The following is a 109,055-nucleotide window of genomic DNA, read 5'->3' as shown; positions in this document are numbered from 1 at the left end:
ACGGTCCGCCGGAGCGCCGGGTAGAGGTCACGCTCGGTGTACTCGTCGACGAACCGGTGGACGACGTGGACGGAGTAGTCGATGCCGAGACCGACGGCGATGGCGAGGATGGTTCCGTTGATGGCGTTGAAGCTGATGCCGAACGCGCGCATCGACGCGACGAGCGCGACGACGGTGACCAGAATCGGGACGACGTTGGCGACGCCGAGCGACGGGCGACCCTCCACGACCCAGTAGACGACGATCAGGAACAGCGCCGCCCCCAGAAGCGTCAGGGCGAGACTCTGGATCACGGTTTCGAGCACCAGCGCCAGCGCCTCGTCGAAGATGACGGCGTTGCCGGTCGGCTGGGCTTCGTACTCCATATCCGACGCCACGCGGTACGCGTCGTCGGTGATGGCGTCGTTCGGTTCGTCGCCGTCGACGGTGTAGACGACGAGCGCGCTCCGTCGATCCTCGCTCAGGAAGCCCGAGAGGTCGTCCTCACCGGTCGACTCCTCCATCGCGGCGTACACCTGCGACAGGTCGTCGTCGGGGATGCCGTCGTCGTCGCGGTCGTTGCGCTCGACGACCCGCCGAACCTCCGGATCGGTGCGCGTCCGCGCCCGGATCAGCGTCGCGATGCTCTGGGAGTCGGCGTACGTCCCGTCGCGAACGAACGTCGGTGGCGGGTCCCGGCCCGCTCGATGGAGGCGTTCGAGCGCGGTGTCCTCGCGCATCGGTCCCTCGACGTACAGCAGGAGCCGATCCTCCTGCTCGAAGTTCGCCTCCCGGAAGTCGTCGATTTTCACGTACTCGAACTCGGCGGGCGGGCGAATGGGTTCGGGGAGGGTCTGGAGATAGCCCGGCGTCTCCGCCGCCGGCTGGAAGTCGTCCGGGCTGAAGCCGGTGTCGACGCCCGTCGCGTAGACGCCGGCACCCGCCGTCGTGAGGAGGACGAGGATCACGAACAGCGCCGGCGCCCGCTCCGCGACGGTGACGCCACCGGCGAGGAGTCGCCCCAGCGGCGACGACTCCGATCCGAACGGCGTCTGCGTTATCGTTGGGATCGGATACCGCTCCCGGAGGCGGTCGACGGACACCTTCGTCGCGGGGACGAAGACGCCGAAGATGAGGAAGGTAAAGACGATGCCGGCCGCGGCGGTTACCCCGAAATCGCGCGTCGGCGGGAAGGCGCTGACGACGTTCGAGAGAAAGCCGATGGCGGAGGTGCCCATCACGATGAAGAAGGCGACGCTCACCTGATCGGTCGTCAGCCGCATCGATTCCGCGACGCCCCGGCCTTCGACGCGCTCCTCGCGGTAGCGGTTGATCGCGTGGATGCCGAAGTCGATGCCGACGGCGATCAAGATGGGGGGGACGGCGATCAGGAGGACGGCGAACGGGATGCCGACCAGACCGATGAACCCGAACGTCCAGATCAGAGTCATGACGATGCCCGCGAGACCGATCAGGAGGTCGACGAGGTCACGGTACGCGACGGCCAGCATGAGCACGATCAGGACGAGTGCGATGGGCAACACCACGGTCAGCGTCGTCGTCGTCGTGTCGGGGGGCGTCCCTTGGACGCGGATGGTCGAGGTGGTCGCCGCCGCGGCGACCAGCCGTTTCGTCCGCTGCTCCTTGTTCGGGGGGAACTCCGAGGCGCCGCCGGGGCCGCCCTCGCTCCCGGCGCCCGGCCCGGCCCGGTGGGTGACCGTCGCTTCCATGGCCGACGCGGACGCCGACCGTCGGTTGAAGTCCGTGCTCAGCCGGGACCGGAAGGTCCCGCGGTCACCGTCGGCCGCGGCCCGGCGGACGGCCGCGTCGATTTCGCCCGGCGTCGACCGTTCGACCGCCCGAATCTGCGCGTCGAGGGTCGTCGCGTTCGGGTCGAGGGTGCGGGCCACCCGCCGTGCCGGGCTCTCGGTGTCCTCGACCCGGAGCGGGTCGCTCTCGGAGATTCGCTCCTGGCTGCGGAGCATGTCGAGCAGTGCGGGCTTCGAGAGGACGTTCTGGTCGCTCTGGACCAGCGTCGTCGTCGTGTTCACCTGTGAGAAACTCCGGTCGAAGTCCTGCTGGACCTGCTCCAGCGCCTGATATGAGGGGAGCTCCTCGACGAACTGCTGCTGGCCGCTCTCGGTTTCGATGCTGCCGAGGCCGCCGGCGAAGGCCATCGTCGCGACCAGAAACAGGAGGATGACGGTACGGGAGTGGTCGACGATGTACGAATCGACCCGATCGATCAGCCACTGGTAGTTCATCGGTGTCTGGTGGGATTCGTGCCCGTGACACGGGGAGCGGGGTGTCGGACGCGGGGACGCCGTGGGTGTCGCACAGTCCGTCCCGAGCCTTAAAACTGCGCCGGCACGCTCCGGTCACCCCGAACGTTTACGCCCGTGGCCATCATCGGAGCGGGCGTGTCTTGGAACACCGTTACGCTCGACGTTGCCGACGGCGTCGCCCGGCTCACGGTCGACCGGCCCGACGCGCTGAACGCCATGAACAGCGAGACGCTCGACGAAATCGGCGACGCCATCGCCGAGGCCGAACGCGAGGAGGCGCGCGTCCTCGTCCTCACGGGTGCGGGCGACGACGCGTTCATCGCCGGCGCCGACATCGACTACATGAAGGAGTTCTCGACGCCGGAGGCGCTGGCCTACGCCGAACGCGGGCAGGACGTCGTTCGCGACCTGCTCTCCTATCCCGGCGTCACCATCGCGGCCATCAACGGCTACGCCTTCGGCGGCGGCTGTGAGTTCGCGCTCGCCTGTGACCTCCGGGTGGCGAGCGAGCGGGCCGTCATCGGACAGACCGAAATCGACCTCGGCATCATCCCCGGCTGGGGCGGGACGCAGCTCCTCCAGCGACTCGTCCCCGACGAGACGGCGCGCCGGCTGATCCTCTTCGGCGAGCGCCTCGACGCGAGCGACGCCCACGAACGGGGGCTGATCGGCGAGGTGGTCGCCCACGACGAGCTCTACGACCACGTCGACGAGATGGCCGCGGAGCTGGCCGCGAAACCTCGGCACGCCCTCTACGCCGCCAAGGAGTCGCTCAACGCCTTCCACGAGGGCGGTATCGAGTCGGGACTGAACGTTGAGCGGCGGGCCTGGAGCGGCCTGTTCGGCACGCCGGACCAGCGCGAGGGGATGGCGGCGTTCGTCGAGAAGCGCGATCCGGAGTTCGAGTAACGGTCTGGCCGACCGCGCCGGAGGAAACACCTTCGGGCGCTCAGTCCCCCCGCGTCGACTCCGACCACGGCCACGCTCCCGGCTCGGGGTCGCCCGTCTCCGCCACCTGCGTCCACACCACACAGAGCGCGAGCGTCGCCAGCGCGCCCGCGACGAGGAAGGGGACGGCGAAGCCGAAGCGTTCCAGATAGCCGGAGGCGAGCGGGCCGATGGCGACGCCGAGGCCGAACGCCATCGTCAGGGTGGAGAGGGTGGTGCCGGACTCACCCTCGCGCGCCAGGTCACCGGCGACGGCGAGCGAGGGGGCAAACACGAGGGCGACGGCGACGCCGAGGAGAAAGCGGGTGAGCGTCATCAGTTCGGGCGTGAGGACGTAGCCCTGTGCGACGGTGGTGGGGACGAGGAGGCAGAAGCCGGCGAGCAGGAAGGGTCGGCGGCCGTAGCGGTCGGCGCCGCGCCCGACCGGAATCTGGAAGGCGACGTTGGCGAGGGTGACGGCGCCGAACTGCAGGCCGAACCAGAGCGTGTCCTGTCCCAGTCGGTCGTTGATCCGGCCCTCCAGCGTGGCGAACATGGCGATGCAGATGCCCATGGCGACGGTGCCGAGGCCGAGCGCGAACACCGGGTCGAGGAGCCGGTCGTCGCCGCGAACGGTCACGGAGAGGTCGTCGCTCGCGTCGGCGGCGGGGCGGTCGGGGTCGGAGACGAACGCCCAGACGGTGAGGAAGCTGACCGCCGCGCCCGCGACGGCGACAGCGAAGGCGGCGTCGAACCCGCGTGCCTCGACGACGAGGCCGGCGACGATGGGGCCGAACCCGAAGCCTATCAGGCGGAAGGTGTTGAAGACGCCGAAGTTGCTCCCGCGGTCCCGTCCCGTCGCGAGTTCGTTCACCAGGGCGACGGTACAGGGGATGGTGAAGGCGGCGCCGATACCCTGCACGACGCGGAGGACGACCACAAGCCAGTACGACGAGACGAGGGCGTACGCGCCGCTCGCGCCGCCGAGCAGGAGGAGACCGAGGAGGATGAAGGCCCGTCGGCGCCCCGTCCGGTCCGAGAGCCGGCCGGTGAACGGCTGGGAGAAGCTGTTGAGAAAGCCAAAGAGCGAAAGGACGAGACCGACGAGCAGGTACTCCGTGACGGTCACCGAGAGGCCGAACGCGGCGAGTCGAGTGCCGACGAGCGCCTCGATGGGGACCTGTCCGCTCGCGATGTAGAGCGGGAGGACGACGATGAGAAAGGAGTTGCCGATGGCGTCGGCCATCCGCGCCAGCCCCAGCGCGAACACGCGGCGGTCGAGGTCCAACACGCCCATCCGGTAGACGCTTCGACTCGACGGCCATCACGATTGCGTTCGCGCCCGCTCGCAGGCCCACCTCTAAGTGTCGAGGGGTCGTACACGGTGGCATGAGTGAACGCGTGAAGCTGAGCCGGGTCCAGACGCTGTTCGAGGAACTCGACTACCCGGTCACCCGCGACGACGCGGCCGCCGAGTTCGCCGACGTGACGGTCACCTTCGCGGACGGCGAGGGGAACCTCGGCGAACTCGTCTCGGAAGTCGGGAGCGACGCCTTCCACGGGCCGGACGAACTGTTCGCCGAACTCCAGAACGTGCTTCCGATCGAGGCGGTCGGTGAACCCGGGCAGTCCGAGGGCGACGCGTAGCCGTCGTTACGGAGTATCGTCCCTGTGTACCGGTGATTCACCGAGACAGTCCGGCGACCCACCGGTAACGACGTACAGTAAACCGCAGTATCCGTGGGTTAAAGACCGTCGGGCGTCAGACTCCGAGCCACCATGAAGTTCTGCGACGAATGCGGGTCGATGATGCAGACGGAGGGAGACAAGTGGGTCTGTACCCAGTGTGGCCACGAGACGTTGCGCGACGAGGCCGCGGAGGCCGAGATGGTCACCACGCAGGCCCAGGAGGAGTCGGAGATCATCGAGTCCGGCGGCGGCTCCAGCGGCCTGCCGACGACGAGCGCCGATTGTCCCAACTGCGACAACGACGAAGCCTACTGGTACATGCAACAGATCCGCGCGGCCGACGAGTCCGAGACGCGCTTTTTCGTCTGTACCGAGTGCGAACACAAGTGGCGCGAGGACGACCACTGACGGCGCGGGACGAACTTATATGCCCGCCGCTGCCGTGCTGTAGACGAAATGGTCGAACAGCCGTCCGTCCCCGAGGACCGACTCGCCGACTGGCGGCGGGCGGACGACCTGACCGACACGCCCTTCGCCGCTCCCGGACTCACCGTCACGGCGCGCATCCTGCTCTACGAGGACGACCGACTCCGCGCGGCGGTTCGGGAGCGGACGGGCGTCGACCGAAGCTGGCGGTTCTTCCTCGCGACGCGGCTCGAACTCGCACCCTCGCCGCCGGTGACCGGTGCGCTCCGGGGGCTGGTCGCCTCGCGGGCGAGCCGCGGCTTCGCCGACCGACTCGAAGACCGGGGGTTCGAGGCGGTCGAACGCTCCGACCGTCGCTCCCTCCGCGTCGGTGACGACGACGCCCGCCTGTTCGGCTACGACGCCCGCTGTCGGGTCGACGGCGTCACTCTCTCGGTCGACGGCTGGCTGGCGGTCTGGGCGCCGGACCGGACCTTCCGGCTCGCCGGCGGCGCCTACCCCATCGCCGTCGTCGACGGCGACGGGGAGACGGCCGACGCGCTCGCGGACTGCCTCGACCCCTCGGCGTTCCGGGCGGAGCTGTTCGAGTTGATCCGCGGCGTCGGGTGATACTGTTTATTGTAACTGGTGACCGGTGGGTCGCCGGACTGTCCCGGCGACCCACCGGGAATGACCTACAATAATCCGTATGAGACGACGGTCGCCCGGCACGTGGGGGTTTAAGATACGCTACGGCGCAGTACGGACCGATGCCCCCGACGGAGTGTGACGTCGTCGTCGTCGGCGTCGGCGGGATGGGAAGCGCAGCGGCCTTCCACCTCGCTCGCCGCGGCGTCGACGTCGTCGGCCTCGAACGCTTCGACGTCCCCCACGCCCGTGGGTCCTCGCACGGACTCACGCGGATCATCCGTCTCCCGCAGTACGAGGACCCGGCGTACGTCCCCCTGGTTCGGCAGGCGTACGAGCTGTGGGACGAACTCGACGCCCGCCACCCGCGCCGACTGCTCCACCGCGTCGGCAGCGTCGACGTCGCCCGCCCCGACGGCGAGGGCGTCTACGCCGGTTCGAAACGCGCCTGTGCGGCCCACGACATCGACCACGACGACCTGACGGGCGCGGAACTCGGCGAGCGGTTCTCCGGCTACGACTTCCCCGCCGACTACCGCGCGGTCCACCAGTCCGAGGGCGGCTTCCTCCACTGCGAGGGGTGTACCGTCGCCCACGTCGAGGCGGCCCACGAACACGGCGCGACGATTCGCGCTCGCGAGGCCGTCGAGGGGTGGGACGCGGACGAAACCGGCGTCACCGTCCACACCGACCGGGACACGTACGCCGCCGACCGGCTGGTCGTCACCGCCGGCGCGTGGACCGGGTCGCTCCTGCCGTCCCTCTCGGGGCTGCTCCAGCCCGAACGGCAGGTGCTCGGCTGGTTCCAGCCTACGGCGCCCGAGCGCTTCTCCACGGAGAACTTCCCGGTGTTCGTCGCCGACGTGCCCGAGGGCCACTTCTACGGCTTCCCCACCTACGAGGTGCCCGGGTTCAAGGTCGGGAAGTTCAACCACCGCGGGGAGACGGGGCCGCCGGACGAACTCGACCGCGAACCGGACCGCACGGACGAACGGCTGCTCCGCGAGTTCACGGCGCGGTACTTCCCGGAGGCCGCGGGTCCGACGATGCGGCTGTCGACCTGCATGTTCACGAACACGCCCGACGGGGACTTCCTGCTCGACGTGCACCCCGACCACCCGAACGTCGTCGTCGGGGCGGGGTTCTCGGGACACGGGTTCAAGTTCGCCAGCGTCGTCGGGGCGGCCCTCGCCGACCTGGCGCTCGACGGCGCCACGACTCACCCCATCGACCCGTTCCGAATCGGCCGGTTCGACTGACCGCGCCCGTCGACGGGCCCGTGGACGCGCGCCCGTCTCTCAGCGCCGCCACTCGCCGAGCGCGGCGAGGAGGAGGCCACCGAGGCTGATGCGGGCCGGGTCGGCGCCGAGCGCCCGGGAGAGGGGACCGGGGTCGACGTCAGGTCCCATCCGGGCGACGCTCCGACCGCGCACCCGCACGTCGAGGATCACGCCGGCGTCCTGCAGGTGATCGAGAAGGTGTGCGTCGAGGGGCGGAGCGCCCGTGCGGGCGAGCGTTCGGAGAACGGCAAGCGAGGGAGCCGACACGACGACGAGGTCGCCGTACCCCCGGATCGACACCGCCGCACCGTCGACGGTGAGGGTCAGATCGGCGTCGACGTCGAGCGCCCGGTCGAGGTCGGTCACTCCTCGTGGTCGCGGGTCCGGATGCGAACCGTGCCGTCGAGGCGCCAGCGGGCGTGGTCGGCGTCCGGGCCCATCCGGTCCGGTACGCGTACCTCCAGGTCGTCGAACTCGTAGGTGATCTCGGCCCCGCGGCCGGTGAGCCGTTCGTAGAGGCCGACGGCCAGTTCGGGCCACGTTCGCACGTCGTCGATGTCCGCGCCGCGCTCCCGACTCATGGCCGTGGATTCGGCGGCCACGCACTTATACCGTCGGTCGGGATTCCAGCGCGTGGGAGTCGGCTCATACGGTTTCTCGTACGTCAGTACCGGTGGGTCGCCGAGGCAGTCCGGCGACTCACCGGTCAGTTACAGTAATTCGTATCACTCCCACCGCGCGACGGTGAGATAGCCCGTGTGGCCGACGCCGCGGGTGTCGGGCCGCGACCCCCGGTCGTCGAACTGCATCGACCGCTGGATCGTCTCGTGGGTCGTCACGTCGGTCAGCCCCGCGTCCTCGGCGGCCTCGACGGCCGCCCGCGACCCCTCGACGAAGGGCGAGTAGACGACGACGAACCCGCCGCTGACGAGGACGTCGGGCGCCCGGCGGACGACGTCCGGGGCGTCCTCGGTGTCGAGGGTGAGGAGGTCGAATCCGGCGAGGGAATCGAGGTCGTCGGTCACGTCGCCGGTCCGCACGTCTACGGTCCCCTCGACGCCCGCGAGGCGCATGTTCTCGCGGGCCACCTCGGCGAACTCGGCGTCGCGTTCGTAGGTCACTACGTCGGCACCGATGCGACCGAGGTAGGCCGCGAGGACGCCCGTCCCGGTGCCGGCGTCGAGGACGCGGTCCCCCGCCGCGGCGCCGGTGAAGCCGACGACCAATCCCACGTCGCGGGGCATCATCGGCGCGCCCGTGCGCTCGAAGTGGTCGAACAGGTCCGGGCCGCGCGGCTCGCGGACGACGAACTCGTCGCCGAGATGGGTCTCCAGTCGGTCGCCGGGTTCGGCGTCCTCGGGGACCGTCAACACGCCGAGGTCCGTCTGGAGTTCCTCGCCGGGTGCCCGGAGATACTCCCGGTCGCCGTGGACCAGTAAGAACGTCACTCCAGTCGGGCGATGGCCGCCGCCAGGTCGCCGTCCTCGGCTTCGAGCGCATCGCGCGCGTCGCCCTTGCTCACGCCGGCGCGGGTCGCGACGAGTTCCACGTCGTCCTCGGGGATGGCCGCGTCGCCGCCGGTTTCGGCGTCCGTCTCGTCCTCGTCGCCCGCCTCGACGACGCCGGCCGACCCGCCGGCCTCGTGAACCTCGGGCTCGCCGACGACCTGGTAGGTCTCCTGTCCCTGTGCGTCCATGCGCGTCACCTGCACGTCGGAGAAGACGAGTTCCTCGTCGGCCGTCCGAATGACGACCTCTTCGGCATCGAGTTCGGTCACGTCGATGCCCATCTGTTTCATCATCTGTTTCATCTTTCGCGGATTCATGCCGCCGCCACCAAACATAGCTCGTCGGTGGGTGTGCGTGGGCAAAAGGATGGCGAAGGGAAGCGGTTGGCCGGCTAGTTCAACACCCAGAAGCGGTAGTTGAGATACGCGGCGAACGCCGTCCACAGCAGGTACGGCACCAGCAGGAGCGCCGCGCGCCGGTCCACCCAGTCGAACGTCCGAATCGTGAGCGCGATTAGTGCGAGGAGGACGAGAATGACCGCCAGGCCGAAGTCGACGGACCGTAGCCCGAAGAAGGCCGCCGACCACCCGAGATTGGCGAGGAAATGGACGGCGAAGACGGCGAGGGCGACGCGGGCACGGCGCTCTGTTCGCGGCGAATCGAGTCGCCGCCACACCAGCCAGACGGCGACGCCCATGAGCGCGAACAGCGTCGTCCACACCGGACCGAACACCCAGTTCGGCGGCGCGAGTGCCGGGCGCTGGAGGGTGCCGTACCACGACGCGAGGCCCTGTGCGGTGAAGACGGCGCCCGCGGCACCGACGAGTTCGACGGCGAGAACGGCGAGGACGAGCGAGAGACGGGGGCGCTCGTGGGGCAAGCGGTGGGTTCGCTGGCGAAGGGACACGGGTTCCGTACGGGCGCCGATGTCAAAGGTACGTCGTCTTACACGTGCTCTTTCGGCAGCAGATCCACGAACGGCTGGTCGTCCAACCAGTCACAGAGCTGGCAGAGTTGGTCGGTCGCCGCCTCGAACAGCCGTTCGCCCTTCTCGGCCGTCGCGTCGGTCTGATCCCCGAGCACGCCGTTGCCGGTGTTGTCGGCGGCGTCGTAGAAGGTTCGCGAGCCGTGTTTGATCGTCTCCGCGGCCTCCACGTCCGGCACGCCGCCGTCGCGGGCCGCCTCCAGTTGGTCGTCGCGGACGAGGTGGTGGTGGAGATGCTGGATCATCGCCGTCTCCTTCGGACCGCCGTGAGGGCCGTTCTGGGCGAAGAGGTCGTCGACGAGTTCGGGGATGCTCTCGTCCCACATCCACTCGATGGCGTACATGACCTCGTCGTCGCGGAGGCGCCGACCCACCTCGCGCAGGTGGTCGACGTTCCCGCCGTGGGCGTTGACGTAGATGACGCGGTCGATGCCGTGGTACGCGAGGTTGCGGGTGAACGACTCGACGTAGTCGCGGAACTGCGGGGCGTCGACCCACATCGTGCCGTGGAACTGCCGGTGGTGCGGGCTGACGCCGACGTTGATCGTCGGGGTACAGCAGTAGCCGGTTCGGTCGGCGGCCTCGCGGGCGAACGCCTCGGCGATCAGGTGATCGGTCGCCAGGGGGAGGTGGGGTCCGTGCTGTTCGGTGGAGCCGAGGGGGACGAGCGCCAGCGACTCGTCGGCGAAGTAGTCGCCCAGTTCGGGCCACGTCTCGTCGGCGATGTACATACCTCTACGGCGGGCGGCGGCCTCTTGAATCGTGTGTTTCAGAGAGAACGTCGTGAGTCACGAGGCGGTCGTCGCCGGGTTCCGCTCACCCGGCCAGCCGGTCCCGGCGCCGCTCGAACTCCTCCTGGTCGACGTCGCCGGCGGCGTATCGCTCGCGGAGGACGGCGAGGGCGCCGTCCTCGGTCTTGCCCCCGTCGCGCCCCGTCTCGCGGGACTGCAGGTAGAACGCCGCGGCGACGACGCCGACGACGAGGAGGGCAAACAGGAGCACGAGCCACCAGCCACCGAACCCGAGTCCGACGGCACCCGTACCGGGGCCGGCGGGGCCCATCGGTCCCATCGGGCCGCCGCCCCAGTGTGGGCCGTGTGGACCAGGACCGTGAGGGCCGGGTCCCCACTGTGCGACGGGCAGTTCGGCGAGTGTAGAGAGTAGTTGCATCGTGCTCACCTCGTTTGGAGAGTGGTGTTCTCGGCACATAACTGCCCGATCTGATTCCCGGAGTCGGGGAATCGGGTCCACCGTCGAAGGCTTAAGTCCGCGGCGCTCGTCCGACCGCCTATGTTCGACCCCGAGGACCTCGACGCGATCCGAGAGGCCAAGGCCGAGTGGGAGGCCGAGACGTACGGGCCGACCGTGGATCGGTTCGGGGAGCGAAAGGAGACGTTCACCACCGACACCGGGGGCCAGGAAGTCGACCCGCTGTACACCCCCGCGGACGTGGCCGACCTGGACTACCGCGAGGACGTCGGCTTCCCGGGCGAGGAGCCGTACACTCGCGGCGTCTACTCGACGATGCACCGCGGCCGGCTGTGGACGATGCGCCAGTACGCGGGCATGGGGACGGCGAGCGAGACCAACGAGCGGTTCAACTACCTGCTCGATCAGGGGCAGACCGGCCTCTCGATGGCCTTCGACCTGCCGACGCAGATGGGCTACGACTCCGACGCGACGATGGCCGCCGGCGAAGTCGGGAAGTCCGGGGTCGCCATCGACTCCCTGCGGGACATGGAGACGGTGTTCGACGGCATCCCGCTCGACGAGGTGTCGACGAGCATGACGATCAACGCCCCCGCCGCCGTGTTACTCGCGATGTACGTCGCCATCGGCGACCAGCAGGGCGTCCCCCGCTCCGAGCTTCGCGGGACCATCCAGAACGACATCATGAAGGAGTACATCGCGCGCAACCTCTACATCTACCCGCCCGAACCCTCCATGCGGCTGATCACCGACATCTTCGAGTTCTGTGCCGAGGAGACGCCGAAGTTCAACACCATCTCCATCTCGGGCTATCACATCCGCGAAGCGGGTTCGACCGCCGCACAGGAGATCGCCTTCACCCTCGGCAACGGCATCGAGTACGTGAACGCCGCCCTCGACGCCGGCCTCGACGTCGACGAGTTCGCCCCACAGCTCTCCTTTTTCTTCAACGCCCACAACAACATCTTCGAGGAGGTGGCGAAGTTCCGGGCGGCCCGGCGGATGTGGGCGACGATCATGGAGGAGCGCTTCGGCGCCGAGAACCCGAAATCCAAGCAGTTGAAGTTCCACACCCAGACCGGCGGGTCGACGCTCACCGCCCAACAGATCGACAACAACGTCGTCCGGGTGGCGTACCAGGCCCTCGCCGCCGTGCTCGGCGGCACGCAGAGCCTCCACACCAACGGTAAGGACGAGGCGCTCTCCCTGCCGACGGAAAAGAGCGTCCGGACCGCCCTCCGGACCCAGCAGATCCTCGCCCACGAGTCCGGCGCGGCCGACACCATCGACCCCCTCGCGGGCAGTTACTACGTCGAGTCGTTGACGGACGAGTTGGAGCGGGAGGCGTTCGACGTTCTCGACGAAATCGACGAACGCGGCGGGATGCTCGACGCCGTGAAGTCCCAGTGGGTGCAGGGACAGATTCAGGACGTGGCGTTCGACCGGCAACAGGAGATCGAGGAGGGCGAGCGGATCATCGTCGGCGTCAACGAGTATCGGGTCGAGGAGGAGCCCGAAGTCGACTTAGAGGAGGTAACCGAGGAGGACGAACGCCGACAGATCGACCGACTGGAGACGGTTCGGGCGGAGCGGGACGACGAAGCCGTCGACGCGGCGCTGGCGGCCCTCCGCGAGACGGCCCGCGGCGACGACAACCTGTTGCCCCCAATCGTCGACGCGGTCAAGGCCTACGCGACGGTCGGCGAGATATCGAACGTCCTGCGCGACGAGTTCGGCGAGTACCAGCCCGGTCGCTGATCAGGGCGAGACGACGACCGACCGGTCGAGTCGGTCGACGTACTCGTCGATCAGCGCGCTCTTCCGGTGTTCGACCATCAGATGTATCCGGAGTTCGGTTCGGCAGTCGACGGCCCGGGCACACAGCGGGCAGTCCTCCCCTCCATTGTTTTTCATGGTCTTTCATTATATATTGACTCAGCGCCATCTCTTATAGATTGTGGTGGATCGCCCCGTAGGGTGATTCCGGGACGGGTCCGATCGTCAGTGGGTCGTCGCGTTCCCGCCGGCTGAGAGCGACACGGCGTTTTATTCGCCTGCCGTTCGAGTTGGACGAGTGAGATGTACGACACCATCCTCGTGCCGACCGACGGGAGCGACGTGGCGGTGGTTGCGGCCGACGCGGCGGTGACCCTCGCCCAGAGGTTCGGCGCCGACGTTCGCGGGTTGTACGTCCGCGACGGCGACGGCGCCGACGACGGCGACCGGGCCACGGCGGCCGTCGCCGAACGGGCCGCCGCGGCCGACGTCGAGGCGACCACGGCCGTCGTCGACGCCGAGGGACCAGTCCACCGACGCATCCTCGCCGACGCCGACGAACACGGCGCCGACTGTATCGTCATGGGGACCCACGGCCGGACCGGGTTGGATCGGTTCGTCCTCGGCAGCGTCGCCGAGCGGACGCTCCGCGAGTCGTCGGTACCGGTGCTCACCGTCCACGAGGACACCGTCGTCGACCGGAACCTCGACGCCATCCTCGTGCCGACCGACGGGAGCGACTGTTCCGAGGCGGCGGCGGCCCACGCCGTCGACCTCGCGCTGGCGACCGACGCGGCGCTCCACGTCGTCCACGTCGTCGACGCCGGCGTCCTCCCCATGGACGGGTCGGGCGCCGTCTTCGACGAACTCCAGCGGGCGGGCCAGCGGGCGCTCGACTCGGTCGTCGAGCGCGCGGAGCGCGCGGGCGTCTCGACCATCCGTGCGTCGGTGCTGAGCGGGACGCCGTACCGCGCGATCACCGACTACGCGGACGCGGAGGACGTGGCCCTCGTCGTGATGGGGACCCACGGCCGCACCGGCTTCGACCGCTACCTCCTCGGGAGCGTCACCGAACGCGTCGTCCGCCTCACCGACCGACCCGTCCTCACGGTCGACGACGCCGACGGCCGCTAGCCCGTTCTCACGCCGTAGGAACGGGCGCCGTCATTGATGACACTCGGAAAACACATTTCTCGTATGAATTTCGACGAGTTCACCGGGACGATCCAGCACCGCCTCGAACTCCCCGGCACCGGCGAGACGGTCCGGTCGATCCGAGCGACGCTCATGACCCTCGGGCAACGGATTCCCGCCGGTGCCGCCGAGGACCTCGCCGCGTCGCTCCCGATGGAGATTCGCTGGTATCTGACCGGCGCCGTCCACGACCACGGACAGCGGTTCGACTGGCCGGAGTTCGTCGCCCGCGTCAGCGACGTCGAGAACGTCGAGCCGAGCGACTCGGCGTACCGCGCGCAGGTAATCGTCGACCTCGTGGCGACGCAGGTGCCCGCTTCGGACTTCCGACAGCTCCGCGATCAGTTACCCGAGAGCGAGGACGACGAGAACTGGGGCAAGCTCTTCGAACTCGTCGACGCCGGCGGGTGGGACGACACGCGGGGGACGTGAGCCGCGCGCCCCGTCTCGTACGGTTTATCGTAACTGTTTACCGGTGGTCGCCGAGACGGTCCGGCGACTCACCGGTACTGACTACGATAAACCGTCTCACTCCGAGTAGCCTTCCTGCAGGAACGCGCCCTCGGTCTCGTACATCGAGACCAGTTCCTCGATGAACTCCTCGTGGGTCTCGTCCTCCTCGAGATGCTTGTCCAGCCGTTGCTTGAGTTCGTCGCTGATTTCGAGCGTGTGGGGCATGGTGGGGGGTCTCCGTCGTCCCCATACACGTCGTCACGGGGGAAATAACCTCGCGTCGGGGTGGGCGCACCGTCTCACGCCGACCCGGGGTGGACGGTCAGGACCGGCACGTCGAGGGTCCGGACGACGCGTTCGGTGACGCTCCCGACGAGGGCGTGTTCGATGCCCGTGCGGCCGTGGGTCCCCATCACGACGAGGTCGACGCCCTCCTCCTCGGCGTACTCCCGGATGACCCGATGGGGAACGCCGAGACGAATCGCCTCGACCGTCGGGACGCCCGCGCGCTCCGCCCGGTCGAGCACCGCGGTCGTCGGCCGCTCGCCCGACTCGTCGACCAGTTCGATCACCTCGTCGTGGTCCATGTTCTCGCTGATCGGACTCATACGAACGTCGACCACGTAGAGCGCGTGGACGGTCGCGCCGTGTATCTTCGCGAGGTCGACGGCGTGGGCGGCGGCGGCCGTGGCCCCGTCGCTCCCGTCGGTCGGCACGAGGATGGTGTCGTACATGATTCGTCTCCACGGGAGCGCCCCTCTTGAAGATACGCCGGGAGAACGCTCATGTGCCTGGCGCGTGCTCACCTCCTATGCCGAACTACCGAACCCTCCACGACCCGAACGCCGAATACACGATGCGGGACCTCTCGGCGGAGACGATGGGTCTCTCGGCCGACCGGGGTCCCCGGGACGTCGAGATCACCGACGTACAGACGACGATGGTCGACGGCAACTACCCGTGGCTCCTCGTCCGCGTCTACACCGACGCGGGCCTCGCCGGCACCGGCGAGGCGTACTGGGGCGGCGGCGACGCCGAAATCGTCGAGCGGATGGCCCCGTTCCTGATCGGGGAGAACCCGCTCGACATCGACCGCCTGTACGAGCACCTGATCCAGAAGATGTCCGGGGAAGGCTCCATCTCGGGAAAGGTGGTCTCGGCCATCTCCGGGGTCGAAATCGCCCTGCACGACGTGGCCGGCAAGATTCTGGAACTCCCCGCCTACCAGCTACTCGGCGGGAAGTACCGCGACGCGGTGCGGGTCTACTGCGACTGCCACGCGGGCGACGAGTCCGAACCCGAATCGAACGCCCGCGAGGCCGAGCGCGTCGTCTCGGACCTCGGCTACGACGCGCTGAAGTTCGACCTCGACGTGCCTTCCGGCCACGAGGTGGACCGCGCCAACCGCCACATGCGTGGCCCCGAGATCGAGCACAAGGTCGACATCGTCCGTGAGGTGTGCGAGACGGTCGGCGACCGCGCCGACGTGGCCTTCGACTGTCACTGGTCCTACACCGCCGGGAGCGCGAAGCAGTTGCTCGAAGCGGTCGAGGACTACGACGTGTGGTGGATCGAGGACCCCGTGCCCCCCGAGAACCACGACGTGCAACGCGAGGTCACGGGGTCGTCGACGACGCCCGTCACCGTCGGCGAGAACGTCTATCGGGCCCACGGCCAGCGCCGCCTGATCGAGGAGCAGGCGGTCGACATCCTCGCGCCCGACCTCCCGAAGGTCGGCGGGATGCGCGAGACGCGGAAGATCGCCGCCCACGCCGACCTCTACTACATCCCCATCGCGATGCACAACGTCTCCTCCCCCATCGGCACGATGGCGAGCGCACAGGTCGCGGCCGCGATTCCGAACAGCCTCGCCGTCGAGTTCCACAGCTACCAGCTCGGCTGGTGGGCGGACCTCGTCGAGGAGGACGACCTGATCGAGGACGGGCGCATGGCCGTCCCCGAGACGCCCGGCCTCGGCCTGACGCTCGACCTCGACGCCGTCGCGGAGCACGCGGTCGACGGCGAGACGGTCTTCGATCCGGCGTAGGACGACGGTGGCGGCGCAGTCCCGGATTCACGACCCCCGCGCCACGGGAGTCGACAGTCGTCGATACGGGGAACAACGTTTAGTCATCCCCGTTCTATCTCCGGACGATGAGTAAGACCGAACCCTCCGGCGACGAGCTGGAGCGGGACACCATCACCGACGGTATGCTGGCGAGTTGGCTGAACGAGCACGGCCCGGAGTGGGTCCTCGAAATCGAGCCGCTGGACGGTGACACCGAGTACCTCGGCTTCGTCGACGGCCGGTTCAAGGCCTACAACGAACGCGGCATCGACCTCGTCGCCCTCGACTATCTGGACGACGTGGCCGACCGGGCGCGGAAGATCGACTACGTCCCCGTCGAGGAGTCGCCGTTCGCGGACGACGAGGACGAGAACGAGGACGAGTAGGCTCTTTATCCGTGCGCCCCGGACTCCGGGTATGCGCTTCGATCACATCGGCGTCGCCACGCGCGACGCCGCCGCGCTGGCCGACCTGTTCGGCGCGTTGCTGGACGCGCCGGTGGCCCACCGGGAGACGGTCGACGGTCTCGACGTGACCTTCCTCGATCTGGGCAACGGCTACGTCGAACTGCTCGAACCGCTCGACGACGAGGGCCCGATCCCGAGCTATCTCGACCGCGAGGGGCCGGGCATCCACCACGTCGCCCTGGCGACGCCGGACGTGGCGGCGGCGCTGGAGATGGCCCGGGACCACGGCGTCGAACTCGTCGACGAGACTCCTCGGCCGGGCGCGTGGGGTCACGACGTGGCCTTCCTGCACCCCGGTTCGACCGGCGGCGTCCTCGTCGAGTTCGTCGAGCGATGAGGGACCCGCTCGCCGACCGCGCCGCCGTGACGCCCGAGGCGACGGCGCTGATCGACGCCGACCGGGACGAGCGGTGGTCGGTCGCCGACCTCGATTCGGCCGTCGAACGGACCGCGGGTCGTCTCGCGACCCTCGGCGTCCGCCCCGGCGACCGCCTCGGCACCCTCCTCCCGACGCGGCCGGCGGCCGTCCGGGTGATCCACGCCGCCGTTCGCCTCGGTGCCACGCTTGTTCCGCTCGGCGCGCGGCTGACGCCCGACGAACTCGCGGTCCGGATCGAACGGGCGGACGTGACGACGCTCGTCTGTGACGCGACGACGGAAGCCGACGCCGTCGCGGCGACGGCGGCCGCCGGCGACGTGCCCGTCCCCGTCGTCTCGGTCGACGACGCCGACGCCGAGCGGGTGACCGCTCTCGACACCCACCCGCCCGAGGCGGTCGTCCCCCACGATTGGGCGCTCGACTCGACGCTGCTGATACCTTTCACCTCGGGCACGACCGGTGCCCCGAAGGGCGTGCGGCTGACGCTCCGGAACGTCCTCGCCAGCGCCGTCGCCTCCGTCTTCCGCCTCGGCCTGCGGCGGGACGAGACGTGGCACGTCGCGCTCCCGCTCCACCACGTCGGCGGTCTCACGCCCGTCCTCCGGATGCCCCTCTACGGCATGACGGTCGTCCTCCGGGACTCGTTCGACGCCGCGGCGGTCGCGGCGGACTTCGAGCGCTACGACGTGACGGCCACGTCGCTGGTGCCGACGACGCTCTCCCGTCTCCTCGACGCGACGGAGGGCGATATTTGTCCGACTCTCCGGACGGTCCTCCTCGGCGGGGCGCCCGCCACCGGCACCCTCCTCGACCGGTGTGTCGAGCGCTCGGTGCCCGTCTTTCCCACCTACGGCATGACGGAGACGGCCTCCCAGATCGCGACGGCGACGCCCGCGGAGGCGGCGTCGCATCCGGGCACCGTCGGGCGGCCGCTGTTCTGGACCGACCTCTCGGTCCGCGACGACGAGGGGAACGCACGCCCGCCGGGCGAGACGGGCGAACTCGTCGTCTCGGGGCCGACGGTATCGCCGGGCTATCTCGACGCCGAGGCGACGGCCGCGGCCTTCGGCGACGCGGGCCTCCGCACCGGCGACGTGGGCTACCGCGAGGACGGTCTCTTCTGGGTCGTCGGCCGCACGGACGACCTGATCGTCACCGGCGGGGAGAACGTCGCGCCCGCCGAGGTCGTCGACGCCCTCCGCGACCACCCCGACGTGGCGGATGCGGCCGTCGTCGGCGTCCCGGACGCGGAGTGGGGCGAACGCGTGGCCGCGCTGGTCGTCCCCCGGGAGGGTGCCGACCCCGCGGCGTCGGCGCTCGACGAGCACTGCCGGGCGCGGCTGGCGGGGTACAAGGTCCCGCGGACGATCCGCTTCGTGGACGCGATTCCGCGGACGGCGTCGGGAACGGTCGACCGGGCCGCGGTGCGTGATCGTCTCCCCTAACCGCTCACGCCGTTCTCCGCCGGCGACACCCGGCGTTCGAGCGCGAGCAAGCCGACCGCGAGGCCGGCACAGCCGACGATCAGGGCCGGCCAGAGCAGGGCCGCGAATCCGTAGTCGAAGAAGGCGCCGCCGAGGGCGGCGCCGAGGCCCATCCCGAGTCGCTTCGCGATTTCGATCAGGGAGAGCCGCGAGCCGCGTTCGTCGGCGTGGCCGAGGTCGCTCGCCAGCGACGTGACCAGCGGCGAGTGCAGGACTTCGCCGACGGTTCGGAGGACGAGGAAGGCGCCGACGAGACCCGTGCCGAGGAGCGTGGGCACGGCGTCGACGAGGACGATAGCGAGGAAGCTGACCCCCCAGAACGCCGTGGAGGCGACGAGGCCGCGGGTGCGCCGCCAGTCGCCGACGGCGCTCAGGACGGGCATCTGGAAGACGACGAGGACGAGGGGGTTGAGGACGTAGAGCGTGCCGATCTGTGCGGAGTCGAGACCGAGCGTCTCGCTGGCGACGACGGGCACCGTCGCCTGCATCTGGGCGTACATGATCGCGAAGCCGACGTTGAGGCCGGCGAGGGCGACGAGCCGTCGCTGGGTGATGGCCCGCCCCCAGTCGCCGACGCTCTCGGAGAGCGTGGCGGCGGCGCGGCCGTCGTGGACGCGCGGGAGGGCGACGAGGAGGACGGCCGCGACGACGGCGGAGGTGAGGCCGTCGGCGACGAAGACGGCGGTCGAGGCGAACTCGTAGAGGACGCCGCCGACGACGAAGCCGGAGCCGAAGCCGACGTTGCTGGCGACTTTCAGCAGGCCGTAGCCGCGTTCACGCTCGCCGGCGTCGGTCAGGTCGGCGATCATGGCCTGACTCGCCGGGGCGTACAGCCCCGTCGTCAGCCCGGCGGCCGTCGCGACGGCGATAAAGCCCGTACCGGTGGTGACGAGGGCGTAGGCGGCGAGTGTCAGCGCGGACAGCGCCATCGACCCGACCATCACCGGTCGCCGGCCGTAGCGGTCGGCGAGGTAGCCCCCGATCGCCGTCCCCGTCGCCGTGGCGACGTTGTTGGCGAGGAGGCCGAGGCCCACGACGGAGAGCGGGATGCCAACCTGCAGGTGGAAGTGGATGGTCGCGAAGGGGTAGACCAGCCCCGAGCCGAAGACGTTGATGAGGCGGCCGCCGGCGACGGCGTAGACCGGGCGGCGAAAGCCCCGGACGGCGTCGAGCGTCGATCCGAACACGTCGGGTCGTCGGCGGTACCGGTACGTGAACGGTTCGTTTCCGGGTCGGTGTGTGAGGGCGACCCGCGGGCGACGCCTCCCCGGGCGCCGACGGCTCAGTCGTCCTCGGGGAGGACGCGACTGGAGATGATGCTCGATCCGGGCACGCGGGACGGAATCGAGGTGTCCCGGAGCGCGAACCGCTGTAGCACCGTGTCGTAGGCGAAGACGGCAGTACCGAGGATGATCATGGTGTCACCGGGCAGGCGCGCCCAGAACAGCAGTTGGATCAGGTCGCGGTTGTAGAAGACCAGACTGCGCGCGGCGTCGTAGTTCGCGGTGAACGCGGTTTCGAGCTGCAGGAACCCCACGGGCAGGACGGAGCCGAACACCATCACCGCGAGGCCGACGTTCCAGAGCCAGAACGACCACTTCAGGCGCTTGGGGTTCCACTGCCCCGGATCGACCGCGATGCGGAGCATGTAGGTGACCATCCCGAGCGCGAGGAAGCCGAAGGCGCCGAACATGGCCGCGTGGGCGTGGCCGACCGTCAGGTAGGTGCCGTGCTCGTAGTAGTTGATGATCGGGAGGTTGATGAAGAAGCCGAGGACGCCGGCGCCGACGAAGTTCCAGAAGCCGGACGCGATGATGAACGCGAACGGCAGAGAGTACGGGAAGGATTCGCCGGCAGTGGCGAGCGCGCGGTACTCGTTGATCGCCTCGAAGAGGATGAGGACGAGCGGGATGAGTTCGAGCGTCGAGAAGACGGAGCCGAAGGGAATCCACACGTCGGGCTGGCCGATCCACCAGTAGTGGTGAGAGACGCCGATGACGCCCGAACCCATCACGAACAGCGCCTGGAACATGACCGCTTTCTCCGCGGAGCGGCGTTTGAGCAGATTCATCGACACCAGCGTGATGCCGACGATAGCGACGATGAAGAACTCGAAGGCGCCCTCGACCCACATGTGAACCACCCACCACCGCCAGAACTCGGTGACGACGATGTTGGTCTGGGGCGTGTAGAAGAGACCGGCGGAGAAGAGCAGGGCGATGGAGCCGCCGGCGTAGAGGATCATGTGGGCGAGTCCGAAGGGTTCCTCGCGGTCCAGTAGCGGCTTGAACCCACGGGCGACGAGCCCAGCCCAGAAGACGAAGCCGGCCAGCAGGCCGAACTGCCAGACCTTACCGACCTCTAGGTATTCGAGCCCCTCGTTGCCGATGAGCCACCAGAGCGGACCGTCGATGTAGCCGTTGGCACCGAGCCAGATGCCGGCGAAGCCGCCCACGACCACGACGAGCAACGCCCCGATCAGGACGTGGACGTAGCGCTTCTGGTTCGACGGCTCGGTCCCCGTCAACAGGGGGGGCAGGAAGAGCCCCGCGGCGAGCCACAGCGTCGCAATCCAGAGGATGCCGAGGTCGAGGTGGTACGTCTTCGCGAGGGCAAAGGGGAGCAGGCCCAACACGTCGACGCCGAGCAGTTCACCGATCCCGAAGAAGCCGTCGCGCTCGATGTAGTAGTGTGCGAGCAGACCACCGAGCAGGACCTGCGAGAGGAAGAGCGCGGCGCCGATTGGGATAAAGCGCGTCGCCGCGCGCTGACTCGGCAGGAGGTCGATGTCGCTGGGGTGGGGAATCGAGACGCCCGTCGTCTCCGGCTCCGGTAACTCGACCGACTTGTAGAGCCAGACGCCGATGCCCGCTCCGGCGACGAGCAACACCATGGCGATGACGCTCCAGGTCATCGTCCCCGCCGTGGGTTCGTTGCCCGCGATGGGGGCGTAGGGCCAGTCGTTCGTGTAGGTGTGATCGGTGCCCGGGCGCTCGGTGTGGGAGATCCACGCCGTCCAGAGCGCGAAGTCGGCGAACTGGCGGGCCTCGTCGGCGGATTCGATGGTCCCCGCCGGCAGGCCGTGTTCGCGACTCCCCTCGTGGTAGCGCTCGACGTAGTCTTCGCGCACCTGCTGGTGTGCGTACACTTCGGCGGCCGAATACTCGACCAGGGCCGTCGTGTCCGTGGAGGCGAGGTCCGACTCGACGAGGTCGTCGACAGCGGCCTGTTCGGCCCCGGTGAGCGAGTCGTACTCGCTTCCGTACCGCTCCTCCGCGTAGTACGCCCGCATGTACTGCACCTTCCGATCCAGGGCGTCGGCGGTGTAGTCGCTGCCGAAGTACGCGCCGTTGCCGAGGATCGAGCCGTGGTTCATGAGGGCGTCGGACTGGAACACCGTCTTGCCCTCGCGTATCTCTTCGTCCGTTACGACCGTCTCGCCGTCCGGGCCGACGAACTCCTGCGGGATCGGTGGGGCCTGCTGGTAGGAGTACCAGGCGCCCGCCCCCATCACCACGAGGTTGCCGACGAAGACGACGAGCAACAGTTTCGCGAGCGTGCGTCTGCGTACTTGCATGACATTCGCTCCTCGTCCTCCTATCCCGTTGGACGTTGGTCCGAACATGTTCGACCTCTCACCCGGTCCGTGGTGACACTCCCCGTGGATCGGGAGAACATGTTCGGGTAAATGTCCGTAGGTGTGTACGTCCTCAGCTCACACGAGGGACCATGCCATACGCAAAACTCACCATCGACCTGCCCGAGGCCGTCTGGATCGGTGAGGTGTCACGCGAGTTTCCGTCGACGACGTTCCGGGTGCTCTCGGCGGTTCCGTCCGGCGACGCGGGGTTCGGCCTGCTCGAAATCGAGGGCGAGTCGATACCGCCGGTCCTCGACGCCATCGAGGGCCGGGCGGGCATCTCCGCCGTCGAACTGATGCAGCGAACCGAGGACACCGCAGTCGTCCAGTTCGAGACGAGCGAGCCGCTCCTGTTGCTGTCGATTCAGGAGTCGGGCGCTCCAATCGAACTCCCGCTGACCATCCGAGACGGGAAGGCGGTGATCGAACTCACGGCGTCGCGGGACCGCCTCTCCGAGTTCGGTCGGCAACTGGAGGCGTTCGGCATGTCGTACACGCTCAATCGGGTGTACGACGCGGTCGATACGCCGACGTTGCTCACCGATCAGCAGCGACGCCTGCTCGTGACGGCCGCCGAACTCGGCTACTACGACACGCCGCGGGAGTGTACCCTGACCGAACTGGCCGAGGAGGTGGACCTCGCGAAGTCGACGGCGAGCGTCACGCTCCACCGTGCGGAGGAGACGGTCGTCAAGGAGTTCGTCGCCGAGCGCCTCGACGTGACGCTCGACGAACAGCCACAGGCGGTGTAAACCGCCTCGGGCGCGGTGGCCCGAGGCTTTTGTTGGTTCCCTCAGCCGTGCGCTAGCACTCCCTGCTCGGCAAGCGAGCGGGATGAGGTTGGGCGGCTTACGCGCCCCGACCCGGACAGACGCACCGACCGCACCTGCGGTTGGGTTTTGTGAGTCCGGCAATTCGTCGTGTTACCGTTGAGTTTTGCCTTCTCGCGCCACGCGATGTTCACTGACGCATTCCGGTCAGCGTGGTCTTGCACCACGTCACACTCGTCGTTCGTACACCGGAACCGCCGTCCCTGCCGATACCCACGCTCACCACAGCACGAACACGTCTTTGAGTTGTAGTAAGCGTCCACCGTGTCCGTCGGAATTTCTCGCCACGTCGCCTTGTACGAGACAAATTTCTCGAACTTGTGAAACGGCAGTTTATGCAACCGCCGATTCATATACGTCCCGTACTTAATTTCGTCGCGGACACCGCTCATATCCTCGAACACGATGACCGGGTTCGAGAACTGCTCTGCGAACTCCACGACAGCACGGGAAAGGCGATGAAGTACCCACTCGGTGAATCGTTCTTCCTTGTCACCGAGTTTCTGGTGGATGCTCGTCTTGCCGTGTTCCTGACAGCGAGTGGTGATGGTGTGGTAGCGTTGGCGTTCCTGCTTCACTCGTCCGTAGTCGAGGACGAGCGTGCCCTTCGTCCGCATCGTCTCGCGGTCGAGGGCGGTGAGTGCGACGTTGCGCTCGTTGATGTCCACTCCAATCACAGTATCAGCGGTGTCGGGTTCGGGCACGTCGAACTCGCGTGTAACCGTGACGTGTAGGTAGTACACGCCATCACGGTACAGAAGTTCGGCCTGCCCCACATCCACCTCATCCGACGTGAGGGCGTCTCGAAGTTCGTCGGTTGCGTCCGGTTCGCCGCGCAGGTGTCCGGTCACCTTCTTGTAGGGTTTCGGGCTGACGCGAACTTGGACGCGCTCGGTGTCGTCGTCCACAGTGAGGCGGTAGCCCTCCGCGTGAGCCATCACGAGCGGATACGCACTGGATTTGTCGGTACTCGGCGGCGTCGGTTTGCCGCCATCAGGGTCGTCTTGATTCTCCCACCACTCTTTGAGTGATTGGTAGGACTCCCACGTTTGGAGGGCTTTTCCGACGACCGCACATTTGTTGTTCCGCACGAAGTCGTCGCGGTCAACCTCTCGCTGTATCTCGGTGCGCGTGTACCCTTGTTGTTTGAGGTGGATGGTTTGGTTGAATATCTCGCGTGAGGCGAGGCGGGCGTCGTGAAGCCACGACTGTTCACCAGACGCTACGTGGAGGCGCGTCTGAATAGTCTTCGTGACTTCCTCACCCATACTTTGACAATCGTTCCAGATTGTCATAAATATAAGTATTCGAGATGGAGGAGTGCCGCAGTCATGCACATTCGGTTAGTTCTTGCAAGAATCACTTCGTCTGATGTCCCAATTACCGCCACCCGGTTCTCAACGTGGTTGAAGACGATGTGCGAGAGTTGTTTGATGAGACTGCTGACCACTTCGGGCACGAGATTCTGGCGTTGGAGATTGCAGACGACCACGTACACCTGTTCGTCCAGTGCGACCCGAAGCACAGTCCAGCCAACATCGCTCGGCAGTTCAAGTCGTATTCGGGTAAGCAATTGCTGGAACGGTATCCAAATATCCGGGAGTCGTATTTCTGGGGTGGCGGATTCTGGAAGGTCGGGTACTACGTAGGGACGGCAGGAGCGGTATCGGAGGAGGTGGTTGAACGATATATCGAAGGGACGGAACACGCGCCAGAGTGACGCGCTTCACCCCCGCCCACGGTGGGGCGGGGAACTCGCGCTGTTTTTCGTTTAGAAGGGCAACATCGATCGGATGCGGCCGAGGATGCTCCCGCTCGCGGAGACGCGGTACTCCTCGAACACCGGGTGGAGCAGGTCGAGCAGTTCGGATTCGGACTCGAACGTCCGCTTCGGGAGCGCTTCCATGGCCTCCGACAGCGCGACGCTGCCCCCGGAGCCGTCGTAGGGGATGTCGGGGTCGCCGAGCGCGCGGACGATTTCGTCGCTGGTCGCCGGATACTCGAGGTCGGCGTGGTCCAGATGGCCGACCAGCGCGGCGATGCCGAATTCGACCGCGTCCGGTGACGACGAGTCCTGCTGTGGCGGCCTGGCTGCCATTACCGGGCGTTGTCACCGAGCCACTAAAAACGACCGCCATTCGCTCGCGACGGGTATTTCCCGCCGGCACCCGTCCGACCCACCATGACGGAGTACACGACGGTTTCCATCCCGAAGGAACTCGGCGACCGCGTCGAGGAGACCATCGAGGGCACCAGCTTCTCCAGCACCAGCGATCTCGTTCGCTTCCTCCTCCGGAGCATCGTCATCCAGTACCAGCGCCAGGGGGAACTGACCGAGGCGGAGTTCGAGGAGATCACCGAGCAGTTGACCGATCTCGGCTATCTGGACTGACCGGCGTCGGCGCCCGCGGCGCTCACCGCCGCGACGTTGTGCAGTAGACACGCCATCGTCAACGGCCCCACGCCACCCGGGACGGGCGTCATCGCCGCCGCCTTCTCGCCGACGCTCGCGGCGTCCACGTCGCCGACGACGACCGTCTCGCCGTCGTCGTCGGCCGCCGACCGACCCCCCGAGGCCTCGCTCTCCACCCGGTTCGCGCTCACGTCCACGACAACGACCCCGTCCGAAACCATCGACCCGTCGACCAGCCCCGGCGTCCCCGCCGCGGTGACCAGCAGATCGGCCGCCCGCGTCTTCGCTCCCAGATCCCTGGTCTGCGAGTGACAGACCGTCACCGTCGCGTCGCGCCGACACAACAGGTGCGCGATGGGTGTCCCGATGGCCGTCGTCCGCCCGACGACGACGGCGTCCCGCCCCGCCACCTCGACGCCGTGTGCCGAGAGCAGTCGGTCGACGGCGAGGGCCGTGACCGGGCGTATCCGCGGGTCGCCGGCCACCAGTCGCCCGACGTTCGCGTGGGCGAAACAGTCAACGTCCTTCTCGGGCGGCACCCGCTCCCGAACGGCCGCCTCGTCGACGTGACTCGGGAGCGGCACCTGCACGAACAGCGCGGTGACCGCCGGGTCCGCGCCGAGCTCCTCGACGGTCCGGTAGACCCGTTCGGCGGGCGCGTCCGCCGGCAGGTCGATTCGGCGGGTGTCGAGCCCCACCTCTCCACAGAGGTCGTGCTTGCGGTCCATGAACGCCCGTGCGCCGGGGTCGTCGCTCACCAAGAGCGTCGCGAGACAGGGGTCGACGCCGGCCTCGCGGCAGTCGTCGAGGCGGGCGAGAGCGTCGTCACGGACGGCGGCCGCGGGCTCGGCGCCGTCCAGTCGCCGGGGGTCGGACACGGGTGCCCTCAGGGGCGGCGGGCGCAAAACGGTTCGGCCGCGATCACTCGGGCAGCGACTCCGCGGGCGGTTCGGCGTCGACGACGGTCAGCGGGAGGCGCCGGCCGCGGCGGTCGAACGCGAGGAGGTCCTCCCACGGCGGCACCGCGAGGAGGACGACCCCCGCCAGGTCGTCACGGCGGGTGAGTTCGGCGGGTCCCTGCGGGTGGCTGAGAAAGCGCGCGCGTCCCCGACCGGCGGGCGTCCCGAGGTCGACGCCGAACACGTCGCTGACGGCCCGACCGGCCATCGGGAAGTAGACGTGACTCAGGACGGGCGTCGACGGGTCGACGCCGAGGTCCGTCTCGAAGTCGGCGGCCGGCGTCGCGTCGAGGACGAGGTTCTCCCGGGACGGCTCGGACTCGGCCGCACGTTCGAGGAGCATCTCGACGAGGCCGCGGGTGGCGTGGACGGGTCGCTCTGCCGCCGTCGACTCCCCGTCGTCCGTCTCCGAGTCCCGTGCCATCGAGCGCCCGCCCCGGCTCACCCGACCACCATCTCGCGGACCATCTTCGCGTACGCGGCGGGGAGGCGCCGCCGGGCGCCGTCGAGGGCGTCCCGCAGCGCCGCCGTCGCGTCGTCGAAGACGCCCTCGCCGTGCCCGACGAGGATCCGCTCGGGCGTCAGGTCGCCGAGGGCGCCTCGGGGCGGGATCGGTCGGAGCATCGGGTGGACGCCGAGGCGTTCGTCACCGGCGCAAAAGAAGGAGGCGGTGCCGACCGCTTCGGCGACGAGCAGGGTCTCGCCGTCGTAGAGTGCGGCCTCCTGCCACGGCGGGAGCGAGGCGTCGCGGACCCGCCGGACCCGGTAGTCAGTCTCGCCGAGTTGGTGGCCGACCCGCTCGACCGGCGCGTCGAGTTTCGACGCCACGCCGTCCATCCACTCGGGGATGGAGACGGGCACGTCGTGGCGCCGCGCGACGGCCGCGGCGTCGCGCTTGTGGCGGTCGAGACAGAGGACGACGCCGGCCACCGCGCCCAACTCCGCGAGCAGGTCGTCGACGCCCGGCGCGTCCACCGGGTCGACGACCCAGACGCCCTCGTCGGTGTCGAGGGCGTGGCTCGCCCGTTGCATCCGCTCGTCGGGGTACGCGATCCAGCCGACGCCGCCGTCCCAGCGGTCGATTTCGCGCAGGGCCGCGCGACCGCCCTTCAGTGGCATACCCGGATGTGGGAGCGGGACGCGCATAAACCCTCGATTCGGTCGGCTGCAGGCGGGCGATCCGACGGGAGGATTAATCGGCCACGGCCCGTAGGTCCGCCGTGCTCACCCGTCTCACCCACCTGGCCCTCGAAGCGAAGGACCTCGACGCCGCGCGGGCGTTCTACGAGGACCGGTTCGGCCTGTCGGCCGCGCACGGGACGGACGACGAGGTTCGATACCCCGTCGACGGGACCGAACTCCGCCTGCGGCGCCCGAGCGGCGTCCCGCGCGGCGGCCTGCACACCCACTTCGCGTTCGCGGCCGCGCCGGGTACGCTGTCGGCGTGGCGGGCGCGACTGACCGCCCTCGACCCCGAGGAGGTCGACTTCGGCGGCTACCGGTCGCTCTACGTCTACGATCCGGACGGCAACTGTGTCGAAGTCGGGGTCGAGGAGGGCGACGCCGACGCCGACGGCGCGGCCCCGGACGCGGCCGCCCCCACCGGCATCTTCGAGGTGGTCCTCGAAGTCGCGGATCTCGACACCGCGGTGGCGACGTACACGGCGCTCGGGTTCGAGCCGGTTGATCGGGGGGCGTCGCGCCGGCGGGTCAGGCTCCGCGGCCCGATGGATCTGGAGCTCTGGGAGCCACAGCTCGGCCTCGCGGACGCCCGCGGCGGCGTCCACGTCGACGTCGGGTTCGAGACGGCGGACCCGGGGGCGGCCGCCGACGCCGTTTCCGAGTGGACGACGGCCCGGGAGTCCGTCGACGGCGGCGTTCGGGTCCGCGACGGCGACGGCCACTGGGTGACGTTCATCCCATCGCCGTGAGTCTCGCGGGGTTCGGGCGGCGCCTCCCCGTCGGTCGGCGCCGTCCGGCCACGACCCTCACGACGAGAGTCGGTCGGTGTCGATGCCGACGCCGGGCGGGGTGACGACGAGGAAGCCCCGGAAGCGCATGAGGGTCCCGCCGGCGTCGCGAATCTCGCGGGCGAAGCCGGCCGCGAGACGGTTCAGGTCGCCCTCGACGTTCAAGACGAGTATCTTGCCGTCCTCGACGGCGCCGATCCACTCGTCGGGGTCGGTGCCGCCGTCCAGAATCCCGAGGACGACCTCCGACCCGCCGTCCTCGTCGCCGTCCTCCAGTTGTTCCTCCGCGTTCCGGAGGTCGAGGTCGAACTCGCTCATGGCCGTAGGGTCGCTCGGCCGGGAGAAAAGCGTTCGGGCGCGTCAGTACGGCTCGAACTCCCCCCTCCGAAGCCCCTCCCGGACCGGTTCGTGTTCGGCGTCCGTCGGTGGCGGTGCGGTGACGAGCAGGGCCTCCAGCCGCGAGTCGTCGTCGGCCTTGATTCCACGGTCCTCGTCCGCCGCGACGGTCACCACGTCGCCGGGTTCGACGCGGTGGTCCGTCTCCCCCTCGCGGACGACGCCGGTGCCGGACTCGACGGCGACGACGAGGGCGCTCGACGGGGCGTGGACCGGGATGAACTGCCCGGGCTCGAAGTAGCCACAGACGACCTGCAGGTCGTCGGTCTTGAACACCTTGTGGGCGGCGAACGTCTCGTCGTCGTAGGCGCGTTCGGCGGCGAAGTCGGTGATGGGCATGGGTGGACGTGGGCGGCGACGCCGTGGAAGGGTTGGCCCGAACATGTGCGCCCGTTCCCTCGGTCGCTGTCCGTTCCGTTCGGTCGGCTGCCTTCGGCCGATTCGGCCCGACCCGTCCGCCGGGCGATACCGGAAAATCCCCGGACGTGACCGTGAGCCGTGTGAACGTGTCGACGCACCGACGGCCGGGGCGACAGGGACAGCTTTATATACGAAGGCCGTCCTCCCATAGGATACAATGTCTAACGACATGGAGGATTCGTCGGATACCCCGGCGGATCGAGTTCTTCCAGGGCACGTTGGCCCGCACCGGCGAAATTGACGGTGTACGAATTTTCGACACGACGCTCCGAGATGGCGAGCAGTCGCCACGCACCTCGTTCAGTTACGACGAGAAGCGCGACATCGCCGCAGTCCTTGACGAGATGGGCACCCACGTCATCGAGGCGGGGTTCCCGGTCAACTCCGACGCGGAGTTCGAGGCCGTTCGAGACATCTCGAACGCCACCGACACGACGGTGTGTGGCCTCGCCCGCGTCGTCGACAAGGACGTGGAGGCGGCGCTCGACTCGGGCGTGGAACTGGTCCACGTCTTCGTGAGTACGAGCGACGTACAGCTACAGGATTCCATGCACGCCTCGCGAGAGGAGGCGGTCGACCGCGCGGTCAAGTGCGTCGAGCGCGTCAAGGAGGCGGGCGTGGAGTGTATGTTCTCGCCGATGGACGCCACCCGCACCGACGACGACTTCCTCGTCGAGGTGGTGGAGGCGGTCAGCGACGCGGGGACGGACTGGATCAACATTCCGGACACCTGCGGGGTGGCGACGCCCACGCGCTTCATGGACCTGGTGCGGATGGTCCGTGAGAACACCGACGCGCAGGTGGACGTCCACGCCCACGACGACTTCGGGCTGGCGACGGCGAACGCCATCGCCGGCTTCGAGGCGGGCGCGGCGCAGGCGCAGGTGTCGGTCAACGGCATCGGCGAACGCGCCGGCAACGCCGCCTTCGAGGAGGTCGTCATGGCCTCCGAGGCGCTCTACGACGTGGACACCGGCATCGACACGACTCGCATCACGGAGCTGTCCCGGATGGTCGAGGACTACAGCGACATCCCCAACCCGCCGAACAAGCCCGTCGTGGGGCGCAACGCCTTCTCCCACGAGAGCGGCATCCACGCCGCGGGCGTCATCGAGAACTCGGACACCTTCGAGCCGGGTGTGATGACGCCGGAGATGGTCGGGGCGACCCGCGAGTTCGTCCTCGGCAAGCATACGGGGACTCACTCGGTGCGCAAGCGCCTGAAGGAGATCGGCTACGACCCGACGGACTCGGAAGTCCGTGCGGTCACGCGACTGGTCAAGGATTACGGCGCCGACAAACAGCGCGTGACGATGGCCGACCTCCGGCGCTTCGCCCGCGAGGAGAACGTCACCCGGGAGGAGGAGGTCCGGGCCTGATGGGGTCGCCCCCGTTCGCTCCACCCGTGGAGCGGCGGGTGGATTCCCCGGCACGGCCGCCCCGATCCGTCGTCCGCGACGGAAACAGTTATATCGGCGGAGTGGCACTCACCTGGTACGATGCGAGGGTCCGATCCCGCCCGCAGTCCGACCGCGAGTGCCGACCCAGCGGGTGGGCTGTGCGTCGCCGACGGCTCGATCGGCCCGATTGTAGGGGCTGTATAGCCCCTCACACACCTTCCTTCTCGGACGTGACCGTACCGTACGCAGGGAGTCAGACCGCTACAGCGACCATGAACCATCCACATCGACAGTCACCGACGGACAGCTTACGACCATGAGCGAACGAACGACCACACAACCCGAGACGGAGGAATCGACCGAGTCCAGCGATCCGAAGCGCTCGAACACGGGCGCCGCGCCGGATTCGACGCCGACGCAAGTGACCTCCGGCGCCACCTCGACGGTGCGCGCCCTCGAGAACGCCGGCATCGAGGTGATGTTCGGCGTGCAGGGCGGGGCGATCATGCCGGTGTACGACGCCCTCTGGGACTCCGACATCCGGCACGTGATGATGGCCCACGAACAGGGTGCGGCCCACGCCGCCGACGCGTTCAGCGTGGTGTCCGGCGAGCCGGGCGTCTGTCTGGCCACGTCGGGTCCCGGCGCGACGAACCTGGTGACGGGTCTCGCCGACGCCAACATGGACTCCGACGCCGTGGTGGCGCTGACCGGACAGGTGCCCCAGCACATGGTCGGGAGCGACGCCTTCCAGGAGACGGACACCACGGGCATCACCGCACCGATCACGAAGAACAACTACTTCGCGAGCGACGCGGACACGGTCGGTGACACCGTCGGCGAGGCGGTGGCGCTGGCGTCGGCCGGCCGGCCGGGGCCGACGCTGGTCGACCTCCCCAAGGACGTGACCAACGACGAGACGGACCGCGAACCGGGGATGCCCCAGACGCCGGAGACGTACACGCCACAGAACGAGGCGGACGAGGCGGCTGTCGAGGAGACGGCCCGCACCATCGAGGCGGCGGAGAAACCGCTCCTCCTGTTCGGCGGCGGCGTGGTGAAAGCCGACGCGGCCGACGTGGCCCGGCAGTTCGCCGTCGACTACGAGATTCCGGTCGTGACGACGATGCCCGGCATCGGCACGATGCCCGAGGACCACGACCTCTGTCTGTCGTGGGCGGGCATGCACGGCACCGGCTACGCCAACATGGCGATCAACCACACGGACCTGCTGATCGCCGTGGGCACCCGCTTCGACGACCGCCTGACGGGCGGCATCGAGACGTTCGCGCCGAGCGCGGAGATCGTCCACGTCGACATCGACCCCGCGGAGATCAGCAAGAACATCCACGCCGACTACCCGCTGATCGGCGACGCGGGGCGCGTCCTCGAACAGCTCGACGACGCGCTGACGGCGGTGCCCGACGTGGACGAGTGGCGCGAGCAGTGCCAGCAGTGGAAGGAGGAGTACCCGATGGACTACGCGGCGCCGGACGACGAACCGCTCAAACCGCAGTTCGTCGTCGAGGCGCTGGACGAGGCCACGAGCGACGAGGCCATCGTCACCTCGGGCGTCGGGCAACACCAGATGTGGGCGTCCCAGTACTGGACGTTCCGCGACCCGCGGAAGTGGATCTCCTCGCACGGCCTCGGGACGATGGGCTACGGCCTGCCCGCGGCCATCGGGGCTCGGCTGGCGGCCGACGACGACGAGGAAGTCGTCTGCATCGACGGCGACGGCTCCTTCCTGATGACCGTCGAGGAACTGTCGGTCGCCGTGCGCGAGAACCTCGACATCACCGTCGCCATCCTGAACAACGAGTACATCGGGATGGTGCGCCAGTGGCAGGACGCCTTCTTCGAGGGGCGGCACATGGCCGCCGGCTACAGCTGGATTCCGGAGTTCGACAAGCTCGCGGAGGCCTTCGGCGCCCGCGGCTGGCGCGTCGACGACTACGACGAGGTGGCCGACGCCGTCGAGGAGGCGCTCGACTACGACGGCCCCTCCGTGATCGACTTCCACATCGATCCCGCGGAGAACGTCTACCCGATGGTGCCGAGCGGCGGCGCGAACGACAAGTTCGCCCTCTCGGAGGATCAGCTATGAGCGGCGGACTGGAAGGTCCTGCACCGGAAGAGCGGGAGACGCCCGAGGGGCGGCGCAACTCGCAGGGCATCCGCATCGACCCCGAAGTCGAGGCGGAGCCGGAGGCCCGCCGCGCCGTCCTCTCGGCGCTCGTGAAACACGAGCCCGGCGTGTTGGCGAACATCTCCGGGCTCTTCCGGCGCCGGCAGTTTAACATCGAAAGCCTCACGGTGGGTCCGACCACCGATCCGGATCGAGCGCGGATCACGCTCGAAATCGAGGAGCCCGAACCGGGCATCGAACAGGCGAAAAAACAGCTACAGAAGCTCGTCCCGGTCATCGCGGTGACCGAACTCGAACCCGAAGCCATCCGGCGCGAACTCGCCCTGATCAAGGTGGACGGGAGCGCCCCCGACCAGGTCGGGGCCGTGGCGGAGATGTACGACGGCAAGACCGTCGACGTCTCCCAAGAGTCGGTCACCGTCGAGATCACGGGCAGCGAGCAGAAAATCGACGCTGCGGTCGAGACGTTCGGCCGGTTCGGCATCCACGAGATCGTCCGAACCGGCACGGCGGCGCTCGAACGCGGCACACGCAAGACGACATAACACAACCATGACAGACGAATTCACCGTTCCGGTATACTACGACGACGACGCGGACAGTGACGCAATCGCCGGCAAGACCGTGGCCGTCCTCGGCTACGGCAGCCAGGGACACGCCCACGCCCAGAACCTCGACGACAGCGGGATCGACGTGGTCGTCGGGCTGCGGAAATCCTCCGACTCGTGGGAACAGGCCGAAAACGACGGCCTGCGTGTCGCGACGCCCGACGACGCCGCCGCGGAGGCGGACATCGTCTCGATGCTCGTCCCCGACACCGTCCAGCCGGCGGTGTTCGAGGCCATCAGCGACGGGCTGGAGGAAGGTGACACCCTCCAGTTCGCCCACGGCTTCAACGTCCACTACAACCAGATTCAGCCGCCCGAGGGCGTCGACGTGACGATGATCGCTCCGAAGACGCCGGGCCACCTCCTTCGGCGCAACTACACGGAGAACACGGGCACGCCCGCCCTCCTCGCGGTCTACCAGAACGAGACGGGTGAAGCGAAGGCGGAGGCGCTGGCGTACGCCCAGGCGCTCGGCTGCACCCGCGCTGGCGTCGTCGAGACGACGTTCCAGGAGGAAGTCGAGACGGACCTCTTCGGCGAGCAGGCCGTCCTCTGTGGCGGCATCACGTCGCTCATCAAGAAGGGCTACGAGACGCTGGTCGACGCGGGCTACAGCGAGGAGATGGCCTACTTCGAGTGTCTCAACGAGATGAAGCTGATCGTCGACCTCATGTACGAGGGCGGGATGGCCGAGATGTGGGACTCCGTGTCCGACACCGCCGAGTACGGCGGCCTCGCGGTGGGGCCGGAGATCGTCGGCGAGGGTGTCCGCGAGAACATGGACGAGGCGCTCGAAGCGGTCCAGAACGGCGACTTCGCCCGCGAGTGGATCCTCGAGAACCAGGCGGGTCGCCCCTCCTACACGCAGCTCTACGACGAGGACCGGAACCACGACATCGAGGAAGTCGGCGCGCGACTGCGTGCGCTGTTCTCCTGGGCCGAGGAGGCCGAGGAGGAGGCAGAGGCTCCGGCCGATGACTGATCGGATGGGGTCGGTGGACCACAGCCATCCCACGCAACGCGCCGTCGCGGGCGCGTACCGTCGGGGCCGGAACGCCGACGGACTGCGCACGGACGGCGCCGGCGAGGACGCCGAGGCCGAGGGCCGCGAACGCATGCGTGACGTATCCCACACGCCGGCGGACGGCGAGGGGACGAACGACGTCTGGTCGCGCGGCGACGACGCGCGACCGGTAGACTCCGACGACGATGAGTGAGCGCACCCTCTACGACAAGGTGTGGGACCGCCACAAGGTGGCCGACCTGCCGAACGGGCAGGACCAGCTGTTCATCGGTCTCCACCTGATCCACGAGGTGACCAGCCCGCAGCCGTTCTCGGAGCTCCGTGAACGCGGTATCGAGGTGCCGTACCCCGAGCGCAACGTCGCCACGGTGGATCACATCGTGCCGACGCGCCCCGAGGGCCGCGAGCGCCCCCTGGCCGACGAGTCGGCCGAGGGAATGCTCACGGCGCTGGAGCGCAACACGTCGGAGACGGGCATCCAGTTCTACGGGCTGGACTCCGAGAAGCAGGGGATCACCCACGTCGTCGCGCCCGAACTGGGCCTGACCCAGCCGGGCATGACCATCGTCTGTGGCGACTCCCACACCGCCACCCACGGCGCCTTCGGGTCCATCGCGTTCGGCATCGGGACGAGTCAGGTGCGGGACGTGCTGGCCTCGCAGTGTGTCGCCGCCGACAAGGCCGAGGTGCGGCGCATCGAGGTGGACGGTCGGCTCGGCGAGGGGGTCCACTCGAAGGACCTCATCCTGAAGATCATCGCCGAACTCGGCGTCGACGGCGGCGTCGGCTACGTCTACGAGTACGGCGGCGAGGCGGTGCACGACCTCTCGATGGAGGAACGGCTCGCGGTGTGTAACATGTCCATCGAGGGCGGCGCCCGCGCCGGCTACATCAACCCGGACGAGACCACCTACGAGTTCCTGCGCGGCCGCGAGTTCGCCCCCGAGGGCGACGCCTTCGAGGAGCGCAAGGACTACTGGGAGTCGATCAAGAGCGACGCCGACGCCGAGTACGACGACGTGGTTCACCTGGACGCCGACGACCTGGAGCCGATGGTCACCTGGGGGACGAACCCCGGACAGGCCGTCGGTATAAGCGAACAGGTACCGGCGCCCGAGGACCTCCCCGAGGGTGAGCGCGAGGCCGCTCGCGTCGCCCAGGACCACACGGGCGTCACGCCCGGCGAGCCGATGGCGGGCTACCCCATCGACGTGGCCTTCCTCGGGACGTGTACGAACGGCCGCGCGAGCGACTTCCGCGAGGCCGCCGCCGTGCTGGAGGGCCGCGAGGTCCATCCGAGCGTGCGCGCGCTCGCGGTGCCCGGCTCGCAGACGGTGAAGTCGACACTCGAAGCGGAGGGCGTCGACGACGTCTTCCGTGAGGCGGGCTTCGAGTGGCGTGAAGCGGGCTGTTCGATGTGTCTGGCGATGAACGACGACTCCCTGGAGGGCGACGAGCGGTGTGCCTCCTCGTCGAACCGCAACTACGTGGGTCGACAGGGGAGCAAGGACGGCCGGACCGTGCTGATGAGTCCGGCGATGGTCGCCGCCGCAGCGGTGGAAGGCGAAGTTGCGGACGTGCGGGAGATGGAGGTGGACGCATGAGCGACGAGGGTTCGAAGAGCCCTCGGGAGGACGGCGTCGGTGTCGAGGAGATGAAGGTCCGACGCGTCGCCGGCACCGGCGTCCCCGTCCGCGGTGACGACATCGACACCGACCAGATCATCCCGGCGCGCTTCCTCAAGACGACGACGTGGGAGGGGATGGACCAGTACGCCTTCTACGACGCGCGGCGCGACGACGACGGCGAACTCAACGACCACCCCTTCAACGAGTACAAGGGCGCGAACGTGCTCGTCGTCAACGACAACTTCGGCTGTGGCTCCTCGCGGGAGCACGCGCCGCGGGCGCTCGCCCGCTGGGGCGTCGAGGCCATCGTCGGCGAGTCGTTCGCGGAAATCTTCGCGGACAACTGCAAGTCGCTGGGCATCCCGGCGGCGACGACGGACCCGGAGACGGTCGAAGAGCTCCAGTCGTTCGTCGAGGCGAACCCGTCGGCGGGGATCGAACTCGACGTGGTCGACGAGCAGGTCACCTACGACGGCAAGACCGTCGACGTCGACATCGACGAGGCGATGCACGGGGCCCTGGTGCAGGGCATCTGGGACACCGTCGCCCTGCTCCGGTCGAACATGGACGCCATCGACGAGACGGCGGCGAACCTGCCGTACGTCGACTCGCGGTCGCGATGAGCGAGACCATCGCGGTCATTCCCGGCGACGGCATCGGGCACGAAGTCGTGCCCGCCACGCTCCGCGTCCTCGACACCGTCGCGGACTTCGAGTACGTCCACGTCGAGGCGGGCGACGCCGTGGCGGAGCGGACGGGTGAACCGCTGCCCGAGGAGACGCTCGCGGCCGTGACGGACGCCGACGCGACGCTGTTCGGCGCGACGGGCGAAACCTCCGCGGACGTCATCCTACCGCTGCGGGACGCGGTGGACTCCTTCGTCAACATCCGCCCGGCGCGGACGTACCCCGGCGTCGACGCGGTCCAGCCGGAGACGGACCTCGTAATCCTGCGGGAGAACACCGAGGGCGTCTACGCCGGCATCGAGGACCGCCTGACCGAGGACGTGTCGACGTTGACGCGGCTGGTCACGGGGTCGGCGTCCAGACGCCTCGGCGAGTTCGCCTGCGAGTACGTCGCGGAGCAGGGGCTGGACGGGTTCACGGTCGCCCACAAGAACAACGTGATGCGCGTGACCGACGGCCTGTTCGTCGACACGATCAGGGCGGTGGCCGACGAGCGCGGCGTCGCCGTCGACGACGCGTACATGGACGCGATGGCGACGGGGCTGGCGATGGACCCGACGGACTACGACGTGATCGTCTGTCCCAATCTGGCGGGCGACGTCCTCTCGGACTTGGCCGCGGGGCTGGTCGGCGGCCTCGGCCTCCTGCCGAGCGCGAACGTCGGCTCCGAGCGGGGCATCTTCGAGCCGGTCCACGGCTGTGCGCCGGACATCGCGGGTGAAGGCGTCGCCAACCCGACGGCGACGATTCTCTCGGCGGCGATGCTGCTCGACTTCCTCGACTACGACGACGAGGCAGCGGCCGTGCGGACGGCCGTCGAGACTACGCTCGCCGAGGGGCCGCGGACGCCCGACCTCGGCGGGGAGGCGACGACCGACGCGGTGGCGGACGCGGTCGTCGACCGCCTGTCGTAGCGGGAAGACGGCGACGATAATTTAAGCGGGGACCGCCTCGGTTCCCACCCATGCCCCAGATTCACCTCGACAGCGAGACGGTCGAACGGCTCGACGGGCTTCGACAGGAAGACGAGGAGTACGACGAGATCATCACCGAACTGATCAACATCTACGAGGCGGAGGAGCTGACGCTGTTCCGGACCGGCGACGAAGTCTAATTCTCGGCGTACGCCTCGCGAACGCCCTCCCACTTCCCTTTCTCCTCCAGTCGCGCCTGGAGCGCGTCGGCGTACTCGCCGACGAGTCGTTCGGCGGCGTCGAGCCGTTGCTCGTCGTCGTCGTCGCCCATCCCGAGGGCGCCGCGGATAGCGTCGAGGACGCCGGTGCCGCTGTCCGCCCGTCGTTGGCCACCCGCCCCGCCGGGCATTCCCTGTTGGACCTTCTCCAGTTCGGGCATCATCTGTGGGAGGCTCTCTGTGTCGGCGACGACCCGCGCTCGGTCCGGATCGTCGGCGTGTTCGATCTCGAACTCGACGGCGGTCATGATCAACCCCCACTCCTGGTTCGAGAACTCCGACTCGCGGACCCGAGCGTTGAACTCCCGGTCGACGGCCATCCGGTCGCCGACGATTCGGTCGGTCCAGTTCGACATGGGACGGGGTAGGGAGAGCCGACGTATCAGGGTTTCCCACCGCGTACGCCGTCTCGATGACACGCATAACTTATGGATGAGACGGCGGTACCGCACGCGGGTTATCGCGCCATCTTGACGGCTCGCGTCACCCGCACCGGCCGGACGTCGGCGTTCGACGTAATCGATGGACTGCGCCGGGGTGCGGAGCGAACGAGAGCCGATTAATTTATATACTCGCGTCGCTCGTCGGAGGCTACGCAGATGTTCGAACCACTGTATCGCGTTGGCGCGTTCGCGGCGTATCAGATCACCCTGGCCGTCGGCATCGCCCTGATGCCGCTGGCCCTGCTCGCCCGCCGTCTCGGCGTGACGGTGCCGGTCGGCGAGCTGGTGGCGGCGGCGGGACGGGCGTACGACGGTGTCCGTCGGTAGGAAGGGTTGCATTTATCAGCGCGCCCCCGCAAGGACGGGTGATGCGTACCCCGACGAATCAGGACTTTTCACGGACGCAAGACCGTCTCGACGGGAACGACCGCCCGGTGTTCGGGCCCGAAATCGGCGAGTTCACCGACACCGACGAGCGCCTCGCCGCGGCGGGCGACGAGGACAAGGAACTGAAAACCGGCACGACGACCGTCGGGCTCTCGACGGAGCACGGCGTCGTGATGGCGACGGACATGCGTGCGAGCGCGGGCCGGATGGTCTCCAGCAAGGACGTCCAGAAGGTCGAACAGATCCACCCGACCGGCGCGCTCACCATCGCCGGATCGGTGTCGGCCGCCCAGTCGCTCATCCGGTCGCTCCGCTCGGAGACGAGCCTCTACGAGACCCGACGGGGCAAGGACATGAGCATGGAGGCGCTTTCGACGCTCACGAGCAACTTCCTCCGCTCCGGTGCCTTCTTCATCGTCTCGCCGCTCCTCGGCGGCGTCGACGAGGACGGCGCCCACGTCTACAGCCTCGACCCCCTCGGCGGCATGATGGAAGAGGACTACGCCGTCTCCGGGTCGGGCAGTCAGTACGCCCTCGGTGTCCTCGAACAGGAGTACGAGAACGACCTGACGATGGACGAGGCCAAGTCGGTCGCCGCCCACGCCATCCAGAGCGCCGTCGAGCGCGACCTGGCCTCCGGTAACGGGATCAACGTCGCCGTCGTCACCGACGAGGGCGTCGACATCACGAAACACAAGGAGTTCGAGTCGCTTCTCTGATACGGATTATTGTACCTGTGTACCGGTGGTTCGCTGGACTGTCTCGGCGACCCACCGGTACTGACTTACAAGAAACCGTATAACGCTCACCACCACTCGGTGAACGTCCCGTCGAGCAGCGTCTCGGTCTGTTTGTCCACGTACGCCCGCTGCATCGCTGGAATCGCCGTCTCCAGCGACTCGCCGTCCTCGACGCGCGCCCGCACCCGGTTCCGCTTCCACCCGGCCGGCGTGACGCCCGATTCGACGCGCGCTTTGAGCGGGGCGACGTACGACTCCGCGTCCGCCTCCGTACAGCCCGCGCTCCGGAGGCCGTCGACGGCGTGCGAGAAGATGTCGTCGTACAGGCGTTCGGTATCGGTCGTCTCCTCGCCGCTGTTGGTGATCCAGCGTTGCTCGGTCGCGAGTCCCCCGTGGGCGGCCGCGTAGAAGTTCTCGCGGGCGACGCCCCAGTCCTGTCCGATCACCGGATGCTCGTTCCGGTGGAGACTCTCCATCAGCCCGGCGAACGTCGCCATGAAGGCCATCGAATCGCGGACGGTCGGCTGGGCGGCGATGGGGCGGAACTCGATGCGGGCGTTGGCCGAGGAACGGTCGGCGCCGTCGAAGACGGGGCGAACCCACCGCCAGAAGGTGCCGTGCTTGCGCCGGAGCGTGGCGAACTGGTCGTCGAAGCGGTCGCCACGCTCGACTGGCATGGGGACGACCGTCGGGTCGTTGGCGACGCGGTCGACCGCCTCCTCGACGGTGTCCAAGTCTTCGGGGAATCGCACCTTCCGGGCGTTCTCGTTGTTGAGGACGGATTCGAAGACGTGGATGCGGTTCTCGGCGCGAGCGTCGTCGACGACCGCCTCGGGGTCGACGCCGTCGTCGTAGAGATCCGCCGGGAAGAAGGGAGAGTTGACGCCGAGTGCGAGCAGCGGGCCGGCGACCCGGAGGGCGTAGTTGTGGTAGGTCGGCAGGTCGGAGGCGTGGGGCACCTGATAGTGAGGCTGGATCGACGTGATGAGGCTCTCGGGCATCACCGTGTCGGCTTCGAGGGTGACGTGTGGCGCGTCGACGGTAAAGGGCGTCGGCGTGTTCGGCCCGTTGGCCATCGCGTGATACCGCACGGCGTCGGTCATGTTGGTGGCGATGCGGACGCCCCCGTCCTCGACGCTGTCGGTCAGGTAGCCACGCGCCGTCTCGCCCGACGGCGGGATGGTCCAGATGCCGTCGCTGACGAGGCGCATTCCCTCGATGCGCGTCGTCTGAAGCGCCGAGGAGAGGTGCGAGCGGACGCCGGCGGCCTGCGCCCGGAGGCCGTCGGCGTTCAACGGCTGGGGACTCGTCGTCATCTCGGCGTTGTGGAGGCCGAGTTCCTTCTCGAAGCGGATGAGTTCGAGGAGGCGACGCGGGACGCGGACGAGCTCCGCGCCCGTCTCGCCGCCTTCGCTCTCCTGTCGCCACCGGCCGTCGGCGACGGCGTAGAACTCGTACTCCAGTCCGATGATCGACCGGTGGTTGTCGAACGTGCCGTCCCTGAGTTCGCTTTTGACCACCTCCGCGTCGGCCTGCGCCTGCGCCCGAAACTCCGAGACGTCGACGTCGAGTACGTCCCGAACCTGCGCCGCCAGGTCGCTGTCCATACCCCCCCGTGAACGCTCAGCGTCTTGAATCCGGTGTCTCGGGCGATCCCAACCCGTCGTCCTTAACCCCCCCGCGGACGGATCTCGGATCGATGGACTTCGCCGACTTCGCCGACCGCGTCGCCGCCATCGAGGCCGAACCCGCCGACCTCGAAGTCACGTCGCTGGTCGCGGACCTGTTCGTCGACGCCGGCGCCGACCTCCCGGTCGTCGCCCGCCTGTTGCTCGGACGCGTCGTCCCCGCGTGGGACTCCACGACCCTCGACGTGGGGCCCTCGCTCTGTCACGAGGCGCTCGCCCGCGCCGCCGGGCCGAACGTCACCGCCGACGACGTGGCCGACCGACTCGCCGACGCCGGCGAAATCGGTGCCGTCGCCGAGTCGCTCGACCTCGACGGCCAGCAGGGACTCGCCGCGTTCGGCGCCGCCGATCCCGAGCCGCTGACCGTCTCTGCGGTGGACTCTCGACTCCGTGACCTCGCCGCCGCCGACGGCGCCGGCAGCCACGACCACAAGGTGGAGGTCCTCTTCGGCCTGTTCAACCGGGCCGATTCGCTCTCGGCGCGCTATCTGGCGCGGCTCGTCCTCTCGGAGATGCGGATCGGCGTCGGTGAGGGTATCGTCCGCGACGCCATCGCCGAGGCGTTCGACGTGCCGGTCGCGGCCGTCGAACGCGCCCTGCAGGTGGAGAACGACTGCGGTGCGGTCGCCGTCCGCGCCCGCGACGAGGGAGTCGCGGGGCTCGACGCGGCCGAACTCGTCGTCGGTCGGCCGGTGAGCGCGATGCTCGCACAGGCCGGCACGGCGGTCGACGCCCTCGACGCCTGGGAGTCGGTCGCCGTCGAGACCAAATTCGACGGCGCGCGGGTGCAGGTCCACCACGACCCGGCGGGCGACACCCGCGTGTTCTCCCGGAACCTAGAGGACGTGACCGACGCCCTGCCGGAGATCGTCGAGTTCGTCGCCGGGATCGACGTGCCCGTCATCCTCGACGGCGAGGCGCTCGCCGTCGACGACGCGGGCGACCCGCTCCCCTTCCAGGAGGTGCTCCGGCGGTTCCGGCGCAAACACGACGTGGCACGGATGCGCGAGGAGGTTACGGTCGAGTTCCGCGCGTTCGACTGCCTCCACGTCGACGGGACGGACCTGCTCGACGCGCCGCTGCTCGACCGGCGCGAGCGGCTGGCCGACGTGCTCTCGGACGGTCTCTCACCGCTCTCCGTCGTCGACGATGCCGAGGCCATCGCCGACCACGAGGCCGCCGCCCTCGACGCGGGCCACGAGGGGATCATGCTCAAGAACCCCGACTCGACCTACACGCCGGGCAAGCGGGGGCAGAACTGGCTGAAACGCAAGCCGGACGTGGAGACGCTGGATCTCGTGGTCACGGGTGCGGAGTGGGGGGAAGGGCGTCGGGCCAACCACCTCGGCACCTTCCTGCTGTCGGCCCGGGTCGGGAACGGCGAGTTCGCCACCATCGGCAAGGTGGCGACGGGCATCACGGACGAGCGACTGGCCGAGCTGAGCGACCGCCTCGAACCCCTGATCCGGGAGCAGGAGGGGACCGAGGTGGACATCGAGCCACGGGTCGTCTTCGAGGTGGGCTACGAGGAGATTCAGGCGTCGCCGACCTACGGGTCGGGCTACGCGCTCCGGTTTCCGCGATTCGTCGCGGTCCGGGAGGACAAGACGCCGGCGGAGGCGGACTCGCTGGAGCGGGTGGAGCGGCTGGTCGGGGAGCGGAGTTGAACGGCAGTCCCAATTAACGGAGCGTTAACGGGTCGAAACCGACGCGTACTGGATTCGCCCCGCCCGACAACGATACGAGCGACCACCTCCGGTCGGCGCGACGACGCGGACGGGAGCGACACGGAGACGACCGGCGGGCCCCTCGCCCGCGCCTGCTACCCGCGCGTCGCCCACGCGGTGTGCCCGTCGATCGCAACCGTCGGGTGACGCCGCCGCACCGCTAAGTGTATGTGTATTTACACCAACTCGGTCGACCACCATCGGTCCCCAGGCGAGCGGATTGCCACGTCGAGCGCCGCGCAGGGTCGACCATACATCAATTGAACAACTATTAATTCTGGGTTAGTCGCGCTAACGACTGCCTTGGCGCGATTAACGGCTCAATAGCTAATCGGGTGTCGTCTCTTCCTCCGACCGGATGGAGAGCGAGCACCCACACGGCGTACGGCGATTCCGTACAGCGACGGTTCGACTCCGTCGGTGGGCGTCCCCGCGAGGGGGAACACAACTATGAGCGAAGACAAATTCAACCTGTCCCGTCGGAAGGCGCTCGCCGCACTCGGTACCATCGGCGTCGCTTCCGCGGGCGCGGGTCTCGGGACGAGCGCGTACTTCAGCGATCAGGAGACGTTCGAGAACAACCAGTTGACCGCGGGGACGCTGGATCTGGGGGTCGGGTATTCGGTGCATTACTCGGACTGGAGCGACGACGAGGGCACGGGGATCAGCGAGGTGAACATGTACGACGGCGCCGCCGGCGAAACCGGTGGTGTGTCAGATCTGGAATCGGGACACACCGGCCTCCCGACGAACGATGCGTGGCTCATCTCCGTCCCGGACGGGGAAGTCGACGCATTCCTCGACAACACCGAAACGAGTTCGCTCGACAACGGCGGCTGTGACGGCATCGAGGCCGCTACCAACGCGGACGGGGAGAGCGCACTCATCTCGCTCGGCGACGTGAAGCCTGGTGACTTCGGTGAGGTCACCTTCGACCTCGAACTCTGTACGAACCCCGGCTACGTCTGGATCAACAACCCCGACGGCTACACCGCCGACGAAAACGGTACCACGGAACCCGAGGCGGACGACCCGGACGAGGGCGAAGGCGTCGAACTGCTGGACGTAGTGCAGGCCGCGGTGTGGCTGGACGACGGCGACAACTACCAGGACGGTGGCGAGAGTCCGATCCTGTTCGGGAGCCTCGGGAGCGTCCTCGACGATCTGAACAGCGGGAACGGCGTGCGGATTGACGGCACGAACGTCGCCGCGTCCGATATCACCCCGGTGGACTTCACTCGTACGGGAGTCACACGATTCGACTTCAGCGGCGACGGCAACTACGACGCAGACGTGGAGCTCACCGCCGATCCGGCCGGTGGGGGCGGCAAGGTCGCCCACGCAACTTCCGACGGGGCAACGACCGCCGACTACGTGACGACCGGCGTCTCCCTCCCCGGCGAACCGACGCTCGGCGAACTCACGGACGATCCCACGAATCCGACGACCACGCTCACCTACGAATACTACGGGGGGGCCAACAATGGCAACTCGGCGCCAGACGAGGTGTACCTGCTCATCGAGGAGGCCGACGGAACGCGGAACGTCGTCTACCGCGCCTCGAACGACGGTGCGCCCGCCGATGAGATGTGGAAGACCCGGAACGTCCACCGGGAGGTCGCGGGCAACCCCGACAACAACGCCGGCTTCAACTGGATGAACCTCTCGAACGGAGGGAACAACATCGGTAACGGCGGGCCGACCTCGGATCTGAGCGAGACGTTCGGCGACGATGCCGTCGTCCTCGCGATGGCGGCCGGCCGCGGGACGACGGGTGGTGGCGACGTTCTCGACACCTACTACCGCAACCCCGAGGTCGGCGGCGAGTCCGCCGGCTCCTTCCCCACCGCCTGTTTCCGCGGCGAGACCGACTTCAGCGCCGCCTTCGCGTGGTGGGTGCCCGTCGACCACGGCAACGAGATTCAGTCCGACTCCGTCGAGTTCGACCTCGGCTTCTACACCGAGCAGTGCCGGCACAACGACGGCAGCGGCATGAACAACGAAGGCGTCAGCGACCAAGTCGACGACGACGCGGAGTAAGCCCGAGTCGTCCGTTTACCCCTCCGTGATTTTTCGGCGCCACGTCCACCGCCACCGCCGTCGGCGAACGGCGCCGCACATTTGTACGCGCGTCGCCTCCGCCGACACGTGACTGTCCGCCACGACACCCTCACCGTCCGCTGGCTCGGCTACGCGACCACCCGCCTCTCGGGGCCCGAAACCACCGTCTACACCGATCCCGGCCGCTACGGCGTCCTGACCGGCGAGTGGCAGCCTCCCGAGGGCCTCGACACCCGACATCCCGCCGGCCCGGCCTACGACGCCCGCGACGGCGACGCCGTCCTCGTCACCCACGACCACCACTACGACCCCGACGGGATTCGCCGGGTCGCCGCGCCGGACGCCACGCTCGTCGTCTACGAGGGTGTCGGCGCCGAACGGGCGGGTCGTCCCCCGTCGCCCGAAGCGCTCGCGGCGAACGAGGGCTACGATCTGATTCGGATCGGGGAGCGGGAGACGGTCGAGGCGGCGGGCGTCACCGTCCGAAGCCTGCCCGCGTACAACGACCCCGACGGGCCACACGCGAAGCCGGACAGGTCGGTCGTCCACCCCGAGGGGTTCGGCGTCGGCTACCGCTTCGTCGTCGACGGCGTCTCGGTCCTCTGGCCCGGTGACTCAGACGTGTTGCCCCTGCACCGCGACCTCGACGCCTCCCTCTTTCTCGCCAACGTCTCGGGATCGGTGTGTATGGACCGCCACGAGGCGGCCGCCCTCGCCGAGGCACTCGATCCGGACCTCGTCTGTCCGATCCACTACGACACGCAGTCGTTTCTCGCGGCGGATTCGCGGGCGTTCGCGGCCGACGTGGCCGCTCGCGGCGTCCCCGTCGTCCTCGACGAAGGGTGGGACTGAGGCGTCAGGCGTCGACGTCGACGGTCGTGCCGCCGGCCGCCGCGTCGACGTCCGCGTCCTCCCAGTCGCCGATTCGCCGGAAGTCGACGCCCGCCTCCTCCAGGATGTCGACCAACGTCGCGTTCCCCCGCGGCACGTCGATGTAGTCGCCGTCGACGTGGGCGTCCGGGTGTTCGGCGGGTTCGGGTTCGAAGTGGGCCGCGAGTTCGAGGCCATCCGGGTGGCTGTACCCCCGGATGTGGGTCTGCCACCAGTGCATCCCCGACGGGTGATCCCGCACGTAGCGCACCCGCCGCAGGTTCACGATCTCGTTGCGGTAACTGTACGACATCTCCCACCCCGGCTCGAAGAAGCGCTCGCCGAGAAACGCCTCCGCCTCGGGTTCGTCCATCGCGACGACGACGGCCGGGTTCTCGGGCTTTGGTTTCGAGAAGAACGTCTTGCGGACCCACCAGAACGAGCGTCGAAGCGCCTTGAGCGGCGTCTCGGGCAAGTGGCGTAGCCGCTCGATGTCGAATTCGAACGTCATACATCCAATACGTTCGCCGAGGATATAATTCTCGCCGTCGCTACAGGACGCCCATCTCGTCCAGTCGGGTCGGGAGGTACTCGTCGGTGACGAAGTCCAGGCCACGGGAGGCGAGCGCCTGCTGTTCGGCCTTCTTGCCGATGTCGAGTTGGAGTTCGATCTGTTCCTCCCAGTAGTCGGTCATGAAGCGTGGGTCCTCCAGTTCGGACTCCAAGGCGTTCACGTCCGAGTCCGCGAGCGGATCGGTCGGGAGGTCGTACTCCACGATGTCCTCGGGTTGGATGCCGACGAACTCGGCTTCCGGCGTCGCGAGATACTCCGAGAGGTGGGCGCTCTTGATCGAGCCGTACGCGACGGAGCCGTAGATGCGGTACGACCACGGGTCGCCGTCCGTGAAGACCACGACGGGGAGGCCGAGTTCGTCGTGGAGGCGCTTGGTGATCCGCCGGGTCGCGCGCGCCGGCTGGCCTTTGAGGTGGACGACGAGGGCGTTGTAGTCGGTGTCGAAGCCGTTCTCGACGAGGCGGTCACGCATCCCACCCGTCTCCACACAGAGGATGAAGTCGACGTCGTGATCCAGGAAGTCGATGGTGTCGGGGTTGTTCGGAATCTGGTAGCCGCCCTCGCCGACGTCCTCCTGACAGTGAATCTCGCGTTCGCCGCGGCGGGTCTGCTCTCGCAACTCCAGCGGCCCCATCAGCGTCGCCCCCGACTCCTCCGGACGCATGTGGAAGTCCTCCCGGGTCACCTCCGAGACGATTTCGAGGTCCTCGATCAGTTGGTTGGACTCGTCCTGATCCGAGAAGGCCGCCTCCTCGGCGTCCCACGACTCCGAGAGGTAGTAGAGTTCACGCAGCGTCGACGATCGCCCTTCCTCCAGCTGCCGGGCGAGGAAGTCGATGGTGTAGGTCGCCTTGAGGAGCTTCCGAGCGCCGCGCACGGAGTTGGCCGAGCGGGTCGAGGTGCGGTCGCCGTACACCCACACGCCGCTCTCCTCGTCGTACTCGATGTTGCTTTTCGTCCGGGTCGGGAGGGTCATCTCCGGCACTTCGCCGCGGGCGAACTGGTCGTAGAACTCCGCCGCGAGGTCGATCAACTGCTGTCGTGCGCGTTCGTCCTGTGTGCTCATGCGTTCACCGTGAGTTTCTCGCTCTCGACGCCCTCGACGTCGACGTCGAAGGTCACCTCCTCACCCACTTCGTAGGTGAGTGTCGCCGTCTCGCCCGCCGACACCGACGGGGACCACTGCACGAACCACTCGCCCTCTACGTCGACGACCGACGCGCCGTCGCTCACCGCCGTCGGCTCCGCGGTGACGATATCGGTCACCTCGGGCGCTTCCGTGCGATCCGAGTGGTTCTGCACCGCGAGCGTCACCGTCCCGTCCTCGACGGTGCGCTCGACGATCACGTTGTTCATGATGCGGCCGAGCGCGCCGTCGATGTTCGGGCGCTCCCGACCGGTCACCGCGGCGAGCTTATCGGCCATCTCCGGCAGAATCCGCCCGAGCACGTCCTGTTTCTTCCGGCGTTTCTCCAGCGACCGCCGGCGGTTGAGGTACGATTTCAATTCCCTCGCGGCTTCGCGGATGGCGAGTTCGACTTCGTCCTCGATTTCGGGGACGTTCGCCACCGCGTCCTTCGACTCGCTGGTGAAGGGGACGTTCGTCGAGGCGATGTGGACCATGATCACCGCGGGCCCGGAGGGGAGGCCGCTGCCGCCCGGCTGATCCAGGCCGTAGTTGCGCCAGCCGATGCCTTTCACCACGTCGGTGATGGCACACGCCCCGCGCTGGTAGACGAGGGGGACGCGGTTGGCAAAGCGCATCACGTCGACCGACCCCTCGCTCTCCAGGTCGCCGCCGTAGGCGATGCCGGCCTCGACGATGAAGGGGTCGCCGCCGTGGACATCGGCGTCACGGGTCGCCGCCGCGTAGAAGTCCGCGTCGAACTCCTTGCGGAGACCGGCCTCGACCAGGTCGGCGGTGATCGGCGAGAGACAGTCCGTCGGCGGCGCGAGGATATCCGTCCCGCGCATCGCCTCCAGTAACTCGGAGGCGGTGTCGCGGTCGTCCGCAATCGCCCGCACCCGCGGAAGGTCGTCGGGCACCGTCCGCATGTGCGTCCAGACCGCCTCGACGACGTTCCCGCGGGCCGTCTCGCCGAACGTCGCGTCCGCGGCCTCCTCGACCCGATCCGCGGAGCGGTCGACGTACGTCACGAGTTCGTCCCGGGTCGCCCGGTGGCGCGAATCGTCGGCCGCCGCGAACTTGTCCGCGAGGCGTTCGGCCAGCCCCTGCACCGCCGCGTCGTCCTTCCGGGTGCTGGTCGCGTCGTCGATCCGTTGGTACAGCGACGCGGTCAGCAGTTCGGGGCGCGTGAGTTCGCCCCACACCGCCTCGACGGCGTTCTCACGGACCGTGGTGCCGAACGTCTCGTCGAACTCCGCTTCGGCCGCGTCCGCGAGGTTGCCGACGATTTCGCCGAGTTCGTGGTGGGCGAGGTGCTCCCGGTCGCCGGCCGTCTCCGCCACCCGCTCGGCGAACCACGCCGTCGCCTCGGCGCTCTTGTTGGCGACGGCGTCGAGGACGGCGTCCTCCACGTCCGCCTCGTCGGTGGGCGAGGGTGTCGCCCACGCCATCTCGCGCCCGAAGTGTTCGTCGCGGAAACGGTCACACACCTTCGTCGCCGTCTTCCCGCCGACGCGCGTGAACTCGCCCTGGAGGAAGCCCGACACCGAATAGGACTCCGTCGCCTCCAGCATCTTCAGGAGCGTCCCGAGTTCGACGCCGTGGGGGTGGGGACGAATCTCCTCCGTCTCGTCGGGCAACTGGTCGGTGCCGCGCTCGAACTTCAGCGGCTCGTCCAGTCCCGGTTCCCGGAGCTCGACGCGGGCGTGCGGGTTGACGACCGCCGTGTGCTTGATGTAGTCGTGGAGCTGGTTGCGCGCCCTCATGTTCGCCTCCATCTCCAGCTCGATCCGGGTGCCGTGGGGGCGGTCCCACGAGGTCGTCTTCTCCTCCCTGATCTCCGGCTCGTTGTCGTCGGTGTCGACGATCAACTCGAAGTACTCGGCGTCGGCGCTGCCCTGCGTGCGGCTGGTGATCTTGGCGGGTTTGCCGGAGGTGAGCTGGGAGTAGAGGACGGCCGCGGAGATGCCGATCCCCTGCTGACCGCGGTTTTGCTCTCGCCTGTGAAATCGGGAGCCGTACAGCAGTTTCCCGAACACGCGCGGAATCTGCTCTTTCGTGATCCCCGGCCCGTTGTCCTCGACGATCAGTTTGTAGTAGTCGCCCGCCTCGGCGATTTCGACGTAGATGTCGGGGGCGATACCGGCTTCCTCCGTGGCGTCGAGGGCGTTGTCCACCGCCTCCTTGACGGCGGTAACCAACCCTCTGGCCCCGGAGTCGAAGCCGAGCATGTGTTTGTTCTTCTCGAAGAACTCGGCGATGGAGATGGCCCGCTGGTTCTCGGCCAGCTCCTCGGCGATGCCCCCCTCCTCGCCGAGCGTCGACTGGAACGATGTCATCTGTGGCCCTCTACCGCCACGACGTTTAAAAGGCCACCGGCAGCGTGGTGAAAGTGAAACGAGTGAGCCGGAGCCGCGCGCGAGCGCGTCCGAGGGGGGCGCCGCCGTGTACGGCGGCGGTTACCGCAATCGTCGTCGGAGGGGTCCGACGAACTGCGAACTCAACTTGGGAAAGTCGAAGCCGAATTTCACGCTACAGGAATAGTATCTCGCAGCGCGCGCACGCGTGCGAGCGTTTAAGAGGTGTGGCCATCTACGGCGAGTAGGTTCTATGGCTGACGAACAAGAGTACGGAGCCGGGCAGATACAGGTACTGGAGGGGCTTCAGGCGGTCCGGAAGCGTCCGGCGATGTACATCGGTTCGACGGACACTCGTGGTCTCCATCATCTCGTCTACGAGGTCGTCGACAACGCCATCGACGAGGCGCTCGCGGGCTACTGCGACGCCATCGAGGTAACCGTCCACGACGACGGCTCGGTGAGCGTCACGGACAACGGCCGCGGCATCCCCGTCGACACGCACGAGCAGTACGACCGGCCGGCGGTGGAGGTCATCATGACCGTCCTCCACGCCGGCGGGAAGTTCGACAACAAGTCCTACCAGGTCTCCGGCGGCCTGCACGGTGTCGGCGTCAGCGTCGTCAACGCCCTCTCCGAACGGCTGGTAGTGGAGATCAAACGCGACGGCGCCGTCTGGCGCCACGAGTTCGAACGCGGCGAACCCGACCCCGACGCCTTCGAGCGGGTTCGTGACCTCGATCCCGGCGAGGACACCGGGACGACCGTCCGCTTCTGGCCCGACGGCGACATCTTCGAACAGACGGACTTCTCGTTCGACACGCTGTCGACGCGGCTGCGCGAACTCGCCTTCCTCAACTCGGGCGTCGAAATCGGCCTCGCGGACGAACGCGACGGTGAGTCCGTCTCCTTCCGCTACGAGGGCGGCATCCGGGAGTTCGTCGAGTACCTCAACGAGACCAAGACCGCCCTCCACGGCGACGTGATCTACTTCGAAGACGAGGAGCAGGACATCGCCGTCGAGGTAGCGATGCAGGCCACCGACGAGTTACAGGGATCGATCCACGCCTTCGCCAACAACATCAACACGCGCGAGGGCGGCACCCACCTCACGGGCTTTAAGACGGCGCTCACGCGCGTCGTCAACGACTACGCGACCGACAATGGCCTCCTCGGTGACCTCGACGGCACGCTCAAAGGCGAGGACGTGCGCGAGGGGCTGACGGCCGTCATCTCGATCAAACACCCCGACCCGCAGTTCGAGGGACAGACCAAGACGAAACTCGGCAACAGCGAGGTCCGGGGCATCGTCGAGAGCGCCGTCCACCAGCAGCTCGGCACCTACTTCGAGGAGCACCCGGACACGGCCCAGTCCATCGTCGGCAAGGCCGCCGAGGCGGCGAAGGCTCGCCAGGCCGCCAAGAAGGCGGAGGAGCTCACCCGCCGCAAGAGTGCACTGGAGTCCACCGCCCTCCCCGGGAAGCTCGCGGACTGCCAGTCGAAAGATCCCAGCAAGTCCGAACTGTTCGTGGTGGAAGGTGACAGCGCCGGCGGAAGCGCAAAGCAGGGCCGGGACCGCGAGTTCCAGGCCATCCTCCCGCTGAAGGGGAAGATCCTGAACGTCGAGAAACACCGGCTCGACCGGATTCTGGAGAACGACGAGATTCGCGCGCTCATCACCGCCATCGGCACCGGCATCGGCGAGGAGTTCGACATCGAGGACGCCCGTTACCACCGGATCATCCTCATGACCGACGCCGACGTGGACGGCGCCCACATCCGCACGCTCCTGCTCACCCTCCTCTATCGGCACATGAAGCCGCTCCTCGAACGCGGCTACGTCTACGCGGCCAAGCCGCCGCTCTACCGGGTCCGGTACCGTGGCGAGACGTACGACGCCATGAGCGAGGAAGAACGGGACCGGATCGTCGAGGAACGATGTAACGGCAACCCGGATCAGGTCCAGCGGTTCAAGGGGTTAGGCGAGATGAACCCCGATCAGCTCTGGGAGACGACGATGAACCCCGAAAACCGGATTCTGAAGCGGATTACGGTCGAGGACGCCGCGGCCGCGGACAAGATGTTCTCCATCCTGATGGGTGACGCGGTGGGGCCGCGGAAACAGTTCATCAAGGAACACGCCGGTGACGCGGAGTGGGTGGACATATGAGCTCGGACGTCCCCGAAGGCGGCGACGACACGTTCGCCGCGGAAGTCGAGACGGCGCGCATCGAACAGGAGATGGAGCAGTCGTACATCGACTACGCGATGTCGGTCATCGCGGGGCGTGCCCTGCCGGACGCCCGCGACGGCCTCAAGCCCGTCCACCGCCGCATCCTCTATGCCATGCACGAGGCGGGCGTCACGGCCCGCGCCTCCCACCGGAAGTCCTCCTCCGTGGTCGGCGAGACGATGGGTGACTTCCACCCACACGGCGACTCCGCCATCTACGACGCGCTGGCGCGGATGGCCCAGGACTTCTCTATGCGCGCGCCGCTCGTGGACGGGCAGGGCAACTTCGGCTCCATCGACGGCGACCCGCCGGCCGCCATGCGCTACACCGAGTCACGCATGTCGCCCATCGCCGAGGAGCTGCTGGCCGACATCGAGAAAGACACCGTCGACTTCTCGCCCAACTACGACGGGCGCAAGGAGGAACCCGAGGTGTTGCCCGCGGCCTTCCCCAACCTCCTGGTCAACGGCTCCTCGGGCATCGCGGTCGGGATGTCGACGAACGTCCCGCCGCACAACCTCGGCGAGGTCATCGACGCGACGATCCACCTCATCGAGAACCCCGACTGCACCGTCGAGGACCTGATGGACCACGTCGTCGCCCCCGACTTCCCGACCGGCGCGAACATCGTCGGCCGCAACGCCATCTACAAGGCGTACAAGACGGGTCGCGGGCGCCTGCGGGTCCGCGCCGAGATGGAGGTGCGTGAGGATCGCATCGTCGTCACCGAACTCCCCTACCAGGCGAACAAGGCGCGACTCATCGAGCGCATCGCCGACGACGTGAACGAGGGCAAACTCGACGGGGTGCGCGACCTGCGCGACGAGTCCGATCGCGACGGCATCCGCATCGTCATCGAACTCAAGCGGGGCGCGAACCCCGAGGTGGTCGAGAATCAGTTGCTCGAATCCCACCTGGAGACGACCTTCGGCGTCATCAACCTCGCGCTGGTCGACGGCCAACCGCGCGTGCTCGACCTCAAGGAGACCCTGAAGGTCTACCTCGATCACCGCCGCGAAGTCGTGCGCCGACGGAGCGAGTACGACCTCGAAGCGGCCGAGGACCGCGCACACATCCTCGAAGGGCGCCTCACGGCACTGGAGAACGCCGACGAGGTGGTCGAACTCATCCAGGACGCCGAGGACCGCGACGCGGCGAAGAAGGCGCTCCAGGCCGCGTTCGGCTTCTCCGACGATCAGGTCGACCACATCGTCGCGATGCAGCTCGGCAGCCTCACGTCGATGGAGGCCGCCGAAATCGACGACGAGTACGCGTCGGTGCAGGCGGAGATCGAGCGCCTGACGGAGATTCTGGAAGAGGAGTCGGAGCTCCTCGGCGTCATCGAGGACGAACTCCGCGAAATCGAGGAGGAGTACGCCGACGAGCGCCGCACCCGGGTCATCGAGGACACCGGCGAGGTGACCGACGAGGACCTCATCCCCCAGGAGGACACCCTCGTCGTCGTCAGCGAGGACGACTACATCAAGCGGATGTCGCTGTCGACCTTCCGTGCCCAGAACCGTGGCGGGAAGGGGATCATCGGCGCCGACCTGAAGGAGGGTGATCGCGTCTCCTCCGTCTTCCTCGCGAACACCCACGACTACCTGCTCTGTTTCACCAACCACGGGCAGGTCTACAAGCTGAAGACCTACCAGGTGCCGGAGATGAGCCGGACGGCGCGGGGGAAGTCGGCGGTCAACCTGCTGGACCTCGACGACGGCGAGGAGATAGAGGCCGTCGTCGACTGCGAGAACCTGGAGGAGGGCGCCGGACGCTATCTGACGATGGCGACCCGGAACGGCCGGGTCAAGCGAACGGCCGTCGAGGAGTTCGGCAACATCCTCTCGACGGGTATCCGCGCCATCCGGCTGGAGGAGAGCGACGAACTCGTCGACGTGGAGTTGACCGACGGCGACCACGACCTGATCGTCGCCAGCGCGGGCGGCATGAGCATCCGCTTCGACGAGAGCGAGGTGCGGCCGATGGGGCGTGACGCCCGCGGCGTCGGCGGCATCAAGCTGGAAGGCGACGACTACGTCGTCGGTCTCGCCGCGGTCGATCCGGACGAGCACAGCTGGGTGCTCACCGTCACCGACAACGGCTACGGCAAGCGGACGGCAATCGACGCCTACCGCCAGCAGTCCCGGTACGGCAAGGGGCTGATCGACATCAAGACCAACGAGCGCAACGGCGCCGCCTGCGCCATCGACGCCGTCTCGCCCGGCGATCACCTCGTCGCGATGAGCGAGGACGGACAGATCGTGCGCACCCCCGTCGAGGGCATCTCGACGGTCGGGCGCAACACGATGGGCGTCATCGTGATGGACCTCGATGCCGGCGACTCGGTGGCGTCGGTGGCCGTGATTCCGGCCGGTCGGGGTGCGGACGGCGAAGACGAGGCCGAGGACGCAGACGCCTGATCGGCCCTACAGGATCCGTTTTCCCAGCGCGCTCGCGGCGAGTTCGACCGCCAACTCCGCGGTCCGGTTGTGATCGTCGAGAATCGGATTCACCTCCACGAGTTCGAGCGACCGCACCGCCGCCGCGTCGGCGACCCGTTCGAGCGCCGCGTGCGCCTCGCGGTAGGTGACGCCGCCGCGGACGGGGGTCCCGACGCCGGGGGCCTCGGTGGGGTCCAGCCAGTCCAAATCGAGGCTGACGTGGACGCCGTCGCGACCGCAGGCGGCGTCGAGGGCCTCGGCGACGACGGCCGTGATGCCACGGTCGTCGATGTCGGAGATGGAGAACGCGGCGATGCCGTGCTCACGGATCGCCTCGCGCTCGCCGGGGTCGAGGTCACGAACGCCCACGAGCGCGACGGTTTCGGGGTCGACGCCGGCGGCGTTCGCCCACGGCGTCTCGGCGAACTCGCCGAGGCCGAGAATCGCCGCCAGCGCCATCCCGTGGACGTTGCCGCTCGGCGTCGTCACCGGCGTGTTCAGGTCGCCGTGGGCGTCGAACCAGAGCACCCCGACGTCGGCGTCGCGGGCCGATCCGACGACGCTCCCGATGGCGACGGAGTGGTCGCCGCCGAGGACGAGCGGCGTCTCCCCCGCCGCGAGGGCGTCGCTCACGTCGTCGGCGAGGCGGGTGCAGACGGATTCGATGGCCGCGAGGTACTTCGCGTCGTCGCGGCCGGGGTCGTCGCTCTCGACGCGCCCGACCCGTAGGTCGCCGTGATCCCGTGGCGTGTGGCCGATGGCGGACAGCGCGGCGGCGAGGTCGGCGTAGCGAATCGCCGAGGGTCCCATGTCGACGCCGCGTCGGTTCGTGCCGTAGTCGGTGGGGGCGCCGACGATGCGGACGGTGTCGTTCATACGGGTCGTTCGCGCGGAGCGCGTAAAGAGGCAGTCCCGGCGGTGCGCGACGACTCACTCCAAATACGGTTCACACACCCGCGCGACGCCCTCCTCGACTCGTCGGGCCTCGCGCTCGCAGGGCTACTCCAAATACGGTTCGCACACCCGCGCGACGCCCTCCTCGACTCGTCGGGCCTCGCGCTCGAAGCCTCACTCCAAATACGGTTCACACACCCGCGCGACGCCCTCCTCGAACCCCACGTCCGGTTCCCACCCCGTCGCCTCGCGGAGTTTCGTCGCGTCGGCCATCGTGTCGTGGACGTACACGTCGAGGGGGTTCTCGACGTACTCGGGGTCGACATCGGTGCCGAGTTCGTCGTTGATCATCTCGACCATCGTGTTGAAGTCGTAGCTCTCGCCGGTGCCGACGTTGTAGATGCCCTCCAGCTCGTGGTCGGCAGCGAGTTCGATGGCCCGAACCACGTCGTCGACGTGGGTGAAATCCCGCGTCTGGGTGCCGTCGCCGAACAGGACCGGCGCCTCGCCGCTCGCGATGGCGTCGGCGAACTGTGCGACGGTGTTCGCGTACTCCCCCTTGTGCTCCTCGGCGCCACCGTACCCCTGATAGACCGAGAAGAATCGGAGGCCGGCGAGCGTCACGTCGTAGTGGTTGCCGAAGTATTCGGCGTAGCGTTCGCGGGCGAGTTTCGACGCCTCGTAGCAGGTGCGGGCCTCGATGGGCATGTCCTCGGGTGAGGGGTCGGTCCGGGAGCCGTAAATCGAGGAGGTGGAGGCGTAGACGACGGTGTCACAGCCGTCCTCTCGGGCCTGTTCGACCGTGTTGACGAATCCCTCGACGTTGACGCGCGTGGCCTCCCGCTTGTGCTCCTCGACCATCGTGTACGAGGAGTAGGCCGCGAGGTGAAAGAGGGCGTCCACGTCGGTCGGCAGGTCGTCGTCGAGGACGCTCCCGTCGACGAACTGCACGTCGTCCGTGAGGTTCTCGGGCGTTCCGAGGTGGCAGTCGTCGAGGGCGATGACCTCGTTGTCGGCGGCCAGTCGATTCGCCAGATTCGAGCCGATGAACCCCGCACCGCCCGTCACGAGGGCGCGCTTCCCTTCCATGATTGGCGTCACGTCAGACGAATGGAAAGCGGTATCGCTTTCGTACCGACGGTCGAACCGAAATTCGAAACCGATCGCAACATCCATCGAATTTAATAACGCGAGCGACCAATCGTGAAGTATGTCATCAATCGAACTAACGTCGAGTCAGAAGACGATCCTCACGGCCCTCATCAACCTCCACCGCGAGACCGAGGATGCGGTGAAAGGTGAGGACATCGCGGCGGAAGTCGACCGGAATCCGGGGACGATCCGCAACCAGATGCAGAGCCTGAAAGCCCTCCAGCTCGTCGAGGGCGTACCGGGACCGAAGGGCGGTTACAAGCCGACGGCGAACGCCTACGAGGCCCTCGACGTGGATCAGATGGACGAACCCGCGGCCGTCCCCCTCCTCCACAACGGCGAACCCGTCGACACGGCGAACGTCGGCGAAATCGATCTCTCCTCGGTCCACCACCCCGACCTGTGCCGGGCGGAGATTCACGTTCAGGGGTCGGTCCGCGAGTTCCACGAGGGCGACAGCGTGCGCGTCGGCCCGACGCCGCTGTCGAAACTCGTCATCGACGGCACCGTCGACGGCAAGGACGACACCGACAACATCCTCATCCTCCGCATCGACGACATGCGGGCGCCGGCGGAGGAGCCGGCGCACTGAGGGACGCCCCCGCGAGGCCGGGTCGCGTCACCGCTCGCCTCATCGACGTCCCACACGTTCGTCTCTTCTCGTCGACGCGTCGCTCCGCGGATCTTCCTGTCCGTCGACCGTCATCAGCGAGGAATCGCCGCGCTCTTTAGCCGCCTGTCACATGTCCGACCAGGCGTCGATGGCCCGGCCGATGGAGGAGACGTCGGCGATCCAGCGCGCGGCGACGAACTTCTTGAGCATCTCGGCGCCGACGCCGCCGAACGTGTTGATCGGCAGTACGTCGACCCCGTGGGCGACCGCCTCGTCGCCGACGGAGACGAGCGTCCCCTTGTCGTCGTAGGTCCACGTCCGGAGCGACTGCCCCTTGGCGGCCCGGAAGAGGTTCTCGCCGGCGACTTCGGCGGCCTGCCACGCGGCCTGGGCGGTGGGCGGGGCGAACTCTTCCGGACCCTGCTCGATCAGGGCGGTGTCGCCGATGGCGAAGACGCGTTCGTCGCTCGTCCGGAAGTCCTGATCGGCGTACACCCGGTTGCTCCGGTCGTCCTTGTCAATGTTCGCGTCCCCGAGTTCCGGCTGTCCCGTGATGCCGCCGGTCCAGAGGAACACGTCGTAGTCGAGTTCGGTCGGCTCCTCGTCCTCGCCGCCGCCGACGTAGATGGTGTCCTCGTCGACCATGGAGACGAATTCGCCGCACATGATGTCGACGCCGGCCTCCACCAGATGCTTGCGGAGCGCCCCCTGGAGTTCGGGGTCGTTGCCGGGGAACACCTCGTCTAACCCCTCGACGAGCGTCACGTCGATCGGGGCGCGGTGTTCGTCGCGGTAGGCGGCGACTTCGCCGGCGGACTGGATGCCGGAGAGGCCGGCGCCGCCGACGACGACCTGTGCCGGATCGGATCGGGTGGCGTCGGCGGCCGCCGCGGCCACGTCTTCGTGCATCTCGCGGGCGTCGTCTAGCCCTTTGAGGGTGTGGGCGTACTCCGCCAGCCCCTCGATCCCGTAGAAGGCGGTGCTGCTTCCGAGCGCGACGAGGAGGTAATCGTAGTCGACGGCGTCGCCGGATTCGAGTTCGACGCGTCGATCCTCGACGTCGACGCCCGTGACGCGGCCCTGCCGGAACGTCGTCTCGGGGGATTTGATCTCGTCGACCGGAATCGTGATCTTCGGCGCGACGCTCGTGTCCCGAATGACACGGTGAGACTCGTGGAGAACGAGATGATAGTCGTGCTCGGAGATCCAGGTCAGTTCGGCGGTGCCGTCGTTTACGTCTTCGAACCGTTTGACGGCGCCCGCACCCGCGTACCCGGACCCGAGAACGACGACCTGAGCAGTCATACGCGCCACTCGACCGTCGTCCGTTATAGGGGTGTTGAAACGCCCGTGAGACGGCCTGAATCGGCCGTTTGTCGAACTTGCTGTCGACGACCGTCGATGTCTACAGCGAGAGGTCGGCGTGCCACGCGTCGGCGCCCGCCTCCGTTCGGCGCTCGTCCATCTCGTGGAGCAGCGCCGCCGCGAGGCTTCCGACTTCGGCGGCCCGGCCCTCGCCTTCGGTGCGGAACTCGCCGGTCGAGCGGTTGGCGAAGACGGTACACACCGCGCCGGCGCGGAGGCCGTACAGGTTCGCGAGCGTGAGGATCGAACTCGCCTCCATCTCGACGTTCTTGACGTTCGCCGCCCGGAGGTCGTCGAGCAACGTGTCGCTACCGGCGGCCTCGAACCCCTCGAACCCCTCGCGAGCCTGGCCGGCGTAGAAGCTGTCGGTACTCATCGTCACGCCGCAGTGGTAGTCGTAGCCGAGGCGTTCGGCGGCGGCGACGAGCGCCGAGACGACCGCGTGGTCGGCGACGGCGGGGTAGTCCTCGCGGACGTACTCCTCGCTCGTCCCCTCTCCTCTCACCGCGCCGGTGGTGATGACGAGGTCACCAACGTCCATCTCGGGCTGGAGCGCGCCACAGGAGCCGACGCGGAGGAACGTCTCCGCGCCGACGCGCGCGAGTTCCTCAACGGCGATGGCCGCCGACGGACTGCCGATACCCGTCGAGGTGACCGACAGCGGCGCGCCCTCGTAGGTGCCCGTCGCCGTCCGGTACTCGCGGTGTTCGGCCACCGTCTCGGCGTCGTCCCAGCGGTCCGTGACGATGGCGACACGCTCCGGGTCGCCGGGGAGGAGGACGGTGTCGGCGACGTCGCCGGGGGCGACGTCGAGGTGGTACTGTCGGTCGGTCGCGTCGCTGGCCATGCGCGACCTACGGCGAGGAGCGTAAAGTATCGTCGCGTTACCGGTAGTCGGGCGTGACCCAGCTACAGGTAGAGCAGGTGTGGATACCGTGGACGTTGGTCACGTCGCTCTCGCAGGACGGACAGGTCGAGAGCTCCGTCGGGTCGGTCGTCGGGGTCATGAGTTCTGCCATCTCGTTAGTACGATGACAGCCTTATTATAAAAATCTTTCCCGAACTCTTCACGCTATATAGCATTATTGTGCATGTTACTAAATCTCAGAATTTCATATTTGTGCATACGTTTTGCTTATTCTGTCTTCTTACTATGTTTGGCCGATTCTAATGTCTCCGGGCCGATGGTTGCGGGGAGGAGTTCGCCGAGCGTGTACGTCGTCGTCGATTCGTCGCCGTCGTCACAGACGACCGGGAGGTCGTCGTCACAGAACTCCGCAAGCGTCTGCCGGCACATCCCACAGGGAGTGACGCCGTCACGGACACCCGAGGAGACGGCGAGACGGTCGAACTCGCGGTGGCCGTTTTTCACCGCCTCCGCGATAGCGACTTCCTCCGCGTGGAGGCTGTTGCTGTAGTTGGCGTTCTCGATGTTACAGCCCGTGAAGACGGTGTCGTCGGCGGTTCGAAGCGCGGCTCCGACGGTGTAGTCGGAGTAGGGAACGTACGCCGCGTCGAGGGCCGAACGGGCCGCCTCGATGAGTTCGTCGGTCACGCCGGCCCTACGGTCGGGGCGGGCATATACGCTCGCCCGTGCCGGGCGTATACGTCGCTCCGGTCCCAACGTCGACCGATGCCAACGTATCGAACGCTTGTCCGACGACTCTCGGCGCTCGGCGTGCTGGCCGGTATCGTCCACCTGCTCGTGCCGAATCGACTGCTCACGGCGGCCGAGTGGGGATACGACCGCCTCCTCGCCGTCGAATTCGTCCCGCGCTCGGCGGCGACTCGCCGCGTCCGACTGATCGGTCTCCTGATGCTCGGCGGCGCGGCGCTTTGCTATCGCCTGCTCGGCCGCTAGCGCTGACGCGTCGGCCGGACTCGCGCCGTGGCGAGGGCGTCCTCCGGACGGATCGTCGCCCTACGACTGCCCAGCCGCCGCCAGCGACCCGGGGCGCTTTTGCTTCCGGAGCACCGATCCCCAGTATGTCGCTTTCCCGGAGCGAGGACGCAGGACCGAACCGGCGACGGGCGCTTCTGGCCGTCACGCCGTTTCTGTTGCTCGGCCTCGCCGACGTGCTCCTCCTCCTCTTCTGGGGGATCGAACCGCTCTGGGCGTTCGCCATCCTGCCGCCGATTCTCTTCTGTACGGTACTCGCGTGGCTCGCGTTCAGCACCGACTTCCTCGACGAGCGGACCTAGCGCCCGGTGTCGTACTTGTAGGTGGCGCTGTCGGGGTCGATGCCGAAGTCCTCGGCCGCCTCGGCCGTCGAGTCCTCGTCCGGGTCGTGTGGCGCTGCGTTCTTGAACGCCTCCCGCAACCGATCCGGCATGACGAAGTCGTCGACGCCGATGCTCGTCGCGACGGCGTCGGGCTGTATCGTCTCCCGTTTGGTCGCCAGTCGCTCGCGCAGCTTCTCCGGCAACGCGTTCGATTCGAGCGGTTCGAAGCCGAACTGCGTCAGATACGCCGGCTCGTCGGTCAGCGAGTACACCGTCTCGAACCCCTCTGCCTTCGCCGTCTCGATCAGCCGCTCGACGACGTGCGCGCCGACGCCCTGCCCCTGCCACGCGGGGAGGACGCCCAGCCCCGTGAGTTCACAGAGCTCGCCGTCGTCGGTCTTGTGGATACGAACGCGGCCGAACCCCGCCCGCTCGTCCGTCTCCTCGTCGACCGCGATGACGTAGTCCCGAGATCGAAAGCCGGCGTCGTCCAGGGCCATCTCCTCGATGTGATCGAGCAACCAGACCTCGTCTCGGTTCTTGGCGTCCCGGACGTACATGCCCCGAGGTAGTCGACGCGGAATAAAAAGGATTTGCCGGGGCCGCCACTCGATTCTCACTCGCTGGTAAGCACCGCGGCATTATTGTCAATGGAAGTGAATTTTGAGCGTATGCCAGTCGAGACCCTCGCCGTCGACGTGGTAACCGCCCGACGAGACACGTCACTTACGGAACTCGCCAAGCGAATGCTCGACGAGGAGATCGGTGACCTCGTGATCGCCGAGGACGACCGTCCGGTCGGCATCGTCACCGACCGCGACGTCGCGCTCGCGGTGGCGCGATACGACGACCTCTCGACGCTCACCGCGGCGGACGTGATGACGCCCGATCCGGTGACGATCCACCGCGACGCCACCGCCGTCGACCTCCCCGCCACGATGGCCGAGGGTCGCGTGCGTCGTATCCCGGTCGTCGACGACGACGGCCGACTCGTCGGCATCGCGACGCTCGACGACGTGGTCGCGACCCTCGGGGAGATGCTGAAGGACGTGGCGACGGTCATCGAATCGCAGTCCCGGGAGTTCGAACCGGAGGCGTGATACGGAGTATTGTAACTATTCACCGGTGGATCGCCGGATCGTCTCGCCGACCCACCGGTGATGACTTATAATAATCCGTATGACACCGCCGCGACGAGTCGATCCGGGCGCTCGCCGTGCCGTAAAAGGTGCAAGAACGGTGACCGCACCGTTCCCGTGATCGCTTCAGTACGGCAGGAAGTACAGCCCGATGGCGAACACCGGGAACAGCACCAGCATGACGATCATCGTGTAGCCGAGGATGTCGCGGGCACGAACCTTGGTCAGCCCGAGGAGCGGAATCGCCCAGAACGGCTGGAACATGTTCGTCCACATGTCGCCGACACCGTAGGCGACGATGGCCTTCCCCGGCGGGACGCCGAGTTCGACCGCCGCGCTGCCGACGACGCCGCCGATGATGCCCCACTCGCCGCCGCCGCTCGGGACGAACAGGTTCATGACGCCGCCGAGGAGCCACGCGACGACCGGGAACGTCTGCGGCGTCGCCACCGCGAGCAGCCCCTCCGCGATCAGGTCCGAGAGGCCTGAGTTGCTGATGATCCCCAGAATGCCCGCGTAGAAGGGGAACTGCAGGATGATGCCCGCCGCACCCTCGGTGGCGTCACGGATCGTCTCCATGTACGCCGCCGGCGTCTTGTGCAGGATGAGGCCGAGTGCGATGAACGTGAAGTTGAAGACGTTCAGGTCGAGAGCCTCCCCGATGCCGCCGGCGTTGATGAAGTACTGCACGACGTAGACCAACATCCCGATGGCGATGATGTAGGCGACGGCCCGGCTGTCGTTGAGGCGGTCGGCCGGCGACCGGCTCATCTCGACGCCTCCCGCCGTCGGCGTCCCGCCGTCCGAGATAGCCTCCTCCGGATCGTCCTTCAGCAGGCTCGGGGCGTACTCGTCGATGCCCGTCGCGTCCTCCTCGTCGGGGGAGAGGAAGGCCAGCACCGGAATCACCGTCACGAACACGAGGACGGCGATGCCGAACGCGTAGATGGTGAAGACGCTCTCGTTCAGCGGGACGATGCCGATGATGTCCTGGAAGGGGTGGCCGTCCGTCGCGGAGAGTAGCCCCGCGCTCGTCGACGGGCCGACGTGCCAGATGGTCTGGCTCGTATAGCCCGCGGCACACAGGATGGGGTAGTGGAACGTCTTGCCCCGCTCGTGGCCCGCCCGTGCCACGAAGATGGCGAAGATGGCACCGACGATGAGGCCGATGCCCCAGTGGAGATAGCCGAAGATCAACGAGATGGCAGCCACGAGCGCCGCCGCCTGTGTGTTGTCGTTCGGAACCGACGCGAGCTTGTTCAGATAGCCGCTCACGAAGTCGGAGTCCGCGACGGCGTAGCCCGTCACCAGGATGAGCACCATCTGCATCGCGAAGGTCAACAGCGTCCAGAAGCCGTCGTACCAGTTCACGATGTTCTGATACGGCCCATCGGGAGTGAGCACAATCGCCGCGACGTACGCGATGAGCGTCAGGATCACCGCGAAGAGGAACGGGCTCGGAACCCATTTTTCAGACCAGTCCGCCATCGACCGTCCGAACGACTGCACGCGCTGTCTGGCTGTCATACGTCCCCATGGATCATGAGGGTCGTTGATAAATCTGTCCGTAGTCGGCGTACGGATCGTCGATGTGACGTATCTTCACAGTGGTACGTCGTCGAGGCGAACGTCGCCGTCCGCACCGACCACCACGTCCGCGTCCGTCGCCCCGTCCGGGAGCACGACCGTCCCACCCCTCGCGAGCGGCGCCACGACGCCCGCGACGACCGCCCGCGGATCGGTCAGGGGCGCCCGGAGCGCGACCGACGTTCCGGAGTCGATACCCGTCGCGTCGGCGACACTCGTCGCCGCCGCCAACACCTCGCGGTGCGTGTACGTCGCCGCGTCGACGTCGTCGGCCCTTGGCCGACTGCCCGCGGAGCGTGGCTCCGTGCCGTCCAAGACAACTTCCTCGGCGTCACGCTCGCCCGGTGGCCGGACGGGGTTCTCGCTCCAGACCGTCCGCTCCCAGTGGACGACCCCCGGATCGTCGGGCGCGTCGCCGTAGACGACGACTTTTCGCTCGGGCCGCCTCGCCACCTCGCCCTCGCGGGCGGCGGGGACGAGGACGGCCCGTGACTCCGCCGCCGTGTCGAACGTCACGCGCGCGCCGAGACACGCGGCCCCGAACAGCGTCAGGAGCGGTTGTGGCGCCGGATCGGGGTCGAGCGCCACCCGTGCCCCCGCGTGGACGCCGCAGTGGCTGAGCGCGTGCCCCGCCTTCCACGCGGTGGTGCAGAAGTCCCGGTAACTGAACTCCCGGCCCGTCGCGTCGACGCGAAGCGCCACCTCGTCGCTCCGTCGGTCGCGCGCGACGACGTCGCCGAGGACGTGCATCTGTTCATACTGCCGGCTGTAACTGTTTCAAGGTATCTATCACCCCGCGGTGACGGATATCTCGATTGACTCACAGCCGGCAGTATCAGAAACTGCTCTTGATCCGCTCGAAGAAGCCCTCGTTCACGTCGACTTCCTCGCCGCCGGCCTCCGCGAAGCGCTCCAGTGCTTCCCGTTGCTCTTTGTTCAGGCTGTCCGGCGTCACGACCTGCACCTGCACGAAGAGGTCACCCCGCCCGCGACGGCGGAGGCGTGGCATCCCCTTGCCCTGCAGGCGGAAAGTTTCGCCGCTCTGGGTGCCCGCGGGCACGTCCATCTCGACGGTGCCGTCGAGGGTCGGCACCTCCACCGTGTCGCCGAACGTCGCCTGCGGGAAAGAGATGGGATGCTGGTAGTGCAGGTCGTCGCCGTCGCGGTCGAAATCGGGGTGGTCCGCGACCGACACCTCGATCAGCAGGTCGCCGTTCGGCCCGCGGTTCGGTCCCGGCGCCCCCTCGCCCTCCATCCGGAGGGTCTGCCCGTCGCGGATGCCGGCCGGGATGTCGACGGTCAGCGTCGACTCCTCGCGCACCTGCCCCTCGCCGCCACAGGTCGAACACGTCTCGCTGTAGAGGGTTCCCTCGCCGTCACACCGGCGGCAGGTCCCCGTCTGTTGCATCCGCCCGAACGGCGTCTGTTGGACCTGAGTCACCTGCCCCTGGCCGTCGCAGTTGGGACACGTCCGCTCGTCGGCGTCCGGGGGGTGGCCCGCGCCGTCACAGTCCGAACACCGCGACGGACGGGTGACGGTGAACTCGCGTTCGACGCCCTCGAACGCCTCCTCCAGGTCCAGCGAGAGCGACGTGCGGAGGTCCTGCCCCTGTCGGGGGCGGTTGCCGCCGCGGCCGCCGCCGCCGAAGAACTGCTCGAAGATGTCGCCGAAGCCGCCGGCACCGCCGCCGCCGAAGGGGTTGCCCCCCGCGCCGCCGGCACCGCCGTCGAACCCGCCGCGCTTCTCGGCCTGCTCGAAGCGCTCGTGGCCCATCCGGTCGTACGCCTGCCGCTTCTCCTCGTCCGTAAGGATCTCCTTCGCCTTCTTGGCCTTCTTGAACTTCTCCTCGGCGTCGGAGTCGTCGCTCACGTCCGGATGGTACTCCGATGCCTTCTTTCGGTACGCCTGTTTGATCTCGTCCTCGTCGGCGTCCCGAGACACCCCGAGCACGTCGTAGAAGTCCTCCGTCATTTGTGTGATGTACTGAAGCTACGTATTTGAAAAACGCGGCTCGGCGGTTAGGCGTCGTCCTCGTCGTCTTTCTCCTCGAAGTCGGCGTCGACGTACTCGTCGCCGTCGGCGGCGCCGGCGCCCGCACCGCCCGGACCGGCGCCACCCATACCGCCCATGCCACCCATGCCGCCGGGGTCGGCACCCGCGCCGCCCGCGCCGGCCTGGGCCTGCTGCTGGTACATCTGCTTGCCGATCTCCTGGAGTTCGTCGGAGAGCGCCTCGGTGACCTCCTGCAGGTCCTCCGTCGTCGCGTCGTCGTCTTCGAGCGTCTCCTCGACGTCGCCGATGGCGTCCTCGATGGACGCCTGCAGGTCGTCGTCGACGTTCTCCTCGTTCTCCTCGAGGAGCGTTTCGGCCCGCTGGATCGCGCTCTCGGCCTCGTTGCGCGCCTCGATCCGTTCACGGCGCTGCTCGTCTTCCTCGGCGTGCTCCTCGGCTTCCTCCTGCATCCGCTCGATCTCCTCGTCGGAGAGGCCGGCGCCACCCTCGATGGTGATGGACTCGGCGTTGCCCGACCCCTTGTCCTCGGCTTCGACGTTGACGATGCCGTTCTCGTCGATGTTGAACCCGACTTCGATCTGGGGCGTGCCGGCGGGCGCGGGCGGGATGCCCGTCAGTTGGAACTCGCCGAGCAGTTCGTTCTCCTCCGCGATTTCGCGCTCCCCCTGGAACACCCGGACCTGCACCGAGGTCTGGTTGTCCGCCGCGGTGGTGAAGATCTTCGACTCCTCGGTCGGGATCGTGGTGTTCTTCTCGATCAGGCGCTCGAACAGGCCGCCCTTGACCTCGATCCCCAGCGAGAGGGGCGTCACGTCCAGCAGGACGATGTCGTCGACTTCGCCGCCGAGGACACCGCCCTGGATCGCCGCGCCCAGCGCGACGGCCTCGTCCGGGTTGACGTTCTTTTTCGGCTCCTGACCGACCAGTTCCTCGACTTTCGCCTGGACCTGCGGCATTCGGGTCGACCCGCCGACGAGGATCACCTCGTCGATGTCGCCTTTCGAGTAGCCGGCGTCGGCGAGCGCCTGCTCCGTCGGTTCGACCGTGCGTTCCAGCAGGTCGCTCGTCAGCGACTCGAACTTCGCCCGCGTCAGGGAGGTTTCGAGGTGGATCGGACCGCTGTCCGTCGCCGTGATGAAGGGCAGGTTGATGTCCGTCTCCTTGCGCGAGGAGAGTTCGACCTTGGCTTCCTCGGCGGCGTCTTTCAGCCGCTGGAGCGCCTGTCGGTCCTCGCGGAGGTCGACGCCGTGGTCGCTCTCGAACTCCTCGGCGAGGTGGTCGATGATCGCCTGGTCCCAGTCGTCGCCCCCGAGGTCGTTGTCCCCGTTCGTGGCGACGACTTCGTAGACGCCGCCACCCAGGTCGAGGACGCTCACGTCGAACGTGCCGCCCCCGAGGTCGAAGACGAGGACCGTCTGGTCGGACTCGTCGTCGAGGCCGTAGGCCATCGAGGCGGCCGTCGGCTCGTTGACGATGCGCTCGACCTCGAAACCGGCGATCTCGCCGGCGTCTTTCGTCGCCTGCCGCTGACGGTCGTTGAAGTACGCCGGTACCGTGATGACGGCTTTCTCCACGTCGTCGCCGAGATACTCCTCCGCGTCCCGCTTGATCTTCTGGAGGATCATCGCCGAAATCTGCTCCGGCGTGTACTCGTCGTCGTCGACGTCGACGGTGTAGCCCTCCTCACCCACGTGGCGCTTGATCGACTGGATCGTGCGCTCGGGGTTCTGGACGGCCTGATTCTTCGCCGGCTTGCCGACGAGCCGTTCGTCGTCGTCGGTGAAGGCGACGACCGAGGGCGTGGTTCGGTCGCCCTCGCCGTTGACGATGATTTCGGGGTCGTCCCCCTCCATCACCGCGAACGCGCTGTTCGTGGTGCCGAGGTCGATACCCAGAATTTTGTTGCTCGCCATCTTGTCCGTGATTACCGGTTTTGGTCGGTTAAAGGTTACTAGACGGGGTGAGGTGACCGGTCGATCCGGTGGGTCGCCGTCTTGCGATTAGGAATCATGTGAACGACTCACACCAGTCACGTTTATATAGAACTGCAATTCGTTCCGGCGACGGTCACAGGGGGTATCGTCACTGTCCAGAGATGCTCGCCGGGACGATCCGGCGAGAATCCCCGACGACTTCCCATAATCCCTATCAGCTCCCGTCGCTGACCGTCACCTGCGCCTCCTGGATGACCGACCCAGCCATCTCGTAGCCGGGGCGGTAGACGTCGACGACCGTCCCTTCGGGTTGGTCGCTCTCGACGCGCATCATCACCTGATGACGGGTGGGATCCACCTCGTCGCCGGCGTCGGGCTGGATCGGTGTCACGCCCTCCTCTTCGAGCACCTGATCGAACGACGCGAGCGTCGACTCGACGCCGTCGCGGATGTCGACGCCCTCGTCCTGATCGAGCGCGCGCACCAGGTCGTCGCGGACCGGCACCAGGCGGGTGAGGAAGTCCTCGGTCGCCCGCTCTTTGATCTCCTCCTGACGCTTTTTCGCGCGCTTCTTGTAGTTCTGGAAGTCGGCCTGCTTGCGCTTCAGTTTGGATTCGAGGTCGTCGGCGTGCTCCTCGGCGTCGGCCAGTTCGGCTTCGAGTTCCGCGATCCGGTCCTCCAGATTCCCGACGGCCGCGCCGAGTTCGGCGTCGTACTCTGCGACCCGATCCGCGAGGTCGACCGCCTCGCTCCCGTCCCCGGCAGCGCCCGCTCCCTCGGGGACGTCCGTCGTCTCCTCGGCCGCATCCTCGTGCATGGTCGAAGGAAACGCCTCGGGTTGCTTAAGACTTGCAGAACGCGGTCACTGATACATGCCGAGGGGCCGCGCCTGCGAACTCGTCTCCTCGGCCCCCTGCATCCGCTCCGCGAGGCGCCGTTTCGCCTGCCGGATCTCAGCCGCGTGTTCGGTGAGTTCCGCGACCGGAATCTCGGCGTCGAGCAACGGTCCGATGCCGGCGTCGAGGAGGTGGGCCGCCGCCTCCGGGTCCGGGAACTGCGGCGTCGCCTCGACGACGAGGCCCATGGCCGTGGCGTCGGTGTGGAGCGCGTGATTCAGGAGCGCCCCGGTCGGCCCCGTGATCAGTCCCGGCTCCGTCGGCGGATCGATGTCGACGGCGCCGAGCCGCTCGCCCCCGTCGCCCGTCCCGACGCCGTAGAGTGCCGGCGTCGCCCCCTCCTCGCGTTCGCGCCCGATTCCACTGAGGTAGAGCGCCGTCACCTCGGCGTCGACGCTCCAGCCGCCCAGACAGTCCGCGAACTCCAGTGCCGCCCCCGGCGAGACGGGCACGTCGCTCTGGAGGACCAGCAGGTCCCGCGCCGCGTCGGCGTACAGCCGCACCGGCGTCGCCAGCTCCCGGTCGCCGGTCGCGTACGTCGTCACCGGCGGCAGCCCCTCGCAGTGGACGTTGGCGTAGTGGACCATGTCGAACGTCTCGACCAGGTGGTCGGCCGCGAGCTTCCCGACCAGGCCGACGCCCGGCAACCCCTCGACCAGCGTCGGTTCGTCGAATGCTACGTCGGCTCGGAGGACGTCGATTCCGCTCATAGCCGACGGTTGGTGTGCCACGCGTGTAAACGCTCGCGACTCGTGTGCCCATCTCACACTCACGCCGCTCCCAAAGGCACAAATCCACCCGTCCGCTACGCGGAGCATGGTTACGTTCCTCGCCGGCGGGACGGGGACGCCGAAGCTCCTCGACGGGGTCGACGCCGCGTTCGACCCGACCGCGGTCACGGTCGTCGCCAACACCGGCGACGACGTGGAACTCGGCGGCCACCTCGTCTGTCCCGACCTCGACACCGTCCTCTTTGCCGGCGGCGGCGTCCTCGACCGCGAGACGTGGTGGGGGATCGACGGCGACACGACTGCGACCCACGACGAACTCGCCCGCCTCGCAGAGGCCGCCGGGATCGGCGAGGCGTCGGGGGCGTCTCGGGGGAACGGCGACGCCGTCGGTGGCCCGCGATATCTCCCCCCGGACCGCCAGACTGCGGGCCGACGCATCGCCCGCTGGCGCCGCTTCTCCGGCGTCGCGGAGTTCATGGAGATCGGCGACCGCGACCGGGCCGTCCACGTCACGCGCACCAGCCTCCTCGACGAGGGCCGAACGCTCACCGAGGTGACCCGCATCCTCGCCGACGCCTTCGACCTCGACGCCGAACTCCTCCCGATGAGCGACGACCCCGTCGCCACCATCGTCCACACCGAGGAGGGCGCGATGCACTTCCAGGAGTACTGGGTCGCCCGCCGTGCCGACCCGACCGTCGAGGACGTGGAGTTCCGCGGCTCGGGAACAGCCGAGTCGACGCCGGCCGTCCGCGACGCCCTCGACGCCCCGGTCGTCATCGGCCCCTCCAACCCGGTGACGAGCGTCGGCCCCATCCGCGCGCTCCCCGGCGTCGACGACGCCCTCGCCGAGACGCCCGTCGTCGCCGTCTCGCCGTTCGTCGAGGACGAAGCCTTCTCCGGCCCCGCCCCCGCCCTCATGCGCGGCGTCGGCCTCGACCCCTCGACCGCCGGCGTCGCCGACGCCTACCCCTTCGCCGACGCGTTCGTCCTCGATGCCGACGACGGCACCGACCTCGACCGCCCGATCGTCCGCACCGACACCCGGATCGACGGCCCCGACGACGCTCGCCGAGTCGTCCGCGCCGTCGCGGACGCGTTCGAGGTGGCCTGATGCTCGCGCTCGCCAGCCTCAGCGGCGCCGCCGACGCCGACTGGGCGCGGGCCGGTGCCCCCTACGCCGACCTCGCTCTCCTCGGGGGGATTGCACTCGACGCCGACTCGCGGGGCGCCGCCCGCGAACTCGTCGCCCGCGGGCGCGAGGAGTTCCTCCCCGACGATCCGCTCGCCTTCGTCGACGCCCAGCTCGCCGCCCTCGACGACGCGCCGATCCGCGCCGGGATGAACGTCCGGAGCGCGACTGTCGCCCCGATCCGCGAGACCGCGTCGATCTGTGCCGATCACGACGCCGTTCTGGAGATCAACGCCCACTGCCGGCAGGACGAACTGTGCGCCGTCGGCTGTGGCGAGACGTTGCTCCGCGACACCGAGCGCCTCGCCGCCTTCGTCGCCGCGGCCGTCGACGCCGGCGCGACGGTGAGCGTGAAGGTGCGAGCCGAAGTCGACGGGGTGGCCCTCCCGGCGACGGCCCGCGCGCTGACCGATGCGGGCGCCGACGTGATCCACGTCGACGCGATGGACTCCGAACCCCTGATCGCCGACGTCGCAGCCGCGAGCGACGCCTTCGTCCTCGCCAACAACGGCGTCCGCGACCGGGCCACTGCGTGGGAGTACCTCGCCTACGGCGCCGACGGCGTCAGCGTCGGCCGCCCGAGCGACGACCCGGCGGTCCTCGAACGGGTCGCCCGGGCGGTGGCGGACTGGGAGCGTCGCGGGCGGGACGCCGGCCGCGACGGGGAGGTACCGGGATGAGTGGGGAAGAGCCGCGCTCCTCGGGCGGTGACGCACCGCGCCCGCCGACGCACCCACGCCCTCACATGTCGCCTCCCGACCACGCCGAACTCGCGCTCACGCTGGAGGTGGCGAGCACGCCCAAACCGGGCAACGTGGACCGCCACCGCGACCACGACGACCTGCGGTTCGAACACTTCCTGACCGGCGCGGTGGGGGCGCGGCCGGGACTGGAACTGGCCGGGACCGTCGGCGACGACCCACCGTCGCTCGGCGACGCCTTCGAGCGCGCGGTCCGGGGCATGAGCCAGCAGTCGGGCGGCAACACGCAGTTCGGCTGTCTGCTCCTCCTCGTCCCCCTCGTCCGCGCCGCGGCGACGGATCGCCTCTCGCCCGACGGCCTTCGGGCGATCACCGCCGCGACGACCGTCGACGACGCCGCCGGCTTCTACCGCGCGTTCGAACACGTCGACGTGGCGGTCGACGACCCGCCGGAGGACGTTCCCGACCTGGACGTGCGCCGCGGCGCCGACGCGGTGCCGACGCTCCGGGATCGGAAACTGACGCTCGCGGACGTGATGGAGTTGAGCGCCGACCGCGACGGCAACGCCGCCGAGTGGGCGAACGGCTTCGAGCGGGTCTTCGCCGCCGCCGAGGGAGTGCTCGACGACGAGGGACCGGTCACCGACCGCCTCGCGCGCGCCTTCCTCGATCTGCTGGCCGAGCGCCCCGACACGCTCGTCGCCGTCGAACACGGAAGCGAACGGGCCGCAGCCGTGAGTCGCGAGGCCGCTGCGGTGTGCGGTGACCTCGCTGCCGCCGAGGACCTGGCCGAGCGCTTCCTCGAGGAGGGGATCAACCCCGGCACGACCGCGGACCTCACCGCGGCCGCCGCGTTCGTCGCCCTCGAGTGGGGGGTGCCGCTGTGAGCGGCGGCAGTCAGGCCGACTGGCCCGTTCCCCTCCGCGGCGTCACCGAGTCCGTCGTCGCGACGCTCGGGCCGAACGACCGCTGGAATCAGGCGGCGCTCGGTCTCCACGCCCCCGACGACGCGGACGACCCCGTGACCGCGGTGACGTGGGGACGAACCCGGACCCGCGGCAACTTCGAGCGCCGGGGCGGGGGCGTGATCCAGTTCACGACCGACCCCCGCGAGTTCGTCGACGCGGCCCTCGACGTGACCGAAACCGACGAGCCGGTTCGGGAGGGGGCCGCCGCGTGGGTCGAGGTGGACGCCCGCCGGATCGAGGCGGGCGAGGACGGGGGCACCGAGTGGGTCCGCTGGGCGCTCGCGCCACGGTCCGCGACCGTCCGCGAGCGCACCGTCCCGACGATCAACCGCGGGTTCTACGCCGTCGTCGACGCGACGGTCGCCGCGTCACGGCTGGACGTGCCCACCTTCGACACCGAGACGCTGCTCGACCGCCTCGACTACTTCGCGGAGACGGTCGAGCGCTGTGGCGGCCCGGCGGAGCGCGAGGCGTTCGCCCGCATCGACGACCTGACGGGGTGGCGCGAACGGAACGAATCGTTTTAGTGGCCCAGCGGCGGAACGTACGGATATGGCCATCAAACCCAAATACGTCAAACAGCTCGGGGGCATCCTCCTGGAGCGGTATCCGGAGGCGTTCAACACCGACTTCGAGACCAACAAGGACAGCGTCACGAAGCTGACGAACGTGGAGTCGAAGGGCGTCCGCAACCGCATCGCGGGCTACATCACGCGCAAGAAGGCGAGCGCGGCCGCCAACGCCTGAGACGGAGCTCTTCTCGACGATAGCTCACGCCGACGAGTCGCGACCGTCGCCGTCCGGCTCCGCGGCACGCGGGAGTTCGACGTGGACGACCATCCCGCTCGGGTCGTTGGTCTCGGCCCACACGCAGCCGTCGTACTCCTGAACGAGCGCCTGCACGATGGAGAGGCCGAACCCACCCCAGTCGCGCGTGTGGGCGAACACCTCCTCGTCGAACAGTTGCGCCAGCCGTTCGGGCGGCACCCCCTCGCCGTCGTCGGCGACGGTGACCGTGACCGTCTCCGGATCGACCGACACCGTCGCCGTGACGCGGACCGACGCCGGGTCGTTGTGCTGGACCGCGTTCGTCAGGAGGTGCTCGAACACCGTCCCGACCATGCCGTCGGCGCGGACCCACACCGCCTGGTCGGACACGTCGCACTCGACTGTCGCCTCCGGAGAGGCCGTTCGCAGGTCCGCGACGGCCTCGGTCAGCGGTTCGCGCACGTCGATCCGTCGGTCGGTGCCGTCGGTCGATACGTCAGTCGCGAGCCGTCTGGCCGTCTGGATCAGATCGACGATTTCCTCGCCCCGGTGACGCGCCGCCGCGACGTCGTCGCGGCAGTCGGCCGGCACGGACGGTTCGACGGCGTCGAGTTTCGCCAACACGAGGTTCATGCCGTTGAGGACGTTGTGTCTGAGAAGGCGATTGAGGAACTCGACGCGGGCGCGCTCGCGGTCGAGGTCGGCTTCGCGTTCGACCCGCTCGGTCACGTCACGTAGCGCCGCCAGATGGCGGCCAGCGAGGACGTTCGGGGTGGCGGCGACGGCGATGGTCCGCGTCTCGCCGTCCGCTCGGACGAGTTCGTACTCGCCACGTTGGCCGGGACCATCGAGGAACGCCGACCAGTTCTCCTCGACCGCCAGGTCGTCGGGTGTGAACTCGGCGACGTGTTTCCCGATCAACTCCTCCCGCGGCAGGCCGAACAGATCGGCAGCCGCCGGATTCGCCTCCAGATACCGCCCCTCGTCGTCGACGACGACGAGGGCGTCGAGCGTCCCCTCGAACACCGCTCGAAAGCGACGCTCCTGCTGGCTCAGCCGCCGATTCCGACGCCGCGAGCGAACGTCGTACCGGCTGATGAGGAGGCCGGCGACTGCGCCGGTGGCACCCACGTCGTAGACGAGAAACCACTGCGACTCGACGACGTGGCCGTGCGCGACGTGGAGGGTGAGGAAATAGAGCGTGACGAGCACCGTAACGCCGAGGCCGACGGTGACCCAGAACGCCGTCACAAGCGGCGCCAGGTCGTCGTCGCTCAGCCAGCCCAGCCACGCTCCGACGCCGAGCAGAACGACACCGAATAGGAGCGGCAACGCGTCCCCGGCGAGCGCCTCGGCCGAGAGGGCGTGTCGGGACAGGTGATAGAACGGAATTCCGACGAGGAGGCCGCCGACGCCGGCGACGATTCCGCTTCCGAGTCGTCGTCGCCAGGCCGGGGAGAGTTGCGATCCGACGATATCGATCCAGCCGACCAATCCCGCGCGCCCGCTCCCGTATCCCTCGGCGACGGTGGGGCCGACGCGTACCTCGTCGGTCCGGCCGTGTTCTCCGCTCACGACGCTCGCGTACACGTGGGGTACGTATATGCCTACTGGACGGCGCCTTGCGCCGGACTCAGAACCGATCCGTTCGGCCCGACGCCGTCCACCCGTCGGTCGGTGCCGTCTCGGGGACGCGGATCGATCGCCCCTGTAGACCGTCGATCCGGCCGGCGAAGGCCCACTTGCGCCCCCGCCACGACTCCTCGTCGCCCGCGGCGGCCGCGGCGGCCGCGGCGGCCACGGCGCGGTCCCGGTCGGTGAGGTGGGCACCTACGGCGGCGGCGATGGCGGCCGCCTCCGCGTCGTCGGCGTCGTCGGGAACGTTCAGGTTCATATCGGGATGTTGCCGTGTTTCTTCTCCGGGTTGCTCTCGCGTTTCGTCTTCAGCATGTGCAGATCGTCGACGAGGCGCGCCCGGGTGTCCTGCGGTTCGATCACGTCGTCGATGAACCCGCGGTCGGCGGCGGTGTAGGGGTTGGCGAACTCCTCGCGGTACTCCTCGACGAGGTCCGCCCGTCGGGCGTCCGCGTCGTCCGCGTCCGCCAGTTCGTCGCTGTAGAGGACGTTCACGGCGCCTTCCGGCCCCATGACGGCGAGTTCGGCGGTCGGCCACGCGTAGTTCACGTCGGCGCCGAGATGTTTCGACGCCATGACGCAGTAGGCGCCGCCGTAGGCCTTCCGCGTGATGACCGTCAGCAGGGGAACGGTCGCCTCCGAGTAGGCGTAGAGCAGTTTCGCCCCGTGACGGATGATCCCGCGATGTTCCTGTTCGGTCCCCGGCATGTAGCCGGGCACGTCGACGAAGGTGAGGATGGGCACGTTGAAGGCGTCACAGAAGCGGACGAACCGCGAGGCCTTCATGCTCGCGTCGACGGTCAGCGTCCCGGCGTTCGACCGGGGCTGGTTGGCGACGACGCCGACCGAGTGGCCGTCGAGGCGGCCGAAGCCGACGACGACGTTTTTCGCCCAGCTGTCGTGGACCTCGAAGAAGGAGCCCTCGTCGACGGTGCCGCCGATCACGTCGATCATGTCGTACGGTTTCTGGGGCTGATCCGGGACGACGGTCTTCAGTTCGTCCGCCGAGCGCTCGGGGTCGTCCCACGGGTCGACCCGCGGCGGGTCCTCGACGTTGTTCTGCGGGAGATAGGAGAGTAGCCGGCGGATGTTGTCGAGTGCCGTCTCCTCGTCCTCGAAGGCGCGGTGGGCGACGCCGGTGCGAGAAGCGTGGGTGGTCGCTCCGCCGAGTTCCTCGAAGCTCACCTCCTCGCCCGTGACGGTCTTGATCACGTCCGGGCCGGTGATGAACATGTGGCTCGTGTCTTTCACCATGAAGATGAAGTCGGTGATGGCGGGCGAGTAGACGGCGCCGCCGGCGCAAGGGCCCATGATCCCCGAAATCTGGGGGACGACGCCGCTGGCTTGCTCGTTGCGGTGGAAGATGTCGGTGAAGCCCGCGAGGCTCCGCACCCCTTCCTGGATGCGCGCGCCCGCCGAGTCGTTGAGGCCGACGATGGGCGCGCCCACGTCCATCGCCTTGTCCATCACCTTGCAGATCTTCTCGGACATCACCTCGCCGAGCGATCCGCCGAAGACCGTGAAGTCGTGGGCGAAGACGAACGTCTTTCGGCCGTTCACCTCGCCGTACCCCGTCACGACGCCGTCGCCGGGGAGCTTGCGCTCCTCCATTCCGAACTTGCTGGTTCGGTGGGTACGGAACTGGTCGAACTCGCGGAAGGTCCCGTCGTCGAGGAAGTAGTCGACCCGCTCCCGGGCGGTCATCTTCCCCTTCGAGTGCTGGGACTCGATCCGGTCTTCGCCCCCACCGAGGAGCGCCCGCTCCCGTTTCTCCCGGAGCTCCTCGATCCGATCTTCCATGGTCATGGGCGACCACCTTTCATTATCCACTAAAGGTTCGAGGACTGGCAAAAGGATTCCGCCGGACTGACGAAACAGTTAGGTGGCTGCCGTGTGCCAACGACACATGGTACGAACGCACACGGGTGGGCACGGACGGCCGGCCGACGGCGGACGCCGGGAGGGCGCGAGGCCGTGAGCGATCACGACGTTCTCCTACACGGCGACCTGTGGGACGCTGCCCGGGGTCGCCGCCCGGATTCTTGGCTCGCAGTCGACGGCGGCGAGATCACGGGCGTCTACGACGACAAACCCGGCGACGGGGAGCGGGAACTGTCGGCCGATCTGCTCACGCCGGGACTGATCGACCTCCACGTCCATCTGGTGTGGGACGGGAGCGGCGATCCGGTGGCGACGCTTCGCCGACAGTCGGAGCAAGAACAGACGATCCACGCGGTGGAGATGGCCCGCAGACAGGTCGAGGGTGGCGTGACGACGATCCGCGATCTCGGCAGCACCCACGACATCGCCATCGCCGTCGCCGACGCGGCCCGGCGGGGACGGATCGTCGGCCCCCGGATCCACGCCAGCGGGAAGACGGTGATCATCACCGGGGGCCACGACCCGTTCTGGGGCATCCCGAGCGACGGGGTCGACGCGGTTCGGTCGACCGTCCGGGCCCAGCGGAGCAAGGGCGCCGATCTCATCAAGATCAGCGCCACCGGCGGCGTCTACGGGCAGGCCGTCGGCGAGGACCCGGGCGTCTCGGAGCTATCGCCCGCCGAAGTCGAGGCGGCCGTCGACGAGGCCCACCGCTTCGGGCTGCCGGTCGCGGTCCACGCCGTCGGCACGGACGGCATCGACGCCGCCGTCGAGGCGGGCGCCGACACCATCGAACACGGGAACCTGATGGCCGACGAGACGCTGGAGAAGCTGGACGGGTCGGACATCGTCTACGAGCCGACGCTGTTCATCTACGAGACGGTCGCGAAGGGGGGACCGACCGTGCCGGCGTACGCCCACGAGAACGCACAGCGGGTGGCCGAGCGCCACCACGAGGTGTTCGAGGCCGCGCTGGAACGCGACATCACCATCACGGCCGGCAGCGACGCCGGGTCGCCGAATGTCCCACATCCGGCGGTCCACCTCGAACTCGGCCGCCTCGTGGCCGGAGGGATGACCGAGGCGGCGGCGCTGACCGCGGCGACGCGGACGGCCGCCGAGTGTCTCGACCGGCCCGGGCTCGGCGTGCTCGCCTCCGGCACGCCCGCCGACGTGGTCGGGTTCGACGCCGACCCGTTCGACGACATCGGCGCGACCGGATCGCCGTCGGTGGTCGTCGCCGACGGCGCGGTCGTCCGGGACTGATCGGGCCCGGGACGGCGAGGACCGTCTCAAACCGCCGCCCGCCGCCGCAGTCCGGCGAGGACGACGGCGACGGCGACGACGGCGGCGACGACGGTGGGCCAGAAGCCCAGTCGGGCGTCGACGCCCGCCGTCGTCAGCAGCGTGAAGGTGAGGAAGACGGGGATGACGACGCCGACGGCGAACAGCCACGGCGTCGCCAGCCGGGTCGCGATCGGACCGGCGCCGGTGACGTACTCCGCCACCGCGTCGCGGCCGAGCACCCACCCCGCAAAGAGGAGGAACGCGAGGAGGCCGCCGGTGAGCAGGAAGTCGACCAGCGTTCCGGAGACGAACCCGAACAGCGCGGGCTGGAACGCGGTGATCGTCCCCGTCGTCGCGATGAGCGCGAGGAGCGTGCCGACGGCTCGCCGGCGCGACCAGCCGACTTCGTCGACGAGGACGGCGACCGGAATCTCGAGCATGCTGATCGAACTCGACAGCGCCGCGAAGGCGACGACGCCGAAAAACAGGATGGCCAGCACGCCTCCACCGGGCAGGGCGCCGAACGCGCCCGCGATGCCGACGAAGAGGGTACCCGGGCCGCCGCTCCCGGGGTCGATCCCCTGCGAGAACAGGAGCGGGAAGACCACCAGCCCGGCGAGGACGCCCACGCCCGTGTTGAGCAGGGCGATGACCGACCCGTCGAACGGGAGCGACCGATCCTCGTCGATGTAGGAGGCGTAGGTGATCATGGTGCCGGCGCCGACCGAGAGCGTAAAGAGCGCCTGCCCGGCCGCCGGGCCGAGGATCGAGAAGAAGTTCGCGCGGATCGTTTCGAGGTCGAAGGTGAGAAAGAAGTCGTAGCCGGCGCCCGCGCCCGACTGCGTGGAGACCCAGACGGCCATCCCGACGAGCAAGGCGAGGACGGCGGGCATCATCACTTTCGTCCCCAGTTCGATGCCGCGGCGGACGCCCCCGAGGACGATCAGGCCGGTGAGCGCGAGAAAGAGGAGGTGATAGCCCGCGGCGCCGACGCCGAAGGAGACGCTCCCGAAGTACGCGCCCGGGTCGGCGAGGTAGGCCGCGCCGCCGGTGAAGGGACCGGCCAGCGAGACCAGCAGGTATCGGAGGATCCAGCCGCCGACGACGCTGTAAAAGGAGAGGAGCGCGACGCCCGTGATCGCGGAGATGCCGCCGACGGCGGCCCAGACCCGCGACCCGGAGAGGTCACGGAGCGCGCCGACCGGGTTCCGCCGCGCCCGCCGACCGATCACGAACTCGCCGAGGAGCCCGGGGACGCCCACCCCCAGGACGATGACCAGATAGACGAGCAGGAAGGCGCTGCCGCCGTTCTCCGCGGTCATCCAGGGGAACCGCCAGATGTTCCCGAGGCCGACGGCGCTCCCGGCGGCGGCGAGGATGAAACCCGTCCGTGTCGCCCACGTCTCTCGTGTCATTGTTCCTCGGTCGGCGAACGCGGCTCAAGTGGGTTTCGAGTCGCCCGCGGTCTCTCGGTGAGCCTACACGATGGCCTCGGCGAGCAGTCCCGCGCGGACGGCGAGGCTCTGCAGGCCGAGCAAGAGGGTCACGAGGACGCCCAGCGGCACGACGGTGCGGACGAACCAGAGCCACGCGACGGCGCCCGACTCGCTCAGGCCGGTGCCGCGCCGGAGTTCCGCGACGGCGTCGCCGGCGTCGACCCACCCGACGAACAGGAGGAGGGCAAGCACCGAGAGCGGGAGCAGCAGGTTGTACGCGACGGCGTTGTACCAAGCGAGAATCGGTACGCCGAACGCGCTCGGCACGCCGAGGAGGAAGATGCCGAGACCGAGGGCGACGGCGATGGAGCGCCGCGAGCGGTCGGTGTTGTCGACGAGGTAGGAGGTGACGACTTCGAGGAGGCTAATCGCGGAGGACAGCGCCGCCAAGAGGAGGACGACGAAGAAGGCGACGCCGAGGAGTCGCCCCGCGGGGAGCTGTGCGAACGCGCCGGCGAGCGTGATGAACGCAGCGCCGAGGCCACCGCTCCCGGGATCGATGCCGAGCGAGAAGAGGATGGGAAAGACCACCAGCCCCGCCAGCAGGCCGACGAACGTGTTGAGGATCACGATGGTCCCACCGTCGGTCGGCAGGGAGTCGTCGCGGCCGAGATAGGAGGCGTAGGTGATCATCGCGCCCATCCCGAGCGAGAGGGTGAAGAAGGCCTGCCCGACGGCGGCGGGAAGGATGGAGCCGAGATTCGAGACGAGTGCGTCGATATCGGGCGAGAGGTAGTACGCGTAGCCGGCCGCACCACCCGGAAGCGTCCCGGCCCAGACGGCGAGGCCGCCCAGCAAGAGGACGATGCTCGGCACCATCAGCTTGGTCGAGCGTTCGATGCCGTCCGTGACGCCGAAGGCGACGACGCCGACGGTCAACGCCATGAAGACGGCGTGGAAGCCGACCGCCTCGGGGCCGGCGGCGATGGCGCCGAAGTACGCCTCCGATCCGGAGAAGTAGGCGCCGGTGGCGCTCCCGAGGACGTACCGAATGACCCAGCCGCCGACGACGCTGTAGAACGAGAGGATCCAGAACGCCGAGACGGTTCCGAGGACGCCCACCACCTTCCAGTTGCGGTGCCCGAGGCGGGCGAAGGCGTCTATCGGATTGCGCTCGGCCCGCCGGCCGACCACGAATTCCGAGAGCATTGCGGGGAAGCCGATCAGGAAGACGGCGAGGAGGTAGACGACGATGAACGCCGCGCCGCCGTTCGCGCCCGTCTGGAACGGGAACTGCCAGACGTTACCGAGTCCGACGGCACTCCCGACGGCCGCGAGGATGAACCCGAGACGCGTCGCCCACGTCTCTCGCTGTTGTTGGACCATGCGCCGGCTACCCTCAGCCCGGAAAAAAGGGTCACGATCCGGCTACGAGCGTGGGTATCGGTGCCGTGACGCACGGTTGTATCAGGCGAGACACCGGTACAGCTCGACCCGTATCGACGACTCCTCCCCCTGCGGGAAGTCGAGTCGACCGTGCGCGTTCTCGACGACCCACTTGGCCAGCCACAGTTCCAGCCCACGGCAGTGTTGCAGCGGCGTCTCGACGCCGTCGTCGAGCACCCGACGATCCCCCCGCGAGACGGGTTGGCCGTCGTAGCCCACGTCGATCACGACTCGCTCGGGCGGTCGATCCGAGACGGTGAGCGAGACCCGCGGATCGGCGTCCTGGTTTCGAATCGCGTACTCGATGAGTTCGGTAAGCGCTACGTCGAGATTCGTATCCGCCACCACTTCGACGTCGTTCACGCCCGAGACGGCGATATCCGCCTCCGGGAACGTCGTTTCGACCCGCTCCACCGCGCGGGCGACGAACGGCGCGAGCGACGTTCGTTCGACCGTCGAGCGGCTGATCGTCCGCTCCACGTACCGGGCCTTGTCGGCCACCTCGAAGATGTCGTTGACGTGGTCGATGGCGGTGTCGAGCCGCACCGCAAGCACGTCGTCGAGGTCCGCTCGGTCGGCGACGAGGGACAGTATCCCCCGGACGACGTTCAGGTCGTTGCGGATGTCGTGTCGAAGGATGCGGTTGACGACCGACAGCCGCTGTTCGCGCTGTGTCACTTGACTGCGGGCGTGGGCAAGGTCGTACATCTGCTCCAGCATCAGCCGGGCGTTCAACAGCCCGCCCCCATCCGAACGGTACTCGTTCGGAGGGATGTAGTAGGGGTTCTCACAGAGCCGGTAGCGGTAGATGATCTGTTCGTGGGTCCACAGCGCCTTGGCGACCGACTCGTCGTTGAACTGGTTCAGGTCGTACTGGCACAGCGCCGTGACGGGGAGGTCCGGACACGCTGCGTCGAAGTCGGCCTCGAAGCCGACGACGTGGTCGTAGGTGAGGTCGGTGTGGAAACACCACGAGAGTTCGCCCGCCACCCAGAGGCCGTCGTACTCGTCGGCGACGCTCTCGTGGCACGCGTCCGCGAGCAACGTGATCAGTTCGTCGGGGTCGAAGTTCGCCTGACGGTACGCGTCCTGGCCGTTTTCGATCAGCAGGTCACCGTTCTCCACCCGGCGCTCCACGTCGATGTCGGCCGTCCGAAACGCGCGTTCGACCGTCGACCGCGCGTTGGTGTCGACGAAGTAGAGGCAGCGATTTCCCGTCCGAAGTCCGTGTTTGACGAACGTCGCCGCCACTTCGAGCTGATTCTGTGGCGACTGATAGAAGAGCGCGAGATGCCGCGCCAGGTCCTCGCGTGCGAGTTCACTCCGGAGGGTATCGACCGTTCTCGCGTCCGACTCCCACGCTTCGCTCAGCGAGTACGATTCGGTCACGTATTCGACATTTCCAGCCGCAGTACCAAACAACTGTCGACACCGCCGCGTACCGGGCGTACGCTTATGAGGTCGCCGACCCAGGGGACCCACATGGACGCTTCGTTCGACTTCTCGGGCAACGTCGCGCTCGTGACGGGGGCCTGTGGCGCCCTCGGGAGCGCCGTCGCGGCGGCCTTCGCCGACGCGGGGGCGACGGTCTGTGGCACCGACATCGTCTCGCCCGACGACGAGGACGCACAGGTCGACGCGGAGACCATCGAGTTCTATCGGGGTGATTTCACCGACGAGGCGGACGTAGAACGGGTCGTCGACGCGGTCGTCGACGACCACGGTCGGCTGGACGCGCTGGTGAACGTCGCGGGGACCTGGCGTGGCGGCGATCCCATCCACGAGACGGACGCCGACCTGTTCGACTTCCTCTTCGACGTGAACCTGAAGACCATGTTCCTCGCCTCGAAACACGCCCTGCCCCACCTCCAGGAGACGGAGGGAGCCGTCGTCTCGGTGTCAGCCCGGTCGTCGCTGGAGGGTGGCGAGGGCGACGGCATCTACCGCGCGAGCAAGGCGGGCGTGCGCCTCCTGACCGAGACCATCGCCACGGAGAACCTGGGGACGGTCCGGGCCAACGCCGTCATGCCGAGCGTCATCGACACCCCGATGAACCGGGAGATGATGACGCCCGACGAGTCGTGGGTCGATCCGGCCGACATCGCCGACGTGGTGCTGTTCCTCTGTTCGGACGCCGCCACCGTGACCAGCGGGGCCGCCGTCCCCGTCTACGGCGAGGCCTAGCGTCGCGACCGTCTTCGATCAGCCGTTCGATGAGGACCGGTCGTCTAGGGCGTCACGACCAGCTTTCCGAGGAAGCTGTCGGCCATCACGTCCTCGTGGGCGGTGGCCACCTCGTCCAAGCCGTAGGTGGGAGCCACCTCGATTTCGAGGTCACCCTCGCCGAGCAGGTACGCGACGCGTTCGAGCGGGTCGGCCAGCCGTGGCGTGTTGAACATGCTCATGAACTGGTATGTGAGGTCCTTCCCGCGGGCGACGCCGTCGTTCGTGAACCCGATTTCGGGATCGTTCTCGCCGATGCCCACGATCCGACCGTCGTGCGCGGCCACGTCGGCGTCGAACTGCAGGTAGTCGTCGAGGCGGTGATCGAGGATCACGTCGGGGGCGCCGGCGCCGGCCACCGCGTCCCGCAGGTCGTCGCGGCCGTAATCCAGGACGACGTCGGCGCCGAGTTCGTGGAGTCGGTCGTGGTACGCCGGCGCGGCGGTGGTGACGACCCGGGCCCCGGCGACGCTCGCTATCTGGACGGCCGCGTGGCCGACGCCCCCGCTTCCGCCGTGGATCAGCGCGGTTTCGGCGGGTTCGAGGCCCGCGTGGTCGATCAGCGCGCGCCACGCCGTCACCGCGGCGACGCCCGCGCCGCCGGCCTCGACGACGTCGACGCCCGCCGGCAGGACCGCGAGTCGGTCGCTCGGCACCGCGACGTACTCCGCGCAGGCGCCGTAGTGGTCCTTGCTCAAGCCGGTGGCGACGACGGCGTCGCCCTCGCTCACGCCCTCGACGGCGGCCCCGACCTCGACCGCGTCGCCCGCGGCATCGACGCCGGGGATCATCGGGAGCGTGAACGGCTCGTACGACCCCGCGACGAAGTAGGTGTCGACGGGGTTGATCCCCGCCGCCGCTACCTCGATCAGCACCTCGTCGTCGGCCGGTTCGGGCCGGTCGACATCGTCGACTTGCAGTACCTCGGAACCACCGTAGTCGTGATAGCGGACTGCGCGCATGGACGGTGGTACGCGAAGCGGCCGAATAAAGCTGCCCGACCTACGGCTTCGTCGTCTCCAGCACCCAGGCGTCGGGCGTCGCGCGACGCACCTCGACGTCGAACGCCGAGCGCGGCGTCTCCGCGAGACGACTCAGGAAGCTCCCCACCGGCGTCGGGTCGCGGTCGCTGATCAGGACGAACTCCTGCCCCGAATCGAGCGCCTCGAACCGCTCTCGGACGCGCGCCTTGCGCTTTTCGGGCTGGAGGCCCCGGATATCGACGGCGTCGTCGGGGGCGTCGACCGTCCCCGCACCGTCGAGGGTGTCGAGGGTGCGCTCGCCCAGATCCGCGACCGGGTCGGGCACGTCACCCGGTTCCGGCGTCCCCTGTAGCTCCCGGCTGAAGGGGAGTTCCGCGAGCACCGGCGCGTCGAGCTCCGGCCCCGCCGCCTCGAACAGGTCGTTCGGCTCGCCACAGCAGTCACAGACGTACTCGGCCATGTTGACGACGGCGCCGAGGACGGGTACGTCGTTGTCGCGGAACAGTTCGACGGTCCGCCCGGTGTCGCTGACGGCGGCGTGAAACGGTGTCGTGACGACGACGACGCCGTCGACGCGCACGTCCTGGAGCGTGGTGAGCACCACGTCGCCGGTGCCGGGCGGCAGGTCGATCACCAGTACCTCGTCGTTCTCCCACGCCGTGTTCTCGAAGAGATCGGAGAGCGCGTCGTGGGCCATCGCCCCCCGCCACGCGAGGGGGGCGCCGTCTTCCATCAGGCCGACGCTCATCACGTCCATGCCCCGCCGGCGGACGGGCAGGGGGTCGCCCTCGTCGGTGGCGTGGATCGGTCCGCTCGCGTCGACGAGCGCCGGCACGTTCGGGCCGTGGATGTCGGCGTCGAACAGCGCCACCTCGCGCTCGGCGGCGAGCGCGCAGGCGAGGTGGGTCGCCACCGTCGACTTGCCGACGCCGCCCTTGGCGCTGGCGACGGCGACGACGTGATCGAACGCGTCGACGCTCGCGCGTCCCTCGGCCGACGCCGCGGGTGACGCGCGTTCGACGTGGACGCCCGCGACGCCCTCGACGTCGTCGACGGCGCGGAGCATCGCGTCGATCACCCCCTGTCCGGTGTCGTCGTCGAGGGCGTGCAGGTCGGCCTCGATCCGCACGTCGCCGTCGCTCACCGACACGTCCTCGACGAACCCCGCCTCGAAGACGGAGAGGTCCGCCGCCGGGTCGCGGACGTTCCTGAGCGCCGCCTCCACGCGGTCGGCGAGTTCGTCGTCGGGCGGTGCGTCGGTCGTGGACTCCGTCGTGTCGGTCATAGATCGGGCATCCGGTTGAGTCGGTCCTCGCCGGGCAGCAGGCGAGCGTCGTTCTCCAGCGCGCCAAACTGTCGGCGGAACCGGTCCGGCTCCGCCTCCAGTGCGCGCTCGGCGGTCTGTCGCACGACCGTCGCGGGGTCGTCGGTCAGGTCGCGCAACCGACCGCGGGCGTCCGCCGAGTCGACCCCGCCGAGCATGTGCGCCGCCCACTCGCGGACTCGCTCGCTGTCGTCCCGGGAGAGGGCGAGCAGGCGCTCCTCCATCTCCTCCCCGCGCAACTTGAACAGCGAGACGGCGGCGTTCCGGCGCACAGCGTGGTGGTCGTCCTCCAGCGCGGCCGCGATGTCGCTCTCGTGGGCCTCGCGGTCGATGTTGTCGAGCGCGACGACTGCCTCGGCACGCACCCACGGGTCGTCGTCGTCGAGGAGCGTCACGGCGACGGCGGCCGCGCGTTCGTCGGCGTCGGCGTCGGCGTCGGCGGCTGCCCCCGATCCGGCGTCAGCGGACGCCCCACCCCCGTGCGCCGTCAGCGCCTCCACCGCGAACTGTCGCACGTCGGCGTCGTCGTCACGCGTCGCGGCCTGCGCGAGGCCAGCGACGACGGCGTCGGTCGTCGTCTCCTCCTTCAGCGCGAGGGCGGCCCGCCGCCGGTCGACCGGGTCGCCCGAACCGAGGTCCGCGAGCAGCGACGCCGTCCCGTCGTCCGCGACGGGTTCGGTGTCGGCCGCCGCCAGCTCCGCCGGGTCAGCCTCGCCGATGGTCACGTCCTCGCGGCTCACCTCGATGTCCTCCAGTGCCTCGATGTCGCTCCCGATGCCCGGGCTCTTCGCCGGATCGAGCTGTGGGTCGGGCTCCTCCTCGAGGTGTTTCTGGAACTCCTCGTCGTCGCCGCAGCCACAGTCGTCGTCGCGGCAGGTCATCGCTCCGCCTCCCGGAGTCCGAGGACGGCGACGCCGAGGGCGAAGGGGACGCCCCGGCCGAGCGTCGCGGGCACACCGGCGAGCGCGACCAGCGTCACGCCCGCGAGCAGGCTCCACTCCCCGCGCCGGGCGGCGGCACTGGCCGCCGTCACCGCGCCGCCGGCTGCGAGCGCGACGACCGGCAGCGACGTGCCGACGACGCCCCCGCCGACGAGCGTCACCGCGCCGGTCACGAACGGGTTCGCGAGGCCGACGGCGAGGACGGCGGCGAACGCGAGCGTCCCGGCGAGGGTCGTCCGCCCCGTGGTCGCCGCGAAGACGGGCGTGCCCGCGACGCCGAGCAGCGCCAGCGTCGACGCGGGGGCACGGACCGACGCGACGCCGCCGACGCCGCCGACGAGGCTCACGACCAGCGCGACGAGCAGGAGGCCGCCGGCCGCCGTCGTCGCCGGCGGGAGCGACCGCCGGGACGCGACGGCGGCGGCGACGGCGGCCGTTCCCCCGCCGACGGCGACGGCCGCGGGCAGGGCGACGGCTCCGGTGAGCGTCGAGAGCAGGCCGAACACGCCGACGAAGAGGAGGCCGACGCCCGCGACCGGATCGTCGACCGTCAGCGCCACGCCGACGGCCGCGAGCGCGGTGACGGCCGTCGAGACGGCGAGCAGCGGCTCGACCCCGACGCCAACGACCCCGCCCGGCGCGTTGACGACCGCCGTCGCCAGCGTTCGCGCGAGGAGCGCGGCGGCGGCGACTGCGACGACGGCGTCCCGACGGCCGGTCGGGAGCGGCGCCCGCCAGCGGCGGGTCAGCGTCGCCATCATCCGTCGCCCTCCAGTCGCGCTGCCAGGTCGTTCCGGTCGGCGCGGACGAACGCCTCGAGCAGCGTTCCGAGGGCGCCGTACACGTCGGTGCCCGGCTCGTCGTCGAGGCGGTCGGCGACTCCCGCCGCGGCGTGGCCGAGGTGGCGGTCGTGGAAATCGAGGCGGGCCGCGGCGGCGTCCGAGCCGACCGCCGCCTCTCGGCGCGCGAGATAGCCTACGAACTCCAGTTCGTACCGGAGCGCGTCGTGGTTGTCGCGCTCGTCGGCGTCGACTTCGAGCCCGTAGTAGTCGTACGCCCGCGCCAGGTCGAGGTTCACGTCGTTCCACGACTGGTCGGGGCGGTACTTCGACTCGTAGAGCGGCACCGGCGGCCCCTCCGAGGAGAGCTTTCCGTCCGTCCGGTCCTCGTACTCGCCGAACCCGAGTTCGAACAGGTCGTTGTACCGGGCCGCCAGCGTCTCGTAGTCGTCCGCGGTCCGGAGGTCGGGGACGGACACGTCGAGGGTCGTGCGCTCCAGACAGCGCGACAGGTCGGCGCCGAGGCGCCCCGTCGCGGCCGCCTCGTGGAACGCCTCGGTCGGGTGCTGGAAGGCGACGGCTAGGGTCGCGTAGACGGTGCCGCGCGCCGCGGCGTCCGGGTCCAGATCGTCCAGTCCGGCGTCGCCGGCGTCGGTTCTCGACATCAGCCCCCACCTCCCCCGCTGCGGGTCCGGAGGACGCCGAAGGCCGTCACGGCGACGACGCCGACGATGGCGACGCCGGCGACGGTCCACAGGAGCGTCTGGTAGGGCGGTCCCTGCGTCCCGGAGCCGGTCGGGAAGTAGTGCCACTCGCTAACCGCCTTCCGCCCCGCGCGTTCGCCGTTGCCACCGTTCCACACCGCGAAGGCCACGTCGAGGGTGTCGGCCGAGTCGAGATCCGTCCGGTTTTCCCCCTCGGCGTCCACCGACCGGGAGTAGACGACCGTCCACGTCCCGCTCTCGTAGGTGGCGTTCGCGTCGATGGTGGTGGAAGTAAACGGCGTCGTCGTGCCCGCGCCGCCCGCGAGCAGTTCCTGTGGGCCGACCCCGCCGCTCCAGTACCAGACGTTCACCCGGTTGTCACGGCCGCCCATGGCGATTGGCGGCCGGGAACTCGTGTTCGCCGGGAACTGGACGGCGACGGCGTCGACGAACGGCCGCGTGCCGTCCGCGGAGACGTTCCGCGACGGATCCGCCCACTGGAGGCGGACGTAGAACTCGCCGTCGCTCCGGACGGCCTGGACGTGCACCCGCTCGACGGACGTATCGGCGGCGTTCGGGACGCTACTCGGCGCGCTCGACAGCGCCACGTCCGACGCCGGCACCGACGACCAGCCGTCGGCGGTCGGACTCCCGAGGTCGGCGTCCGTCCGCTCGATCACCGGTATCTCGTGGGCCGGGCGGGCGTCGACGAGCGGCGACGCGAGCGCCACCGTCGACGTGAGCACCAGCGCGCCGACGACGAGCGCCGTCGCCAGCGCACGCACGTTGTCCTCAGTCATCGTCGAACACGCCCAGTCGGTACTGTTTCGCGGGATTCTTGTGCTGGAGCAGTTCCATCAGCTCGCTGTCGTCGCCCTGCCGGGCGCGCTGGCGCTCCCGTTCGATGGTGTCGAGCGCCTGGTCGACGCCCTCGCCGAACAGGTCACGGAGATAGCCCCGCGGGATGCGGTCGACGTCCACCGTCTCCCCGTCCTCGGTGTGCTGGCCGGGGGCGTACGGCGGGATGTAGTAGACGTTCGGCTGGGTGCGGAACTCCGGATGCAGGGGCAGGGCCACCTCGTACTCCTCGACCAGCTTGTAGATGGGGCCGTCCTCGTCGTCGAGGAAGCCGACCAGCCGCAACTGGGGCGGACACTCCTCCGCGCACGCGGGGGCGTACGTCTCCCCGTCCGGCCCCTCGCCCTCCAGGCGCGGGTAACAGAAGATGCACTTCTCCGATTTCTTCGAGACAGTGTTGTAGTACACCTTCTTGTACGGACAGCCCTCGACGCAGTACCGGTAGCCCCGACACCGCTCCTGGTCGACGAGGACGATGCCGTCCTCTTCGCGCTTGTAGAGTGCCTGTCGCGGGCACGCCTCCACGCAGGAGGGGTGGGTGCAGTGGTTGCAGATGCGGGGCAGGTAGAAGTAGTAGCTGTTGGGGTACTCGCCGGCGCCCTGATCCTCGTCCCAGTTGGGGCCCCACTCCGCACCCTCGCGGGGGCGGAGCGGTTCGTCACTCCCCTCGTACATGATGTCGGAGTGATTGAACTCCCAGGGGCGGCCGTAGTCCTCGCGGGACGGAATCTCGCCGGGCTGGCGGTCGGTGTGGGCCTCGCCTTGCTCCCCTTGCCACCCGCCGCCCGACTCCTCCCAGCCGCGGGGGTAGCCCTCGCCGGGCTTGGTCTCGACGTTGTTCCAGTACATGTAATCCGTGCCGCCGCCCTCCGTCCAGAGGTCCTTGCACGCGATGGTACACGTCTGACAGCCGATACACTTGTTGAGGTCCATCACCATCGCCACCTGGTGGTCGACCCCCTCTGCCACGTTGATGTTCGTCTCCTCGTTCGTGCTCATTCGGAATCACCTCCGTCGGACTGCGACCGACGTGCTGCCGACTCACCGTCGGCACCGTCCGCGGGCCGCACGTCCACGTTCACGTCGCTGTTGACGCCGGTCGGTCCCCAGTAGTTGGGGAAGAAGTAGAGGTGCTCGCCCGTGTCTTCGGGGTACTGCACCAGTTGCGTCGGCTTCATGTACATCGGGACGAGGGAGTTGAAGTTGTCCCGGTCGGGGTACTGGAACTTCTCCCACGCGAAGAACTGCCGGAGCGTCCCCGGTTCGCCCGACGGGTAGATTTTGGCCTGCACCTCGACGTTCGCCAGGTCGTTGAACACCTCGACCGTGTCGCCGTCCTCGATGCCCCGCGCCTCCGCGTCCTCGGGGTTGAGGTAGACGACGGGTTCGCCCCGCTGGAGGCGGAGCATCTTGGTGTTGTCCCGCCACGTCGAGTGGATCGACCACCGACCGTGGGGCGTGTTGTACGAGAGGGGGTACTCCCCGCCAGTCGACGCCGGTCCCTCCTTGTGGGTCGGGAGTTCCTCGTCGAGTTCGAGGAACCAGTCGTGGTCGATGTAGTACTGCTGGCGGCCGGTGAAGGTGGGCCACGGCTCCTTGTCGTGGACGTACCGCTGCCACGGGACGTACGCCTCGCCGTCCTCGATGTCGGAGGTCCAGTGGTCGCCGGCCTCGAGGAGTCGCTGGGGCTGATCGACGGTGTCCTCGAACGTGATCCGCTCGTCGCGGTCGCTCGGATTCGACTCCTCGGAGTGGTCGAGGATGAACTCCGCGGCCGCGCGGTCATCGACGAGACCGCCCTCCTCGCCCGTCTCCCAGTCGCGGACGTAGTCGTCGTATATCGTCGTGAGGTCGATGGTACGGTCGAACTTCCGGTCCTCGACGGGGTCGACGCCGCGTTCTCGCGCCCGTTCCTGAATCGTCTCGGCCAGGTCGCGGAAGATGGCCCAGTCCGTCTTCGCCTCCCCCAGCGGCTCCACCGCCGGGGTGAACGGGTGGACGTACGTGTGCATGTCCGTCTCCGAGAGGTCGTACTTCTCGTAGTGGCTGGCCGCCGGGAGGACGATATCCGAGTACATCGCCGTCGAATCCATCCGGAAGTTGACGTCGACGACGAGGTCGAGTTTCGGCCAGAGTTGTTCCTCGACGGCGACGTTGCCTTTGGCCTGGTTGAAGTAGTTGCCCCGCCAGACGAAGAGGGTGGAGGGGTTCGGTCGGAAGCCGTCCTCGCGCTCGCTGGGGTAGACGGGCATCCACCCCTTCTCGATGGACTCCCTGATCTTCGCCGCGGTGTCTGGGTCCGTGTTGTCGAGGATGCCGGCGTGGAAGTAGGTCCACAGGGTGGTGGGGACGCCGCGGACGCTCCCGGTCGGGAACGAGAGCACCTGCCAGCCGTGGAACGTCCAGATTTTCTCCTGACCGACGTAGTGATCGAGCCCCGTGCCGGGGTCGCCGAGGTTGCCGGTCAGCGTCACGAGCAGTTGGATCGCCCGATTCCCCAGGTCGTTGTGGTACCAGTCGTTGACGCCCTTGCCGTGGATGATCTTCGCGGCGTCAGCCTCGGCGAACTCGCGGGCGACGCGCTGGTAGGTATCCTCGCCGACGGTGGTCTCCTCGTGGACGAACTCCGGCGTGTACCCCGCGAGTTCGTCCCGCAGGTTCGCCCAGACGGAGCGCACCTCGACGGCCCCGCCCTCGGCCTCGACCGATCGCTCGACCGCCAACTGGGGGTTGAAGTCGAGTTCGATGCTCGCCTCGGGGTCGTGCTGGCCGTCGCGTTCGCCGAGCGACCCGGGCGCCGGACGCAGGGTCCCGTCGGCGTCGACCATCACGAACACCTTCTCGGGGTCGTCGGCGTCGCCGGCGAGACCAACCTCGCTCGCCCGCAGGAACTTGCCCGTGTCCTCGTGGACGAGCAGGGGCATGTCCGTCTGCTCTTTCAGGTGGGCCTCGTCGTACAGGCCCTCGTCGACGATGGTGCGGGCCATGCCGAGCGCGAGCGCGGTGTCGGTGCCGCCCTCGGGCGCCAGCCACTCGTCGGTGTGGATGGCCGTCTGGGAGTAGTCGGTGAAGACGCCCACGCGCTTGGCGCCCTCGTAGCCCGCGTCGAGGAAGTACTTCGCGTCGGGGATGCGCGTGACGTTGATGTTCGATCCCCACGCGACGATGTAGTCGGCGTTGTGCCAGTCCGCGGACTCGGCGTTGTCGGTCTGGGTCCCCCACGTGATCGGTTGGCCGGGGGGCAGGTCGGAGTACCAGTCGTAGAAGCTGTGGGAGACGCCGCCGAGCAGGTTGATCAGCCGGCTGCCCGAGGCGAAGGAGACGGGGCTCATCGCGGGGATGGGAGTGAACCCGGAGATGGCGTCGTAGCGCCCCGCCTGCACCTCGTCGATGACGTGGTCGGCGATTTCGGTCAGCGCCTCGTCCCAGCTGATGCGCTCCCACTGTCCCGATCCGCGCTCGCCGGTGCGGCGGAGCGGGTGGAGGACGCGCTGGTCGGCGTTGACGTAGTCGGTGTAACAGGCCCCCTTCTGACAGCCCCGCGGGTTGGGGTCCGGGAGGCTCTCGTCGAAGGTGGGGTAGTCCCCGGCCTGCTCCTCGCGCCACACCTGCCCGTCCTTGACGAAGACGTTCCACGAACACGACCCGGTGCAGTTGACGCTGTGAGTGGATCTAGCCACCGAGTCCCAGTCCCACTCCTCGCGGTAGAGGTCCTCCCAGTCACGGTAGGGGTAGTCGCCGATGGGGTCGTCGACGACCTGCAACCCGTTCATGCCGTCGTCCGCGAAGGAGAGGCCGGTCGCCCCGATGAGGGAGGCCACCCCGAGTCCCTTCACGAAGTCGCGTCTGCCGATGCCGCCGTCCGTCCGTCCGTTCGTCGTGTTGTCACTCATGGGAGATGAACACCGTCGCGGTCGCACAGATTGCGCCGGCGACGGCGAGCGCGAAGCCGGTCGGCGTGGCGCCGCCGGCGTCGAGACCGGTGGCGACGAGGGCGAGACCGACCAGTTTGGTCGTCGTATCTAGCAGGCGGTACTGGCGAGCGCTGAGGGTCGGGGCGTCAGTCATCGCCACCACCTCCGGCGTCGGCCGCCGTCGGGGATGATTCGCGGCCCGACTCCGGACCGGACGCGTCCCCGCGCAACAGGAGGTACGTGACCGCCCCGAACAGCGGCGGGACACCGAGCAGCGCCGCGGTCAGGATCGGATTGACGACGTTCGTGGTCGTCCCGAGCACCTGCGACGCCAGGATGTTGTTCATGCCCGCGATGGAGGCGATCATGATGAACGCGACGGCGGCGACGCCGACGGCGGTCGGGAGGGGGCGGTCGAGCGGGTCGGCCGTGAAGTGTATCTCCTCGGTCCGGTCGACGAAGGGCCACGCGACGACGGCGGCGAAGACCAGTCCGGGGAGGACGATGCCGCCGATGAACTCCGTGCTGACGTGGACCGGGCCGACCGAGAAGGAGAGCCAGGTCGGCAGGAGCTTCAGGAAGCCGTACACCCACATCAGGAACCAGTCGGGCATGATGAGTTCGGGCGTCGCGGCGGGGTCGTTCGGGCCGTACTCCGCGACGTTGTGGACGGGGAGGAAGCCGGCGAGCGCCGACAGCGTGGCGGCGGTGAGGAAGAAGACGACGGCGCTCACCGCGGTCTGGTTCGGAACGGCCGGGAGGCCGACGATCACGCTGTCGTCGTCCTCGTCGACCGTCCGGCCGCCCGCGCGCACGTCGCCGTCGCGCGGCGCCTCGGTGTGTTTCTGCCGGATCAGGATGGCCATGTGGACCGCCAGCCCCACCGCGATGGCCGCGGGGATGACGAGGACGTGCAGGAAGTAGAGCCGCGGGATGGTCGCGCTCGTGGGGAACTGCCCGCCGAAGACGATGGCCCCGAGGAAATCGCCGATCAGCGGCACCGAGACGGTGAGGTTGTAGCCGATGCTCGTCGCGGTAGCCGCGAACTCGTCGAAGGGGAGGGCGTAGCCGGTGTAGGCGGCGCCCATCGCCAGCACGGCCAGCCCGGTGCCGACCACCCAGTTCGGCTCGCGGGGGTTGCGGTACGCCCCCGTGAAAAACACCCGTAACATGTGCAAGCCGATGGAGGCGACGAAGAGGTGGGCCGCCCAGTGGTGGAGCCGCCGGATGAACATCCCGAAGGGGACGGTGTAGGTGATGTGGAGGACGGAGACGAACGCCTCGGGCATCTCCTCACCCTGGTACTCCGCGACGCTGCCGTCGTACTCCACGTCGGAGGTTGAGGGCTCGTAAAAAAAGCCCAGGAAGACCCCCGAGAGGACGAGGAACAGAAAGCAGAACAGCGCCACCTCGCCGAGGAGGAAGGAGTCCTCGGCGGGGAACGCCTTGCCGAGGAACTCCTGGCCCTCCTCGACGCCGAGGCGGCTGTCGAACCAGTCGTAGAGGCGCTTGCCGCGGCTCATTCTCCACCTCCCGGACCGATGGCGCCCTCGAAGTCACCCGTCGCGACGAGGAAGCCGTCGCTGCTGAGGGTGATCGGGAGCTGGGGGAGGGGTCGCCCCGGCGGTCCGCCGACGACGGATGCGCCCGAGCGCGGGTCGAACTTCCCGAAGTGACAGGGACAGACGAGGGTGTCGCCCTCGCGGTCCGAGACCATACAGCCCGCGTGCGTACACACCTTCGAGTAGGCCGCGTAGCCGCTCACGGTGAAGGCCATGTTCGTCCCGCCGCCGTACGCGCTCTCGGGGTAGCGCACGAGCAGCGTCGGCGCGTCCTCGATGCCCGGGCGGGGTTCGGGGAAGACGGTGAGCTGATCGCCCTCCGCGAGTCGGTCCTCGCCGATGCGCTCCCCGTCGCCGTCCACGAGGTGGACGCCGTCGGAGTAGACGGGGCCGCTGTACCCCCGCTCGAACACCTGCGTCAGGCCGGCGAGGGGTGCGGTGAGGCTCCCGACGGCCGTCAGGCCGCCGACCGTCGCGAGGAGTTTCGCGACGTCACGCCGTTGGACCGCCATCCGCGCCCGGCGGTCGGTGTAGATGCTCGGCCGGACCGCCGAGCCGTCGCAGGGACAGTCCTCACAGTCGCCGTCGGTCACGATTCGTGCCCCCGTTGCTCCGCGACTTCGATGTGTGGCATGAACCACGCGTAGTACGCCACCGTCGAGAGCGCCAGCGAGACGAACATCCCCGTGGCGTAGATGCCGAAATACTGCGTCCGGCCCAGCGTGAGGTACTCGCCGGTAAACAGCGCGGCGAAGACGATGGCGAGGACGGTCAGCCCACCCATGGCGACCAACCCTTCGATGGCGTCTGAGGCGTCGTGGTACTCGACGACCCAGCGGTGGTCCGTCTCCAGCCACGGGAGCGAGACGGTCCTGGCACCGCCGTCGGCGCTCACCGCCGACGACGCGTCGTCGGGTGGTCTGACGGCGTCGTTCATGAAGCGGTGCACTGCGGTCAGGACGCCGACGAGGCCGAACAGCGCGACCCAGACGACGACGCCGACCTGACTCGGCGAGAGCTTGTTCGGCGTGTCGACGAAGCCGTCCAGCGGGCGGAGGTCCGTGACGCTCTCGTCGATGGCCACCTCCTCCGACGGCGGTTCGCCGTGGAGCGCGACGTACCACATCGGCAGCAACACGGTGACGATCAGCGCGCCGATGATGACCGTATTCCGTCTCATGGTTCGACGGTCGGTCGGCTGGTCGGTGGTGCCGGTCTGTTCATAGTTGCAGGTGCCACCTTGGCTATCGTAGTTCACCCGCCCGTTACAAAAAACTAAGAACGATGTTCGGGGGTGAATTTAAGTATCTCGTGTCGTTCCGGTCGTCACTCGACCGTCCCGTGGCGTTTCGGTCGTCGCCTCGACGGCGACCGCTCCGACCGATACTACTAACACCCATTCGGGGGAATCCCCGACCATGCGACTGCACGAGTATCAGGCGAAGGGGCTCTTCGCCGACGCCGGGATTCCGACACCCGACTCCCGGCTGGCGACGAGCGTCGACGAGGTGGTCGACGCCGGCCGCGACATGGGCTACCCCGTCGCGGTCAAGGCGCAGGTCCACGTCGGCGGGCGCGGCAAGGCCGGTGGCATCGAGATTGCGACCGACGAGGACGAACTCCGCGAGGCCGCCGAGTCGATCATCGGCATGGATCTCAAGGGCTACCACGTGGATCGGGTCCTCGTCGAGTCGGCGGTCGATTTCACGAACGAACTCTACCTCGGCGTGACCCTCGACCGCGGCGAGGGCGAACCCGTCGTCATGGTCTCCTCCGAGGGCGGCGTCGACATCGAGGAAGTCGCCGCCGAGACGCCGGAGGCTATCGCCCGCGAGGGCGTCGACCCGGCGTACGGCCTCCACCCGTTCCAGGCGCGGAAGGCGGTGTACGAGGCGGGCGTCCCCGGCGACGTGGCCCGCGCGGTGTCGAGCGTTCTGGAGACGCTGTACGACCTCTGGGAGAACAACGACGCCAGCGAGGCGGAGATCAACCCGCTGATGGTCACGAGCGAGGGTGACGTGGTCGCCGCCGACGCCGTGATGAACGTCGACGACGACGCGCTCTTCCGGCACCCGGACCTCGCCGAGATGGAAGAGGAGTCCTACACCGACGACTTGGAGCGCAAGGCCGGCGAGTACGGCTTCGACTACGTCCGCCTGTCGGGCAACGTCGGCATCATCGGCAACGGCGCCGGACTGGTGATGACGACGCTCGACCTGGTGGACTACTACGGTGGCGAACCGGCGAACTTCCTCGACATCGGTGGTGGTGCCAAGGCCGAACGCGTCGCCAACGCGCTCGACATGGTGTTCTCCGACCCCAACGTCGACTCGGTCGTGTTCAACATCTTCGGGGGCATCACCCGCGGCGACGAGGTGGCCCGCGGCATCAACGACGCCCTCGCACAGTTCGACGAGATTCCCAAGCCCGTGGTCGTCCGCCTCGCCGGCACCAACGCCGAGGAGGGCATGGAGATTCTGAACACGGAACTCGTTCAGGTCGAACGGACGCTCGAAGAAGCGGTGCAACGTGCGGTCGCGAACGCCGAGGAGGGCAATCTATGAGTGTACTAGTCGACGAAGACACCCGAGTGGTCGTGCAGGGCATCACCGGCGGCGAGGGCAAGTTCCACGCCGGGCAGATGATCGAGTACGGGACGAACGTCGTCGCCGGCGCGGTGCCGGGCAAAGGCGGCCAGGAAGTCGACGGCGTCCCCGTCTACGACACGGTCCACGAGGCGGTTCGCCGCGAGGACGCCGACGCCTCCGTCGTCTTCGTCCCGCCCGCGTTCGCGGCCGACGCCCTGTTCGAGGCGCTCGACACCTCGCTGGACCTCGTGGTCGCCATCACCGAGGGCATCCCGACCCAGGACGTGATGACGGTGAACCGCCGGCTCTCGGAGACCGATACGCACCTCGTGGGACCGAACTGCCCCGGCGTCATCACGCCCGGCGAGGCGAAACTCGGCATCCTGCCGGGCAACATCTTCTCCGCGGGCAACGTGGGGCTGGTCTCCCGGTCGGGCACCCTCACCTACCAGGTGGTCGACAACCTGACCAAGCGCGGTATCGGGCAGACCACCGCCATCGGCATCGGCGGCGACCCGATCATCGGGACCTCCTTCATCGACGCCCTCGAACTCTTCGAGGCCGACCCCGACACCGAGGCGGTCGCCATGTGCGGCGAAATCGGCGGAGAGGACGAGGAACAGGCCGCGAAGTTCATCGCGACCGAGATGGACACGCCGGTCGCGGGCTTCATCGCCGGGCGGACGGCGCCGCCGGGCAAGCGCATGGGCCACGCCGGCGCCATCGTCTCCGGGAGCGGGACGGGCACCGCCGAGAGCAAGATCGAGGCGCTCAACGACGCGGGCGTCCCCGTCGGCGACACGCCCGAGGAGGTTGCCGACCACATCGAGGGCTTCCTTTAGCTTCTTCGGGGCGGGCCGCGTACGTCGGCCCGCAACCGTGACCGACCCCGTTCGTCGCTGTCCGGACCACGACCTCGTCGCCGGCGCGTGTCCCGACTGCGGGACCGTCGGCGACGAAGTGCTGTCGGCCGCGCGCCGCACGCGCCTCTCCAAATTCCTCAGCGGCGCGCTCCGACACTTCCCCGGGGACGCCGGCCTCTCGCTCGACGACCGGGGCTGGGTGGCGTGGGCCGACCTCGTGGCCGCGGCGACGGAGCGCTACCCGTGGGCCGACGAGGCGGCCGTCGAAGCCGTCGTCGTGACCGATCCGAAGGGGCGGTTCGAGCGGAGCGACGGCCGCGTCCGCGCCGCCTACGGCCACTCCGTCGCCGTCGATATCGAACCGACCGACGCGCCGGTGCCCGACCGACTCTACCACGGCACCGCGCCCGGGAACGTCGCGGCCATCGAGCACGAGGGACTGCGGCCGATGGGTCGCCAGCAGGTGCATCTGTCGGCGTCGGTCGACGAGGCTCGCGCGGTGGGTCGGCGGCACGCGGCCGATCCGGTCGTCTTCCTGATCGACGCGGCGTCGTTGCTGGACGAGTACCGCATCACGAAGCGCGGGCGCGAGACGTACACGATCGACCGCGTGCCGCCGGCGTATCTGACGCGTCGATAGTCGCGTTTGAAACTGTCTGCACACCCGATCGAACGATGTCGTGCGCTCGGATGGACGATGGCTTTCAAACGCGACTCTAGTCGTCCGTCGCGTCGGCCTGGGCCCCCGGAACCGTCGAGAACGGGCCGTGGTAGGTAGAGCGGTAGCCGAGCAGTTTGTCGTGGCCCTCGGCGGACATGAGGACGGGCCAGAACTCGTCGTCGGCGACGAGGGGGTCGCCGTCGACGGTGGCGAACGTCTCCCCCGGCGCGACGCGTTCGAAGTTCCGGGCGCGGACGCGGTAGGTTCGGGTGGGTTCCTTGTAGATGGCCTCGGTCACCTCGTAGAAACCGGGGTCCTGGGCCGGCGGGTCGCCGGGGAGGACGCCCGTGGTCTGGAGGAAGGCGACGATGCAGTCGTAGGCGTTGTCGACGGCCGCGTCCGAGCCTTGGTAGCCGGCCTCGATGTCGACGAATCCGGGGAGTTCGACGGAGCGACCGTCGGAGACGGCGGTGAAGTCGACGATGCCGGTGACGGGGAGGTGGGCCGCAATCTCGCGTTTGCGGTCGTTCAGGTAGGCGACGTTGGCGAAGGCTTCGTCGTAGGAGACGGTCGAGTGGATGCCGAGCGAGAGACAGCCCTCGACCGCCGTCGCCAGGTCGTGGGCGAGGCGTTCCTCGTACAGGTCGCTCTCGGGGTCGCCGGGGAGCGCGCGGTTCAGATCCGTCTCGACGTAGCGGACCCCCCGCTCCAGCGCGCGTTCGTTCGCGATGATCAACTTCGCCGGGCGGTCGACCTCGGGGTCGGACGCGAGGAAGCGCTCGATGGCGCGGGCGCCACAGGGTTCGTCCCCGTGGACCGCGCCGACGACTGCCACCTCGGGGGTCCCCTCACCGACCGTGTGGACCTGCATGGGACGGTCTGGGGGGTCCACGACCGAAAGTCTAACTCATCGGCGCGGAGCCGATGGCAAGGTTGATGGCCGTCGCCGGGCACCTCCCCCCAATGCGCACCCGAAACCCCCGGTGGGAGGTGAGGGCGGCGGCCGCGGCGGACCGTCCCGACCGATGAGCCGGTCGCCGCCGCGGGCCGTCGCCGCCCGTCTCGCCGGACTCGACCGGTTGCCGACCGCCCAGCGGGCGATCCTCGGCTACTACGCCGAGACCGGCCGCCTCGACTACCGGGCGCTCCGGATCAAATCGGCCGTCGACGACACCCTCGATACCATCCTCGAGTCGGTGTACGGCGAAATCGAATCGGAAATCGCCGCCGCTCTCGGCGTCGAGGACGTCACCTTCGCCTACGAGACGAAGCTCACCCTCCCCGCGGAACTCACCCTCGGCTACCTCTATCGCCGGGCGCTCGCCCGCGCGACGGGCGGATACGATCCGATCACGGACGAGGCCGGTCGGCTCCCCTTCCGCGGCGACCCGTCGTCCTCCGCCAACCGCGAGGCCCGCGAGTACGTCGAGATGGCCGAGGAGGCGACGGCGCTCATCGTGCAGGCGTTGCTCGACGGCGACATGCGCGACGCCATCAACGACGACGAGTTCGAGGACTTCGAGGTCGAACTCGTCGGCGACCCAGATCCGGATCGGCGCCGGGTCGCCGAGTGCGCCCAGTCGTACCTGCAGGGCGTCGTCGAGGACGCCTTCGACCGGGCGCCCGACGCGGTTCGGGACGCCTACGACGCGGCCGTCGAGATTTCCGAGGCGCATCAAGCGCAGGACGAGGGCTTCCGGGACCTGCTCGCGGCCGCCCTCGAGGGCGACGCGGCGGCGAAAGCGAGCATCGAGGACGAGTACAAGTACGCTCCCGTCCCCGACGACGCCCCGTTCGGCTCCCACGAACGCGACCTGCCATATCTCAAGACGCAGTACGACCGCGTGGGCGTCATCTACAAGGGGATGCTCGACGCCTACCGCGGCGTCGGCTTCGAGATTCCCGAGGCCTTCGGCACTTCCATCGTCCTCGCCATCATCGGCGCCCAGATCTGGCTGGACGACGTGGACGACTACCACGACGACGTGGCGGAGGGGCAACTCACCCCCGTCACCGCCGAGTACGTCCTCGCCGACAGCGACGCGGCGGCCTACGACAACGTCGTCTCGATCACGATGGACTACTTCGACCTGGCGCGGGAACACGCCGAGGCGGCGGACTCGCCGCTCAACGGCATCGCCATCGAGTACATCCTCCGCTCCGGCGACCCGGAACGGCTGCCGGGCGGATCGAGTCGGGGAGCGTAACGGCCGACGGCGACGCCGCTCGACGCGTCGCGCTCGAAAGAATTCGGTGTGGTGTCGCCCCCGTCACCCGGCGCCGCCGCCACCGCCGCCGCCGGCGTACATCTTCCCGACTTGCTCCAGGTTCGACGAGCCACAGTTCTTGCACGTGGCGGTTTCGGGCTCGTCGCTGGACGTGATCGTTTTCTCACAGTCCTGGCACTCGTAGTCGTACAGGACCGTCTCCTCCTCGTCCGGGGCCAGTAGTTCCTTCACCTTGTCCATGAGGCTCATTCGCTACCACCGAACGCACGTTATCGACTCTCGTTCATAATTGTTCGTGTCTTCGAGGTATCGACAGATTCGACGCCCGCGGCGCCGGCAGTCCGGGACACAGGGGCTTAGACGGTCCGGCGAGAATCGCTGGAGAGGTACGACAACCCCTATCAGTTCCGACCGATGTCGAGCGTCGAGCCGTCCTCGACCAACACGCCGCGTTCGATAGCCGTCTCGAGGATGCGCTCGCACTGTGGCTCGGAGACGTCGTACGCGCCGGTCACCAGCGCGGTCAGGTCGGCCCGCTCCATCGGGAACTCGCGGTTCTGGAGTAGACGGAGGACCTTGTGGTAGCCGTCCGGCACGTCGGACTCGTTGGTTCCGCTCTCGCTATCGTCGGTTCCGCTCCCGTCGCCGTCGGCGTCGCGTTCGGTCACCGTCACCGTCTCGTCGTCGTCGCCGTCCCGGCCGTCCGTCGCCGCCTCGTCGTCGGGCGTCGCGTCGCCGGATTCGAACGTGACTTCGCCGATGGCGGCCGTGCCCGGTTCGGGACCGCCGCCGGCCGACGACTCCGCCGCCTCGACCAGCGGTTCGAGCACGCGCCGGAGTTTCTCCCGACAGTCCGAACAGAGCACCGCCGACCGTGACTCGCCCGACGCGACCAGCCGCTCGGGGACGACTTCGTACTCCCGGAGCGAGTCGCCGACGGAACCACAGAAGTAACAGGACCGCAACTGGGGCATACCGAACCCTGCGGCGGGCGTCCGCTAAGTGTTTTCCCTCCGGACCGCCACGATGAATTAGAAAATACGAATAAATGCGCGGAAAAACAAAACGATACGGTAACACTATCACGAAAATATTTAATTAGGACCGGTGCAATGACGCAGATGTGATGGCGCGCTACGTTTGTCCGGGCTGTGACCGGGAACTGGAAGCGGGGCCGTTTCGGATGACCTGTCCGACCTGTGGCGGTCGCCTCGCGAACTACCGACGCTCCCGTTCCTGATCGGCAACGCGTAGCGTCCCGTACGGATCATTGTGACTGTGTATCGGTGGTTCGCCGATCTGTCCCGGCGAACCATCGGTATGGCTCACGACAACCCGTCTCAGGCGTCGATGTCGTCGTATCCGAGCGCGGACGCCTCCTGCCAGTACCGTTCGAACCGCTCGTCGGCCCAGTCGCGGACGACCGGATCGTCGGTGTCGACCGAGGCCTGTAACACGCCGTTCGCGTCCCGGAGGAGGAGATGGACCCGCTCGTCGGCGACGGTCACGGCCACCGGAATCTCGGCCGGCCGGACCCGGAGGCTCGCGCCCGGCGCGTCGAGGAGGGATTCGAGGCGCCGCCGCAGCCCCTCGTCGTCGGCCACGGCGTCGATGGCGTCCCGGGAGAACACTCCTTCGAACGTCATCTCCCCGGCGGTCACGCGCCGCTCGACGACGCCGAGGCTCCCCTCGTTGAACGCGTGGGAGAACGCCCGGACCGACGACGCCCCGCCGAGCAGGTCGAGGACGCGCCCGACCGGCGCGTTCGGTTTCGTTCCGCTCGGGACGGTGATGGTCGCGTCGCCGAACCGCCGGAGGTCGACGTCGATGGCGTCCGTCGGGAGGTAGTCCAGGATCGGCCGGAGCTCCGTCTCCGTCGCCACGATGTCGAGCAGGTCGAAGAAGCCGTCGGCGACGAGTTCGCCCGTCGCGGTGGCGACGTAGCCGCCGTCGACGCGTCTGATCCACGAACGCTCCTCGAAGTCGCGGAGAATCCGCCCGAGCGTCGCCTGCGAGGCGCCGGTCGCCACCACGAGGTCCGTGCGCGTATGCCGCCCCTCGGCGAGGCGGCGGAGCACCGCCACCCGATTCGGCGAGCGCGCGAGGAACTCGATCTCCGCGAGTGCGGACTCCATACCGACCGTCCTCCCCGTGACCGGAAACCACTTTCGCCCCGTGAAAGCGTTGCACCCCGTGCGCGCCGGAACCCGGATCGAGTGCCTTTCTTAGCGTGCAATATTTCACGAATTAAACTAAGTAGCTCCGTACCCTACACCTACTCGATGACTCACTACTCGCGTATTTCGGCTTTCGGAACGGCTCTCGAACGGTACGGCGGCGAGGGTGCGGAGTGACCTCGGCAGACCGTCGCGCGCTGGCCGCGTTCGCGGTCGCGGGCATCCTCTTCGGCGGCACCTTCGTCGCGGCGAAGGCCGGTCTCGACTACTTCCCGCCCCTCCTCTTCGTCGCGCTCCGCTTCGACGTGGCGGCCGTCGCGCTCGGCGCGTACGCCGTCGCCACGACGCCGCGTGACCGACTCCTGCCACGTACCCGACACGACGCCGCCGGCATCCTCGCAACTGGCGTCCTCGCCATCGGCCTGACGAACGCCCTCCTGTTCGTGGGGCAGGGGTACACCACCAGCGCCGTCGCCGCCATCGTCTTCAGCCTCAACCCCATCCTGACGCCCATCTTCGCCGCGCTCCTGTTGGCCGACGAGCGCCTCTCCCGGCGCGGCGTCGCGGGCATGGCCCTCGGCTTCGTCGGCGTCGCCCTCGTGGTCAACCCCGACCCCGCGACCCTCCTCGACCTCGGGGTCGGCAAGGCCATCCTGCTGGCCGGAGCGATCACCGGCGCGGTCGGGAGCGTCCTCATCCGCTGGAGCGGCGACTCCCTGTCGAGTACCGTCCGGACCGCGTGGGGACTCCCCTTCGCGGCGGCACTCACGCACCTGCTCAGCTGGTGGACCGGCGAGTCGCCGGACGCGGTCGTCTGGCACCCCGAGGCCATCGCCGCACTGGCGTACGTCGGCTTGCTGGCCGGCGCCGTCGCCTACATCGCCTACTTCGGCCTCCTCGACGCCGCGGGGGCGATTCGGGCGAACCTCGTCTTCTACGCCGTGCCCGTCGTCGCCGCGGTGGGTGGCTGGGCGCTCCTCGGCGAACTCGTCTCGACGCTCGCCGTCGGCGGATTCGTGACCATCTTCGCCGGCTTCGCCGTGATCGGCAGCGAGTCCCTAGACGTTCGCGTGACGCTCTGCCGACTTCGTGCACGCCTCTCCCCGTCGACCGCCGACACCTCGACCGACGCCATGGACGGCCCCTGTGGCATCGAAGCGGACTGATCGACCGGCTGTCGGGTATTTGTGTTCGCGCGGCGTAGGCTCCGCATGGACCACGTCGAGTACGTCTACACCGTCGGCATGGACGCCGCCGAGCTGGACGACTACCTCCGCGCCGGCTCCCACGGCGTCCTCGCCCTCGCCGACGGCGACGACGCCTACGCAGTACCGCTGAGCTACCACTACGACGGCGACCGACTCCTCCTCCGCGTCAGTACCCACGACGACGACGGCGAGAAGCGACGCTACCTCGAGACGACCGAGACGGCGACGTTCGTCCCCTTCGCTGCCGGCACCGACGAGTCGTGGAGCATCCACGTTCGCGGGCCGATCACGGAGTGGTCGGGCGCCGTCGACGAGGCGACGCTCAACGAGTGGTTCCCGCCGTTCCGACTGTTCGACGAAGCCGTCGAGGACGTGGCGTTCACGCTGTACGAACTCGAGATGGAGTCCGTGATCGGGCGACGAACCGCCGGTACCGACTCACAATAACCTGTACGACCCCGAGCAACCGGCTCGACCGCGTGGCCACATTTCCCGCGGTCCCTACACTTAACGGACGGGGTGTGGTAGCACACAGTATGGCCGAACGGGACCACATCGTCATCGCCGGCGGCGGCCGAGTCGGGCGGCGGGTGGCGGAGGACTTCGTCAACCGCGGCACCGACGTGACCATCGTCGAACGGGACGCGAGTCGGATCGACGCCGCGGACGCGGACGACCGCGTAACGTATCTGGAGGGCGACGCCACGCGTCCCTCGATGCTCAAACGGGCAATCACCGACGAGACGGACGTAGTCGGCGCGCTGACAGGCGACCAGTCGACCAACCTCGCCGTCTGCATGGCGGCCAAACAGCTCTTTCCGGATCTCGAAACCGTCGCGCGCATCCAAGTCGAGGACGGCGACGAGTACACCGAGTTCGTCGACCGGGTGTACTTCCCCGAGCGGGCGAGCATCAAGGCGGCCGTCAACGCCCTCGCCGGGAGCGATATCCGCACGCTCGAAGGCGTCACCGGCGACCTCGAACTGTTCGACGTGCGGGTGGGCTACGACGCGCCCGCCGCGGGCGAAGTCGTCGCCGACGCCCTCCCCGAGGGCTCGCTCGTCATCTCACAGGCCAGCGGGGACGTGGCTGTCCAGCACTCGACCACGCTCGTCGCCGGCCGGCGCTACATCGTCGCCGCCGACCACGAAGTCGTCGACGAGGTGCTCACGCAGCTACGCGGCGCCACCGATGACTGATGTGACGGTCGACGAGGTGTGGGAGCATCTGGTCGCGCAATACGGCGACGCGCTCCGTGCCGTCACGCGGTTTCGGAACGGACAGTTCGAGACCCGGATGCGCGACGACGTTCGAGCCCTCTACACCGACCGAGACGATCAGCGCGTCGTCGACGAAATCACCCTCGGACAGCTCCTCTCCGAGCGGCTCGAAACCGAGTTCAAATGTGGCCGTCTCACCGGAACCCTCCACCTCTTCGACGAAGCGTTCGTCGTCGTGCAGGCCGACCCGGACTCCCGGAAGTCGGGCTATCTCGCGACGATCGATCGGACCGGCGACGTGACGATGGCCGACCTGGAGGACTGCTTCGAGTACTTTCGCACGGTAGCCGTCGAGTAGATGGGCCGGCACGCGGGACGCCGTCGGCTCCCGGCCGCAGCAAGCTGCTCCCCGATTCGAATCCCACTCGTGGCTCTTCGACTCCACTTCGTTCCGTCAGAAGAGCCAGGGGTGGGATTTGAACCCACGAAATCTCGATTACAAGTCGAGTGCATGCACCACCCATGCTCCCCTGGCACGGCGGCAGATTACCGGTCCCTGCGTGGACGTTTATCGTTTTCGACCTCCCGTTCGAACTCGATCCGGTGGGGTCGGTACCCCCGACGTTCGTAGAACCGGATCGTGTCCGCGTTGCGGGCGAGCGCCTCGACGGCGACGACGTCGACGCCGCGGTCCCGGAGCGCCGCCTCGGCGGCGTCGAGGAGGCGCGTCCCCACGCCGTCGTCGCGGGCGGCGGGGGTGACGAACAGGTCGCGGACGACGCCGCGAGTGCAGTCCTGCGTCAGCGGGCCACGCTCCACGTCGAACCGGACGAACCCCACGAGCTCCCCGTCCGAGCGGGCTACCGTGAGGCCGCCGTCGGCAGCGTGTCGAGCCAGCGACTCCCGGACTGCGTCGCGGCTCGCCGCCGGGCGAAGGTGGGAGCCGTGCCGCCGCCCGTCCGTCGCGAGCGCCACCCAGAGGTCGGCGACGGCGTCGGCCTCGGCGGGCGCCGCCGGTTCGACCGTGACCATGCGGAGGGGTAGTGGCACGCGTCGTAAGTCAGTTCCCCCGGTCGCTGGCTTCGTGTTTAGTTAACGATGAAGAGTGAGGCGAGTGAATTTCTTGCTGGTCTATGGCAGAAATCACACGCCTCAGCGGGAATAACGACTGGATTGATTTGGATTTTGTGGAGCGAGAGCGGACACCCGAGCCGGCGATGAAGCTCGGTATTCAGATGCATCTGGCTGGACTATCACTTTCGAATACCGTCTCTGCTCTTGATAGTTTGGGTGTCGAACGTTCTCGAAAAGCGGTTCACGATTGGGTACAGAAGGCCGATCCACAGCCGGTCAGCGGAAAGGCTCCGAATCAGGTTGCGGTTGACGAAACCGTGATTCGAATCAACGATCAGCAGTTCTGGCTGTACGCCGCCGCGGATCCACAGACGAACGAATTACTCCATCTACGGCTGTTTTCGACCACTACAATCGGTCTCACCGAACTCTTTCTCAACGAACTGCGGGAGAAACACGATGTCGAATCCGCCCTGTTTCTCGTCGATGGCGCCAAACATCTCCAAACTGCACTCGACCGATCGGGGCTCCGATTTCAGACAGAACGCCACGGAAATCGGAATGCCATTGAACGTATCTTTAGAGAAGTAAAACGACGAACCTCTTCGTTTTCAAACTGTTTTAGCCACGTCGAACCAGCAACAGCTGAAAACTGGTTGCAGAGTTTCGCTCGCTGGCACAATGCTCCAAACTAAACACGAAGGTCGCTGGCCGCGCTCGGCACCGAGGCGGAAGAAAGGTTTATGCCTGCGTCACGTCCGCACACAGCACGAGAGATATGGCATCGGGAACTGAAGCTGACGTTACGAAACCGCCGGGCGAGTGGCTGGAGTTCGCGGTCGACCGCCCCCTGACGGTCGCTTTCGCCGCGGTCGGGGTGGTACTTCTCGGCTCCCTCGCCTGGGGGCTGCTGGTCTCCGGGGCGGTCACGTTCTCGCGTCTCGGCTCGCTCGTCTGGGACGGCGTGATGCGCGGCCTCGTGATCGGCCTCGCCGGGGTCGGTCTGTCGATGACCTACAGCATTCTGAATTTCGCGAACTTCTCACACGGCGACTACATCACGAGCGGGGCCTTCGCCGGGTGGGCAACGACGTACGTCGTCGCCGGGTTGGGGCGGGCCGACATCGGCTCGCTCCTCCTCGTCGGCGCCGGCGGCTCCGTCTTCGGCGGTGCGCTCGGCATCGGCGTGACGACGACGCCCGTCGCCGTCGTCGCCGGCATCGCCGTCGCGGGCGTCACGACGGTGCTGCTGGCGCTGGCCATCGACCGCGTCGTCTACAGACCCATCCGCGACGAGAGCGGGATCACCCTGCTGATCACCAGCATCGGGGTGGCGTTCGCCCTTCGCTACCTGATCCAGTTCGTCTTCGGCTCCAGCGTCCGCGGCACGACAGCCGCCGGGTCGGTCCCACAACTGTCGCTGTATTTCGTCGACGGCGTGGTCCGGGTCGACGCCCACGACGCCACGCTCTTCGTCGTCGCCGGCGGACTCATGGTCGCCGTCCACCTCCTCCTCCAGACGACGAAGCTCGGCAAGGCGATGCGCGCCATGTCGGACAACGAGGACCTCGCGCGCGTGACCGGGATTCCAACCGAACGCGTCGTCCGCGCGACGTGGATCATCGGCGGCGCCCTGACCGGCGTCGCCGGCTACGTGTTCATCCTCTGGAAGGGGACGCTCGGCTTCAACGACGGCTGGCTCCTCCTCTTGCTCATCTTCGCCGCGGTCATCCTCGGCGGCATCGGCTCCATCTACGGCGCCATCGCCGGCGGCCTCGTCATCGGCATCGCGGCGTCGGTGTCCGTCATCTGGATCCCCTCCGCGTTCTCCCGCGCCGCCGCCTTCGTCGTCATGATCGTCATCCTGCTCGTGCGTCCGCAGGGGCTGTTCTCCGGGAGGTCGACCGCATGAGCGAGAGCGAGACCGACGAATCCGCGGCCGGGACGCTCCGCCACCTCTGGGCACAGGACGCGGTCAAAATCGCCGCCCTCCTGCTCGTCATCTACGGGGCGTATCTCGTCAGCGGCCTCGTCCTCGGCTACAGCGTCCGCGGCCAGTTGAACTCGCTCGCCTCACTCACCTTCTACATCGGCGTCTTCGCCACCCTCGCGCTCGCCTTGAACCTCCACTGGGGGTACACCGGCCTGTTCAACATCGGCGTCGTCGGCTTCATGGCCGTCGGCATCTACGTGATGGCCTTCGTCTCCAAGCCGCTGTACGGCTCCGGGGGTGCCGCGCAGGTCGGCGGCCTCGGCCTCCCAATCCCGGTCGGCATCCTCGCCGGGATGGTCGCCGCTGCGGTGCTCGGCTTCGTCGTTGCCCTCCCCGCGCTTCGGCTTCGCGCCGACTACCTCGCCATCGTGACCATCGCGATGTCCGAAATCGTCCGCTTCTCCTTCCTCTCGTCGACCTTCCAGCGGTTCCAGTTCCCGTACAACCTCGCCGGCGACACCACCCGCGTCGGCTTCGGCGGCGGGAGCGGCCTCATCCTCGATTTCCCCGACCCCCTCCTCGCGTTCATCGACGCCATCGGGCTCTCGGGGGCGTACGACGGTCTCGTCGCCCTCGTCGGCGGCGTCGTTCCGAACAACCCCGAACCCATCGTCCACAGTCTCGTCTACGGGCTGGTCCTCCTCGGCGTCGTCGCCGCCTACTTCTGGCTCCTGAAGCGGACGGGCGAGTCGCCGTTCGGGCGCGTCCTGAAGGCCATCCGCGAGGACGAGGACGTGGCCCGCGCCCTCGGCAAGAACACCGACCGCTTCAAAATCGTCTCGTTCATGCTCGGCTGTGCGCTGATGGGGCTGGCCGGTATCCTCTGGCTGATGGGCCAGGGCGCGGTGACGCCCAACTTCTTCCGGCCGCGGCTCACCTTCTTCGTCTGGATCGCGCTCATCATCGGGGGCGCCGGGTCCAATACCGGCAGCGTCATGGGTGGGGCCGTCTTCGCCGCCGTCCTCTATCAGGGGCCGCTCTACTTCCAGAACGTCGTCACCTCCGTCTTCCAACCCGGCGAGGCGCCGAGCAGTTTCGGGCCGGCGATTTCGCCGCTCATCTCCAACGTCGATCCGTTCCCCTTCCTGCTATACACGCTCGATTCGGTGCGCCAGCTCCAGCTGGTCGTCATGGGCGTCGCGCTCGTCTGGTTGATGCACAATCGGCCGGAGGGAATGCTCGGCCACCGCAAGGA

At 68.4% G+C, this 109,055-nt stretch carries 115 protein-coding genes, 1 tRNA gene and 1 pseudogene (2 of these 117 cut by a window edge); 54 read left to right on the top strand and 63 right to left on the bottom strand.

Annotation, left to right across the window (positions count from 1 at the left end; translation table 11 throughout):
* A protein-coding gene (locus tag DU484_RS13820; RefSeq protein ID WP_114606230.1) for an efflux RND transporter permease subunit crosses the window boundary here: on the bottom strand, nt 1-2,243 show its 5' portion. The gene continues 244 nt to the left of window position 1, outside the view; 2,243 of the gene's 2,487 nt are visible here — the first part of the coding sequence; the start codon lies at nt 2,241-2,243; its stop codon lies beyond the left edge, outside the window.
* A gap of 156 nt (nt 2,244-2,399) precedes the next feature.
* On the opposite strand from DU484_RS13820, the gene DU484_RS13815 reads away from it, so the two are divergent.
* Entirely contained in the window at nt 2,400-3,173 is a 774-nt protein-coding gene (locus tag DU484_RS13815; protein WP_114606802.1) for an enoyl-CoA hydratase/isomerase family protein, read from the top strand.
* A gap of 40 nt (nt 3,174-3,213) precedes the next feature.
* On the opposite strand, the gene DU484_RS13810 is transcribed toward DU484_RS13815, so the two are convergent.
* Nucleotides 3,214-4,488 carry an MFS transporter gene (locus DU484_RS13810; RefSeq protein WP_114586545.1) on the bottom strand — a complete coding sequence of 425 codons (1,275 nt, stop codon included), beginning with the start codon at nt 4,486-4,488 and terminating at the stop codon, nt 3,214-3,216.
* A 92-nt stretch (nt 4,489-4,580) separates the two neighbouring features.
* On the opposite strand from DU484_RS13810, the gene DU484_RS13805 reads away from it, so the two are divergent.
* The 4 genes from DU484_RS13805 (at nt 4,581) to solA (ending at nt 7,192) form a co-directional block, all read left to right on the top strand.
* Nucleotides 4,581-4,838 (top strand): DUF5789 family protein, encoded by a 258-nt coding sequence (locus DU484_RS13805; RefSeq protein WP_114586544.1) that lies wholly within the window; start codon nt 4,581-4,583, stop codon nt 4,836-4,838.
* Nucleotides 4,839-4,970: 132 nt separating this feature from the next.
* A complete protein-coding gene (locus DU484_RS13800; RefSeq protein ID WP_114449896.1) occupies nt 4,971-5,288 on the top strand; it encodes a transcription factor S in 318 nt (105 codons plus the stop codon).
* 48 nt (nt 5,289-5,336) lie between these two features.
* Nucleotides 5,337-5,915, top strand: coding sequence for a hypothetical protein (locus DU484_RS13795; RefSeq protein WP_114606229.1), 579 nt, complete (start codon nt 5,337-5,339; stop codon nt 5,913-5,915).
* A gap of 140 nt (nt 5,916-6,055) precedes the next feature.
* Nucleotides 6,056-7,192, top strand: a complete 1,137-nt coding sequence (gene solA / locus DU484_RS13790; protein ID WP_114606228.1) for an N-methyl-L-tryptophan oxidase — start codon at nt 6,056-6,058, stop codon at nt 7,190-7,192.
* Nucleotides 7,193-7,231: 39 nt separating this feature from the next.
* On the opposite strand, the gene DU484_RS13785 is transcribed toward solA, so the two are convergent.
* From DU484_RS13785 to DU484_RS13755, 7 genes are all read right to left on the bottom strand, one after another.
* A complete protein-coding gene (locus DU484_RS13785; RefSeq protein WP_114586541.1) occupies nt 7,232-7,579 on the bottom strand; it encodes a hypothetical protein in 348 nt (115 codons plus the stop codon).
* Complete coding sequence (locus DU484_RS13780) at nt 7,576-7,794, bottom strand: hypothetical protein (protein ID WP_114586540.1); 219 nt, start codon at nt 7,792-7,794, stop codon at nt 7,576-7,578. Before DU484_RS13780 ends, DU484_RS13785 begins: the two co-directional genes overlap by 4 nt.
* 144 nt (nt 7,795-7,938) lie before the next feature.
* Entirely contained in the window at nt 7,939-8,661 is a 723-nt protein-coding gene (locus DU484_RS13775) for a methyltransferase domain-containing protein (protein ID WP_114606227.1), read from the bottom strand.
* Nucleotides 8,658-9,056: a nascent polypeptide-associated complex protein gene (locus DU484_RS13770; protein WP_114606226.1), complete on the bottom strand. Its 399-nt coding sequence runs from the start codon at nt 9,054-9,056 to the stop codon at nt 8,658-8,660. The genes DU484_RS13775 and DU484_RS13770 overlap by 4 nt, the downstream gene beginning before the upstream one ends.
* 56 nt (nt 9,057-9,112) lie before the next feature.
* Nucleotides 9,113-9,628, bottom strand: a complete 516-nt coding sequence (locus DU484_RS13765; RefSeq protein WP_394338745.1) for a TspO/MBR family protein — start codon at nt 9,626-9,628, stop codon at nt 9,113-9,115.
* Between the two features lie 38 nt (nt 9,629-9,666).
* The gene (locus DU484_RS13760) at nt 9,667-10,437 is read right to left on the bottom strand and encodes a creatininase family protein (RefSeq protein ID WP_114606225.1); all 771 of its coding nucleotides are present in this window, start codon (nt 10,435-10,437) and stop codon (nt 9,667-9,669) included.
* A gap of 85 nt (nt 10,438-10,522) precedes the next feature.
* Nucleotides 10,523-10,876, bottom strand: a complete 354-nt coding sequence (locus tag DU484_RS13755) for an SHOCT domain-containing protein (protein WP_157969573.1) — start codon at nt 10,874-10,876, stop codon at nt 10,523-10,525.
* A gap of 120 nt (nt 10,877-10,996) precedes the next feature.
* On the opposite strand from DU484_RS13755, the gene DU484_RS13750 reads away from it, so the two are divergent.
* Nucleotides 10,997-12,673: an acyl-CoA mutase large subunit family protein gene (locus tag DU484_RS13750; RefSeq protein ID WP_114606223.1), complete on the top strand. Its 1,677-nt coding sequence runs from the start codon at nt 10,997-10,999 to the stop codon at nt 12,671-12,673.
* On the opposite strand, the gene DU484_RS19585 is transcribed toward DU484_RS13750, so the two are convergent.
* Complete coding sequence (locus DU484_RS19585) at nt 12,674-12,829, bottom strand: hypothetical protein (protein WP_157969356.1); 156 nt, start codon at nt 12,827-12,829, stop codon at nt 12,674-12,676.
* A gap of 165 nt (nt 12,830-12,994) precedes the next feature.
* Between DU484_RS19585 and DU484_RS13745 the strand changes: the two genes are divergently transcribed.
* Both DU484_RS13745 and DU484_RS13740 read left to right on the top strand, forming a co-directional pair.
* Nucleotides 12,995-13,825 carry a universal stress protein gene (locus DU484_RS13745; RefSeq protein ID WP_114606222.1) on the top strand — a complete coding sequence of 277 codons (831 nt, stop codon included), beginning with the start codon at nt 12,995-12,997 and terminating at the stop codon, nt 13,823-13,825.
* Between the two features lie 63 nt (nt 13,826-13,888).
* Entirely contained in the window at nt 13,889-14,317 is a 429-nt protein-coding gene (locus DU484_RS13740; RefSeq protein WP_114586533.1) for a DUF2267 domain-containing protein, read from the top strand.
* A 96-nt stretch (nt 14,318-14,413) separates the two neighbouring features.
* Here the strand turns inward: DU484_RS13740 and DU484_RS20055 are convergent, their stop codons facing one another.
* Together DU484_RS20055 and DU484_RS13735 are read right to left on the bottom strand one after the other, a co-directional pair.
* Nucleotides 14,414-14,563 (bottom strand): DUF7557 family protein, encoded by a 150-nt coding sequence (locus DU484_RS20055; RefSeq protein ID WP_187347709.1) that lies wholly within the window; start codon nt 14,561-14,563, stop codon nt 14,414-14,416.
* Between the two features lie 74 nt (nt 14,564-14,637).
* The gene (locus DU484_RS13735; protein WP_114586532.1) at nt 14,638-15,072 is read right to left on the bottom strand and encodes a universal stress protein; all 435 of its coding nucleotides are present in this window, start codon (nt 15,070-15,072) and stop codon (nt 14,638-14,640) included.
* A gap of 77 nt (nt 15,073-15,149) precedes the next feature.
* Between DU484_RS13735 and DU484_RS13730 the strand changes: the two genes are divergently transcribed.
* From DU484_RS13730 to menE, 4 genes are all read left to right on the top strand, one after another.
* Entirely contained in the window at nt 15,150-16,385 is a 1,236-nt protein-coding gene (locus tag DU484_RS13730) for a mandelate racemase/muconate lactonizing enzyme family protein (RefSeq protein WP_114586531.1), read from the top strand.
* 107 nt (nt 16,386-16,492) lie between these two features.
* Nucleotides 16,493-16,792 (top strand): hypothetical protein, encoded by a 300-nt coding sequence (locus DU484_RS13725; RefSeq protein WP_114586530.1) that lies wholly within the window; start codon nt 16,493-16,495, stop codon nt 16,790-16,792.
* Between the two features lie 31 nt (nt 16,793-16,823).
* Nucleotides 16,824-17,210: a methylmalonyl-CoA epimerase gene (mce, locus tag DU484_RS13720; RefSeq protein ID WP_114586529.1), complete on the top strand. Its 387-nt coding sequence runs from the start codon at nt 16,824-16,826 to the stop codon at nt 17,208-17,210.
* Nucleotides 17,207-18,697 carry an o-succinylbenzoate--CoA ligase gene (gene menE, locus DU484_RS13715; protein ID WP_114606221.1) on the top strand — a complete coding sequence of 497 codons (1,491 nt, stop codon included), beginning with the start codon at nt 17,207-17,209 and terminating at the stop codon, nt 18,695-18,697. Before mce ends, menE begins: the two co-directional genes overlap by 4 nt.
* Here menE and DU484_RS13710 read toward each other — a convergent pair.
* Together DU484_RS13710 and DU484_RS13705 are read right to left on the bottom strand one after the other, a co-directional pair.
* The gene (locus DU484_RS13710) at nt 18,694-19,923 is read right to left on the bottom strand and encodes an MFS transporter (RefSeq protein ID WP_114586527.1); all 1,230 of its coding nucleotides are present in this window, start codon (nt 19,921-19,923) and stop codon (nt 18,694-18,696) included. The genes menE and DU484_RS13710 overlap by 4 nt on opposite strands.
* Nucleotides 19,924-20,018: 95 nt before the next feature.
* Complete coding sequence (locus tag DU484_RS13705; protein WP_114606220.1) at nt 20,019-22,313, bottom strand: nitric-oxide reductase large subunit; 2,295 nt, start codon at nt 22,311-22,313, stop codon at nt 20,019-20,021.
* A gap of 152 nt (nt 22,314-22,465) precedes the next feature.
* Here DU484_RS13705 and DU484_RS13700 point away from each other — a divergent pair, with 152 nt between their 5' ends.
* Nucleotides 22,466-23,128, top strand: coding sequence for a helix-turn-helix domain-containing protein (locus tag DU484_RS13700; protein WP_114606219.1), 663 nt, complete (start codon nt 22,466-22,468; stop codon nt 23,126-23,128).
* A gap of 41 nt (nt 23,129-23,169) precedes the next feature.
* Here DU484_RS13700 and DU484_RS13695 read toward each other — a convergent pair whose 3' ends face one another.
* On the bottom strand, nt 23,170-24,474 hold the full coding sequence (locus DU484_RS13695; RefSeq protein ID WP_114606218.1) for an RNA-guided endonuclease TnpB family protein: 1,305 nt from the start codon (nt 24,472-24,474) through the stop codon (nt 23,170-23,172).
* 44 nt (nt 24,475-24,518) lie between these two features.
* On the opposite strand from DU484_RS13695, the pseudogene tnpA reads away from it, so the two are divergent.
* A pseudogene (gene tnpA, locus DU484_RS13690) lies at nt 24,519-24,926 on the top strand (IS200/IS605 family transposase).
* 51 nt (nt 24,927-24,977) lie between these two features.
* Here tnpA and DU484_RS13685 read toward each other — a convergent pair.
* Complete coding sequence (locus tag DU484_RS13685; protein WP_114586523.1) at nt 24,978-25,304, bottom strand: DUF5789 family protein; 327 nt, start codon at nt 25,302-25,304, stop codon at nt 24,978-24,980.
* Between the two features lie 84 nt (nt 25,305-25,388).
* On the opposite strand from DU484_RS13685, the gene DU484_RS13680 reads away from it, so the two are divergent.
* A complete protein-coding gene (locus DU484_RS13680; protein ID WP_114586522.1) occupies nt 25,389-25,598 on the top strand; it encodes a ribbon-helix-helix domain-containing protein in 210 nt (69 codons plus the stop codon).
* Here DU484_RS13680 and DU484_RS13675 read toward each other — a convergent pair.
* From DU484_RS13675 to DU484_RS13665, 3 genes are read right to left on the bottom strand one after another with little or no spacing between them, the layout of a single operon-like run.
* On the bottom strand, nt 25,586-26,497 hold the full coding sequence (locus tag DU484_RS13675) for a bifunctional 5,10-methylenetetrahydrofolate dehydrogenase/5,10-methenyltetrahydrofolate cyclohydrolase (RefSeq protein ID WP_114586521.1): 912 nt from the start codon (nt 26,495-26,497) through the stop codon (nt 25,586-25,588). The two genes, DU484_RS13680 and DU484_RS13675, sit on opposite strands and share 13 nt — an antisense overlap.
* Nucleotides 26,498-26,540: 43 nt before the next feature.
* Nucleotides 26,541-27,002, bottom strand: a complete 462-nt coding sequence (locus tag DU484_RS13670; RefSeq protein ID WP_245957246.1) for a hypothetical protein — start codon at nt 27,000-27,002, stop codon at nt 26,541-26,543.
* A gap of 17 nt (nt 27,003-27,019) precedes the next feature.
* Nucleotides 27,020-27,697, bottom strand: coding sequence for a hypothetical protein (locus tag DU484_RS13665; protein WP_114586520.1), 678 nt, complete (start codon nt 27,695-27,697; stop codon nt 27,020-27,022).
* 101 nt (nt 27,698-27,798) lie between these two features.
* Between DU484_RS13665 and DU484_RS13660 the strand changes: the two genes are divergently transcribed.
* Nucleotides 27,799-28,509: a VOC family protein gene (locus DU484_RS13660; protein ID WP_114606217.1), complete on the top strand. Its 711-nt coding sequence runs from the start codon at nt 27,799-27,801 to the stop codon at nt 28,507-28,509.
* A 57-nt stretch (nt 28,510-28,566) separates the two neighbouring features.
* Here DU484_RS13660 and DU484_RS13655 read toward each other — a convergent pair whose 3' ends face one another.
* Nucleotides 28,567-28,866 (bottom strand): DUF5779 family protein, encoded by a 300-nt coding sequence (locus DU484_RS13655; protein WP_114586518.1) that lies wholly within the window; start codon nt 28,864-28,866, stop codon nt 28,567-28,569.
* Between the two features lie 42 nt (nt 28,867-28,908).
* Nucleotides 28,909-29,283 carry a cupin domain-containing protein gene (locus tag DU484_RS13650; protein WP_114586517.1) on the bottom strand — a complete coding sequence of 125 codons (375 nt, stop codon included), beginning with the start codon at nt 29,281-29,283 and terminating at the stop codon, nt 28,909-28,911.
* A 209-nt stretch (nt 29,284-29,492) separates the two neighbouring features.
* On the opposite strand from DU484_RS13650, the gene DU484_RS13645 reads away from it, so the two are divergent.
* The 9 genes from DU484_RS13645 to DU484_RS20050 all read left to right on the top strand — a co-directional run bounded on the left by DU484_RS13645 (nt 29,493) and on the right by DU484_RS20050 (nt 37,973).
* Nucleotides 29,493-30,743, top strand: a complete 1,251-nt coding sequence (locus DU484_RS13645; protein WP_114606801.1) for a LeuA family protein — start codon at nt 29,493-29,495, stop codon at nt 30,741-30,743.
* Between the two features lie 337 nt (nt 30,744-31,080).
* Nucleotides 31,081-32,871, top strand: coding sequence for a biosynthetic-type acetolactate synthase large subunit (ilvB, locus tag DU484_RS13640; protein ID WP_114606216.1), 1,791 nt, complete (start codon nt 31,081-31,083; stop codon nt 32,869-32,871).
* A complete protein-coding gene (ilvN, locus tag DU484_RS13635) occupies nt 32,868-33,458 on the top strand; it encodes an acetolactate synthase small subunit (RefSeq protein WP_114586515.1) in 591 nt (196 codons plus the stop codon). Before ilvB ends, ilvN begins: the two co-directional genes overlap by 4 nt.
* A 7-nt stretch (nt 33,459-33,465) precedes the next feature.
* Nucleotides 33,466-34,503, top strand: coding sequence for a ketol-acid reductoisomerase (gene ilvC / locus DU484_RS13630; protein ID WP_114606215.1), 1,038 nt, complete (start codon nt 33,466-33,468; stop codon nt 34,501-34,503).
* On the top strand, nt 34,496-34,738 hold the full coding sequence (locus tag DU484_RS13625; protein ID WP_157969572.1) for a hypothetical protein: 243 nt from the start codon (nt 34,496-34,498) through the stop codon (nt 34,736-34,738). The genes ilvC and DU484_RS13625 overlap by 8 nt, the downstream gene beginning before the upstream one ends.
* Nucleotides 34,731-36,149 (top strand): 3-isopropylmalate dehydratase large subunit, encoded by a 1,419-nt coding sequence (leuC, locus tag DU484_RS13620; protein ID WP_114586512.1) that lies wholly within the window; start codon nt 34,731-34,733, stop codon nt 36,147-36,149. Before DU484_RS13625 ends, leuC begins: the two co-directional genes overlap by 8 nt.
* Nucleotides 36,146-36,796: a 3-isopropylmalate dehydratase small subunit gene (gene leuD / locus DU484_RS13615; RefSeq protein ID WP_222844852.1), complete on the top strand. Its 651-nt coding sequence runs from the start codon at nt 36,146-36,148 to the stop codon at nt 36,794-36,796. The genes leuC and leuD overlap by 4 nt, the downstream gene beginning before the upstream one ends.
* Nucleotides 36,793-37,773, top strand: coding sequence for an isocitrate/isopropylmalate dehydrogenase family protein (locus DU484_RS13610; protein ID WP_114586510.1), 981 nt, complete (start codon nt 36,793-36,795; stop codon nt 37,771-37,773). The genes leuD and DU484_RS13610 overlap by 4 nt, the downstream gene beginning before the upstream one ends.
* A gap of 50 nt (nt 37,774-37,823) precedes the next feature.
* On the top strand, nt 37,824-37,973 hold the full coding sequence (locus tag DU484_RS20050; RefSeq protein ID WP_187347708.1) for a DUF7557 family protein: 150 nt from the start codon (nt 37,824-37,826) through the stop codon (nt 37,971-37,973).
* Here the strand turns inward: DU484_RS20050 and DU484_RS13605 are convergent.
* Nucleotides 37,970-38,407: a DUF5799 family protein gene (locus tag DU484_RS13605; RefSeq protein WP_114586509.1), complete on the bottom strand. Its 438-nt coding sequence runs from the start codon at nt 38,405-38,407 to the stop codon at nt 37,970-37,972. The genes DU484_RS20050 and DU484_RS13605 overlap by 4 nt on opposite strands.
* Before the next feature lie 243 nt (nt 38,408-38,650).
* On the opposite strand from DU484_RS13605, the gene DU484_RS20045 reads away from it, so the two are divergent.
* Nucleotides 38,651-38,821, top strand: coding sequence for a hypothetical protein (locus DU484_RS20045; RefSeq protein ID WP_187347707.1), 171 nt, complete (start codon nt 38,651-38,653; stop codon nt 38,819-38,821).
* A gap of 41 nt (nt 38,822-38,862) precedes the next feature.
* Nucleotides 38,863-39,600 carry an archaeal proteasome endopeptidase complex subunit beta gene (psmB, locus tag DU484_RS13600; protein ID WP_114606213.1) on the top strand — a complete coding sequence of 246 codons (738 nt, stop codon included), beginning with the start codon at nt 38,863-38,865 and terminating at the stop codon, nt 39,598-39,600.
* 86 nt (nt 39,601-39,686) lie between these two features.
* Here the strand turns inward: psmB and DU484_RS13595 are convergent, their stop codons facing one another.
* The gene (locus DU484_RS13595) at nt 39,687-41,228 is read right to left on the bottom strand and encodes a hypothetical protein (RefSeq protein WP_114606212.1); all 1,542 of its coding nucleotides are present in this window, start codon (nt 41,226-41,228) and stop codon (nt 39,687-39,689) included.
* Nucleotides 41,229-41,320: 92 nt separating this feature from the next.
* Between DU484_RS13595 and ligA the strand changes: the two genes are divergently transcribed.
* The 3 genes from ligA to DU484_RS13580 all read left to right on the top strand — a co-directional run bounded on the left by ligA (nt 41,321) and on the right by DU484_RS13580 (nt 45,949).
* Nucleotides 41,321-42,976: an ATP-dependent DNA ligase LigA gene (gene ligA, locus DU484_RS13590; RefSeq protein ID WP_114606211.1), complete on the top strand. Its 1,656-nt coding sequence runs from the start codon at nt 41,321-41,323 to the stop codon at nt 42,974-42,976.
* Nucleotides 42,977-43,486: 510 nt separating this feature from the next.
* Nucleotides 43,487-45,076, top strand: coding sequence for a SipW-dependent-type signal peptide-containing protein (locus DU484_RS13585; RefSeq protein WP_114586505.1), 1,590 nt, complete (start codon nt 43,487-43,489; stop codon nt 45,074-45,076).
* A 108-nt stretch (nt 45,077-45,184) separates the two neighbouring features.
* Complete coding sequence (locus DU484_RS13580; protein WP_114606210.1) at nt 45,185-45,949, top strand: MBL fold metallo-hydrolase; 765 nt, start codon at nt 45,185-45,187, stop codon at nt 45,947-45,949.
* 4 nt (nt 45,950-45,953) lie between these two features.
* Here the strand turns inward: DU484_RS13580 and DU484_RS13575 are convergent, their stop codons facing one another.
* Genes DU484_RS13575 through DU484_RS13565 form a run of 3 tightly spaced genes read right to left on the bottom strand, consistent with a single transcriptional unit; the run spans nt 45,954 to nt 50,006 of the window.
* The gene (locus DU484_RS13575) at nt 45,954-46,478 is read right to left on the bottom strand and encodes a hypothetical protein (RefSeq protein WP_114606209.1); all 525 of its coding nucleotides are present in this window, start codon (nt 46,476-46,478) and stop codon (nt 45,954-45,956) included.
* 40 nt (nt 46,479-46,518) lie between these two features.
* Nucleotides 46,519-47,607, bottom strand: coding sequence for a DNA topoisomerase IV subunit A (locus DU484_RS13570; RefSeq protein WP_114586502.1), 1,089 nt, complete (start codon nt 47,605-47,607; stop codon nt 46,519-46,521).
* A complete protein-coding gene (locus DU484_RS13565) occupies nt 47,604-50,006 on the bottom strand; it encodes a DNA topoisomerase VI subunit B (protein WP_114606208.1) in 2,403 nt (800 codons plus the stop codon). The genes DU484_RS13570 and DU484_RS13565 overlap by 4 nt, the downstream gene beginning before the upstream one ends.
* 271 nt (nt 50,007-50,277) lie before the next feature.
* Here DU484_RS13565 and gyrB point away from each other — a divergent pair, with 271 nt between their 5' ends.
* Complete coding sequence (gene gyrB, locus DU484_RS13560; RefSeq protein ID WP_114586500.1) at nt 50,278-52,194, top strand: DNA topoisomerase (ATP-hydrolyzing) subunit B; 1,917 nt, start codon at nt 50,278-50,280, stop codon at nt 52,192-52,194.
* Nucleotides 52,191-54,677 (top strand): DNA gyrase subunit A, encoded by a 2,487-nt coding sequence (gyrA, locus tag DU484_RS13555; protein ID WP_114606207.1) that lies wholly within the window; start codon nt 52,191-52,193, stop codon nt 54,675-54,677. Before gyrB ends, gyrA begins: the two co-directional genes overlap by 4 nt.
* A 6-nt stretch (nt 54,678-54,683) precedes the next feature.
* Here the strand turns inward: gyrA and rocF are convergent, their stop codons facing one another.
* Complete coding sequence (rocF, locus tag DU484_RS13550) at nt 54,684-55,574, bottom strand: arginase (RefSeq protein ID WP_114586498.1); 891 nt, start codon at nt 55,572-55,574, stop codon at nt 54,684-54,686.
* Nucleotides 55,575-55,766: 192 nt separating this feature from the next.
* The gene (locus tag DU484_RS13545; protein ID WP_114587274.1) at nt 55,767-56,681 is read right to left on the bottom strand and encodes an NAD-dependent epimerase/dehydratase family protein; all 915 of its coding nucleotides are present in this window, start codon (nt 56,679-56,681) and stop codon (nt 55,767-55,769) included.
* Nucleotides 56,682-56,802: 121 nt separating this feature from the next.
* Here DU484_RS13545 and DU484_RS13540 point away from each other — a divergent pair, with 121 nt between their 5' ends.
* On the top strand, nt 56,803-57,336 hold the full coding sequence (locus tag DU484_RS13540; protein WP_114586497.1) for an Rrf2 family transcriptional regulator: 534 nt from the start codon (nt 56,803-56,805) through the stop codon (nt 57,334-57,336).
* A gap of 147 nt (nt 57,337-57,483) precedes the next feature.
* Here DU484_RS13540 and DU484_RS13535 read toward each other — a convergent pair whose 3' ends face one another.
* The 4 genes from DU484_RS13535 to cdd form a co-directional block, all read right to left on the bottom strand.
* A complete protein-coding gene (locus DU484_RS13535; protein ID WP_114606206.1) occupies nt 57,484-58,662 on the bottom strand; it encodes an NAD(P)/FAD-dependent oxidoreductase in 1,179 nt (392 codons plus the stop codon).
* A gap of 100 nt (nt 58,663-58,762) precedes the next feature.
* Nucleotides 58,763-59,569, bottom strand: coding sequence for a nucleoside phosphorylase (locus DU484_RS13530; protein WP_114606205.1), 807 nt, complete (start codon nt 59,567-59,569; stop codon nt 58,763-58,765).
* A gap of 37 nt (nt 59,570-59,606) precedes the next feature.
* Complete coding sequence (locus tag DU484_RS20470; protein WP_262342794.1) at nt 59,607-59,741, bottom strand: hypothetical protein; 135 nt, start codon at nt 59,739-59,741, stop codon at nt 59,607-59,609.
* 116 nt (nt 59,742-59,857) lie between these two features.
* Nucleotides 59,858-60,277 (bottom strand): cytidine deaminase, encoded by a 420-nt coding sequence (cdd, locus tag DU484_RS13525; RefSeq protein WP_114606204.1) that lies wholly within the window; start codon nt 60,275-60,277, stop codon nt 59,858-59,860.
* A gap of 78 nt (nt 60,278-60,355) precedes the next feature.
* On the opposite strand from cdd, the gene DU484_RS13520 reads away from it, so the two are divergent.
* Together DU484_RS13520 and DU484_RS13515 are read left to right on the top strand one after the other, a co-directional pair.
* On the top strand, nt 60,356-60,583 hold the full coding sequence (locus tag DU484_RS13520; protein ID WP_114606203.1) for a hypothetical protein: 228 nt from the start codon (nt 60,356-60,358) through the stop codon (nt 60,581-60,583).
* A 125-nt stretch (nt 60,584-60,708) separates the two neighbouring features.
* Nucleotides 60,709-60,924, top strand: a complete 216-nt coding sequence (locus DU484_RS13515; protein ID WP_114586492.1) for a hypothetical protein — start codon at nt 60,709-60,711, stop codon at nt 60,922-60,924.
* Here the strand turns inward: DU484_RS13515 and DU484_RS13510 are convergent.
* Nucleotides 60,921-61,505: a GNAT family N-acetyltransferase gene (locus DU484_RS13510; protein WP_114606202.1), complete on the bottom strand. Its 585-nt coding sequence runs from the start codon at nt 61,503-61,505 to the stop codon at nt 60,921-60,923. The two genes, DU484_RS13515 and DU484_RS13510, sit on opposite strands and share 4 nt — an antisense overlap.
* Before the next feature lie 111 nt (nt 61,506-61,616).
* Between DU484_RS13510 and DU484_RS13505 the strand changes: the two genes are divergently transcribed.
* The gene (locus DU484_RS13505; protein ID WP_114586490.1) at nt 61,617-62,045 is read left to right on the top strand and encodes a CBS domain-containing protein; all 429 of its coding nucleotides are present in this window, start codon (nt 61,617-61,619) and stop codon (nt 62,043-62,045) included.
* A 165-nt stretch (nt 62,046-62,210) separates the two neighbouring features.
* On the opposite strand, the gene DU484_RS13500 is transcribed toward DU484_RS13505, so the two are convergent.
* The 6 genes from DU484_RS13500 to DU484_RS13475 form a co-directional block, all read right to left on the bottom strand.
* On the bottom strand, nt 62,211-63,611 hold the full coding sequence (locus tag DU484_RS13500) for a short-chain fatty acid transporter (protein WP_222844851.1): 1,401 nt from the start codon (nt 63,609-63,611) through the stop codon (nt 62,211-62,213).
* A gap of 75 nt (nt 63,612-63,686) precedes the next feature.
* The gene (locus DU484_RS13495) at nt 63,687-64,421 is read right to left on the bottom strand and encodes a class I adenylate-forming enzyme family protein (RefSeq protein WP_114606201.1); all 735 of its coding nucleotides are present in this window, start codon (nt 64,419-64,421) and stop codon (nt 63,687-63,689) included.
* Between the two features lie 85 nt (nt 64,422-64,506).
* Entirely contained in the window at nt 64,507-65,643 is a 1,137-nt protein-coding gene (gene dnaJ / locus DU484_RS13490) for a molecular chaperone DnaJ (protein WP_114606200.1), read from the bottom strand.
* Between the two features lie 47 nt (nt 65,644-65,690).
* Entirely contained in the window at nt 65,691-67,598 is a 1,908-nt protein-coding gene (gene dnaK / locus DU484_RS13485; protein WP_114606199.1) for a molecular chaperone DnaK, read from the bottom strand.
* Nucleotides 67,599-67,833: 235 nt separating this feature from the next.
* The gene (gene grpE, locus DU484_RS13480) at nt 67,834-68,436 is read right to left on the bottom strand and encodes a nucleotide exchange factor GrpE (protein WP_114586486.1); all 603 of its coding nucleotides are present in this window, start codon (nt 68,434-68,436) and stop codon (nt 67,834-67,836) included.
* A 45-nt stretch (nt 68,437-68,481) separates the two neighbouring features.
* The gene (locus DU484_RS13475; RefSeq protein WP_114586485.1) at nt 68,482-69,225 is read right to left on the bottom strand and encodes a proteasome assembly chaperone family protein; all 744 of its coding nucleotides are present in this window, start codon (nt 69,223-69,225) and stop codon (nt 68,482-68,484) included.
* A 106-nt stretch (nt 69,226-69,331) separates the two neighbouring features.
* Here DU484_RS13475 and cofD point away from each other — a divergent pair, with 106 nt between their 5' ends.
* The 5 genes from cofD to DU484_RS13450 all read left to right on the top strand — a co-directional run bounded on the left by cofD (nt 69,332) and on the right by DU484_RS13450 (nt 72,854).
* The gene (gene cofD, locus DU484_RS13470; protein ID WP_114606198.1) at nt 69,332-70,360 is read left to right on the top strand and encodes a 2-phospho-L-lactate transferase; all 1,029 of its coding nucleotides are present in this window, start codon (nt 69,332-69,334) and stop codon (nt 70,358-70,360) included.
* Nucleotides 70,360-71,118, top strand: coding sequence for a tRNA-dihydrouridine synthase (locus tag DU484_RS20465; protein WP_114586483.1), 759 nt, complete (start codon nt 70,360-70,362; stop codon nt 71,116-71,118). The genes cofD and DU484_RS20465 overlap by 1 nt, the downstream gene beginning before the upstream one ends.
* A 65-nt stretch (nt 71,119-71,183) precedes the next feature.
* Nucleotides 71,184-72,026: a triphosphoribosyl-dephospho-CoA synthase gene (locus DU484_RS20460; protein WP_262342914.1), complete on the top strand. Its 843-nt coding sequence runs from the start codon at nt 71,184-71,186 to the stop codon at nt 72,024-72,026.
* Nucleotides 72,023-72,634 (top strand): DUF447 domain-containing protein, encoded by a 612-nt coding sequence (locus DU484_RS13455; protein ID WP_114586481.1) that lies wholly within the window; start codon nt 72,023-72,025, stop codon nt 72,632-72,634. The genes DU484_RS20460 and DU484_RS13455 overlap by 4 nt, the downstream gene beginning before the upstream one ends.
* A gap of 25 nt (nt 72,635-72,659) precedes the next feature.
* The gene (locus DU484_RS13450; protein WP_114586480.1) at nt 72,660-72,854 is read left to right on the top strand and encodes a 30S ribosomal protein S17e; all 195 of its coding nucleotides are present in this window, start codon (nt 72,660-72,662) and stop codon (nt 72,852-72,854) included.
* Between the two features lie 24 nt (nt 72,855-72,878).
* Here the strand turns inward: DU484_RS13450 and DU484_RS13445 are convergent, their stop codons facing one another.
* The 3 genes from DU484_RS13445 to DU484_RS13440 are packed head-to-tail and all read right to left on the bottom strand — an operon-like array spanning nt 72,879 to nt 76,310.
* Complete coding sequence (locus DU484_RS13445) at nt 72,879-74,450, bottom strand: PAS domain S-box protein (RefSeq protein WP_187347706.1); 1,572 nt, start codon at nt 74,448-74,450, stop codon at nt 72,879-72,881.
* 58 nt (nt 74,451-74,508) lie between these two features.
* Complete coding sequence (locus DU484_RS20035; protein ID WP_187347705.1) at nt 74,509-74,769, bottom strand: acc operon protein; 261 nt, start codon at nt 74,767-74,769, stop codon at nt 74,509-74,511.
* Nucleotides 74,766-76,310, bottom strand: a complete 1,545-nt coding sequence (locus tag DU484_RS13440) for an acyl-CoA carboxylase subunit beta (RefSeq protein ID WP_114606798.1) — start codon at nt 76,308-76,310, stop codon at nt 74,766-74,768. The genes DU484_RS20035 and DU484_RS13440 overlap by 4 nt, the downstream gene beginning before the upstream one ends.
* A 174-nt stretch (nt 76,311-76,484) precedes the next feature.
* On the opposite strand from DU484_RS13440, the gene DU484_RS13435 reads away from it, so the two are divergent.
* Nucleotides 76,485-77,657 (top strand): amidohydrolase family protein, encoded by a 1,173-nt coding sequence (locus DU484_RS13435; protein WP_114606195.1) that lies wholly within the window; start codon nt 76,485-76,487, stop codon nt 77,655-77,657.
* Nucleotides 77,658-77,683: 26 nt separating this feature from the next.
* On the opposite strand, the gene DU484_RS13430 is transcribed toward DU484_RS13435, so the two are convergent.
* The 3 genes from DU484_RS13430 to DU484_RS13420 form a co-directional block, all read right to left on the bottom strand.
* Entirely contained in the window at nt 77,684-79,093 is a 1,410-nt protein-coding gene (locus DU484_RS13430) for a sodium-dependent transporter (protein ID WP_114606194.1), read from the bottom strand.
* A gap of 63 nt (nt 79,094-79,156) precedes the next feature.
* On the bottom strand, nt 79,157-80,500 hold the full coding sequence (locus DU484_RS13425) for a sodium-dependent transporter (protein WP_114606193.1): 1,344 nt from the start codon (nt 80,498-80,500) through the stop codon (nt 79,157-79,159).
* A gap of 81 nt (nt 80,501-80,581) precedes the next feature.
* Nucleotides 80,582-81,949, bottom strand: coding sequence for an MEDS domain-containing protein (locus DU484_RS13420; RefSeq protein WP_187347704.1), 1,368 nt, complete (start codon nt 81,947-81,949; stop codon nt 80,582-80,584).
* 93 nt (nt 81,950-82,042) lie between these two features.
* On the opposite strand from DU484_RS13420, the gene DU484_RS13415 reads away from it, so the two are divergent.
* On the top strand, nt 82,043-82,744 hold the full coding sequence (locus DU484_RS13415; protein ID WP_114606191.1) for an SDR family oxidoreductase: 702 nt from the start codon (nt 82,043-82,045) through the stop codon (nt 82,742-82,744).
* A gap of 44 nt (nt 82,745-82,788) precedes the next feature.
* On the opposite strand, the gene DU484_RS13410 is transcribed toward DU484_RS13415, so the two are convergent.
* The 12 genes from DU484_RS13410 to DU484_RS13355 are packed head-to-tail and all read right to left on the bottom strand — an operon-like array spanning nt 82,789 to nt 95,028.
* Nucleotides 82,789-83,745, bottom strand: a complete 957-nt coding sequence (locus DU484_RS13410; protein ID WP_114606190.1) for an NADPH:quinone reductase — start codon at nt 83,743-83,745, stop codon at nt 82,789-82,791.
* A 40-nt stretch (nt 83,746-83,785) separates the two neighbouring features.
* Nucleotides 83,786-85,051 (bottom strand): P-loop NTPase, encoded by a 1,266-nt coding sequence (locus tag DU484_RS13405; protein WP_114606189.1) that lies wholly within the window; start codon nt 85,049-85,051, stop codon nt 83,786-83,788.
* Nucleotides 85,048-85,971, bottom strand: coding sequence for a HEAT repeat domain-containing protein (locus tag DU484_RS13400; RefSeq protein ID WP_114606188.1), 924 nt, complete (start codon nt 85,969-85,971; stop codon nt 85,048-85,050). Before DU484_RS13400 ends, DU484_RS13405 begins: the two co-directional genes overlap by 4 nt.
* Complete coding sequence (locus DU484_RS13395) at nt 85,968-86,789, bottom strand: hypothetical protein (RefSeq protein ID WP_222844850.1); 822 nt, start codon at nt 86,787-86,789, stop codon at nt 85,968-85,970. Before DU484_RS13395 ends, DU484_RS13400 begins: the two co-directional genes overlap by 4 nt.
* Nucleotides 86,789-87,475 (bottom strand): molecular chaperone TorD family protein, encoded by a 687-nt coding sequence (locus DU484_RS13390; protein ID WP_114606186.1) that lies wholly within the window; start codon nt 87,473-87,475, stop codon nt 86,789-86,791. Before DU484_RS13390 ends, DU484_RS13395 begins: the two co-directional genes overlap by 1 nt.
* On the bottom strand, nt 87,475-88,314 hold the full coding sequence (locus tag DU484_RS13385; RefSeq protein ID WP_114606185.1) for an ethylbenzene dehydrogenase-related protein: 840 nt from the start codon (nt 88,312-88,314) through the stop codon (nt 87,475-87,477). Before DU484_RS13385 ends, DU484_RS13390 begins: the two co-directional genes overlap by 1 nt.
* A complete protein-coding gene (narH, locus tag DU484_RS13380; protein WP_114606184.1) occupies nt 88,307-89,371 on the bottom strand; it encodes a nitrate reductase subunit beta in 1,065 nt (354 codons plus the stop codon). The genes DU484_RS13385 and narH overlap by 8 nt, the downstream gene beginning before the upstream one ends.
* Complete coding sequence (locus DU484_RS13375) at nt 89,368-92,265, bottom strand: nitrate reductase subunit alpha (protein ID WP_114606183.1); 2,898 nt, start codon at nt 92,263-92,265, stop codon at nt 89,368-89,370. The genes narH and DU484_RS13375 overlap by 4 nt, the downstream gene beginning before the upstream one ends.
* The gene (locus DU484_RS13370) at nt 92,258-92,440 is read right to left on the bottom strand and encodes a hypothetical protein (protein ID WP_114606182.1); all 183 of its coding nucleotides are present in this window, start codon (nt 92,438-92,440) and stop codon (nt 92,258-92,260) included. The genes DU484_RS13375 and DU484_RS13370 overlap by 8 nt, the downstream gene beginning before the upstream one ends.
* Nucleotides 92,433-93,809 carry a cytochrome b gene (locus tag DU484_RS13365; protein WP_114606181.1) on the bottom strand — a complete coding sequence of 459 codons (1,377 nt, stop codon included), beginning with the start codon at nt 93,807-93,809 and terminating at the stop codon, nt 92,433-92,435. Before DU484_RS13365 ends, DU484_RS13370 begins: the two co-directional genes overlap by 8 nt.
* Nucleotides 93,806-94,441: a QcrA and Rieske domain-containing protein gene (locus DU484_RS13360; protein WP_262342793.1), complete on the bottom strand. Its 636-nt coding sequence runs from the start codon at nt 94,439-94,441 to the stop codon at nt 93,806-93,808. Before DU484_RS13360 ends, DU484_RS13365 begins: the two co-directional genes overlap by 4 nt.
* Nucleotides 94,438-95,028, bottom strand: a complete 591-nt coding sequence (locus DU484_RS13355) for a hypothetical protein (RefSeq protein ID WP_114606796.1) — start codon at nt 95,026-95,028, stop codon at nt 94,438-94,440. Before DU484_RS13355 ends, DU484_RS13360 begins: the two co-directional genes overlap by 4 nt.
* A gap of 238 nt (nt 95,029-95,266) precedes the next feature.
* On the opposite strand from DU484_RS13355, the gene sucC reads away from it, so the two are divergent.
* From sucC to DU484_RS13340, 3 genes are read left to right on the top strand one after another with little or no spacing between them, the layout of a single operon-like run.
* Nucleotides 95,267-96,412: an ADP-forming succinate--CoA ligase subunit beta gene (sucC, locus tag DU484_RS13350; protein WP_114586472.1), complete on the top strand. Its 1,146-nt coding sequence runs from the start codon at nt 95,267-95,269 to the stop codon at nt 96,410-96,412.
* Nucleotides 96,409-97,278 (top strand): succinate--CoA ligase subunit alpha, encoded by an 870-nt coding sequence (gene sucD, locus DU484_RS13345; RefSeq protein ID WP_114586471.1) that lies wholly within the window; start codon nt 96,409-96,411, stop codon nt 97,276-97,278. Before sucC ends, sucD begins: the two co-directional genes overlap by 4 nt.
* Before the next feature lie 37 nt (nt 97,279-97,315).
* On the top strand, nt 97,316-97,939 hold the full coding sequence (locus tag DU484_RS13340) for an RNA 2'-phosphotransferase (RefSeq protein ID WP_114606180.1): 624 nt from the start codon (nt 97,316-97,318) through the stop codon (nt 97,937-97,939).
* 76 nt (nt 97,940-98,015) lie between these two features.
* On the opposite strand, the gene DU484_RS13335 is transcribed toward DU484_RS13340, so the two are convergent.
* A complete protein-coding gene (locus tag DU484_RS13335) occupies nt 98,016-98,831 on the bottom strand; it encodes a M14 family metallopeptidase (RefSeq protein WP_114606179.1) in 816 nt (271 codons plus the stop codon).
* A gap of 154 nt (nt 98,832-98,985) precedes the next feature.
* On the opposite strand from DU484_RS13335, the gene DU484_RS13330 reads away from it, so the two are divergent.
* The gene (locus tag DU484_RS13330; RefSeq protein ID WP_114606178.1) at nt 98,986-100,167 is read left to right on the top strand and encodes a hypothetical protein; all 1,182 of its coding nucleotides are present in this window, start codon (nt 98,986-98,988) and stop codon (nt 100,165-100,167) included.
* A 63-nt stretch (nt 100,168-100,230) separates the two neighbouring features.
* On the opposite strand, the gene DU484_RS13325 is transcribed toward DU484_RS13330, so the two are convergent.
* From DU484_RS13325 to DU484_RS13315, 3 genes are all read right to left on the bottom strand, one after another.
* A complete protein-coding gene (locus tag DU484_RS13325) occupies nt 100,231-100,437 on the bottom strand; it encodes an FmdB family zinc ribbon protein (protein ID WP_157969354.1) in 207 nt (68 codons plus the stop codon).
* Nucleotides 100,438-100,589: 152 nt separating this feature from the next.
* Nucleotides 100,590-101,162 carry a hypothetical protein gene (locus DU484_RS13320; RefSeq protein ID WP_114586466.1) on the bottom strand — a complete coding sequence of 191 codons (573 nt, stop codon included), beginning with the start codon at nt 101,160-101,162 and terminating at the stop codon, nt 100,590-100,592.
* A 366-nt stretch (nt 101,163-101,528) separates the two neighbouring features.
* Entirely contained in the window at nt 101,529-102,323 is a 795-nt protein-coding gene (locus DU484_RS13315) for a helix-turn-helix transcriptional regulator (protein WP_114586465.1), read from the bottom strand.
* A 215-nt stretch (nt 102,324-102,538) separates the two neighbouring features.
* On the opposite strand from DU484_RS13315, the gene DU484_RS13310 reads away from it, so the two are divergent.
* The 4 genes from DU484_RS13310 (at nt 102,539) to DU484_RS13295 (ending at nt 105,151) form a co-directional block, all read left to right on the top strand.
* Nucleotides 102,539-103,531 carry a DMT family transporter gene (locus DU484_RS13310; RefSeq protein WP_114586464.1) on the top strand — a complete coding sequence of 331 codons (993 nt, stop codon included), beginning with the start codon at nt 102,539-102,541 and terminating at the stop codon, nt 103,529-103,531.
* A 45-nt stretch (nt 103,532-103,576) separates the two neighbouring features.
* Nucleotides 103,577-104,020 (top strand): pyridoxamine 5'-phosphate oxidase family protein, encoded by a 444-nt coding sequence (locus DU484_RS13305; RefSeq protein WP_114606177.1) that lies wholly within the window; start codon nt 103,577-103,579, stop codon nt 104,018-104,020.
* Nucleotides 104,021-104,109: 89 nt separating this feature from the next.
* A complete protein-coding gene (locus DU484_RS13300; protein WP_114586462.1) occupies nt 104,110-104,772 on the top strand; it encodes a potassium channel family protein in 663 nt (220 codons plus the stop codon).
* Complete coding sequence (locus DU484_RS13295; RefSeq protein WP_157969353.1) at nt 104,765-105,151, top strand: hypothetical protein; 387 nt, start codon at nt 104,765-104,767, stop codon at nt 105,149-105,151. The genes DU484_RS13300 and DU484_RS13295 overlap by 8 nt, the downstream gene beginning before the upstream one ends.
* A gap of 103 nt (nt 105,152-105,254) precedes the next feature.
* On the opposite strand, the gene DU484_RS13290 is transcribed toward DU484_RS13295, so the two are convergent.
* Nucleotides 105,255-105,328, bottom strand: a tRNA-Thr gene (locus DU484_RS13290).
* Nucleotides 105,329-105,339: 11 nt separating this feature from the next.
* Entirely contained in the window at nt 105,340-105,825 is a 486-nt protein-coding gene (locus DU484_RS13285) for a GNAT family N-acetyltransferase (protein WP_114606176.1), read from the bottom strand.
* Nucleotides 105,826-105,926: 101 nt separating this feature from the next.
* On the opposite strand from DU484_RS13285, the gene DU484_RS13280 reads away from it, so the two are divergent.
* The 3 genes from DU484_RS13280 to DU484_RS13270 form a co-directional block, all read left to right on the top strand.
* Nucleotides 105,927-106,562, top strand: a complete 636-nt coding sequence (locus tag DU484_RS13280) for an IS6 family transposase (protein WP_114606175.1) — start codon at nt 105,927-105,929, stop codon at nt 106,560-106,562.
* Between the two features lie 272 nt (nt 106,563-106,834).
* Nucleotides 106,835-107,779, top strand: a complete 945-nt coding sequence (locus tag DU484_RS13275; RefSeq protein ID WP_187347807.1) for a branched-chain amino acid ABC transporter permease — start codon at nt 106,835-106,837, stop codon at nt 107,777-107,779.
* A protein-coding gene (locus tag DU484_RS13270) for a branched-chain amino acid ABC transporter permease (RefSeq protein ID WP_114606173.1) crosses the window boundary here: on the top strand, nt 107,776-109,055 show its 5' portion. 127 nt of this gene lie beyond the right edge of the window; only the first 1,280 of its 1,407 coding nucleotides appear in the window; the start codon lies at nt 107,776-107,778; its stop codon lies off the right edge, out of view. Before DU484_RS13275 ends, DU484_RS13270 begins: the two co-directional genes overlap by 4 nt.

The organism is Haloplanus rubicundus (assembly GCF_003342675.1).
Taxonomy (GTDB): domain Archaea; phylum Halobacteriota; class Halobacteria; order Halobacteriales; family Haloferacaceae; genus Haloplanus; species Haloplanus rubicundus.
Note: the sequence above shows the minus strand (reverse complement) of the source record. Positions and strands in the feature narration are given on the sequence as shown.

What these genes read in the sequence shown, in the direction of transcription:
- DU484_RS13810 (WP_114586545.1), bottom strand. Translation starts at nt 4,488, where the DNA reads ATGGGCGTGTTGGACCTCGACCGCCGCGTGTTCGCGCTGGGGCTGGCG.
- DU484_RS13805 (WP_114586544.1), top strand. Translation starts at nt 4,581, where the DNA reads ATGAGTGAACGCGTGAAGCTGAGCCGGGTCCAGACGCTGTTCGAGGAA.
- DU484_RS13800 (WP_114449896.1), top strand. Translation starts at nt 4,971, where the DNA reads ATGAAGTTCTGCGACGAATGCGGGTCGATGATGCAGACGGAGGGAGAC.
- DU484_RS13795 (WP_114606229.1), top strand. Translation starts at nt 5,337, where the DNA reads ATGGTCGAACAGCCGTCCGTCCCCGAGGACCGACTCGCCGACTGGCGG.
- solA (WP_114606228.1), top strand. Translation starts at nt 6,056, where the DNA reads ATGCCCCCGACGGAGTGTGACGTCGTCGTCGTCGGCGTCGGCGGGATG.
- DU484_RS13780 (WP_114586540.1), bottom strand. Translation starts at nt 7,794, where the DNA reads ATGAGTCGGGAGCGCGGCGCGGACATCGACGACGTGCGAACGTGGCCC.
- DU484_RS13770 (WP_114606226.1), bottom strand. Translation starts at nt 9,056, where the DNA reads ATGTTTGGTGGCGGCGGCATGAATCCGCGAAAGATGAAACAGATGATG.
- DU484_RS13760 (WP_114606225.1), bottom strand. Translation starts at nt 10,437, where the DNA reads ATGTACATCGCCGACGAGACGTGGCCCGAACTGGGCGACTACTTCGCC.
- DU484_RS13755 (WP_157969573.1), bottom strand. Translation starts at nt 10,876, where the DNA reads ATGCAACTACTCTCTACACTCGCCGAACTGCCCGTCGCACAGTGGGGA.
- DU484_RS13750 (WP_114606223.1), top strand. Translation starts at nt 10,997, where the DNA reads ATGTTCGACCCCGAGGACCTCGACGCGATCCGAGAGGCCAAGGCCGAG.
- DU484_RS19585 (WP_157969356.1), bottom strand. Translation starts at nt 12,829, where the DNA reads ATGAAAAACAATGGAGGGGAGGACTGCCCGCTGTGTGCCCGGGCCGTC.
- DU484_RS13745 (WP_114606222.1), top strand. Translation starts at nt 12,995, where the DNA reads ATGTACGACACCATCCTCGTGCCGACCGACGGGAGCGACGTGGCGGTG.
- DU484_RS13740 (WP_114586533.1), top strand. Translation starts at nt 13,889, where the DNA reads ATGAATTTCGACGAGTTCACCGGGACGATCCAGCACCGCCTCGAACTC.
- DU484_RS20055 (WP_187347709.1), bottom strand. Translation starts at nt 14,563, where the DNA reads ATGCCCCACACGCTCGAAATCAGCGACGAACTCAAGCAACGGCTGGAC.
- DU484_RS13735 (WP_114586532.1), bottom strand. Translation starts at nt 15,072, where the DNA reads ATGTACGACACCATCCTCGTGCCGACCGACGGGAGCGACGGGGCCACG.
- DU484_RS13730 (WP_114586531.1), top strand. Translation starts at nt 15,150, where the DNA reads ATGCCGAACTACCGAACCCTCCACGACCCGAACGCCGAATACACGATG.
- DU484_RS13725 (WP_114586530.1), top strand. Translation starts at nt 16,493, where the DNA reads ATGAGTAAGACCGAACCCTCCGGCGACGAGCTGGAGCGGGACACCATC.
- mce (WP_114586529.1), top strand. Translation starts at nt 16,824, where the DNA reads ATGCGCTTCGATCACATCGGCGTCGCCACGCGCGACGCCGCCGCGCTG.
- menE (WP_114606221.1), top strand. Translation starts at nt 17,207, where the DNA reads ATGAGGGACCCGCTCGCCGACCGCGCCGCCGTGACGCCCGAGGCGACG.
- DU484_RS13705 (WP_114606220.1), bottom strand. Translation starts at nt 22,313, where the DNA reads ATGCAAGTACGCAGACGCACGCTCGCGAAACTGTTGCTCGTCGTCTTC.
- DU484_RS13700 (WP_114606219.1), top strand. Translation starts at nt 22,466, where the DNA reads ATGCCATACGCAAAACTCACCATCGACCTGCCCGAGGCCGTCTGGATC.
- DU484_RS13695 (WP_114606218.1), bottom strand. Translation starts at nt 24,474, where the DNA reads ATGGGTGAGGAAGTCACGAAGACTATTCAGACGCGCCTCCACGTAGCG.
- DU484_RS13685 (WP_114586523.1), bottom strand. Translation starts at nt 25,304, where the DNA reads ATGGCAGCCAGGCCGCCACAGCAGGACTCGTCGTCACCGGACGCGGTC.
- DU484_RS13680 (WP_114586522.1), top strand. Translation starts at nt 25,389, where the DNA reads ATGACGGAGTACACGACGGTTTCCATCCCGAAGGAACTCGGCGACCGC.
- DU484_RS13670 (WP_245957246.1), bottom strand. Translation starts at nt 27,002, where the DNA reads ATGGCACGGGACTCGGAGACGGACGACGGGGAGTCGACGGCGGCAGAG.
- DU484_RS13665 (WP_114586520.1), bottom strand. Translation starts at nt 27,697, where the DNA reads ATGCCACTGAAGGGCGGTCGCGCGGCCCTGCGCGAAATCGACCGCTGG.
- DU484_RS13655 (WP_114586518.1), bottom strand. Translation starts at nt 28,866, where the DNA reads ATGAGCGAGTTCGACCTCGACCTCCGGAACGCGGAGGAACAACTGGAG.
- DU484_RS13650 (WP_114586517.1), bottom strand. Translation starts at nt 29,283, where the DNA reads ATGCCCATCACCGACTTCGCCGCCGAACGCGCCTACGACGACGAGACG.
- ilvB (WP_114606216.1), top strand. Translation starts at nt 31,081, where the DNA reads ATGAGCGAACGAACGACCACACAACCCGAGACGGAGGAATCGACCGAG.
- ilvN (WP_114586515.1), top strand. Translation starts at nt 32,868, where the DNA reads ATGAGCGGCGGACTGGAAGGTCCTGCACCGGAAGAGCGGGAGACGCCC.
- ilvC (WP_114606215.1), top strand. Translation starts at nt 33,466, where the DNA reads ATGACAGACGAATTCACCGTTCCGGTATACTACGACGACGACGCGGAC.
- DU484_RS13625 (WP_157969572.1), top strand. Translation starts at nt 34,496, where the DNA reads ATGACTGATCGGATGGGGTCGGTGGACCACAGCCATCCCACGCAACGC.
- leuC (WP_114586512.1), top strand. Translation starts at nt 34,731, where the DNA reads ATGAGTGAGCGCACCCTCTACGACAAGGTGTGGGACCGCCACAAGGTG.
- leuD (WP_222844852.1), top strand. Translation starts at nt 36,146, where the DNA reads ATGAGCGACGAGGGTTCGAAGAGCCCTCGGGAGGACGGCGTCGGTGTC.
- DU484_RS13610 (WP_114586510.1), top strand. Translation starts at nt 36,793, where the DNA reads ATGAGCGAGACCATCGCGGTCATTCCCGGCGACGGCATCGGGCACGAA.
- DU484_RS20050 (WP_187347708.1), top strand. Translation starts at nt 37,824, where the DNA reads ATGCCCCAGATTCACCTCGACAGCGAGACGGTCGAACGGCTCGACGGG.
- DU484_RS13605 (WP_114586509.1), bottom strand. Translation starts at nt 38,407, where the DNA reads ATGTCGAACTGGACCGACCGAATCGTCGGCGACCGGATGGCCGTCGAC.
- DU484_RS20045 (WP_187347707.1), top strand. Translation starts at nt 38,651, where the DNA reads ATGTTCGAACCACTGTATCGCGTTGGCGCGTTCGCGGCGTATCAGATC.
- psmB (WP_114606213.1), top strand. Translation starts at nt 38,863, where the DNA reads ATGCGTACCCCGACGAATCAGGACTTTTCACGGACGCAAGACCGTCTC.
- DU484_RS13595 (WP_114606212.1), bottom strand. Translation starts at nt 41,228, where the DNA reads ATGGACAGCGACCTGGCGGCGCAGGTTCGGGACGTACTCGACGTCGAC.
- ligA (WP_114606211.1), top strand. Translation starts at nt 41,321, where the DNA reads ATGGACTTCGCCGACTTCGCCGACCGCGTCGCCGCCATCGAGGCCGAA.
- DU484_RS13585 (WP_114586505.1), top strand. Translation starts at nt 43,487, where the DNA reads ATGAGCGAAGACAAATTCAACCTGTCCCGTCGGAAGGCGCTCGCCGCA.
- DU484_RS13575 (WP_114606209.1), bottom strand. Translation starts at nt 46,478, where the DNA reads ATGACGTTCGAATTCGACATCGAGCGGCTACGCCACTTGCCCGAGACG.
- DU484_RS13570 (WP_114586502.1), bottom strand. Translation starts at nt 47,607, where the DNA reads ATGAGCACACAGGACGAACGCGCACGACAGCAGTTGATCGACCTCGCG.
- DU484_RS13565 (WP_114606208.1), bottom strand. Translation starts at nt 50,006, where the DNA reads ATGACATCGTTCCAGTCGACGCTCGGCGAGGAGGGGGGCATCGCCGAG.
- gyrB (WP_114586500.1), top strand. Translation starts at nt 50,278, where the DNA reads ATGGCTGACGAACAAGAGTACGGAGCCGGGCAGATACAGGTACTGGAG.
- gyrA (WP_114606207.1), top strand. Translation starts at nt 52,191, where the DNA reads ATGAGCTCGGACGTCCCCGAAGGCGGCGACGACACGTTCGCCGCGGAA.
- rocF (WP_114586498.1), bottom strand. Translation starts at nt 55,574, where the DNA reads ATGAACGACACCGTCCGCATCGTCGGCGCCCCCACCGACTACGGCACG.
- DU484_RS13545 (WP_114587274.1), bottom strand. Translation starts at nt 56,681, where the DNA reads ATGGAAGGGAAGCGCGCCCTCGTGACGGGCGGTGCGGGGTTCATCGGC.
- DU484_RS13540 (WP_114586497.1), top strand. Translation starts at nt 56,803, where the DNA reads ATGTCATCAATCGAACTAACGTCGAGTCAGAAGACGATCCTCACGGCC.
- DU484_RS13535 (WP_114606206.1), bottom strand. Translation starts at nt 58,662, where the DNA reads ATGACTGCTCAGGTCGTCGTTCTCGGGTCCGGGTACGCGGGTGCGGGC.
- DU484_RS13530 (WP_114606205.1), bottom strand. Translation starts at nt 59,569, where the DNA reads ATGGCCAGCGACGCGACCGACCGACAGTACCACCTCGACGTCGCCCCC.
- DU484_RS20470 (WP_262342794.1), bottom strand. Translation starts at nt 59,741, where the DNA reads ATGGCAGAACTCATGACCCCGACGACCGACCCGACGGAGCTCTCGACC.
- DU484_RS13520 (WP_114606203.1), top strand. Translation starts at nt 60,356, where the DNA reads ATGCCAACGTATCGAACGCTTGTCCGACGACTCTCGGCGCTCGGCGTG.
- DU484_RS13515 (WP_114586492.1), top strand. Translation starts at nt 60,709, where the DNA reads ATGTCGCTTTCCCGGAGCGAGGACGCAGGACCGAACCGGCGACGGGCG.
- DU484_RS13510 (WP_114606202.1), bottom strand. Translation starts at nt 61,505, where the DNA reads ATGTACGTCCGGGACGCCAAGAACCGAGACGAGGTCTGGTTGCTCGAT.
- DU484_RS13505 (WP_114586490.1), top strand. Translation starts at nt 61,617, where the DNA reads ATGCCAGTCGAGACCCTCGCCGTCGACGTGGTAACCGCCCGACGAGAC.
- DU484_RS13500 (WP_222844851.1), bottom strand. Translation starts at nt 63,611, where the DNA reads ATGACAGCCAGACAGCGCGTGCAGTCGTTCGGACGGTCGATGGCGGAC.
- DU484_RS13495 (WP_114606201.1), bottom strand. Translation starts at nt 64,421, where the DNA reads ATGCACGTCCTCGGCGACGTCGTCGCGCGCGACCGACGGAGCGACGAG.
- dnaJ (WP_114606200.1), bottom strand. Translation starts at nt 65,643, where the DNA reads ATGACGGAGGACTTCTACGACGTGCTCGGGGTGTCTCGGGACGCCGAC.
- dnaK (WP_114606199.1), bottom strand. Translation starts at nt 67,598, where the DNA reads ATGGCGAGCAACAAAATTCTGGGTATCGACCTCGGCACCACGAACAGC.
- grpE (WP_114586486.1), bottom strand. Translation starts at nt 68,436, where the DNA reads ATGCACGAGGATGCGGCCGAGGAGACGACGGACGTCCCCGAGGGAGCG.
- DU484_RS13475 (WP_114586485.1), bottom strand. Translation starts at nt 69,225, where the DNA reads ATGAGCGGAATCGACGTCCTCCGAGCCGACGTAGCATTCGACGAACCG.
- cofD (WP_114606198.1), top strand. Translation starts at nt 69,332, where the DNA reads ATGGTTACGTTCCTCGCCGGCGGGACGGGGACGCCGAAGCTCCTCGAC.
- DU484_RS20465 (WP_114586483.1), top strand. Translation starts at nt 70,360, where the DNA reads ATGCTCGCGCTCGCCAGCCTCAGCGGCGCCGCCGACGCCGACTGGGCG.
- DU484_RS20460 (WP_262342914.1), top strand. Translation starts at nt 71,184, where the DNA reads ATGTCGCCTCCCGACCACGCCGAACTCGCGCTCACGCTGGAGGTGGCG.
- DU484_RS13450 (WP_114586480.1), top strand. Translation starts at nt 72,660, where the DNA reads ATGGCCATCAAACCCAAATACGTCAAACAGCTCGGGGGCATCCTCCTG.
- DU484_RS20035 (WP_187347705.1), bottom strand. Translation starts at nt 74,769, where the DNA reads ATGAACCTGAACGTTCCCGACGACGCCGACGACGCGGAGGCGGCCGCC.
- DU484_RS13440 (WP_114606798.1), bottom strand. Translation starts at nt 76,310, where the DNA reads ATGGAAGATCGGATCGAGGAGCTCCGGGAGAAACGGGAGCGGGCGCTC.
- DU484_RS13430 (WP_114606194.1), bottom strand. Translation starts at nt 79,093, where the DNA reads ATGACACGAGAGACGTGGGCGACACGGACGGGTTTCATCCTCGCCGCC.
- DU484_RS13425 (WP_114606193.1), bottom strand. Translation starts at nt 80,500, where the DNA reads ATGGTCCAACAACAGCGAGAGACGTGGGCGACGCGTCTCGGGTTCATC.
- DU484_RS13415 (WP_114606191.1), top strand. Translation starts at nt 82,043, where the DNA reads ATGGACGCTTCGTTCGACTTCTCGGGCAACGTCGCGCTCGTGACGGGG.
- DU484_RS13410 (WP_114606190.1), bottom strand. Translation starts at nt 83,745, where the DNA reads ATGCGCGCAGTCCGCTATCACGACTACGGTGGTTCCGAGGTACTGCAA.
- DU484_RS13405 (WP_114606189.1), bottom strand. Translation starts at nt 85,051, where the DNA reads ATGACCGACACGACGGAGTCCACGACCGACGCACCGCCCGACGACGAA.
- DU484_RS13400 (WP_114606188.1), bottom strand. Translation starts at nt 85,971, where the DNA reads ATGACCTGCCGCGACGACGACTGTGGCTGCGGCGACGACGAGGAGTTC.
- DU484_RS13395 (WP_222844850.1), bottom strand. Translation starts at nt 86,789, where the DNA reads ATGGCGACGCTGACCCGCCGCTGGCGGGCGCCGCTCCCGACCGGCCGT.
- DU484_RS13390 (WP_114606186.1), bottom strand. Translation starts at nt 87,475, where the DNA reads ATGTCGAGAACCGACGCCGGCGACGCCGGACTGGACGATCTGGACCCG.
- DU484_RS13385 (WP_114606185.1), bottom strand. Translation starts at nt 88,314, where the DNA reads ATGACTGAGGACAACGTGCGTGCGCTGGCGACGGCGCTCGTCGTCGGC.
- narH (WP_114606184.1), bottom strand. Translation starts at nt 89,371, where the DNA reads ATGAGCACGAACGAGGAGACGAACATCAACGTGGCAGAGGGGGTCGAC.
- DU484_RS13375 (WP_114606183.1), bottom strand. Translation starts at nt 92,265, where the DNA reads ATGAGTGACAACACGACGAACGGACGGACGGACGGCGGCATCGGCAGA.
- DU484_RS13370 (WP_114606182.1), bottom strand. Translation starts at nt 92,440, where the DNA reads ATGACTGACGCCCCGACCCTCAGCGCTCGCCAGTACCGCCTGCTAGAT.
- DU484_RS13365 (WP_114606181.1), bottom strand. Translation starts at nt 93,809, where the DNA reads ATGAGCCGCGGCAAGCGCCTCTACGACTGGTTCGACAGCCGCCTCGGC.
- DU484_RS13355 (WP_114606796.1), bottom strand. Translation starts at nt 95,028, where the DNA reads ATGAGACGGAATACGGTCATCATCGGCGCGCTGATCGTCACCGTGTTG.
- sucC (WP_114586472.1), top strand. Translation starts at nt 95,267, where the DNA reads ATGCGACTGCACGAGTATCAGGCGAAGGGGCTCTTCGCCGACGCCGGG.
- sucD (WP_114586471.1), top strand. Translation starts at nt 96,409, where the DNA reads ATGAGTGTACTAGTCGACGAAGACACCCGAGTGGTCGTGCAGGGCATC.
- DU484_RS13335 (WP_114606179.1), bottom strand. Translation starts at nt 98,831, where the DNA reads ATGCAGGTCCACACGGTCGGTGAGGGGACCCCCGAGGTGGCAGTCGTC.
- DU484_RS13330 (WP_114606178.1), top strand. Translation starts at nt 98,986, where the DNA reads ATGAGCCGGTCGCCGCCGCGGGCCGTCGCCGCCCGTCTCGCCGGACTC.
- DU484_RS13325 (WP_157969354.1), bottom strand. Translation starts at nt 100,437, where the DNA reads ATGAGCCTCATGGACAAGGTGAAGGAACTACTGGCCCCGGACGAGGAG.
- DU484_RS13320 (WP_114586466.1), bottom strand. Translation starts at nt 101,162, where the DNA reads ATGCCCCAGTTGCGGTCCTGTTACTTCTGTGGTTCCGTCGGCGACTCG.
- DU484_RS13315 (WP_114586465.1), bottom strand. Translation starts at nt 102,323, where the DNA reads ATGGAGTCCGCACTCGCGGAGATCGAGTTCCTCGCGCGCTCGCCGAAT.
- DU484_RS13305 (WP_114606177.1), top strand. Translation starts at nt 103,577, where the DNA reads ATGGACCACGTCGAGTACGTCTACACCGTCGGCATGGACGCCGCCGAG.
- DU484_RS13300 (WP_114586462.1), top strand. Translation starts at nt 104,110, where the DNA reads ATGGCCGAACGGGACCACATCGTCATCGCCGGCGGCGGCCGAGTCGGG.
- DU484_RS13295 (WP_157969353.1), top strand. Translation starts at nt 104,765, where the DNA reads ATGACTGATGTGACGGTCGACGAGGTGTGGGAGCATCTGGTCGCGCAA.
- DU484_RS13285 (WP_114606176.1), bottom strand. Translation starts at nt 105,825, where the DNA reads ATGGTCACGGTCGAACCGGCGGCGCCCGCCGAGGCCGACGCCGTCGCC.
- DU484_RS13280 (WP_114606175.1), top strand. Translation starts at nt 105,927, where the DNA reads ATGGCAGAAATCACACGCCTCAGCGGGAATAACGACTGGATTGATTTG.
- DU484_RS13275 (WP_187347807.1), top strand. Translation starts at nt 106,835, where the DNA reads ATGCGCGGCCTCGTGATCGGCCTCGCCGGGGTCGGTCTGTCGATGACC.